The sequence below is a fragment of the Nitratireductor lacus genome, assembly GCF_056431025.1.
Genome location: NZ_JBWKMB010000009.1, coordinates 1 through 111,038 on the forward strand (window position 1 = coordinate 1; position 111,038 = coordinate 111,038).

112 protein-coding genes and 3 riboswitches (1 of these 115 running past the window's edge) are annotated in these 111,038 nt (G+C 63.0%); of the genes, 65 read left to right on the forward strand and 47 right to left on the reverse strand.

The annotated features are described in order from the left end of the window. The first annotated feature begins 318 nt into the window (after positions 1–318). From AC07E3_RS09085 to AC07E3_RS09110, 6 genes are all read left to right on the forward strand, one after another. Positions 319–1,302 (forward strand): helix-turn-helix transcriptional regulator, encoded by a 984-nt coding sequence (locus tag AC07E3_RS09085; RefSeq protein WP_478361338.1) that lies wholly within the window; start codon positions 319–321, stop codon positions 1,300–1,302. A gap of 194 nt (positions 1,303–1,496) precedes the next feature. Beyond that, positions 1,497–2,960 carry a xylulokinase gene (locus AC07E3_RS09090; RefSeq protein ID WP_478361340.1) on the forward strand — a complete coding sequence of 488 codons (1,464 nt, stop codon included), beginning with the start codon at positions 1,497–1,499 and terminating at the stop codon, positions 2,958–2,960. A 40-nt stretch (positions 2,961–3,000) separates the two neighbouring features. Continuing rightward, entirely contained in the window at positions 3,001–3,915 is a 915-nt protein-coding gene (locus tag AC07E3_RS09095) for a sugar ABC transporter substrate-binding protein (RefSeq protein WP_478361342.1), read from the forward strand. Positions 3,916–3,926: 11 nt separating this feature from the next. Further along, entirely contained in the window at positions 3,927–5,444 is a 1,518-nt protein-coding gene (locus AC07E3_RS09100) for a sugar ABC transporter ATP-binding protein (RefSeq protein WP_478361344.1), read from the forward strand. Further along, complete coding sequence (locus AC07E3_RS09105) at positions 5,441–6,370, forward strand: ABC transporter permease (RefSeq protein ID WP_336071397.1); 930 nt, start codon at positions 5,441–5,443, stop codon at positions 6,368–6,370. The genes AC07E3_RS09100 and AC07E3_RS09105 overlap by 4 nt, the downstream gene beginning before the upstream one ends. 4 nt (positions 6,371–6,374) lie before the next feature. Further along, positions 6,375–7,070, forward strand: a complete 696-nt coding sequence (locus AC07E3_RS09110) for a GntR family transcriptional regulator (RefSeq protein WP_478361346.1) — start codon at positions 6,375–6,377, stop codon at positions 7,068–7,070. A 9-nt stretch (positions 7,071–7,079) separates the two neighbouring features. Here the strand turns inward: AC07E3_RS09110 and AC07E3_RS09115 are convergent, their stop codons facing one another. Together AC07E3_RS09115 and AC07E3_RS09120 are read right to left on the reverse strand one after the other, a co-directional pair. After that, entirely contained in the window at positions 7,080–7,466 is a 387-nt protein-coding gene (locus AC07E3_RS09115; RefSeq protein ID WP_336071395.1) for a hypothetical protein, read from the reverse strand. 145 nt (positions 7,467–7,611) lie between these two features. Next, entirely contained in the window at positions 7,612–8,730 is a 1,119-nt protein-coding gene (locus tag AC07E3_RS09120) for a Gfo/Idh/MocA family protein (protein WP_478361348.1), read from the reverse strand. 89 nt (positions 8,731–8,819) lie between these two features. On the opposite strand from AC07E3_RS09120, the gene AC07E3_RS09125 reads away from it, so the two are divergent. The 7 genes from AC07E3_RS09125 to AC07E3_RS09155 all read left to right on the forward strand — a co-directional run bounded on the left by AC07E3_RS09125 (position 8,820) and on the right by AC07E3_RS09155 (position 16,209). Continuing rightward, a complete protein-coding gene (locus AC07E3_RS09125; RefSeq protein WP_478361350.1) occupies positions 8,820–9,632 on the forward strand; it encodes a MurR/RpiR family transcriptional regulator in 813 nt (270 codons plus the stop codon). Positions 9,633–9,777: 145 nt separating this feature from the next. Further along, a complete protein-coding gene (locus AC07E3_RS09130; protein ID WP_478361352.1) occupies positions 9,778–11,700 on the forward strand; it encodes a bifunctional 5-dehydro-2-deoxygluconokinase/5-dehydro-2-deoxyphosphogluconate aldolase in 1,923 nt (640 codons plus the stop codon). Next, a complete protein-coding gene (gene iolD / locus AC07E3_RS09135) occupies positions 11,697–13,520 on the forward strand; it encodes a 3D-(3,5/4)-trihydroxycyclohexane-1,2-dione acylhydrolase (decyclizing) (protein ID WP_478361354.1) in 1,824 nt (607 codons plus the stop codon). Before AC07E3_RS09130 ends, iolD begins: the two co-directional genes overlap by 4 nt. After that, on the forward strand, positions 13,521–14,429 hold the full coding sequence (gene iolE / locus AC07E3_RS09140) for a myo-inosose-2 dehydratase (protein WP_478361356.1): 909 nt from the start codon (positions 13,521–13,523) through the stop codon (positions 14,427–14,429). After that, positions 14,426–14,626 carry a DUF3329 domain-containing protein gene (locus AC07E3_RS09145; RefSeq protein WP_336071390.1) on the forward strand — a complete coding sequence of 67 codons (201 nt, stop codon included), beginning with the start codon at positions 14,426–14,428 and terminating at the stop codon, positions 14,624–14,626. Before iolE ends, AC07E3_RS09145 begins: the two co-directional genes overlap by 4 nt. Before the next feature lie 10 nt (positions 14,627–14,636). Then, a complete protein-coding gene (gene iolB / locus AC07E3_RS09150) occupies positions 14,637–15,452 on the forward strand; it encodes a 5-deoxy-glucuronate isomerase (RefSeq protein ID WP_478361358.1) in 816 nt (271 codons plus the stop codon). A gap of 121 nt (positions 15,453–15,573) precedes the next feature. Beyond that, positions 15,574–16,209: a MarC family protein gene (locus AC07E3_RS09155; RefSeq protein WP_065818016.1), complete on the forward strand. Its 636-nt coding sequence runs from the start codon at positions 15,574–15,576 to the stop codon at positions 16,207–16,209. Positions 16,210–16,219: 10 nt separating this feature from the next. Here the strand turns inward: AC07E3_RS09155 and AC07E3_RS09160 are convergent, their stop codons facing one another. Genes AC07E3_RS09160 through AC07E3_RS09175 form a run of 4 tightly spaced genes read right to left on the reverse strand, consistent with a single transcriptional unit; the run spans position 16,220 to position 18,826 of the window. After that, on the reverse strand, positions 16,220–16,858 hold the full coding sequence (locus AC07E3_RS09160; RefSeq protein ID WP_478361360.1) for a CDP-alcohol phosphatidyltransferase family protein: 639 nt from the start codon (positions 16,856–16,858) through the stop codon (positions 16,220–16,222). After that, positions 16,855–17,241 (reverse strand): hypothetical protein, encoded by a 387-nt coding sequence (locus AC07E3_RS09165; RefSeq protein ID WP_336071387.1) that lies wholly within the window; start codon positions 17,239–17,241, stop codon positions 16,855–16,857. The genes AC07E3_RS09160 and AC07E3_RS09165 overlap by 4 nt, the downstream gene beginning before the upstream one ends. Further along, positions 17,238–18,188 (reverse strand): phosphatidate cytidylyltransferase, encoded by a 951-nt coding sequence (locus AC07E3_RS09170; protein WP_336071386.1) that lies wholly within the window; start codon positions 18,186–18,188, stop codon positions 17,238–17,240. Before AC07E3_RS09170 ends, AC07E3_RS09165 begins: the two co-directional genes overlap by 4 nt. Continuing rightward, positions 18,188–18,826 (reverse strand): lysophospholipid acyltransferase family protein, encoded by a 639-nt coding sequence (locus AC07E3_RS09175; protein WP_478361362.1) that lies wholly within the window; start codon positions 18,824–18,826, stop codon positions 18,188–18,190. Before AC07E3_RS09175 ends, AC07E3_RS09170 begins: the two co-directional genes overlap by 1 nt. Positions 18,827–19,040: 214 nt before the next feature. Between AC07E3_RS09175 and ugpB the strand changes: the two genes are divergently transcribed. Genes ugpB through AC07E3_RS09195 form a run of 4 tightly spaced genes read left to right on the forward strand, consistent with a single transcriptional unit; the run spans position 19,041 to position 23,244 of the window. Next, the gene (ugpB, locus tag AC07E3_RS09180; RefSeq protein ID WP_478361364.1) at positions 19,041–20,363 is read left to right on the forward strand and encodes a sn-glycerol-3-phosphate ABC transporter substrate-binding protein UgpB; all 1,323 of its coding nucleotides are present in this window, start codon (positions 19,041–19,043) and stop codon (positions 20,361–20,363) included. 60 nt (positions 20,364–20,423) lie between these two features. Further along, positions 20,424–21,305 (forward strand): sn-glycerol-3-phosphate ABC transporter permease UgpA, encoded by an 882-nt coding sequence (ugpA, locus tag AC07E3_RS09185; RefSeq protein WP_336071383.1) that lies wholly within the window; start codon positions 20,424–20,426, stop codon positions 21,303–21,305. A 12-nt stretch (positions 21,306–21,317) separates the two neighbouring features. Beyond that, complete coding sequence (gene ugpE / locus AC07E3_RS09190; protein WP_478361366.1) at positions 21,318–22,154, forward strand: sn-glycerol-3-phosphate ABC transporter permease UgpE; 837 nt, start codon at positions 21,318–21,320, stop codon at positions 22,152–22,154. Between the two features lie 16 nt (positions 22,155–22,170). Continuing rightward, positions 22,171–23,244, forward strand: coding sequence for a sn-glycerol-3-phosphate import ATP-binding protein UgpC (locus tag AC07E3_RS09195; protein ID WP_478361368.1), 1,074 nt, complete (start codon positions 22,171–22,173; stop codon positions 23,242–23,244). Between the two features lie 3 nt (positions 23,245–23,247). On the opposite strand, the gene AC07E3_RS09200 is transcribed toward AC07E3_RS09195, so the two are convergent. The 5 genes from AC07E3_RS09200 to AC07E3_RS09220 are packed head-to-tail and all read right to left on the reverse strand — an operon-like array spanning position 23,248 to position 27,574. Further along, positions 23,248–23,733, reverse strand: a complete 486-nt coding sequence (locus AC07E3_RS09200; RefSeq protein ID WP_478361370.1) for a hypothetical protein — start codon at positions 23,731–23,733, stop codon at positions 23,248–23,250. 26 nt (positions 23,734–23,759) lie between these two features. Then, on the reverse strand, positions 23,760–24,818 hold the full coding sequence (locus AC07E3_RS09205) for a D-TA family PLP-dependent enzyme (RefSeq protein WP_478361372.1): 1,059 nt from the start codon (positions 24,816–24,818) through the stop codon (positions 23,760–23,762). 4 nt (positions 24,819–24,822) lie between these two features. Then, the gene (locus AC07E3_RS09210) at positions 24,823–25,734 is read right to left on the reverse strand and encodes a MurR/RpiR family transcriptional regulator (protein WP_336071378.1); all 912 of its coding nucleotides are present in this window, start codon (positions 25,732–25,734) and stop codon (positions 24,823–24,825) included. Between the two features lie 2 nt (positions 25,735–25,736). Continuing rightward, positions 25,737–26,804 (reverse strand): ABC transporter ATP-binding protein, encoded by a 1,068-nt coding sequence (locus AC07E3_RS09215; RefSeq protein ID WP_478361374.1) that lies wholly within the window; start codon positions 26,802–26,804, stop codon positions 25,737–25,739. Positions 26,805–26,815: 11 nt separating this feature from the next. Then, a complete protein-coding gene (locus AC07E3_RS09220) occupies positions 26,816–27,574 on the reverse strand; it encodes an SDR family NAD(P)-dependent oxidoreductase (protein WP_478361376.1) in 759 nt (252 codons plus the stop codon). Between the two features lie 287 nt (positions 27,575–27,861). Here AC07E3_RS09220 and AC07E3_RS09225 point away from each other — a divergent pair, with 287 nt between their 5' ends. The 6 genes from AC07E3_RS09225 to AC07E3_RS09250 all read left to right on the forward strand — a co-directional run bounded on the left by AC07E3_RS09225 (position 27,862) and on the right by AC07E3_RS09250 (position 33,370). Beyond that, positions 27,862–29,094, forward strand: coding sequence for an ABC transporter substrate-binding protein (locus AC07E3_RS09225; RefSeq protein WP_065818002.1), 1,233 nt, complete (start codon positions 27,862–27,864; stop codon positions 29,092–29,094). Positions 29,095–29,190: 96 nt separating this feature from the next. After that, positions 29,191–30,066 (forward strand): carbohydrate ABC transporter permease, encoded by an 876-nt coding sequence (locus AC07E3_RS09230; RefSeq protein ID WP_065818001.1) that lies wholly within the window; start codon positions 29,191–29,193, stop codon positions 30,064–30,066. Then, positions 30,063–30,887: a carbohydrate ABC transporter permease gene (locus tag AC07E3_RS09235; RefSeq protein ID WP_007007193.1), complete on the forward strand. Its 825-nt coding sequence runs from the start codon at positions 30,063–30,065 to the stop codon at positions 30,885–30,887. The genes AC07E3_RS09230 and AC07E3_RS09235 overlap by 4 nt, the downstream gene beginning before the upstream one ends. Before the next feature lie 26 nt (positions 30,888–30,913). Continuing rightward, the gene (locus AC07E3_RS09240; RefSeq protein ID WP_478361378.1) at positions 30,914–31,279 is read left to right on the forward strand and encodes a RidA family protein; all 366 of its coding nucleotides are present in this window, start codon (positions 30,914–30,916) and stop codon (positions 31,277–31,279) included. A gap of 24 nt (positions 31,280–31,303) precedes the next feature. Further along, positions 31,304–32,791 carry a M81 family metallopeptidase gene (locus AC07E3_RS09245; protein WP_478361380.1) on the forward strand — a complete coding sequence of 496 codons (1,488 nt, stop codon included), beginning with the start codon at positions 31,304–31,306 and terminating at the stop codon, positions 32,789–32,791. Between the two features lie 117 nt (positions 32,792–32,908). Continuing rightward, the gene (locus AC07E3_RS09250) at positions 32,909–33,370 is read left to right on the forward strand and encodes a pseudoazurin (protein ID WP_478361382.1); all 462 of its coding nucleotides are present in this window, start codon (positions 32,909–32,911) and stop codon (positions 33,368–33,370) included. 60 nt (positions 33,371–33,430) lie between these two features. Here AC07E3_RS09250 and AC07E3_RS09255 read toward each other — a convergent pair whose 3' ends face one another. Genes AC07E3_RS09255 through AC07E3_RS09265 form a run of 3 tightly spaced genes read right to left on the reverse strand, consistent with a single transcriptional unit; the run spans position 33,431 to position 34,830 of the window. Beyond that, positions 33,431–33,889, reverse strand: a complete 459-nt coding sequence (locus AC07E3_RS09255; RefSeq protein ID WP_478361384.1) for an Rrf2 family transcriptional regulator — start codon at positions 33,887–33,889, stop codon at positions 33,431–33,433. A 10-nt stretch (positions 33,890–33,899) separates the two neighbouring features. After that, complete coding sequence (locus tag AC07E3_RS09260) at positions 33,900–34,370, reverse strand: hypothetical protein (protein WP_478361386.1); 471 nt, start codon at positions 34,368–34,370, stop codon at positions 33,900–33,902. Then, positions 34,363–34,830 carry a group III truncated hemoglobin gene (locus AC07E3_RS09265; RefSeq protein WP_459439021.1) on the reverse strand — a complete coding sequence of 156 codons (468 nt, stop codon included), beginning with the start codon at positions 34,828–34,830 and terminating at the stop codon, positions 34,363–34,365. The genes AC07E3_RS09260 and AC07E3_RS09265 overlap by 8 nt, the downstream gene beginning before the upstream one ends. 201 nt (positions 34,831–35,031) lie before the next feature. Here AC07E3_RS09265 and AC07E3_RS09270 point away from each other — a divergent pair, with 201 nt between their 5' ends. Beyond that, the gene (locus AC07E3_RS09270; RefSeq protein ID WP_478361388.1) at positions 35,032–35,490 is read left to right on the forward strand and encodes a GyrI-like domain-containing protein; all 459 of its coding nucleotides are present in this window, start codon (positions 35,032–35,034) and stop codon (positions 35,488–35,490) included. A 172-nt stretch (positions 35,491–35,662) separates the two neighbouring features. Here the strand turns inward: AC07E3_RS09270 and AC07E3_RS09275 are convergent, their stop codons facing one another. Both AC07E3_RS09275 and AC07E3_RS09280 read right to left on the reverse strand, forming a co-directional pair. After that, on the reverse strand, positions 35,663–35,926 hold the full coding sequence (locus AC07E3_RS09275; protein ID WP_478361390.1) for a hypothetical protein: 264 nt from the start codon (positions 35,924–35,926) through the stop codon (positions 35,663–35,665). Positions 35,927–36,261: 335 nt separating this feature from the next. Continuing rightward, the gene (locus AC07E3_RS09280) at positions 36,262–37,110 is read right to left on the reverse strand and encodes a GntR family transcriptional regulator (protein WP_478361392.1); all 849 of its coding nucleotides are present in this window, start codon (positions 37,108–37,110) and stop codon (positions 36,262–36,264) included. Positions 37,111–37,261: 151 nt separating this feature from the next. On the opposite strand from AC07E3_RS09280, the gene fahA reads away from it, so the two are divergent. Genes fahA through AC07E3_RS09300 form a run of 4 tightly spaced genes read left to right on the forward strand, consistent with a single transcriptional unit; the run spans position 37,262 to position 41,279 of the window. Next, on the forward strand, positions 37,262–38,587 hold the full coding sequence (gene fahA / locus AC07E3_RS09285; RefSeq protein WP_478361394.1) for a fumarylacetoacetase: 1,326 nt from the start codon (positions 37,262–37,264) through the stop codon (positions 38,585–38,587). A gap of 19 nt (positions 38,588–38,606) precedes the next feature. After that, positions 38,607–39,635: an ABC transporter substrate-binding protein gene (locus AC07E3_RS09290; protein WP_478361396.1), complete on the forward strand. Its 1,029-nt coding sequence runs from the start codon at positions 38,607–38,609 to the stop codon at positions 39,633–39,635. Further along, complete coding sequence (locus tag AC07E3_RS09295) at positions 39,635–40,453, forward strand: ABC transporter ATP-binding protein (protein ID WP_336071364.1); 819 nt, start codon at positions 39,635–39,637, stop codon at positions 40,451–40,453. The genes AC07E3_RS09290 and AC07E3_RS09295 overlap by 1 nt, the downstream gene beginning before the upstream one ends. Then, the gene (locus AC07E3_RS09300) at positions 40,446–41,279 is read left to right on the forward strand and encodes an ABC transporter permease (RefSeq protein WP_336071363.1); all 834 of its coding nucleotides are present in this window, start codon (positions 40,446–40,448) and stop codon (positions 41,277–41,279) included. The genes AC07E3_RS09295 and AC07E3_RS09300 overlap by 8 nt, the downstream gene beginning before the upstream one ends. Positions 41,280–41,404: 125 nt before the next feature. Here the strand turns inward: AC07E3_RS09300 and uxuA are convergent, their stop codons facing one another. The 11 genes from uxuA to AC07E3_RS09355 form a co-directional block, all read right to left on the reverse strand. After that, the gene (gene uxuA / locus AC07E3_RS09305) at positions 41,405–42,565 is read right to left on the reverse strand and encodes a mannonate dehydratase (RefSeq protein ID WP_478361399.1); all 1,161 of its coding nucleotides are present in this window, start codon (positions 42,563–42,565) and stop codon (positions 41,405–41,407) included. After that, on the reverse strand, positions 42,562–44,025 hold the full coding sequence (locus AC07E3_RS09310) for a mannitol dehydrogenase family protein (protein WP_478361401.1): 1,464 nt from the start codon (positions 44,023–44,025) through the stop codon (positions 42,562–42,564). Before AC07E3_RS09310 ends, uxuA begins: the two co-directional genes overlap by 4 nt. Before the next feature lie 3 nt (positions 44,026–44,028). Next, complete coding sequence (locus tag AC07E3_RS09315) at positions 44,029–45,090, reverse strand: ABC transporter ATP-binding protein (RefSeq protein WP_478361403.1); 1,062 nt, start codon at positions 45,088–45,090, stop codon at positions 44,029–44,031. Between the two features lie 2 nt (positions 45,091–45,092). Beyond that, positions 45,093–46,334, reverse strand: coding sequence for an AGE family epimerase/isomerase (locus tag AC07E3_RS09320; RefSeq protein WP_478361405.1), 1,242 nt, complete (start codon positions 46,332–46,334; stop codon positions 45,093–45,095). Beyond that, positions 46,331–47,161 carry a carbohydrate ABC transporter permease gene (locus AC07E3_RS09325; protein ID WP_378597181.1) on the reverse strand — a complete coding sequence of 277 codons (831 nt, stop codon included), beginning with the start codon at positions 47,159–47,161 and terminating at the stop codon, positions 46,331–46,333. The genes AC07E3_RS09320 and AC07E3_RS09325 overlap by 4 nt, the downstream gene beginning before the upstream one ends. A gap of 47 nt (positions 47,162–47,208) precedes the next feature. Beyond that, positions 47,209–48,096 (reverse strand): carbohydrate ABC transporter permease, encoded by an 888-nt coding sequence (locus tag AC07E3_RS09330; RefSeq protein ID WP_007007211.1) that lies wholly within the window; start codon positions 48,094–48,096, stop codon positions 47,209–47,211. A 78-nt stretch (positions 48,097–48,174) separates the two neighbouring features. Further along, positions 48,175–49,497, reverse strand: a complete 1,323-nt coding sequence (locus tag AC07E3_RS09335) for an extracellular solute-binding protein (protein WP_478361407.1) — start codon at positions 49,495–49,497, stop codon at positions 48,175–48,177. Positions 49,498–49,641: 144 nt separating this feature from the next. Next, a complete protein-coding gene (locus AC07E3_RS09340; protein WP_478361410.1) occupies positions 49,642–50,904 on the reverse strand; it encodes a neutral/alkaline non-lysosomal ceramidase N-terminal domain-containing protein in 1,263 nt (420 codons plus the stop codon). Beyond that, on the reverse strand, positions 50,901–52,052 hold the full coding sequence (locus tag AC07E3_RS09345) for an N-acetylglucosamine-6-phosphate deacetylase (RefSeq protein ID WP_478361412.1): 1,152 nt from the start codon (positions 52,050–52,052) through the stop codon (positions 50,901–50,903). Before AC07E3_RS09345 ends, AC07E3_RS09340 begins: the two co-directional genes overlap by 4 nt. After that, positions 52,049–52,819 carry a sugar isomerase domain-containing protein gene (locus tag AC07E3_RS09350; RefSeq protein ID WP_478361414.1) on the reverse strand — a complete coding sequence of 257 codons (771 nt, stop codon included), beginning with the start codon at positions 52,817–52,819 and terminating at the stop codon, positions 52,049–52,051. Before AC07E3_RS09350 ends, AC07E3_RS09345 begins: the two co-directional genes overlap by 4 nt. Then, on the reverse strand, positions 52,812–53,510 hold the full coding sequence (locus AC07E3_RS09355; RefSeq protein ID WP_478361578.1) for a 6-phosphogluconolactonase: 699 nt from the start codon (positions 53,508–53,510) through the stop codon (positions 52,812–52,814). The genes AC07E3_RS09350 and AC07E3_RS09355 overlap by 8 nt, the downstream gene beginning before the upstream one ends. Before the next feature lie 257 nt (positions 53,511–53,767). Here AC07E3_RS09355 and AC07E3_RS09360 point away from each other — a divergent pair, with 257 nt between their 5' ends. After that, a complete protein-coding gene (locus AC07E3_RS09360; RefSeq protein ID WP_478361416.1) occupies positions 53,768–54,784 on the forward strand; it encodes a LacI family DNA-binding transcriptional regulator in 1,017 nt (338 codons plus the stop codon). A 124-nt stretch (positions 54,785–54,908) separates the two neighbouring features. Here AC07E3_RS09360 and AC07E3_RS09365 read toward each other — a convergent pair whose 3' ends face one another. After that, positions 54,909–55,817: a LysR substrate-binding domain-containing protein gene (locus AC07E3_RS09365; protein WP_065817982.1), complete on the reverse strand. Its 909-nt coding sequence runs from the start codon at positions 55,815–55,817 to the stop codon at positions 54,909–54,911. Positions 55,818–55,954: 137 nt separating this feature from the next. On the opposite strand from AC07E3_RS09365, the gene AC07E3_RS09370 reads away from it, so the two are divergent. The 16 genes from AC07E3_RS09370 (at position 55,955) to AC07E3_RS09445 (ending at position 71,140) form a co-directional block, all read left to right on the forward strand. Further along, the gene (locus tag AC07E3_RS09370) at positions 55,955–56,929 is read left to right on the forward strand and encodes a Bug family tripartite tricarboxylate transporter substrate binding protein (protein WP_478361418.1); all 975 of its coding nucleotides are present in this window, start codon (positions 55,955–55,957) and stop codon (positions 56,927–56,929) included. A 26-nt stretch (positions 56,930–56,955) separates the two neighbouring features. Then, a complete protein-coding gene (locus AC07E3_RS09375) occupies positions 56,956–57,468 on the forward strand; it encodes a tripartite tricarboxylate transporter TctB family protein (RefSeq protein ID WP_478361420.1) in 513 nt (170 codons plus the stop codon). A gap of 27 nt (positions 57,469–57,495) precedes the next feature. Then, positions 57,496–58,989 (forward strand): tripartite tricarboxylate transporter permease, encoded by a 1,494-nt coding sequence (locus tag AC07E3_RS09380; protein WP_478361422.1) that lies wholly within the window; start codon positions 57,496–57,498, stop codon positions 58,987–58,989. Continuing rightward, positions 58,982–60,172, forward strand: a complete 1,191-nt coding sequence (argE, locus tag AC07E3_RS09385; protein WP_478361424.1) for an acetylornithine deacetylase — start codon at positions 58,982–58,984, stop codon at positions 60,170–60,172. The genes AC07E3_RS09380 and argE overlap by 8 nt, the downstream gene beginning before the upstream one ends. Positions 60,173–60,265: 93 nt before the next feature. Further along, entirely contained in the window at positions 60,266–61,183 is a 918-nt protein-coding gene (locus AC07E3_RS09390; protein ID WP_478361426.1) for a LysR family transcriptional regulator, read from the forward strand. 98 nt (positions 61,184–61,281) lie between these two features. Next, a complete protein-coding gene (locus AC07E3_RS09395; RefSeq protein ID WP_478361428.1) occupies positions 61,282–62,286 on the forward strand; it encodes a TRAP transporter substrate-binding protein in 1,005 nt (334 codons plus the stop codon). Between the two features lie 35 nt (positions 62,287–62,321). After that, a complete protein-coding gene (locus AC07E3_RS09400) occupies positions 62,322–62,825 on the forward strand; it encodes a TRAP transporter small permease (RefSeq protein WP_223006574.1) in 504 nt (167 codons plus the stop codon). A 15-nt stretch (positions 62,826–62,840) separates the two neighbouring features. Beyond that, positions 62,841–64,124 carry a TRAP transporter large permease gene (locus AC07E3_RS09405; RefSeq protein ID WP_478361431.1) on the forward strand — a complete coding sequence of 428 codons (1,284 nt, stop codon included), beginning with the start codon at positions 62,841–62,843 and terminating at the stop codon, positions 64,122–64,124. A gap of 37 nt (positions 64,125–64,161) precedes the next feature. Then, complete coding sequence (locus tag AC07E3_RS09410) at positions 64,162–64,968, forward strand: carbon-nitrogen hydrolase family protein (protein ID WP_478361433.1); 807 nt, start codon at positions 64,162–64,164, stop codon at positions 64,966–64,968. Positions 64,969–64,979: 11 nt separating this feature from the next. Next, on the forward strand, positions 64,980–65,639 hold the full coding sequence (locus AC07E3_RS09415; protein ID WP_007007227.1) for an RraA family protein: 660 nt from the start codon (positions 64,980–64,982) through the stop codon (positions 65,637–65,639). Positions 65,640–65,829: 190 nt separating this feature from the next. After that, a riboswitch (TPP riboswitch) is annotated at positions 65,830–65,955 on the forward strand. Between the two features lie 112 nt (positions 65,956–66,067). After that, entirely contained in the window at positions 66,068–67,882 is a 1,815-nt protein-coding gene (gene thiC / locus AC07E3_RS09420; RefSeq protein ID WP_478361435.1) for a phosphomethylpyrimidine synthase ThiC, read from the forward strand. A 3-nt stretch (positions 67,883–67,885) separates the two neighbouring features. Continuing rightward, positions 67,886–68,860: a glycine oxidase ThiO gene (thiO, locus tag AC07E3_RS09425; RefSeq protein ID WP_478361437.1), complete on the forward strand. Its 975-nt coding sequence runs from the start codon at positions 67,886–67,888 to the stop codon at positions 68,858–68,860. Next, on the forward strand, positions 68,844–69,041 hold the full coding sequence (gene thiS, locus AC07E3_RS09430; RefSeq protein WP_478361439.1) for a sulfur carrier protein ThiS: 198 nt from the start codon (positions 68,844–68,846) through the stop codon (positions 69,039–69,041). The genes thiO and thiS overlap by 17 nt, the downstream gene beginning before the upstream one ends. Before the next feature lies 1 nt (position 69,042). Next, positions 69,043–69,816, forward strand: a complete 774-nt coding sequence (locus AC07E3_RS09435) for a thiazole synthase (RefSeq protein ID WP_478361442.1) — start codon at positions 69,043–69,045, stop codon at positions 69,814–69,816. Beyond that, a complete protein-coding gene (locus AC07E3_RS09440) occupies positions 69,813–70,418 on the forward strand; it encodes a thiamine phosphate synthase (RefSeq protein WP_478361444.1) in 606 nt (201 codons plus the stop codon). Before AC07E3_RS09435 ends, AC07E3_RS09440 begins: the two co-directional genes overlap by 4 nt. Then, on the forward strand, positions 70,388–71,140 hold the full coding sequence (locus AC07E3_RS09445; protein ID WP_478361446.1) for a hydroxymethylpyrimidine/phosphomethylpyrimidine kinase: 753 nt from the start codon (positions 70,388–70,390) through the stop codon (positions 71,138–71,140). The genes AC07E3_RS09440 and AC07E3_RS09445 overlap by 31 nt, the downstream gene beginning before the upstream one ends. A gap of 7 nt (positions 71,141–71,147) precedes the next feature. Here AC07E3_RS09445 and iolG read toward each other — a convergent pair whose 3' ends face one another. From iolG to AC07E3_RS09470, 5 genes are all read right to left on the reverse strand, one after another. Then, on the reverse strand, positions 71,148–72,149 hold the full coding sequence (gene iolG / locus AC07E3_RS09450) for an inositol 2-dehydrogenase (protein ID WP_478361448.1): 1,002 nt from the start codon (positions 72,147–72,149) through the stop codon (positions 71,148–71,150). A 37-nt stretch (positions 72,150–72,186) separates the two neighbouring features. Further along, the gene (locus tag AC07E3_RS09455; RefSeq protein ID WP_336071334.1) at positions 72,187–72,987 is read right to left on the reverse strand and encodes an ATP-binding cassette domain-containing protein; all 801 of its coding nucleotides are present in this window, start codon (positions 72,985–72,987) and stop codon (positions 72,187–72,189) included. A 16-nt stretch (positions 72,988–73,003) separates the two neighbouring features. Beyond that, positions 73,004–73,990: an ABC transporter permease gene (locus AC07E3_RS09460; RefSeq protein WP_171900119.1), complete on the reverse strand. Its 987-nt coding sequence runs from the start codon at positions 73,988–73,990 to the stop codon at positions 73,004–73,006. A gap of 122 nt (positions 73,991–74,112) precedes the next feature. Further along, positions 74,113–75,057 (reverse strand): sugar ABC transporter substrate-binding protein, encoded by a 945-nt coding sequence (locus AC07E3_RS09465; RefSeq protein ID WP_065817966.1) that lies wholly within the window; start codon positions 75,055–75,057, stop codon positions 74,113–74,115. 225 nt (positions 75,058–75,282) lie between these two features. Next, complete coding sequence (locus AC07E3_RS09470; RefSeq protein WP_478361451.1) at positions 75,283–76,116, reverse strand: TIM barrel protein; 834 nt, start codon at positions 76,114–76,116, stop codon at positions 75,283–75,285. 253 nt (positions 76,117–76,369) lie between these two features. Here AC07E3_RS09470 and purU point away from each other — a divergent pair, with 253 nt between their 5' ends. Beyond that, positions 76,370–77,224 (forward strand): formyltetrahydrofolate deformylase, encoded by an 855-nt coding sequence (purU, locus tag AC07E3_RS09475; protein WP_478361453.1) that lies wholly within the window; start codon positions 76,370–76,372, stop codon positions 77,222–77,224. A gap of 149 nt (positions 77,225–77,373) precedes the next feature. Here the strand turns inward: purU and AC07E3_RS09480 are convergent, their stop codons facing one another. From AC07E3_RS09480 to AC07E3_RS09495, 4 genes are read right to left on the reverse strand one after another with little or no spacing between them, the layout of a single operon-like run. Beyond that, positions 77,374–78,882, reverse strand: a complete 1,509-nt coding sequence (locus tag AC07E3_RS09480; RefSeq protein ID WP_478361455.1) for a tripartite tricarboxylate transporter permease — start codon at positions 78,880–78,882, stop codon at positions 77,374–77,376. Positions 78,883–78,886: 4 nt separating this feature from the next. Further along, positions 78,887–79,318 carry a tripartite tricarboxylate transporter TctB family protein gene (locus tag AC07E3_RS09485; protein WP_478361457.1) on the reverse strand — a complete coding sequence of 144 codons (432 nt, stop codon included), beginning with the start codon at positions 79,316–79,318 and terminating at the stop codon, positions 78,887–78,889. After that, positions 79,315–80,283 carry a Bug family tripartite tricarboxylate transporter substrate binding protein gene (locus AC07E3_RS09490; protein ID WP_007007242.1) on the reverse strand — a complete coding sequence of 323 codons (969 nt, stop codon included), beginning with the start codon at positions 80,281–80,283 and terminating at the stop codon, positions 79,315–79,317. The genes AC07E3_RS09485 and AC07E3_RS09490 overlap by 4 nt, the downstream gene beginning before the upstream one ends. Positions 80,284–80,342: 59 nt before the next feature. Next, complete coding sequence (locus tag AC07E3_RS09495; RefSeq protein WP_478361459.1) at positions 80,343–81,035, reverse strand: GntR family transcriptional regulator; 693 nt, start codon at positions 81,033–81,035, stop codon at positions 80,343–80,345. Positions 81,036–81,183: 148 nt separating this feature from the next. On the opposite strand from AC07E3_RS09495, the gene AC07E3_RS09500 reads away from it, so the two are divergent. From AC07E3_RS09500 to nhaC, 4 genes are all read left to right on the forward strand, one after another. Continuing rightward, positions 81,184–82,149 carry a hydroxymethylglutaryl-CoA lyase gene (locus tag AC07E3_RS09500; RefSeq protein WP_478361461.1) on the forward strand — a complete coding sequence of 322 codons (966 nt, stop codon included), beginning with the start codon at positions 81,184–81,186 and terminating at the stop codon, positions 82,147–82,149. A 4-nt stretch (positions 82,150–82,153) separates the two neighbouring features. Beyond that, positions 82,154–83,386: a CaiB/BaiF CoA transferase family protein gene (locus tag AC07E3_RS09505; protein WP_478361463.1), complete on the forward strand. Its 1,233-nt coding sequence runs from the start codon at positions 82,154–82,156 to the stop codon at positions 83,384–83,386. A 485-nt stretch (positions 83,387–83,871) separates the two neighbouring features. Further along, positions 83,872–84,858 (forward strand): LLM class flavin-dependent oxidoreductase, encoded by a 987-nt coding sequence (locus AC07E3_RS09510; RefSeq protein WP_478361465.1) that lies wholly within the window; start codon positions 83,872–83,874, stop codon positions 84,856–84,858. Positions 84,859–85,047: 189 nt separating this feature from the next. After that, the gene (nhaC, locus tag AC07E3_RS09515; protein WP_478361467.1) at positions 85,048–86,559 is read left to right on the forward strand and encodes a Na+/H+ antiporter NhaC; all 1,512 of its coding nucleotides are present in this window, start codon (positions 85,048–85,050) and stop codon (positions 86,557–86,559) included. Positions 86,560–86,623: 64 nt separating this feature from the next. Here the strand turns inward: nhaC and AC07E3_RS09520 are convergent, their stop codons facing one another. Together AC07E3_RS09520 and cobD are read right to left on the reverse strand one after the other, a co-directional pair. Beyond that, entirely contained in the window at positions 86,624–87,130 is a 507-nt protein-coding gene (locus tag AC07E3_RS09520; protein ID WP_478361469.1) for a tyrosine phosphatase family protein, read from the reverse strand. Further along, positions 87,130–88,176, reverse strand: coding sequence for a threonine-phosphate decarboxylase CobD (cobD, locus tag AC07E3_RS09525; protein WP_478361471.1), 1,047 nt, complete (start codon positions 88,174–88,176; stop codon positions 87,130–87,132). Before cobD ends, AC07E3_RS09520 begins: the two co-directional genes overlap by 1 nt. Here cobD and cbiB point away from each other — a divergent pair. Further along, complete coding sequence (gene cbiB / locus AC07E3_RS09530; RefSeq protein ID WP_478361473.1) at positions 88,169–89,134, forward strand: adenosylcobinamide-phosphate synthase CbiB; 966 nt, start codon at positions 88,169–88,171, stop codon at positions 89,132–89,134. The genes cobD and cbiB overlap by 8 nt on opposite strands. Positions 89,135–89,308: 174 nt before the next feature. Here cbiB and cobO read toward each other — a convergent pair whose 3' ends face one another. From cobO to AC07E3_RS09545, 3 genes are read right to left on the reverse strand one after another with little or no spacing between them, the layout of a single operon-like run. Next, positions 89,309–89,923: a cob(I)yrinic acid a,c-diamide adenosyltransferase gene (gene cobO, locus AC07E3_RS09535; RefSeq protein WP_478361475.1), complete on the reverse strand. Its 615-nt coding sequence runs from the start codon at positions 89,921–89,923 to the stop codon at positions 89,309–89,311. Between the two features lies 1 nt (position 89,924). Next, positions 89,925–90,443, reverse strand: a complete 519-nt coding sequence (cobU, locus tag AC07E3_RS09540; RefSeq protein ID WP_478361477.1) for a bifunctional adenosylcobinamide kinase/adenosylcobinamide-phosphate guanylyltransferase — start codon at positions 90,441–90,443, stop codon at positions 89,925–89,927. Between the two features lie 15 nt (positions 90,444–90,458). Beyond that, complete coding sequence (locus AC07E3_RS09545; RefSeq protein ID WP_478361479.1) at positions 90,459–91,079, reverse strand: HupE/UreJ family protein; 621 nt, start codon at positions 91,077–91,079, stop codon at positions 90,459–90,461. A gap of 35 nt (positions 91,080–91,114) precedes the next feature. Further along, positions 91,115–91,314: riboswitch (cobalamin riboswitch) on the reverse strand. A gap of 60 nt (positions 91,315–91,374) precedes the next feature. Further along, a riboswitch (cobalamin riboswitch) is annotated at positions 91,375–91,576 on the forward strand. Between the two features lie 173 nt (positions 91,577–91,749). Here AC07E3_RS09545 and cobW point away from each other — a divergent pair. Genes cobW through AC07E3_RS09575 form a run of 6 tightly spaced genes read left to right on the forward strand, consistent with a single transcriptional unit; the run spans position 91,750 to position 99,439 of the window. Further along, a complete protein-coding gene (gene cobW / locus AC07E3_RS09550) occupies positions 91,750–92,787 on the forward strand; it encodes a cobalamin biosynthesis protein CobW (protein WP_478361481.1) in 1,038 nt (345 codons plus the stop codon). 4 nt (positions 92,788–92,791) lie between these two features. After that, positions 92,792–96,124, forward strand: a complete 3,333-nt coding sequence (gene cobN / locus AC07E3_RS09555; RefSeq protein WP_478361483.1) for a cobaltochelatase subunit CobN — start codon at positions 92,792–92,794, stop codon at positions 96,122–96,124. Beyond that, positions 96,121–97,308 (forward strand): precorrin-3B synthase, encoded by a 1,188-nt coding sequence (gene cobG / locus AC07E3_RS09560; protein WP_478361485.1) that lies wholly within the window; start codon positions 96,121–96,123, stop codon positions 97,306–97,308. Before cobN ends, cobG begins: the two co-directional genes overlap by 4 nt. After that, on the forward strand, positions 97,309–97,941 hold the full coding sequence (locus AC07E3_RS09565) for a precorrin-8X methylmutase (RefSeq protein ID WP_478361487.1): 633 nt from the start codon (positions 97,309–97,311) through the stop codon (positions 97,939–97,941). Then, the gene (locus tag AC07E3_RS09570) at positions 97,938–98,678 is read left to right on the forward strand and encodes a precorrin-2 C(20)-methyltransferase (protein WP_478361490.1); all 741 of its coding nucleotides are present in this window, start codon (positions 97,938–97,940) and stop codon (positions 98,676–98,678) included. The genes AC07E3_RS09565 and AC07E3_RS09570 overlap by 4 nt, the downstream gene beginning before the upstream one ends. Further along, on the forward strand, positions 98,675–99,439 hold the full coding sequence (locus AC07E3_RS09575; RefSeq protein ID WP_478361492.1) for a precorrin-3B C(17)-methyltransferase: 765 nt from the start codon (positions 98,675–98,677) through the stop codon (positions 99,437–99,439). Before AC07E3_RS09570 ends, AC07E3_RS09575 begins: the two co-directional genes overlap by 4 nt. Here the strand turns inward: AC07E3_RS09575 and AC07E3_RS09580 are convergent. Then, positions 99,403–100,176, reverse strand: a complete 774-nt coding sequence (locus AC07E3_RS09580; RefSeq protein WP_478361494.1) for a cobalt-precorrin-6A reductase — start codon at positions 100,174–100,176, stop codon at positions 99,403–99,405. The genes AC07E3_RS09575 and AC07E3_RS09580 overlap by 37 nt on opposite strands. Between AC07E3_RS09580 and cbiE the strand changes: the two genes are divergently transcribed. From cbiE to cobF, 8 genes are read left to right on the forward strand one after another with little or no spacing between them, the layout of a single operon-like run. Continuing rightward, positions 100,175–101,422: a precorrin-6y C5,15-methyltransferase (decarboxylating) subunit CbiE gene (gene cbiE, locus AC07E3_RS09585; RefSeq protein ID WP_478361496.1), complete on the forward strand. Its 1,248-nt coding sequence runs from the start codon at positions 100,175–100,177 to the stop codon at positions 101,420–101,422. The genes AC07E3_RS09580 and cbiE overlap by 2 nt on opposite strands. After that, a complete protein-coding gene (locus AC07E3_RS09590; protein ID WP_478361498.1) occupies positions 101,401–101,805 on the forward strand; it encodes a cobalamin biosynthesis protein in 405 nt (134 codons plus the stop codon). The genes cbiE and AC07E3_RS09590 overlap by 22 nt, the downstream gene beginning before the upstream one ends. Then, positions 101,802–102,566 carry a precorrin-4 C(11)-methyltransferase gene (gene cobM, locus AC07E3_RS09595; RefSeq protein WP_478361500.1) on the forward strand — a complete coding sequence of 255 codons (765 nt, stop codon included), beginning with the start codon at positions 101,802–101,804 and terminating at the stop codon, positions 102,564–102,566. The genes AC07E3_RS09590 and cobM overlap by 4 nt, the downstream gene beginning before the upstream one ends. Continuing rightward, entirely contained in the window at positions 102,563–103,339 is a 777-nt protein-coding gene (gene cobA / locus AC07E3_RS09600; protein WP_478361502.1) for a uroporphyrinogen-III C-methyltransferase, read from the forward strand. Before cobM ends, cobA begins: the two co-directional genes overlap by 4 nt. After that, positions 103,336–104,649: a cobyrinate a,c-diamide synthase gene (locus AC07E3_RS09605; RefSeq protein WP_478361504.1), complete on the forward strand. Its 1,314-nt coding sequence runs from the start codon at positions 103,336–103,338 to the stop codon at positions 104,647–104,649. Before cobA ends, AC07E3_RS09605 begins: the two co-directional genes overlap by 4 nt. A 4-nt stretch (positions 104,650–104,653) precedes the next feature. Continuing rightward, positions 104,654–105,406, forward strand: a complete 753-nt coding sequence (gene cobS / locus AC07E3_RS09610) for an adenosylcobinamide-GDP ribazoletransferase (protein ID WP_478361580.1) — start codon at positions 104,654–104,656, stop codon at positions 105,404–105,406. Between the two features lie 10 nt (positions 105,407–105,416). Further along, positions 105,417–106,430, forward strand: a complete 1,014-nt coding sequence (cobT, locus tag AC07E3_RS09615) for a nicotinate-nucleotide--dimethylbenzimidazole phosphoribosyltransferase (protein ID WP_478361506.1) — start codon at positions 105,417–105,419, stop codon at positions 106,428–106,430. Between the two features lie 2 nt (positions 106,431–106,432). Then, positions 106,433–107,194 (forward strand): precorrin-6A synthase (deacetylating), encoded by a 762-nt coding sequence (cobF, locus tag AC07E3_RS09620; protein ID WP_478361508.1) that lies wholly within the window; start codon positions 106,433–106,435, stop codon positions 107,192–107,194. A gap of 174 nt (positions 107,195–107,368) precedes the next feature. Here cobF and AC07E3_RS09625 read toward each other — a convergent pair whose 3' ends face one another. The 4 genes from AC07E3_RS09625 to AC07E3_RS09640 form a co-directional block, all read right to left on the reverse strand. Further along, complete coding sequence (locus tag AC07E3_RS09625; protein ID WP_478361510.1) at positions 107,369–108,586, reverse strand: GTP-binding protein; 1,218 nt, start codon at positions 108,584–108,586, stop codon at positions 107,369–107,371. 315 nt (positions 108,587–108,901) lie between these two features. Beyond that, positions 108,902–109,732, reverse strand: a complete 831-nt coding sequence (locus AC07E3_RS09630; protein ID WP_478361512.1) for an amidohydrolase family protein — start codon at positions 109,730–109,732, stop codon at positions 108,902–108,904. 2 nt (positions 109,733–109,734) lie between these two features. Then, entirely contained in the window at positions 109,735–110,175 is a 441-nt protein-coding gene (locus tag AC07E3_RS09635) for an RbsD/FucU family protein (RefSeq protein WP_229450791.1), read from the reverse strand. Next, positions 110,175–111,038, reverse strand: the 3' portion of a protein-coding gene (locus AC07E3_RS09640) for an aldo/keto reductase (protein ID WP_336071300.1). Its footprint extends 177 nt past the window's final position; only the last 864 of its 1,041 coding nucleotides appear in the window; its start codon lies beyond the right edge, outside the window; its stop codon occupies positions 110,175–110,177. The genes AC07E3_RS09635 and AC07E3_RS09640 overlap by 1 nt, the downstream gene beginning before the upstream one ends.

The following is a 111,038-nucleotide window of genomic DNA, read 5'->3' on the forward strand; positions in this document are numbered from 1 at the left end:
CGAGGATCAGCGGCATCAGCGTTTCGGCAACGAACCGGCCACCGAAGATGCCGAACATGCCGTCATCGTCAGGGCCAATCCGGAAGGAATTGGGTTCCATGGGTGCAGTCATACGCGCAACGTCCCTTTTTCGCTTTTCCCGATTGAGGCATGGCCAGGCGGGACAAGTCAAACACCTGTCTCGAAAGTGATAATGAGTTAGCGGATTGAAAATAAATCAGAAAACCGAAGAGCCCCGCGCGACATGAAAGGCGACTTGTCCCTTTCGCGGCCCAGCTTTTTCTAGACAGGTTCCATCGTCCTGTTATCCTCGCAGCCATGGTGGTGACTGATCTCATCGACGCGTCGCAAAGGCTTGGCCGGGTGCCCGGCCTGCATTCGCTCGACATTGCCGAGGCCGAGGCCGCCATCGGCGCGCGCTACAGGCCACATCGCCTGTTGATGCCGTCCGGAGAAGCCGCGCTCGATTTTCGGCACCATGCCGTCGCGGGCGAGGGGGCGTCCCTCAACCTCCTGCGCTATGGCCCCGACATCGAGATCGAGGCCGGCATCTTCGACACGTTCTACATGCTGGAGTTCCCGCTCTCCGGCGGGGTGGACATTCTCTACGGGCGTGACCGTGTCGCTTCGCGCCCCGGACGTGGGTTGATCCTCTCGCCGGGCCCGTTCGTGCGCTCCAACTGGCGGCCCGGCACCACGCAGGTGATGCTGCGGCTGGAGCGCGATTTCGTGGAGCGCGCCTGGCAGCGTTACACGGGCGATCCGGTGCGCCGCACGCCTTTCTTCAAGCCGGAAATCGACCTCGACACGCCGGTCGGGCGGCGGCTGGCGCGTCTCTTCGGGCTCATGGTGGCCGAAGAGATCGAGGCCGCAGACAGCACGGCGCTATCGCCCATGCCGCTCGTCAATGCGGTGCTGGAAACGCTCTTTGCCCATGTGCCCTGCCGCGAGGCAGAGCCCTCGGCGCTCGCCGCCGCCGGTCCGCTGCCGCATTATGTGCTGAGCTTCAAGGCGCTGCTCGATGACCCTGCCGCGCTGCCGCTCACCGTATCGACGCTGTGCGAGAGGCTTGATGTCTCCCAGCGCACGCTCACCACGGGAATGCGGCGGTTCACCGGGCTCTCCCCGCATGATTATCTCACCATGCGCCGCATGGAACATGCCCGGCTTCTGCTCGAGCATGGCGATCTGCCGGTCGCCACCATCGCCGCCCGCGTCGGATACGCCCATGCGGGACGGTTCGCCGCCACCTTCCGGCGTTACTGCGGGCACAGCCCCGCACGCTCCAGAACCCTTTCCTGACGCATTTTCGGAAGCATCTGTCCCATTCGGGAAGCGAAATGCAGCCACGCGCTGCCCCGGCGTTGACACGGGACGCGTCCAGACCTGCACTCACGGATCACCGCGCAGGAAAAAACGGCAACTGACCTTGCAAAAAGGCGCTTGCGCGGCGACACGGTGGGCAACATTGTTTTGTCCGCTCCGTGATAGGGAGGGTGGTTTTGAGCCGGGCTGTTCTGGCAATCGATATCGGGTCTTCGGCCCTGAAAGCCGTTCTGTTTTCGCAGGACGGCGCAATGCTTGCCACACGTTCGGCGGCGATCTCCACCGCCTCCGGTGCGGACCGTTCGCAGACCCAGAACCCGGCAGACTGGTGGGCCGCGCTGGTCAGCGCTCTTATCGACATGCCACACAGGCAGGATGTCGCGGCGCTGGTCTTCACCGGTTCCATGCAGAACCTGATTGTTCTCTCGCCCGAAGGCGAAGCGCTGGCGCCCGCCGCGCTCTATTCCGACCGCCGCCTCGATGAAGACGAGATTGCCGCGCTCGAAGCCCGCCTGCCGGGCGATTATGCAAAGCGCGTCGGCAACCGTCCGGACCCTGCGCACACGATCTTCAAGCTCATGCGGCTTGACCGTTTCGCGCCGGATCTTCCGGGCGAACACCGCTTCTTCTTCGGCGCGAAGGATGCCGTCACATTCAGGCTCACAGGCCGCGCCGCGATCGATCCAACCGTTGCCTCCACCACCGGCCTGATGAACATCGAGGAGCGGTGCTGGGATGCCGAACTGCTCGCCACCGCCGGTGTCGAGGCGTCGCGCCTGCCCGAAATACTCCCGGCCGATGAGATCGTCGGTCTACTGCGCGCGGAAGCTGCGGCAGAACTCGGCCTTGTTGCGGGCACGCCTGTGTTCAATGGCGCGGGCGATGCCGCAGCCGCCACCTGGGGCGCCGCCGCTGACGAGCCGGGCCGGGCCTACGCCTATCTCGGCACCACCGGCTGGGTTGCGGCCACGCTCACCATGCAGGATGCCGCGCCCCCGCGTGACATCTACACGCTTGCCGATCCGGTCCATCCCGACCGCGCCATCATCATCTCGCCATTTCTGACGGCGGGCGCGGCCATGGACTGGCTGGCCGAAATCACGGGCGAGCGTGTCGAAGCCCTGCTGGAAGCGGCTGCGACGGCAGACGATGCGCGCGCCGCGCCGCTCTTCCTGCCCTATCTCTCGGGCGAGCGCGCTCCATTCGAGGATCAGCGCGTGCGCGGCGCATTCCTTGGCCTCGACCGCACCCATGGCAAGGGCGCGATGGCGCGCGCCGTGCTTGAGGGCGTGGCGTTCGCCATCCGGCACAATCTGGAAACCGCCGGCCTGCCGCCGTCGCCGCTCACCGTCATTGGCGGTGCGGCCCGCACGCCGCTGCAGCGGCGCACGCTTGCCTGTGTTCTGAACCGCGAGGTCGCCTTTCCCGATGCAAGTCAGGAGATGACGGCGCTGGGCGCGCTGCGCATGATCGCCACAAAGGCCGGTCTCTCGCTTGCCGCCATGGATGCGCCGCCCGTTCTCGCACCGGATACAACCCATGACGCCCCTCGTGCCCAACGCTGCGACAGCCGCTATCAGGCTTATCTCGCGGCGTCCCGTTTCGCGCGGGAACAGGCCCGCCTGCTGACGTAAACGAAAGAAACGAAAACCGTTCAACGGATCGGAGGAAATGATGAAACGCCTGCTTCTCACCACAGCCGCACTGGCCGCTCTCGCTCACGCAACCGCAGCCAATGCCGAAGACATCGCGGTGCTGACGCCCTATCTCAGCTCCGTCGCCACCAATGAAATGGTCGAGACCTTCGCGAAGGAATCGCAGGCGAAGGGCTGGACGGTCAATGTGGTCGACACGCGCGGCGACTTTCAGCAGCTCGCAAGCCGTGTCGAGGACGTCACCAATGCGGGCGCGGACGCCATCGTTCTGGTCAGCGTCGATCCCAACCAGATCGGCGATCAGGTTGCCGCCGCAGCCGGCAAGAACATTCCCGTTTTCGTGCTGGACGGCGCACTTGCCGATGGCGTGACCGCCAACATCACCACCGACAATTTCGCGCTTGGCACCATCCTCTCGGACTATCTGTTCGAGGCGCTGGGCGGCGAAGGCAAGATCGTCAAATTCTTCCACTCGGCGCATCCCGGCGTTCGCCAGCGTGAACTGGCGCTGGATGAAGCGTTGAAGAAGGATCCGGATTTCGAGGTCATCGCCGCGCATTACGTGCAGGTGCCGGGGCCCATCGACAATGCACGGCAGGCCATGGAGACCTTCATTCGCCAGTATGGCGAGGAGATCGACGGCGTCTGGGCCGCCTGGGATGAACCCGCCGTCGGCGCACTGCTCGCCATCCAGAGCGACATGCCCGATGCAGACATCGTGATCGCCGGCATTGACGGCAACCCGCAGGCGATTGACCTCATTGAACAGTGCACCAATCTGGCCGCCACGGTGCGGCAGGATTTTCCGGGCATCGCGAGCGCCGCAGTCGGTGAGATCGAAACCGTTCTGGGCGGCGGCGAACCGTCCTCCCGCGAAATCTTCGTGGAGGCCAAGGTGATCGACCGCGAAACGCTCGGCGCAAACTGCGAGTAAAACCCGCACCGATGCTTGAGATCGAAGGGCTCACCAAACGGTTCGGCGGCGTCACGGCGCTCGATGGCGTGCGTCTCGACGTCGCCGCCGGCCGCGTGCATGCTCTTCTGGGGGAGAACGGGGCGGGAAAATCCACCCTGCTCAAATGCCTTTCGGGCGTGCACCGTGCCGATGCAGGAACGATGAGGCTTTCAGGCAAGGCTTATGAACCCGCCAGCCCCCGAACTGCCGAAACCGCCGGTCTGCGCACCGTGCATCAGGAGCTCAATCTCGTCCCGGGCTTCACGGCCTATGAAAACGCCTATGTGGGCCGCGCCTATCCACGCCGTTTTGGCCGCGTTGACTGGAAGGCGATGCGCACACGCTTCGCGGCCCTGCGTGACCGCCACAGGCTCGATCTCGACATCGACGTGCCGGTTGGTCGCCTCTCGGTCGCCAAGTGCCAGATTGTCGAAATCCTGCGCGCGCTGATGGACGATGCGCGGGTGTTGATCCTCGACGAACCCACCGCCTCGCTCAGCGAGGAGGAGGCGACCGTCCTGCGCCGCATCGTGCGCGATCTGGCCGATCAGGGCCGCGCCATCATCTTCGTGTCGCACCGGCTCGACGAGGTATTCGCGCTGGCCGATGATTACACGGTGCTGCGCAATGGCCAGTCCGTGGGCAGCGGGAAGATCGCAGAGACGTCGCGCGACGAGATCGTCGCGCTCATGGCGGGCGAGGCGTTTCGCCATGAGCGCCATGGCGATGCGCGCGCGCCGGGCGACCCCGTTCTGGAGCTTTCCGGATTCCGCGTCAGCCCGGTCCGCGCCCCTATCGACCTTTCGGTGCGCGCCGGTGAAATCGTGGGTCTTTATGGCGTGGTCGGCAGTGGCCGCTCCAGTCTCCTGAAAGCCGTCTGGGGTGCAAGCGGTGTGGCTGAGGGCGACATCGCGCTTGAAGGTGCGCCGCTCCCGGCCTCGGGCATTGAGAGCCGCAAACGCGCCGGCGTTGCCTATGTTTGCGAAGACCGGCGCAACACCGGCCTCGTCATGCATCACTCCATTCTCGACAATGCCGTCCTGCCGCATCTGGAGCGCCACCGCGCCGTCTCGTCACTGCCCATTGTCTCGTGGAGGCGGGCGCGGGCGGGCGTTCGCTCCGCACTCGAAGGGCTCAGCGTCAAATATGACGGCCTCGGTGACCGCATATCCACCCTGTCGGGCGGCAATCAGCAGAAGATCATGATCGGCCGCTGGTTCGATCCGTCGCTGAAACTCTTCCTGCTCGATGAGCCGACGCGCGGCGTGGATGTGCGATCCAAGGCGGAAATCCACGCGCTGTGCAATCGCCTTGCAGGCGAGGGTGCGGCCGTTCTCTTCGCCACCAGCGATCTTGAAGAACTCCTGATGCTCGCAAGCCGCGTCGTCGTCATGGCGCAGGGGGCTGTCACGCTCGATGCGCCCAACAGCGCCGTCACGCGCCAGTCCGTCATCGACGCCACCTTCCATGCGCCGCCGCAGCCATCAAAGCCGGAGACACGAGTTTGAGCTTTTCCGCCCGCTACGGAACCCTGATCGGCCTTCTGGCCATCGTCGCCCTCTTTGCGGCGCTCTCGCCGGAGGCCTTCGCCAAGGGTTCGAATCTCATCAACATCACCCAGCAGATGTCGCTGCTCGCCATTGTCGCGCTCGGCGCTACCTTCGTCATGTCGCTGTCGGAGTTCGATCTTTCGGTCGGCGCGGTGGTTTCCATGGCGGGCATCGTTTCCGTCACGCTGTTCGGCGCCGGCTGGGGCATCGTGCCCGTCATGCTGGTCACGCTCATTGCAGGCTTTGCCGTCGGCGCGGTCAGCGGGCTTGCGATTGCCACCTATCGCATGCCGAGCTTCATCGTCACGCTTGCCATGGGCACCATTGTGGGCGGCATCACCTACTGGATCAGCGATGGCGCGACGCTCTTCGGAAACATTCCGGTGGGCTTCCGCGATCTGGGGCGCGGCTATCTCGCCGGCATTCCCGTTCTGACCCTCTGGGCGCTCGCGGCGACGCTGTTTGCAGCCTTTATCCTCGACCACACGGAGCTTGGTCGCCGCATCCTCGCCATTGGCGGCAACCGTGAGGCGGCACGGCTCACCGGTGTGCGCATCGTGCCCAACAGTGTGTGGGCCTTCGGCCTCTGCACGCTACTTGCAGCCCTTGCCGGCCTGCTTCTCACGGCGCGCCTCGGCAGCGCCCACCCGACCGGCGGCAACGGTTTCCTGCTTCAGGCCTATGCGGCTGTCTTCCTCGGCATGACCGCCTTCCGCGACGGGCAGGCCAATGCGCTCGGCACGCTCCTGGGGGCGGCGATCATCGCCGTGGTCGCCAACGGTCTCACCATTCTCGGTGTGCCGAACTACCTGCAGGACATCTTCACCGGCTTGATCATCATCGGCGCTGTGCTGGTGCGCAACATCGGCGGCAGGACGGCCTGAGTGCATGGGAGCGGACCGCGCCTATCAGCGTCTCGCCAACCGGCTCATCCGCGAGCTGACTGGCGGCCTGTGGCGCAATGGCGATCCGCTTCCCTCCGAACATGCACTGGCGTCGGCCTATGCCGTCTCGCGGCGCACGGTGCGGCAGGCGCTGGAGCTTCTGCAGCACGAGGGTTTTGTCTCCAAAGGGCAGGGGCGCAGCACCGTCTACCGCGAACGCGCCATCGGGCGCAGCGGCGAAAAGCTGATGGATTTTCCCACCGCTGCCCGCGAAGCGGGCTTTCGCCCGTCAACGCGCCTCATCTCGACGGGGCATGTCGAGGCGGGTCTCTCCATCGCCCACGCTCTTTCTGTCCCGCTCGGAAGCGAGGTGTTCGAAATTCGCCGTGTGCGTCTTCTGGAAGGTCGTCCAGTCGTTCATCAGACCTCGCTCCTGCCGGCTGCGCTGGCTGAGAAGCTGGACGTTTCAAACCTCGCGGAAACCTCGCTTTACACCATGCTGCGCGCGGCGCTGGGGGGCGAAATCTTCCTCGCCCGAGAACATGTCTCGCTTCTGTCGGCGTCGGAAGAAGAGGCAGAGGCACTGTCGATCCCGAAGGCATCCCCCCTGCTCAGGGTCCAGCGCGTGGTGGTGGATGGCAAAGGCCGGGCCGTCGAATACTCCAACTCGGCCCTGCAGGATTCCTTCTTCCGGTTCTAGCGACCGATCCTAAAGCCGCTCTACGAGTTTTACCTGAAACGTGTGCATCTGCCCCTGCCGGGAGATCGAGATATACTCGCCCTGCCGAAATCGTTCTTCACCGAGGCGGAAGCCGATTTCATCGTCGCGTTCTCCCTCCTCATAGTCGAAATACCATTGCCCGCCGGGTTTGCGGCGCAGGCGGCCAATCTTGTCTTCCGCGTTGGGTTCGAAGCGCCGCACGCGGCATTGCGCCTGATGCTTTTTCCATTCCGCAGCGTCGAGATGTCCTTCAACATCAAGCGGGACCAGGAGATCGTAGCCTTCGTCATGGTCACCCATGGGGTGTCCCTTCTCCCGGGCGAGCTCAAGCCGCACATGCCGGAATTTGGGAGAGAGGTCAGAAGCTGAGGTCATGCTGGATCCTTTCGTTCTCCACCACCCTATGGATGTGATTCTGGTCCTGCTTTGACAAAGATCAAGCAGAGAAATCGCCATTTCTGTTGACGCGGTCAAATCCGGCCACCGGTTGGGGCGGCATTGAGAGGACCCGTGCCTGCCTCTACACTGTCACACGCTGCCCCTCGCGCGCAGAAGCAGCGATGGCGTGAATGACCTTCTCGAATTCCAGCGCGTCCGCGAAATCGGGACCGACCTTCTCACCGCCGGCGATTTCTCGCAGGAATGCACCTGCCTCCAGAACCTTGAGTTCGTTGAAACCGAGCTGATGACCGGGCGCAGGGCAGAATGCCGCGTAGGCCCCGTGCGCCGGCCCGGTGAGGATCGTCCGAAAGCCCTGTTCAGCGGCCGGGCCCTCGTTTTGGTAAAGCTGCAGTTCGTTCATGCGCTCCTGCTCGAAAGCGATCATGCCTTTGGTTCCGTGCACCTCGAAGCCGAGCCTGTTTTTCCGGCCCCAGGCGGAGCGTGAGGTGGAAAGCACACCCTGCGCACCGTTCGCAAAGCGCACCAGTGCCGAAGCGACGTCTTCATTTTCCACCGTTCCACGTCCGCTTCCATCGGGCATAGGGCGTGTTTCGTGGATCGTCTGCATGTCGGCGATCAGGCTTTCCACCGGCCCCATCAGCCCGTAAGCCATGGACACAAGGTGGCAGCCAAGGTCACCCAGGGCACCGAGCCCCGCCTCATCGATGCGTGCCCGCCATGTCCATGCGAGTTCCGGATCGGCCTGATAATCCTCGTCCACAAACCCGCGAAAATGCACCGGCGTTCCGATGGCACCCCTGGCAATCAGTTCGCGGGCGTGCTCGAAAGCCGGATTCTTGATGTAGTTGTAGCCGACCATGGTTTTCACGCCGGCCCTGCCGGCCGCTTCAGCCATCGAGCGGGCCTCGTCCAGGGTCAGGCCCATTGGCTTCTCGCAGTAAACATGTTTGCCGGCTTCAATAGCTGCCAGCGCCATCTCGCAATGCATGCGATTGGGCGTGGTGATGGAAACGATCTCCACGCCCGGGTCGTTCACCAGCGCGCGCCAGTCATCCGTGGCGCGTGCGAAACCGAATTGCGCCGCCATCTGTTCGGCGCGCTCCGCGGGCGTGTCACACAGAATTTCCAGTCGTGCGGTCGGCACGTCTCCCAGCACCGCCCTTGCGGCTCGAAAGGCGAGTGCGTGAGCCTTGCCCATGAAACCCGTCCCGATCAGGCCGACGCCGATATCGCGCATGGAAATTATCCTCTACCACTGGAATTTTTATTCCAATTGCGTAAGATCGTTGAAGTCACGCTGTCAAGCGAAAGAAAGAGAGAATTGGCATGTCAGAGCTTTCCGCACCGCAGACCATCGAGGAATTGCTCGACCGAATGCTGGAGGTTTCAGACGGCCTGCCCAAGCGTTTGAAACAGTGCGCCGACTATGTGGCGGCAAATCCCGACCGCATCGCGGTGTCGACGGTGGCGGAAATGGCGGAGGGCGCCGGGGTCAAGCCATCGGCTTTCATGCGGTTCTGCCAGGTGCTCGGTTTCTCCGGCTTCTCGCAGATGCAGCGTCTTTTCCGCGATTCCTATGCACAGAACTGGCCTGATTATCCAACGCGACTCGAAAAGCTGAGAGAGAGCGGGGCCGGCAGTGCCTCGGCGCTCCTTGCCGAGTTCATCGAAGCGGGGCGCCTTTCGCTCGAAAGCCTGGCCAAAACCATCGATCCGGATACGCTCGATGCGTCCATCCGGGCGCTTTCGCAGGCAAACATGGTGCACATCGTCGGTTTACGCCGCGCCTTTTCCGTCGCGGCCTATTTCGCCTATGCCTTCGAGAAGATGAACGTGCCGACGATGATCCACGATCATGTCGGCCGGCTCGACAATCGTCATGCCATCCGCAAGGGCGACGCAGTCATCGCCATCACGTTTGCACCCTACACGCCCGAGACCGTCGAACTGGCCGAGGCTGCACGGGCCGCAGGCGCTGAGGTAATCGCCATTACAGATGCCATTGCCAGCCCGCTTCGGCCCATCACGCCTCTCATGCTGACGGTTACCGAGGCCGATTTCGGTGATTTCCGGTCGCTTTCCGCAACGCTCTCCCTTGCCGTTGCTCTCGTGGTCGCTGTTGGAGCCTCCGCACCGTAAAATGGAATTCTGATGTTGATTTTGCGATAAAAATAGAACATATCTTCCATTATCGAGATCGATGGAATGCCGTTCCCGGCAAACCATCGCCCCCCTGTTGCCGGGTGGGAGCACAGCGCAGCAGGAACGCATGGAGGAGACAGCGATGAAGTCCCTCGACCTCATCACCATCGGCCGGTCCTCGGTCGATCTTTATGGCGCGCAAGTCGGTGGCCGGCTGGAGGACATGGGCTCCTTTAACAAATATATTGGTGGTTCGCCCACCAATATTGCTGCCGGTACGGCGCGGCTCGGGCTGAAGTCGGCCCTGATCACGCGCGTCGGCGACGAGCATATGGGACGCTTCATCCGCGAGGAACTGCAGCGCGAGGGCGTGGACACGCGCGGCGTCGTCACCGACCCCGAGCGCCTGACCGCGCTTGTGCTTCTCGGCATCCGCGATCAGGAGCAGTTTCCGCTGATTTTCTATCGTGAGAACTGTGCCGACATGGCGCTTGGCGAGGAAGACATCGACCCGGATTTCATTGCCGAGGCACGCTGTGTGTGCGCGACCGGCACACATCTCTCTCATCCGCGCACCGAGGCTGCCGTTCTGAAGGCGCTGCGGCTTGCCCGCGAACATGGCGCGCTGACAGCGCTCGACATTGACTATCGCCCCAACCTCTGGGGACTTGCCGGTCACGGTGCAGGCGAAAGCCGCTTCATTGAGTCCGAACACGTCACCGCCAAGCTGCAATCCACTCTGCCCTTGTTCGATCTCATCGTCGGCACGGAAGAGGAATTCCACATTGCCGGCGGTTCGACCGACACGATGGAGGCACTAAGGACCGTGCGCGCGCTGACCGACGCCGTTCTTGTCTGCAAGCGGGGACCGATGGGCGCGTCCGCCTTTACAGGCGCAATTCCCGGCACGCTTGACGAGGGTGAAGCGGGCGAAGGATTCCCGATCGAGGTGTTCAACGTGCTTGGCGCGGGCGACGGTTTCATGTCCGGCCTTCTCAAGGGCTGGCTCTCGGGTGAGAACTGGCAGACCACGCTGAAATACGCCAACGCCTGCGGCGCCTTCGCGGTCTCCCGTCACGGCTGCACGCCGGCGTATCCCTCCTTCGAGGAGCTGAAGCATTTCTTCCGCACTGGCATCCGCGAGACGGCGCTGCGCAAAGACACCGCGCTCGAGCAGGTGCACTGGGCGACGACGCGGCATGGCGACTGGTCGCAGATGCGCGTCTTCGCCTTCGATCACCGCATGCAACTGGAGGCCATGGCCGACGAGGCGGGCGTCCCTCACGAGCGCATTGGAGACTTCAAGAAACTGTGCCTTGCGGCGGCGAAGGCGGTGGCCGACGGTCGTCATGGATACGGAATTCTGTGCGATGGCAGGCTTGGCCGGGATGCGCTCTACGCCGCCTCCGGTTCAGGGCTGTGGATCGGCCGTCCGGTCGAATGGCCTGGCTCGCGCCCGCTCACGCTGGAGCCTGCCATAGGGCCGGATTACGGCGGCCTTGGCGAGTGGCCTCTGGAAAACGTCGTCAAGGTTCTGTGCTTCTACCACCCGGATGATGAGCCGGAGATGCGGGAAGAGCAGGAGGCCACTGTCAGGCGCCTTTTCGCCGCAAGCCGCCGCAACCGGCTGGAGATGCTGCTCGAGATCATACCGTCCAAGGTCGCGGCCTGCGACGATGACACGGCGGCCAGGGTCATTGAACGCTTTTACGAGATCGGCGTTTTCCCCGACTGGTGGAAGCTGGAACCGATGACATCGCGCGCGGCTTGGCAGAACGCCTGCGATGCAATCAGACGCAACGACCCATACACACGCGGTATTGTCGTGCTTGGACTTGATGCGCCGGCAAAGGAACTTGAAGACAGTTTTGCGGTTGCCGCTTCCTTCGATCTGGTCAAGGGTTTTGCCGTCGGGCGCACGATCTTTGCGGATGCGGCGCGGCGCTGGCTCTCCGGCGCGATCGATGACCGGACGGCCATCGCGGAAATGACGGAGAATTATGCAAACCTCTGCGCTGTCTGGGATCGGGCGCGCGCGCGGGCAAGAAAGGGAGAGGCGGCATGAAGACAGTCAGGCTGACGGCCGCACAGGCGGCGATCCGCTATATCGCCGCCCAGAAGAACGAGGATGGCGAGACCTTCATAGCCGGCATGTGGGCCATTTTCGGCCACGGCAATGTGGCCGGCATAGGCGAGGCGCTCCATGCGGCGCGCGACACGCTCACCACCTATCGCGGGCACAATGAGCAGTCCATGGCCCATGCGGCCATTGCCTATGCGAAGCAGCTTGGCCGGCGGCGTGCCATGGCCGTCACCTCGTCCATCGGTCCTGGTGCGACGAACATGGTGACGGCGGCGGCGCTCGCCCATGTGAACCGTCTGCCCGTGCTTCTGATGCCGGGCGATGTCTTCGCCAATCGGGGTCCCGATCCGGTGTTGCAGCAGGTGGAAGATTTTGGCGATGGCACGGTGAGCGCCAATGACTGTTTCAGGCCTGTTTCGCGCTATTTCGACCGTATCACCCGGCCTGAGCAGCTTCTGACCGCGTTGCCGCGCGCCTTCCGCGTCATGACCGATCCGGCCGATTGCGGCCCGGTCACGCTGGCCTTCTGCCAGGACGTGCAGGCCGAGGCCTATGACTGGCCAGAGAGCTTTTTCGACGAACGCATCTGGCGTCGCCGCAGGCCGCAGCCCGACGAGAATGAACTGGCTGATGCCATCGAAGCCATTCGCGCGGCAAGCCGACCGGTTATCGTTGCGGGCGGTGGCGTTCACTATGCCGATGCGTGTGCTACGCTGAAAGCCTTCGCGGAAAAACACGCCATCCCGGTCGTGGAAACGCAGGCGGGCAAATCAGCGCTTCCGTGGGACCATCCACTCAATCTCGGCCCGGTCGGGGTCACGGGTTCGGCCAGCGCCAATGCAATCTGCGAAGAGGCGGATCTTGTTTTCGGTGTCGGCACGCGGTTTCAGGATTTCACCACCGGCTCCTGGGCGCTGTTCAGGAAAAAACGCCGCATCCTCGCACTCAACGTCCAGCCCCATGACGGAACCAAGCACGATGCGCAGGCGCTGATCGCCGATGCAGATGTGGGTCTGAAGCTCCTGTCTGCAGGCCTTGGCAGCTGGAAAGCGGAGGCACCGTCGCCGGTACTGAAGGAAGACTGGTTCAGGGCCGCCGATGCGGTGACGGAAGCACCTGCGGTGGACGAAAACGCGCTGTCCACCGACATGCAGGTGATCGGCGCGGTGCAGCGCGCGGCGCGAGAGAACACGGTGGTCATGTGCGCGGCCGGCACCATGCCCGGTGAGCTGCACAAGCTGTGGAAGGCCGGGCGACCCGGCTCCTATCACATGGAATATGGCTATTCCTGCATGGGCTATGAGATCGCCGGCGGGCTGGGCATCAAGATGGCAGATCCTGAGCGCGATGTGATCGTTATGCTGGGCGATGGCTCCTACATGATGATGAATTCGGAACTCGCCACTGCCGTTTCGATGGGCGTCAAGATCACCGTTGTCATCACCGACAATCGCGGCTTCGGCTGCATCAACCGGCTGCAGATGGGCACCGGCGGAGCCGAGTTCAACAATCTGCTCGACCATACACACCATGTGAATCCGTCGCATATCGACTTCGTCGCTCATGCCGCTTCCATGGGGGCTGATGCGCGCAAGGCCGGGTCCATAGCGGAGCTCGAGACGGCCCTTGCCGAGGCGCGTGCCGCGAAAGGGCCCTTTGTCGTCGTGATCGATACGGACCCCTATCCCACCACTGAAGCCGGCGGCTACTGGTGGGATGTCGCCGTGCCCGAGGTCTCGGACCGGAACGAGGTCAATGCTGCCCGCAAAGCCTATGAAAATGCGTTGAAAGAAAGAACCTGAATGATCCGCTTCGGCACCAATCCCATCGCCTGGTCAAACGATGACGACCAGACCCTCGGCGCGCATATTTCCCTCGAACAGTGTCTGGCCGAGGCGGGGTCCATCGGCTTCGACGGCATCGAAAAGGGGCACAAAATGCCCTCGGATGGCGAGACGCTGAAAGCGGTTCTGGCCGGGCACGGCCTCGTCTTCGTTTCCGGCTGGCATTCGCTCAATCTGCTGGTCAACGACATCGAGACCGAGAAGAAGGCGATCCAGCCGCATCTCGACATGCTGAAAGCGAATGGCTGCAAAGTGTGCATCGTCTGCGAGACGTCGAACGCCGTTCATGGCGATGACGCCGTGGCGCTCGCAGACCGTCCCCGCCTTGAGGATGAGCGCTGGCCGGCCTTCTGTGCCGGTGTGGAGGCGATTGCCGAATATTGTGCGGGGCAGGGCATTGCACTGGTCTATCATCACCATATGGGAACCGTGGTCGAAAACCGCGAGGAGATCGGTCGCCTGATGGATGGCACAGGTCCGGCAACGCGTCTCCTGCTCGATACCGGCCATGCCTGGTTTGGCGGGTCCGACCCGGTGGAACTTGCCGAGACCTATGGCGACCGGGTGTCCCATTTCCATGCCAAGAATGTCCGCCCGGCAGTTCGCAGCGAAGTGGAGAAGGAGAAACTCTCCTTCCTTGCCGGTGTGCGGCGCGGTGTCTTCACTGTTCCAGGCGATCCGGAGGGCGGCATAGCGTTCGAGCCTGTCCTGAGCGTGCTTGCCCGGAAGGGTTATGATGGCTGGCTTGTCATCGAAGCAGAACAGGACCCGCTCAAGGCCGATCCGGTGACATATCAGTCCATGGGGCTGAAGGCGCTCAGGCAGGCAGCGCATGCAGCCGGTCTTGTCCGGGATGATGCCGCATGAATTTTCTCGACCCCCGCCACCCCTTCTTCCGGCCTCTCTGGCGGCGGGTGGCCGTGGTGGCGGTCTGTCTTGGCTGGGGGCTGTTCGAGTTTGTCTCCGGCGCGCCGTTCTGGGGCATTCTGTTCACCGCCGCGGGTGTCTATGCGGCCTGGTCGCTGCTCTACACTTTCACACCCGGCGACACCGAAAACGAATGAGGTAAGCACCGTGTCCGATCTTCTGGTCAAACCCGCAGGCACCACCGGCAAGGTGCATGACATCACACCGGAATCGGCGGGCTGGGGCTATGTCGGCTTCGGTCTCTACCGTCTGAAGGCAGGTGAAACGGCCTCCGAGGCGACCGGGGACCGCGAGTCAATTCTCGTTCTGGTCGAGGGCAAGGCGGAGATTTCCGGCGCAGGCAGGGATTTCGGCGAACTGGGCGAGCGCATGAATGTCTTCGAGCGTCTGCCGCCCCACGCGGTCTACATCCCCAATGGCGCTGAATGGCAGGTCAAAGCCACGACGGACTGCACGCTCGCTGTCTGCACCGCGCCCGGCAGGGGCGGTCATGAGGCGCAGGTGATCGGCCCCGCCGGCATCAATCTTGAAGAGCGCGGCAGGGGCGCCAACACGCGCTTCATTCACAACATCGCCATGGAAGGCCGCGACGTGGCCGACAGCCTGCTCGTCACCGAAGTCTATACCCCGCAGGGCAACTGGTCGTCCTATCCGCCGCACCGTCATGACGAGGACGATTTCCCGAACATGACCTATCTGGAAGAAACCTATTACCACCGGCTCAACCCGGCTCAGGGCTTCGGCTTCCAGCGGGTATTCACCGAGGATGGCGAACTGGACGAGACCATGGCCGTCAGCGACCACGATGTGGTTCTGGTGCCGAAGGGGCACCATCCCTGTGGCGCGCCCTATGGCTATGAGATGTATTATCTCAACGTGATGGCCGGTCCCTTGCGCAAATGGCGCTTCGCGAACCACCCGGATCATGACTGGATATTCCAGCGGGATGCAAAAGCCGGCTGATTACAAATCAGGTGCTCCGGGCGTCGCTCCCGCGAAAGGTTGATGCCATACTGCCCCGCAGTGTGCTGAGTCGCACCCGCCATTCGCGGCAATGGCGTGCGAACGAGGTCTGGGGAGGGGCATGGACTATACGGAACTGACCAAGGCGTTCGGCGCATTTTTCGCCATCATGAACCCATTCGTGAACCTGCCGATCTTTCTGGCCCTGACGGCGGGCTTCACGGTGCAGCAGCAGCGGGTTCTGGCGTTCAGGATTGCCATTTTCTCCGCCATCATGTGCGCGGTTATCCTGTTCGCGGGGCAGGCGATCATCAGCTTCTTCGGCATAACGGTGGACGAGTTTCGTGTGGCCGGCGGTGTCGTTCTCGCCCACATTGCCTGGTCGATGCTGAACGGGAGCGGCTTTTCTTCCCACCATGGCACCGACCGGGAAAAGGATCACATGGGTGATCTGTCGGGGCTCGCATTCTATCCGATCACCTTTCCGATGATCGTCGGCCCCGGCACCATCGCAACGCTGATCATCTACACGGGACACGCCGGCGGGTTTGAGGCGACCCTGGCCATTGGCGCCGTGGTTGCCGTCATCCTTGCGATCCTGTTCGTCGTCCTCTTCTTCGCATCCGGGATCGGACGCGTGTTGAGCGAGACCATGCGCGTCATCACCACGCGGCTCATGGGCATGATCCTGCTCGCCATCGCGGTCGAGATGATCGTCGCTGGCGTGAAAGCCGTGTTGCCGGGACTGGCCTCATAAACGCCCAGCTCTAGCTCCTGAGCGCCTTGACCAGCCGCACCGACCGTCGCAGGGCGGTCAGTGCCGCGCCAAGGGCAACGATCCAGAGCGCCACTGTCAGCACCACGCCGTGCCCGCTCCACAACGGTTCGAACAGCGAAAGTGCCGCAGCGGCCGTGATTGCAGCCATGCGATGCGGCTTGGCCATGGGGCCGGAAAAGTCTGCCTCTCGGCCACAGGAGCGTCCAAGCTCACGCACATAGGCGGTGAGAACGGCGAAGCCGGCGGCGGCCCAGCCGAGCGCCGGTAGGCCCACGCCATAACCCACGCCGACGAGGATCGCGATATCGGCCACACGGTCGGGGAATTCGTTCCAGAAGGCTCCGTCCGGCGAACCCTTGCCCGCCTCCACGGCCACCATTCCATCGAAAAGGTTGCACAGGAGGCGGCATTGCACAAAAAGGCCGCCCAGAAAAAGGAGTACAAGCCGCGCCGCACCATCGGTCTCGCCCGTCTGCCAGAAGGCGAGGCCGGCGAGCGCTGCAAAACCCATACTCGCCATGGAGATCTGGTTGGGCGTGATGGAGGTTGCGGCCAGCCAGCGTGTCACGGTGTGGGCCCAGCCGGTGTCGCGGCTGGCCAATGGGCGGCGGTTTTCGGTCTCGCTCACGGTCGGGCACTCCATAGGGTGTAGGTATAGAGGGCCGCATAGGATGTTGCGACCGTCAACGGTACGGTGATCGTTGCCAGAATTTCGGGCGTCCCGGCAAGGCTGTGAATGGCGTAGAGAAGGGTCAGCGAGGTGAGGCCTGCGTAGAGCGGAGGCAGAACGAGGCCGGAAAGCCCCTCATGGCGCGCCACCAGCGTTTCGATGAACCGCTTGAGGAAAAGGGTTATGCAGGCGGAGAGGCTTCCCTGAACGACGCCCGCCAGCAATGGGCCAGGCGTTGCATGGCCCCGGTTGGCGAACACCGCCCACGCGCCCATGGCGAGAAACGCAAAACCCATGTGCACGGCGCTGCTTTTCGCCAGCCGGGCCAGCGCCGATTTCATGTCAGAGACCACCAGTAGCGCACGAGGTGGAAGAAGATGGGGGCCGAGAAGATCACCGAATCCAGCCGGTCGATGAAGCCGCCATGGCCGGCGATCAGGTGTCCCCAGTCCTTCACGCCACGGTCACGCTTGATGGCCGACATGACGAGCCCGCCGAAAAAGCCCATGAGCACGATGACAAAGGACAGCAGTCCCGCCTGAACCGGCGTGAACGGCGTCATCCAGAAGAGGGCCGCACCGACGAGTGTGGCGCTCAGCGCACCGCCGACAAACCCCTCTACCGTCTTCGATGGAGAGAGCTTCGGCGCGATTTTGGTGCGTCCGATGAGCTTGCCCCAGACATATTGCAGCACGTCGCTCGACTGCACGACGACCACCAGGAAGGCGATCAGGAGCAGGTTGCGCCCTTCATAGCCGGGGATCTGCAGCGTGAGCAGTGCCGGCACATGGGAAACGCAGAAGACGCAGATCATCAGCGCCCATTGCACTTCCGCGACCCGCACAAGGAAATGATCCGTGTCGCCACGCAGTGCCGAGACGATGGGCATCAGGAGAAATGCGTAGACCGGCACGAGGATCGAATAGAGCCCATACCAGTCGATATAGACGAGATAGTATTGAAGCGGCAGCACGAGGAAGAAGGCGGAAGCGAGCGCCCAGTGATCGCCGCGCCGCGTGTCGGTCAGCGTCACGAATTCGCGCAAGGCAGCGAAGGAGGCGAAGCCGAAGAGAAGGATCGCACCCATCCGGCCGAAAAGCAGCGCACCGCCCATCAGGATGATCATCACCCACCAGGCGTTCACCCGGTCGTTGAGGTTTTCGACGACGGCATTGGACCCGTCGGGTGAAAGCCTGCGCTGGAGGAGATGTCCCACAAGCGAGGCGGCAATGAGAACGGCGGCAAGTCCGCCGAGCAGTTTCAGAAGATCGATCTGGTGCTCGGTCATCACGCGTTCCCTTGTTTGACGCCGGACAGGGATAAGAGCGCGTTGCGCGCGCGGGTGAGGAAAGCGTCCTTGGCTTCGTCTTTGCCGACACGCAACGGCGCACCGAAGGTAACCGTGCAGATAAGCGGCACGGGAACGAACTCTCCCTTGGGCATGACGCGGTTCAGATTGTCGATCCACACCGGCACGAAATCCACATCGGGCCGCGCTTTTGCGAGATGAAAGATTCCGCTCTTGAAAGGAAGAAGAGCGGCATCGGTCTCATTGCGTGTGCCTTCGGGAAAGATGATGAGGGAAGCGCCTCCATCGAGCGCATCGGCCATCTGCCCTATGGGATCGCTTGCGCGCGTGTCGCGGTTCCTGTCGATCAGCACTGCATTGAATACGTCTCGGCCGATGAAACGGCGCGTGGGGGATTTCAGCCAGTAGTCTGCGCCGGCCACCGGGCGGGTTTGCCGGCGCATGCGGACGGGCAGAACTGTCCAAAGCAGGATAAAGTCGCCGTGGCTGACATGGTTGGCAAAATACACCCGCTGCCGCGGGACGGGCTCGATGCCTTCCCAGTCGGCCCGCACCGCGGTGATGAAGCGTGCGAACAGCGTAATCGCACCCGCTGCCAGACGCGCTATGATTGCCATTGTCCCTCAAGCCCTGAACCGATTCGATCCCTGCTCTTGTATAGGACCGCCGTGAACAAGGCCAACCGCGTCAAAACATGACCCCGGCATGAAATTTCCATAACGGAAAAGGTATGGACAATGCATTCTGCAGATGCTGTCATCCAACCGTAACAATAGCCGACCAATAGAGACCGGTCCTAAACCGGCGTTCGACGCTACAGGGAGATGAAACATGAAACTTCGCGCAATGCTTTCCGCAGCCACAGCGTTGACTGTGGCGCTTCCGGCAATGATCGGCGTCGCACAGGCGCAGACCCAGGTCCAGTTCTGGCATGCCTTTACCGGTCGTCTTGGTGAACTTCTGGAAAAGCAGGTCTCCGATTTCAACGCCAGTCAGGATGATTATGAAGTCGTTGCCACGCTCAAAGGCAATTATTCGGAAGCCTTGAATGCCGGCATCGCCGCCTTCCGCGCCGGCGAGCAGCCGCACATTCTGCAGGTGTTCGAGGTCGGCACGGCCACGATGATGGCAGCCAAAGGCGCGATCAAGCCGGTCTATGAAGTGATGGCCGAGGCTGAGGCCGCGTTCGATCCAAGCGCCTACCTTGCTCCGGTTGCCGGCTACTACACCAACACCGACGGCGAAATGCTCTCGCTGCCCTACAACTCTTCGACGCCTGTTCTCTACATCAACAAGAACGCGCTCCAGGAAGCCGGTCTCGATCCCGAGGCGAAGCCTGCCACCTGGCCGGAGGTTGAGGAAATCCTCGTCAAGCTCAAGGAAGCCGGCTCGGAATGCCCGCTGACGACGGCCTGGCAGTCATGGGTTCATCTCGAGAATCTGAGCGCCTACCACAATGTGCCCTTCGCCACCGAAGCCAACGGGTTTGCCGGCACCAACACCGAGCTTGCCTTCAATGGCGACCTGCAGGTCAAGCACATCGACAAGATGGGTGCGTGGGCGAAGGATGGCCTCTTCAGCTATTCGGGCCGCCGCAATGAGGGCGGTGCGCGTTTCCGCTCGGGCGAATGCGCCATGTTCACCGAATCGTCGGCCGGTTACGCCGGCGTGAAGGCCGAGGCCGACTTCCCCTTCACCGTGACCAACCTGCCTTACTGGCCGGATGCGGAAGGCGCGCCCTACAACACCATCATCGGTGGCGCTTCGCTGTGGGTCATGTCGGGCCATGAGGCCGAGGAATATGCCGGCGTTGCTGCATTTCTGAATTACCTGTCCAGCGCTGAAGTGCAGGCTCAGTGGCACCAGGACACCGGCTATCTGCCGATCACCACGGCTGCCTATGAGCTGACCAAGGAGCAGGGCTTCTACAACGAGAACCCTGGCACCGACGTCGCTATCCTGCAGATGACCGGCAAGGCTCCGACGGAAAACTCCAAGGGTATCCGCCTTGGCAATTTCGACCAGATCCGCGCCATCATCGACGAGGAACTGGAAGCCGTCTGGCAGGGCCAGAAGGACGCCAAGACAGCGCTCGACGAAGCCGTGAACCGCGGCAACGAGCTGCTGCGCCGCTTCGAGCAGTCGACGCGATAAGTCTGTGAAACCTGCGGGGCCGGCAGAAATCTTGCCGGCCCCGGCATTCTTGGTTCGCCCATGGAAAAGCGCGTCACCTTCGATAACCGTTTGCTGCCCTATCTGCTGCTCGCGCCGCAGCTTGCAGTGACGATCGTTTTTTTCTTCTGGCCGGCCGGTCAGGCCCTTTACCAGTCGCTGCTTCTGCCTGATCCGTTCGGGCTTGGCGCGCGCTTCGTCTGGTTCTCGAATTTCGAATATCTTTTCAACGACCGGTATTATCTCCAGTCCTTCGTCACCACGGCCGTTTTCACCTTCTTCGTGACGCTGGTTTCCATGTCGGTCGCGCTTCTTTTTGCCGTGATGGCCGACCAGGTGATCAAGGGGGCAGGGGCTTACAAGACGCTGCTCATATGGCCCTATGCCGTGGCGCCCGCCGTGGCCGGTGTGATGTGGCTCTTCATGTTCCAGCCCTCCATCGGCGTGATCGCCTTTTACATGAAGGCGATTGGCATTGACTGGAACCCCGTTCTCAATGGGGGGCAGGCGATGACGTTGGTCATTCTCGCCGCCGCATGGAAGCAGATCAGCTACAATTTCCTGTTCTTCCTGGCCGGTCTGCAGGCGATCCCCAAAAGCCTGATCGAGGCGGCGGCGATTGATGGCGCGGGCAAATGGCATCGTTTCCGCACCATCATCTTCCCGCTTCTGTCGCCCACCACTTTCTTCCTGCTGGTGGTCAACATCGTCTACGCCTTCTTCGAGACCTTCGGCATCATCCACACGATGACGTCCGGCGGGCCTGGCCAGTCCACCACCATCCTCGTCTACAAGGTCTATTCCGACGGTTTCGTCGGGCAGGATCTCGGTTCCTCCGCCGCCCAGTCGGTTATCCTGATGGTTGTCGTGGGCATTCTGACCGTCATCCAGTTCCGCTTCATCGAGCGGCGCGTGCACTATTGAGGAGGGCGGAGCATGGTTGAAAAACAGGGGTTAGGCACAATCCTGATGCATGCGGTGCTGATCATCGGCATCGCCATCGTCTGCTTCCCGATCTACCTCACCTTCGTCGGCTCGACACTGACGCATTTCGAGATCATCCGCCCGCCCATGCCACTGGTGCCGGGGCCGCACTTCATCGAAAATTACAGTGAAGCGCTTACTTCCGGCATCACCGCGCCGGTGGGGCGCATGCTGTTCAATTCCCTTGTCATGGCCATGGGCATCGCCATCGGCAAGATCGCCATTTCGATCCTGTCGGCCTATGCGATCGTCTATTTCCGCTTTCCGTTTCGCATGCTTGCCTTCTGGGCGATCTTCATGACGCTGATGCTGCCGGTGGAAGTGCGCATCGTACCGACCTATGAGGTCGTGGCTTCGCTTGGCATGCTCAATTCCTACACCGGCCTGATACTGCCGCTCATCGCCTCGGCCACCGCCACATTCCTCTTCCGCCAGTTCTTCATGACCGTACCGGATGAGCTTGTGGAGGCTGCGCGGGTTGACGGTGCGGGGCCGCTGCGCTTCTTCAAGGACATTCTCCTGCCGCTCTCGGTGACCAACATCGCGGCCCTTTTCGTGATCCTGTTCATTTACGGGTGGAACCAGTTCCTCTGGCCGCTTCTCATCACCACCAGGCCGGAAATGAACACCATCGTGATGGGTCTGAAACAGATGATGCCGACCGCCGATGATTACGGCAACTGGCCCGTGACCATGGCGGCAGCGACGCTGGCCGTTCTGCCGCCGGTGGCGGTCGTGATCTTCATGCAGCGCCTTTTCGTCAAAGGCCTTGTCGAGACAGAGAAATAGAAGGACCGAAATCGGCATGGCGACGATTTCCATACGCGACGTTCGCAAATCCTACGGCAAGACCGAGGTCATCCATGGCGTCAGTCTGGATGTGGCCGATGGCGAATTCATTGTCATTGTCGGCCCGTCCGGCTGCGGCAAGTCCACGCTTCTGCGCATGGTGGCCGGGCTTGAGCGCATCACCGCCGGCACGATGGAAATCGGCGGGCGGGTGGTCAACGATCTGGAGCCGCGCGAGCGCGACATCGCGATGGTGTTCCAGAACTATGCGCTCTATCCGCATATGTCCGTCTTCGACAACATGGCCTACGGGCTGAAAATCGCCGGCAAGACGAAGGACGAAATCCGCCAGCGGGTCGATCAGGCAGCCACCATGCTGCAGCTCGAACCCTATCTCGACCGCAAGCCGCGCGCGCTTTCTGGTGGCCAGCGCCAGCGTGTCGCCATGGGCCGCGCGCTCGTGCGCAATCCTGCCGTCTTCCTGTTCGACGAGCCACTGTCCAATCTCGATGCGAAGCTGCGCGTTCAGATGCGGCTTGAGATCAAGCAGATGCAGCGCTCGGTCGGCACCACCGCGCTTTACGTGACCCATGATCAGGTGGAGGCGATGACGCTCGCCGATCGTCTCGTGGTGATGAATGCCGGCGTGGCCGAGCAGATCGACACGCCGATGGCTGTCTATGAACGCCCGGCGACACGGTTTGTTGCGGGCTTCATCGGCTCTCCGGCGATGAACATTCTGAAGGGAAGCGTTTCGGGCTCGGATTTCGTGCTGGAAAGAGGTGGCAGGTTGGCGCTCGACACCCAGCCGGCAGAGACGGGCCGCCCGCTTCTCTTCGGCGTGCGTCCCGAGCATCTGCAGGTTGCCACGCCTGACAAGGCAACGCTCAGCCTCTCCGTCACGGCAGTGGAAACGCTGGGGGCCGACACGCTGGCCCATGGCACACTGTCAGGCGCCAATGGTGCCGGCGGGGAGCTGATCGCCCGGCTTCCCGGCAGCGCCAGGGTCGCGCCCGGCGACACACTGCCGCTCACCGTTCAGGAGAACATGACCCACCTCTTCGATGCGGAGACGGGCAAACGCGTTTGAGCCTCAGCCGCCCAGCGGATGGGGCATGTAGCCGACGAAGCCGGTGATCTTCCAGCGCCCGTCGATCCTGGCGCAGAAATAGAGCGTCTGCCAGTTCAGCCGGTCGACGCTGCCATCGGCCTTCGCGACACTGCCATTGAATTTCTTGTGCAGAACGGCGCGGTCGCCATCGATGTCGATGTCGCGCATGTTCGTCACGCGGAAAAGCGCCTCCCGCAGCGGCTCGGCAAACTCGGTGGCCGCCGTTTCCTTGCCCTGTCGCAGCCATTCGTCGCGATAGGTTTTCACATCGGGAAACTGCAGCCGCCAGGAATCCGCATCGCTTAGAAAATGCGCATGCATACCGAAAAAACGGTCGTCGGCAAAATCCCCTTCCACCATCGACCAATCCTGCGCCAGAAACGCGTCGATGTCGCGCCGCACCAGCATCTCCCAGAGATAGTGACGGTCGGCGTCGCCTTCAGGGAAGGGGTTCTTGTCATAGGTCATATGTGTCTTCCTCGCAGTAACTCGTCTCAGGTCAGGCGGCCGCGCGCGGCAACGGCAAGTGTTTCGGTGACCCTGTCGCCCTCGACGAGGTTCACCGCGTCGTAAAGGTTCGACACCGGGCAGACATGATTGGGAATGATGCGCAGTTTCTCGCCGATCTCAGGCTTCGTCGCACAGTTCGACAGGTCGACAATGCCGTGCTCCTCGCTGAGCGAAGCGATCACCGCATCGGGATACTCCACGATGTGCCCATGGCCTGGAACAGGCGCCGTATCGGCCGCGAGCGCCTTGGAGCCGGCATCGATGATCGCGCGGTTTTCCGTCGGGCGGCTTACCACGGTGACAAGCACCGTCAGCGCGCAGTCTGCCAGCGTGCCATGACCGAAAGCCACCTGCATGCGATCGGAATAGATATAGGTGCCGGGCCGGTGCTCGGTCGCGCTGGTCACCTGCTCGGCCCGATAGAAGTCGGGCGATCCGCCATTGGAAACCGTGTTGACCGCCAGCCCGCTCTCCCCGAGCGCGGCGATGGCATCCGCCAGCCAGCGTTCCACCGCTTCAGGCTCGCCACGCGGCGGGTAGGTCATCAGCCCTTCGAAGCGCAACCCCGGTGCTGCATCGATCTGTTTCGCCAGCGTAACGACCTCTTCTGTCGTCTGCACACCGCAACGGCCCATGCCCGTATCGCATTCCACGAGCACGGGGAGGGGATGGCGGGGATCGGTGAAATGCCCGGCATAGCCGGCAATCGTCACTGCGCTGTCCGCCGTCACGGATAGCTTCACACGTTTGTGCAGGGCCAGAAGCCGGTCGAGCCTGGCAGCACCCAGAATGTTGTAGGGAATGAAGATATCGGTAAGCCCCGCATCGGCCATCACTTCGGCTTCGCCCACCTTCTGACAGGTGATGCCGGTCGCCCCAATTTCGCACTGCATTTTCGCGAACAGGGGCAGTTTGTGGGTCTTGATGTGCGGGCGCAGCTTCAGCCCGTGGGCGTCTGCATGGGCCTGCGCGCGGGCGAGGTTGGCCCGGACCTTCGCAAGGTCGATCGCCACGGCGGGCGTTTCAAGGTCGAGAATGCGCAAGGCATCAGTCTCCGATGGGCAGATTGGGGTTCTTGATGTTCTGGCTGGCCAGGCTGTGGCGCACCCGCCTGAGCGGCTCCAGCACCTTCTTGCCGAGCGTGAGCGCGGTCGCCATGGCGATCATGTCCACCGCAGAGAGCAGCGCATAGCGCATGGAGGAGGGTTTGTAGAGATTGCCGTCTTCCTTGAAGGTGAGCGGCAGAATGTCGTCGCCCGCCGCCGCCAGCGGCGAGTTGGGCGTGGTCACCACAAAGGCGCGCGCGCCATATTGGCGGGCAATCGTCACCGCATCCATCACCGAGGCGGCCTGTCCGGAAACCGAAAAGCCGATCACCACCGCTTTTGGCTCCAGCACCGAGGCGCTCATGCGCTGAAGTTGCGGGTCGGTGTGTGCGGTCACGTGCAGCCCAAGGCGGAAGAGCCGGTTCTGCAATTCCACCGCAGCGAAGGAAGAGCTGCCGCCCGTGCCATAGACAAGGATCTGGCTCGCGCGGCTGATCTCTTTCGCCATGGGCTCAAGATCAATGTCCGCAAGGGCCATCGACATGAGTTCGAGGGCGGCATGCGCGCCCGAGGCAACCTTGGCCACCACCTGGCCCGACAGCGGCAGCTCCTCCACCGGTGCGCTCGGCTCGCGCAGGTAGGCGCCGCCGATGGCCAGCGCCTGCGCCAGATGAAAGCGCATCTCCCGTGTGCCGGGAAACCCGAGCGCTCGCGCCAGCCGCGTGATGGTCGGCTCGCTCACGCCTGCCCGTTCGGCGATCTGCGCAATCGGCGCATGGGCGGCAAATTGCGGATCGGCCAGAATGCTCTCCACCAGGCGGATTTCCGCGCCGCGCCCGCGCTCAAGGCGATCCTGCAACCGGGCGATGATATCGACCGTGCGTTCGCTGTCGTCGGGCACGCGCTTATCCATGATCACTGCGCCTCTAATCGCTGTCCGCCATTGCGGTCAAACAGATGCACATGCTCTGTCGGCACGGAAAGCGCCAGCGTTTCTCCCGGTTTCGGCAATTCCCTGTCACGCAGCACCACGCGCACGTCCTCTCCGGCAATGGTGCCGAACACATGGATCTCCGGACCGGTCGGCTCCACGACTTCGACATGGAGTTTCAGCGGTCCTTCCGGGTCCCTTTGATAGGATTCGGGGCGGATGCCAACTGTCACGGTCTCATGGCCGAACCCCTGCGCGATGGGGAGGCTGGTGCCATCCTGCAGCACCGCCACGGGTGTGCCGCCCACCACACCTGTTTCGGCTTGCAGAAAGCTCATCGCCGGAGAGCCGATGAAGCCGGCAACGAAAGTGTTGGCGGGCCGGTCGTAGAGTTCCAGCGGTGTGCCCACCTGCTCGATGTTGCCGCCATTCATGACCACGATCCGGTCGGCCATGGTCATGGCCTCGATCTGGTCATGTGTCACATAGACGATGGTGGTGCCGAGCTTCTGGTGCAGCGCCTTGATTTCGGTGCGCATCTGGATGCGCAGTTTCGCGTCGAGGTTCGACAGCGGCTCGTCGAAGAGAAACACTTTCGGATCGCGCACGATGGCCCGGCCCATGGCGACACGCTGGCGCTGGCCGCCGGAAAGCTGGCCCGGCTTGCGGTCGAGATAGGCACCGAGATTGAGGATTTCGGCCGCCTTCTCGATGCGCCGTTCCGTCTCGTCTTTCGGCTCGCCGCGCACGCGCGGCCCAAAGCTGATGTTTTCCCGAACGCTCATATGCGGAAAGAGCGCGTAGGACTGGAACACCATGGAGGTGTCGCGTTTCTGGGGCGGAATGTCGTTGGCCCGGGCGCCGCCAATGACGAGGTCGCCGCCGGTGATGGGCTCCAGTCCCGCAATCATCCGCAACAGTGTGGACTTGCCACAGCCGGACGGCCCGACCAGAACCACGAACTCGCCATCGTCAATCGCCAGCGAGAGTTTCTCGATCACGGTCAGCGAACCGTAGCGCTTGGAAATGTCCTTCAGTTTCAGCTCTGCCATGAAGGATCTCCTCAGCCGGCTATCTGTTCAAGAAAGGGCAGGTTCCCGGCGGAAATCCCCGCATCCACGGGAAGCACCGTGCCAGTGATGCCGCTTGCAAGCGGCGAGGCGAGAAAGGCCGCTGCGCGCGCCACTTCGGCAGGCTCGACCATGCGCCCCAGCGGATAAAGCTGCCGCACCTTTGCCAATATGCCCGGGTCGCGTTCGATGCGGTGATCCCAGGCCATGGTGCGCACCGAGCCCGGCGTGATCGCATTGGCACGGATGCCGTGCCGGCCTTCCTCCGTGGCGATCGCGCGCATCCAGGCGATCAGCCCGGCCTTGGCCGCCGCATAGGCAGGGTTGCCATAGTGCGAAAGCGCATTGATGGAGGAAATGAACACAAAAGCCGCACCATTCTCCCGGTCGCGCATGGCAGGCAGAAACGCCTGCGAAAGCCTTGCAGCGCTGCGCAGGTTGAGATCCAGCTCGTGCGAGAGCGCCTTGGGCGTCACATCGTCCAGCGTTTCGGCACGCGTCCAGCCTGCGTTGGAGATCACGGCATCCGGAACGCCCCCGTCGCAGATACGCTTCACCGCCGCTTCGACCGCACCATCGTCCAGCAGATCGAAGCGCTGGGCCTCTCCAACACCGTCAAAAGACAGGTCGGCTTCTTCCAGATCGCATGCGACCACAAAGGCGCCAAACCCCGAAAGGACGTCCACCATGGCCCGGCCGATGCCACCGGCCGCACCCGTCACGACAATCCTGTGACCATTGAGATCGATCATTGCGCTCCCGTTCTTCCCCTGGGTTTGCCCGCTTTCGTGGGGTCTCTTCGTTCTTTCCGGGCAATCTGACGCTGCCTGAAACACAGGCCGGCAGCCAAAGATTTGCCGATAAATCGTAATTTAGCAACATGAATGTGTGATTTCACTTGCTTATTTCCAATTTCTGTAAAAAAATTACACAAAAGATCGCTGCTCGCGCCGTGTGGCAATCCGCAAGAACAGTTAAGGCGCAGGTGCCCTTCACCGGGCGCGCATCAGGAACCCGAGAGAGGAACAGGGAGACAGGAATGAACAGGACCGCATTGAAAGCCACCGTCGCCGGTGCCGCGCTTCTATCCATGGCTGGGTGGGCGCAGGCAGAGACCGTGCGCGTGACCGTGGCTGAATACAGCTCCAAGACCGGCCCCTATTTCGAGGAAGCCGCCAAGGCATTCGAAGAGGCCAATCCCGGCTCCGATATCCAGATCGAGGTGGTGCCGTGGGATGTGCTTCTGCAGAAACTGACCACCGACATTTCCGGCGGCGCCAATGCCGATCTGTCGATCATCGGCACACGCTGGCTGATCGACTTTGTCGATCAGGGCATCGCCGCGCCGCTGGACGATTACATGACGCAGGACTTCAGGGACCGGTTCTTCCCGGTCTTCCTTGAGCCTTCCGTGATGCAGGGAAAGACCTATGGTCTGCCCATCGCCGCATCGGCCCGCGCCATGTACTACAACAAGGCGCTGTTCGAGCAGGCTGGCATCACCGAGGTTCCCGACACCTGGGACGAGCTTGCCGAAGCCGCCAAGAAGATCGGTGCGCTGGGTGACGACATTGCCGGCTTCGGCCTTCAGGGCAAGGAGATCGAGACCGACGTCTATTTCTACTATGCCTTCTGGGCCTATGGCGGGCAGCTCGTCGAAGAGGACGGCACATCCGGCCTCGATACCGATGCCGGCTACAAGGCAGCAGAGATGTACAAATCGCTGATCGATTCCGGCGCGACGCAGCCCGGTGTCACCTCCTATAACCGCGAGGATGTGCAGAACCTGTTCAAGCAGGGCAAGGTCGGCATGATGATCACCGCGCCGTTCCTCTCGAACCAGATCAAGGAAGAAGCGCCAGACCTCGATTACGGCGTGGCCGCCATTCCGGCCGGTCCCGAAGGTGATCGCGGCACCTATGGCGTGACCGATTCCATCATCATGTTCGAGAATTCGCAGAACAAGGATCTGGCCTGGAAGTTCCTCGACCAGCTCTTCACCACCGAGTGGCGCGCAAAATTCACCTCAGGTGAAGGCTTCCTGCCGGTCAATCCGGAGGTCGCGGCCCAGCCGGCCTTTGCTGACAATGCCGACCTGAAGGCATTCACAGCGCTTCTGCCGGACGCCCGCTTTGCCCCGGTCATTGCCGGCTGGGAGGAGATCGCCGCCACCACGTCGGATGCGGTGCAGACGATCTATCTCGGCAATGGCGAGCCCAAGGCAACGCTCGATGCCGCCGCTGGAGAGATCAACGGCATTCTTGGTCAGTAGGCCGAAGATCCCGTGAAACAGGCATGCGCGGTCGCAGACCGCGCATGCTTCTCCTGACGTCCACCCGGCAAGGCGCCGGACAACCGTGACGGGACCATGATCCGCTCGCCCCTGACAAATCCCTATCTGCTGATCCTGCCGGGGTTTCTTCTCGCCGCGTTCATCATCCTGTGGCCGCTTTACCAGCTCGGTACGATTTCACTCAACGACGTCAACCGCTTCGGCCAGTTGCGCGGGCTCAACGGCGTCGAAAACTATGTCGCCGTCTTCACCGACCCGGATTTTCTGGGCGCGCTCTGGCGCACCTTCATCTGGACCGGCGGCATCGTGTTCGGCACGCTGATCGTTTCCGTGCCCGTGGCCATGATCCTCAACGAGGATTTTTATGGCCGCTCGCTTGCACGCGTCATCGTCATGCTGCCCTGGGCCGTGTCGCTCACCATGACAGCCATCGTCTGGCGCTGGGCGCTGAATGGCGAGAGCGGCATGCTCAATTCGGGCCTGCAGAACATCGGTCTGATCGATCAGAACATCCAGTGGCTCGCCCGCGCTTCGACCGCCTTCCCGGTGCAGATCATGATCGGCATTCTGGTCACGATCCCGTTCACGACGACCATCTTTCTCGGCGGTCTCTCATCCATCCCCGACGATCTTTATGAGGCGGCCAAGCTTGAAGGCGCCTCGCGCTGGCAGACCTTTCGCGAGATCACCCTGCCGCTGATGAAGCCGTTTTTGAACATCTCGATCGTGCTCAACATGATCTATGTGTTCAATTCGTTCCCGATCATCTGGGCCACCACGCAGGGCGGGCCGGCCAACTCCACCGACATTCTTGTCACCTATCTCTACAAGCTCGGTTTCCGCTTCGGCAAACTGGGAGAGGCGTCCGCCCTGTCGGTGATGATGTTCGCGCTGCTTCTGGCCTTCACCATCCTCTATGTTGCGCTGGCCATGCGCAGGGAGCGGACATGAACCCCAAGCTGAAGAAATCGCTTCTCTACTGGGCACTGCTTTCACCGCTCATCGTGCTGATCCTGTTTCCGTTTGCCGTGATGTTCATCACCGCCATCAAGCCGGCCAACGAGGTGCTGTCGCCAACCTGGTGGCCGCGTGAGGCGGCATGGCGCAATTTCATCGACATGTGGGCCGTCACCAATTTCGGCACCGCGCTCTGGAATTCGATCTATGTCTCGGTGCTGTCGACCGTTCTGGCGCTCGCGGTCTCCATTCCCGCAGCTTACGCCATGAGCCGTTTCCGGTTCAGGGGGCAGGGCTTTTTCCGCCAGTTCCTGCTCGTCACGCAGATGCTCTCGCCCATCGTGCTTGTCATCGGCCTGTTCCGGCTGGTGGTGTGGCTCGGCCTGCTCGACAATGTGAACTCCATCGTCTTCGTCTATGGCGCGTTCAATGTCGCTTTCACCGTGTGGATGCTGCAGAGCTATTTTTCCACCATCCCGAAAGATCTGGAAGAAGCCGCGTGGATAGAGGGCGCGAGCCCGGCAAAGGCGCTGGTGATGGTGTTCCTGCCGCTTGCCCTTCCTGCGATGACGGTGACCGCCATCTTCTCCTTCATCAATGCGTGGAACGAGTTCGTCATCGCGCTCACCATGCTGCGGCGTCAGGAAAGCTACACGCTGCCGATCCAGATTTTCTCGCTCGTCGCCGGTCGCTACACGGTCGAGTGGCATCACGTCATGGCGGCCACCTTTGTCGCCACGATCCCCGTCGCCGTCATCTTTGCCTGGCTACAGCGCTATCTGGTGCGCGGCCTGGCCATCGGTGCGGTGAAATAAAGCAATTCCAGGAACGGAGTATATTCATGACCAAGCAGTGCTTCGGCACCTCCCATGTGCCGCTTTCCCCCGCCGTGCGCGCCGGCGATTTCGTCTACATCTCCGGCCAGGTTCCGGTGGGCGCGGATGGCGTCGTCGTCAAGGGTGGCATCACCGAGCAGACCGGGCAGGTGATGGAAAACGTCAAGGCTGCTCTGGCGCTCGCCGGCTGCACGCTCGACGATGTGGTCAAGACAACCGTCTGGCTGGAGGATGCGCGCGATTTCGGACCGTTCAATGCGGTGTACGGCAAGTACTTTGCCAAGAACCCGCCGGCGCGCACCACGGTTGAATCGCGGCTGATGATCGACATCAAGATCGAAGTCGAGGCCGTCGCCTACAAGCCGCTCTGATCCAAAAATCCGGAACCTCATCGCATGCGTGTCTTTACCGCCTCGCTCGCCACCGAAACCAACACTTTCTCGCCGATCCCGACCGATCGCGGGGATTTCGAGATGGCGTTTTATGCCGGGCCGGGGGAACACCCCGAGACTCCGACGCTCTGTTCGGCGCCCATCCCGGTTTTGCGGCGGCGGGCGCGGGAAGAGGGTTTCACCCTGATCGAGGGGACCGCCACCTGGGCGGAACCGGGCGGCTATGTCCGGCTCGATGTCTATGAGGCGCTGCGCGATGAGATTCTGGATCAGCTGCGGGCCGCCATGCCGGTGGACTGTGTGGTGCTCGGCCTGCACGGCGCAATGGTCGCGCGCGGGCTCGACGATTGCGAAGGCGATCTTCTCGCCCGTGTGCGCGAGATCGTCGGCCCGGATGTGATCGTCGCCGCCGAGCTCGACCCGCACAGTCATCTGACGGCGAAGCGCGTGGCGGCGGCGAACATTCTCGCCGCTTTTCTAGAATTCCCCCACACGGATTTTCTCGAACGTGCCGAGCACGTGGTGGATCTCGCCCTGCGTGCCACGCGCGGTGAAATCCGCCCGGTGATCTCCACCTTCGACTGCCGCATGATCGACGTCTTCCCGACAAGCCGCGAGCCCATGCGCTCCTTCGTGGACCGTATGAAGGCACTGCAGGGCAGGGAGGGCATCCTCTCCGTCTCGCTCATCCACGGCTTCATGGCGGGTGATGTGCCCGAGCTCGGGACCCAGGTCATGGTCGTCACCGACAATGCACCGGAGAAAGGCGCAGCGCTCGCCGAAAAGCTCGGTCAGGATGTGCGCGGCATGCGCGGCATGACCGCCATGAAGAGCCTCTCCGCCGCAGATGCCATCGCCAGGGCGAAGGCCGGCGGGGCAGACGGCAAGCCGGTCGTCATCGCCGACATGTGGGACAATCCCGGCGGCGGCACGGCGGGCGACAACACCGTTCTCCTGCATGCGCTCGTTCAAAGCGGCATCACCTGCGCAGGCGTTGCCACCATCTGGGACCCGCAGGCGGTCGGCTTTGCGCATGGCGCGGGCGAGGGCACCATTCTCGACATGCGCTTGGGCGGAAAGGCAAACGCCGCCAGCGGCACACCGTTCGACGGGTCGTTCGAGATCCGAAAGCTGGCTGAGGAAGGCTGGCAGACATTCGGCACCAGCCGCGTCACACTCGGCCCTGCCGCGGTGGTGCGGCTTGTCGGCACCGAGATCGACATCGTGCTCAACACCAACCGCACCCAGACCTTCGAGCCCGACATCTTCTCCAATCTCGGCGTCGATCCGCTCGAAAAGCAGGTGCTTCTCGTCAAGTCGACCAATCATTTCCATGCGGGCTTCGCCCCCATCGCAGAAGAGATCGTCTATGCGGCGGTGGAAGGCTGCTACCCGAACAACCCGAAGACGGCCGGCTACAGGAAGCTCGCGCGCCCGATCTGGCCCATCGCCGAAGACATCTTCGATCGGGAAAACGCAACGCCTCTTTGACCCATCGCAAAGCGTGTCTCCATAACGGCGGCTAGAAGGAGCCGTCGAACCAAAAAGCAACTCCAGGAAGCGTGGAAACTGTCTCCCGCCTGGAATTGTCAGAAACGGAGACCGTTCATGACTGCGATCAAAACCGCCGCCTTTCTGGCGGCAGGCCTTGTTCTTGGCATCACTGTAGCGCCTGGCCTTGCAGCCGAGTTTGAGATCAGGATGCTCAACAAGGGCGAGAAGGGGGTGATGGTCTTCGAGCCGGATTTTGTCCGCGCCCAGCCCGGCGACACCATCAAATTCGTGTCTGTCGATCCCGGGCACAATGCCGAGACCATCAAGGGTATGCTCCCCGAGGGGGCAGCCGCGTTTCGCAGCAAGGTGAGCAAGGACTTCTCCGTGACACTCACGGAAGAAGGCGTCTACGGCGTCAAATGCACCCCGCACTATGGCATGGGCATGATCGCGCTGATCGCCGTGGGCGAACCCGCGAACGGAGAGGCCGCCGCAGGGGTGAAGCACCCCGGCAAGGCCAAAAAACATTTCGCCACGCTCTTCGAGGCGCTTCCGGAAAAACTTGCCGCGAAATAATTCCAGGAAACCTGGAATCTCGCCTGGAACTACGGGCCCAGGGGCGGGCAGGGGCGGGCTTCATCCGGGTGTGATTGCCATCGGGGCTTCTGCCCCGAGCCCGAGAAGGCCGGCGAGGGTCTGCCGATTGGCTACAAGATCGGCCAGGGAATAGCGGTCGAACACGGCAAGATAGGCGTCGGGAGCTTCATTCACGACGCCTTTCAGCCGGCAGGCCGGGGTCAGGACGCAGGCGCTTTCTCCAGCCCCCATGCATTCCACCAGGGCGAGGCTATCTTCCATCCCCCGAATGATCGTACCCAGCCCGATTTCCTCGGGCGCGCGCGCCAGCGCGATCCCGCCCGCGCGGCCACGGAGCGTTGTCACAGCGCCCAGTTGCCCCAGCCGGCGCGCCACTTTCAAAAGGTGATTGCGCGAGAGGCCATAGGTCTCGGCGACATCGCTCACGGTGCATGGAGCACCCTGCTTTGTCGCCAGATAAATCAGCATCCGAAGTGCATAGTCCGTGTGGAGCGTCATGCGCATCGCGTTACCTTTCGGGTCGCGCGAGCGTGGCAAGCGCAAAAAGGCCTGCTCCGGCAAGCAGAAGTGCCTTCACCGCCTCACCTCCCGCATAGAGGAAATGATGCATCGAGGCCGGCAGTGGATCGCCGGCAATCACGGCAGCGACCCGCGCATCCAGCACGGGCAGAAGCCAGAATGTCTGCGCCAGGACGATTGCCACCGCAATGCCCGTCACAGCCACAAGAATGCGCCGCCTGTAGGCGAAGACCGTCACCATCATCAGCAGGACCGCAAATCCCCACTCGACCCTGGAGAACGCCGCGAAGGTGACATTGCCCACTTCCAGCGCCACGGGCAGCGACAGGGCCTGTGCCTGAAACTTCACCGGGGTCGCAAGAAAAGAGACTCCGCAGACCATGCCCAGCCAGAGAAGCGCTATCAGTCCATAAACTGCAAGCGCATAGGGGTTGGCCTTCTCCCCTTCGGTGTTACGCATCGTCTCTGGTCCGGGCTCGTGCGGCATCGGGGCCAAGCGCGGCGGGCAGGCGGAAGAACATTGCGAGTTTCAGGCTCTTTGCAATGCGCTCCGCCCGTTCGATGAACACGGCAGCAACCGCCGGCGTGCAAAGATCTCCGACGGTCTGCCGGAAAAGACCGAGCCAGATATCGAAATCCGCTTCCACCACCGTCTTGAGCCTCAGATGCGCGGGCACCGGCCGACCATGATAGCTGCCATCCTTGAGGATCACGGCACACCAGAAATCGGTCATCTTCTCAAGATGCGGTTCCCAGTTGTCTTTTATCTCGCCGGCAAAGATCGGCCCAAGCCGCGCATCGCTGCGCACCCGTCGATAGAACTCCCGCACCAGCCGGCCGATGAAGTCCCTGTTCACGGCGGGGTCTTTCAAAGCCTCCTCCGGTCGAGGCTTTGGCCGGGCGATATAGGTGTCGCTCATGGAACCCTCCTAAACTGGCATTTTATATACCTCTTTTATCATTCCAATGACCCGCCTCAACTGACGTGATGTCGCACATTCATAAATGGGAATGAAATTCTCATTCTTCTTTCCATGGAGCGGTAAATTGGAAATCCATCCTGCAAATTGTCTTGTGGCGAAACTCATCCCGGCCTAACCCTCGCGTACAAGGAGAACGCGATGGACATCAAGGAAACGCCCGACATGTGGGTTTTGAGCCTGCAGCAGCGGCTAAAGATTCCAGATATCAGGAATGCAGCCGCCCATTGTGCCGCCGAGATCGAGACTTCGATCGAGAAGGAAGGGCTCACGGCTTCGGGCCCCTGGACATTCATTTCCTGGAACCTTCCGCGAGACAGCAAGACCCTGTTCGACTGGCGCATATGCAGGCCGGTGGTGAAGCCCGACCTTTACCGGGGCAAAATCGCCCTGCTTCACCTGGAGCCGATCATGGTTGCGGCACGCACCCACCTGGGCTCGTTGCGAACTCTGTTCACCCAGGGCTATGCACCGCTGGTGCACGAGATACAGATGTCACGGCATGAGTTTTCCGGCGAAAGCCGCGAGGTCTATCATGATTGGCGCGGTCCCGGCGCGGGCTATCAGCGCATCGAGATTCAATTCGGTCTGTCGCGTTGAATACAGTGCAACAACGGTCTATCGGGCAGGCAGCAATGGCGTCTGTTCTTTCGCGCGCGGTGCCGCAGACTAGATCGCCGCGCGTCCATCCGGACGCACAAAGGACGATCTAAACTGTTGATGGAGCATCGGAATAACCCGAAAACCGGATCCCACTTTTCGGTCCGATACTCTAGTCCGTATGCGGTTTCCACATGGGCATTCCAAGCGCGATCGCCGAGCACGCAAAACCGATATGCGCCGGAGCGCCTTCCTGGCGGTATTTGGCGATTGTCGTTCTGGATATCTGCAATATTCTGGCCGCATGCCGTTCGCTGAAGTCGACATGCTTCAGCCACGCGCTGAATTCTTCCGCCGACATGGTAGGAAGCCGGGGTCTTCTGACGGTCTTTTCGATATGCCGGCGTTTCGGATCGTCAAAAGCGAGAATGTCCACCCGTTCCCCACCACGAAGAAGCTTGCAATATCTATGCTACGTTAAAGTTGAAATGCACTACGCTGGATTGCATAATACAACCTGAGGCTATTGGCTACCCGCATCCTCAACATTTTTGTGGAATGCGATGAAGGGGCAATGTTTCCGGTCGTCAGGTCCAGCTTCCGGACCCACCGCTGCCCGCATGGCAATGCATCACACAACATGGTGGCTCATCACACAACCCCTTTGGCGAATACATTCCACACAAGGGGCGTGTCAAATTGTCTGGCGAAGGCTACAGGCCTCGGGCTTTGCGATCCCTGACGCATGCCTTTCCTGTCCGGATCGGCCGCCTAAAGAAGCTTGTAGAATTTCTCGAATGCGAGATAGGTCGACTTGACGTGCTGGCGGGCAACCAGCTCGGCTTCCGCCGGATCTCGAGCGGCAATCGCATCGGCGATCAGCTCGTGCTGCTGCTGAAAAAGTGCAGCCTCTTCTCGGGACACGAACTGTGCAAAACGGTGCGCGAAATAGTATTGCATGTTTTTTCTGATCGAGCTCACCAGGCGTTCATTGCCGGAAGCAGCGAAGATCAGCCCGTGCAGTTCCCGATTCGATGTCAGGCGATCCGAGATATTGTTGAAATCGAGCTCCGAGCGGGCCTTTGTGGCAGCCGCGATTGACGCGATCTCTTCTGCACTTGCGCGAATGGCCGCCTGCGCCGTGGCGAAACCTTCCAGCGCCATGCGCACTTCATAGGATTCGCGTATCTGGACGAGATCCAGTTTTCGAACTTCCCATCCACGCTTGCGACGGGAAAGAAGACCATCGGCCGAAAGCCGCTGCATCGCCTCGCGCACAGGCGTGCGGCTGACAGCAAGCGCATCCCCGATCTCGGCTTCGATCAGCGGCGTACCTGTGGCCAGGGCACCGGTACGAATTGCGATCCGGAGCATTTCATAGACGATCTCGACAAAGGGAACGGCCTGCGCACCGGTTTTCACAGGGTCAGTCTGTTGCGCCTTGTCATGGCGCAGCTCCCCGGCGATCCGCCAGAAATCATCGCCGGCAATGACGCGCTCCTCCAGCTCACGCAACCAGGAAGGCGATGTCTGGCCTGCAGGCGCCATGCGGTCGCGCGGCAGAGGCCCATCGATGATCCAGGCTCCGTTCATGTGATGCTGCTCCCGAGACTTGCTCATACGGCTCAAACTGCTCCTCAACCAGCCGGTGCGGAATGAATATTCCACAAACCGCTAAACCTTCAAACCAATATTTGCATCCCTTGACGTATTCGAATTTGGATGCTTTTTTGTATGCAAACTTTGTAACTATTCACCGGCGCAACAATCAATGACAATCTGGATGCTCGACGAAACGCATGATCCCAACGCGGAAAGCTGGATTTCCAGCGCCAATCCGGAGAGCTCTGCGTTCGGCCTGCAGAACCTGCCCTATGGCGTCGCCACGGCAGGGAATGACGCGGAACCGGTGATCGTCGTCGCGATTGGCGACCAGGCGCTCAATCTGTCGGCCTGTGCCGCAGCGGGGCTTCTCGATGAAATCTTAGGTGCAGATGCGCGCGGCATTCTGTGCCGGGACGATCTGAATGCGCTGATGGCGCGTTCGCCGTCAGAGTGGCGCGCGCTGCGCCTGTGGCTGCACCGCGCCCTGCGCGCCGGCTCCGACATGCAGTCGCGCATCGAGGGTTTCCTCCTGCCGATCAAAAGCCTTGAGATGCGCGTGCCGGCGCGGATCGGCGACTACACTGATTTCTACTGTTCGGTCGAGCACGCCACCAATGTTGGCAAGCTGTTCCGGCCGGACAATCCGCTGCTTCCGAACTTCAAGAGCCTGCCCGTCGGCTATCACGGGCGCGCGTCCTCCATCGATGTGTCGGGTGCGGAGGTGCGTCGTCCCAATGGCCAGATCCGCGTGGATGGCGACATCGTGTTCGCGCCGAGCCGCATGCTCGATTACGAGCTGGAGCTGGGCGCGTTCATCGGCGGCGGCAAAAATGACAGCGGCGTCCACCGTCTGCCGGAAGCGCGCGAACGGCTGTTTGGCGTGTGCCTCGTCAATGACTGGAGTGCGCGTGACATTCAGGCCTGGGAATACCAGCCGCTCGGTCCGTTTCTCTCCAAAAGCTTTGCGACGACCATCTCGCCCTGGGTGGTGACGATGGATGCGCTGGCTCCTTTCCGGGCGGCGGCGCGCAAGAGGCTGGCGGACGATCCGGCGCTGCTCAACTACCTCGCCGATCAGGACGAGGCCGCGGGCGGTGCCCTTAACATCGAACTCACGGTGCGTCTTGAAAGCGTGGCAATGCGCGAGCGTGGCGATGCGCCACTCACCGTGACGCGCGCCAATGCGGCGGGGCTCTACTGGACCTTTGCGCAGATGATCACGCACCACATGTCCAACGGCTGCCCGATGATGCCGGGCGATTTGATCGCCAGTGGCACGATCTCCGGCGAAACGCCGGGCTCGCAGGGTTGTCTGCTTGAGCTGACGCGTCGCGGTGCGGAGCCGCTGGATCTGGGCAATGGAGAGAGCCGCAGTTTTCTGCAGGACGGGGATGAAATCGTACTCGAAGGCCGATGCGAACGGGAGGGTTTCCGGGCAATTGGCTTTGGCGAGTGCCGTGGAGCCGTGCTCCCGGCATCTGACTGGTCGTAGGCAAAACAGGGAGGACCGAATGTTTAACGACTGCAAGACAATGGCACAGAAGGCATCGCGCTGGATGCGCCACATGGGCGTGGCGGCTGCCGCGCTGGCAATCACCGGCGGGGTCGCGATGGCCCAGGAGCTGAAGAAGGTCACGGTGGTTCTGCCGGGCTCTTCCGCGATGGCCTGGTATCCGATGATCGTCGCGCAGCAGCGCGGGTTCTTCAAGGAAGAAGGCCTCGACGTCACGATCAAGAGCCTGGATGGGTCGGGCGCCGTTCTTCAGGCCATGGAAGCCGGCCGCGCCGAATTTGGCGCGCCTGGACCCGGCCCGGTGCTCAATGCCGTTGCGCGCGGCGCTGACGTAAAATTCTTCTACAATCTGTTCTCGCGCGGCCTGTTCGTGCTTGCCGGTGACCGCAATGACGGCATCGAGAGTGCAGAAGGCCTGCGTGGCAAGCAGATCGGCGTGTCCACGGCCGACGGCGCCGAGGTTTCGTTCGCCCGCAGCGCGCTTGCATCCGTGGGTGTCGGGCCGGACGAGTACAAGTTCGTGACCATCGGCCAGGAAGGCATGGCCGTGACGGCGTTCGATCGCGACACGATCCACGCTTTTGCGGCATCCTTCACCGGTATCGCGGTGCTGAAGGACCGTGGCGTCGACGTGGTCGACCTCACGCCCGAGGGGCTTGACCTGTTCGGCAACGGTCTGGCTGTTCGTGGGGAGATCTACCGTGATAACCCGGAGATGGTGGCCGGTTTCGCCAAGGCGATCCACAAGGCAACCAAATGGGGCATGGAGAACCCGGAAGGCGTTCTGGAAGACGGCGAAACCTACAACCCTCAGGAAGTGGAACGTCGTGAATATGCACGCGCGCTCCTCGACACGGTGAACCAGCAATACGCGCCCATCGGCAATAACACGCTCGGCTACCTGCCGGAGAGCGGCTGGAATGCATGGCACAAGAGCCTGCTCGACACGGGAGAGCTCGATAAGGCGATCGAGGATCTGTCGGTCGTCTACACCAACGAGTTCGTCGAAAACCTGGAGGCCAAGTGATGCATGATGTGCGGTCGGACGGGGACGCGATCCTTCGTCTTGATAATGTAAACAAGCATTACCGCCGCGCACGATCAGGCCAGGCTGACATCATCCATGCCGCCAAGGATGTGTCGTTTGAGCTGGAGAGGGGCCAAATGGCCTCTCTCGTCGGCGCGAGTGGGTGTGGCAAGTCGACTGTTCTGAAGATGATTGCCGGCCTGATCCCGCCGACGGGCGGAGAAATCACGCTCAGAGGCGAGGCTTTGACCGGACCGAACGAGCATATCGGCATCATGTTCCAGCAGCCCACGCTTCTGCCCTGGCGCAGCGTGATGGAAAACGTGCTGCTTCCCATCGAAATCCGCGAGGGTCGAAAAGCGGCAAATGCTGCGCGCGAACGCGCGACGCAGCTTCTCGAGATGGCGGGGCTTGCCGAGTTCGCCAATGCGGTGCCATCGGAGCTTTCCGGCGGCATGGCGCAGCGCGCGGCCATTTGCCGAATGCTGGTGACCCAGCCGGAAATCCTGCTCCTGGACGAACCGTTCGGCGCTCTCGATGAATTCACCCGCGAGCAGATGAATGTCGAGTTCGAGCGGATCTGTCGTTCGCGCGAGGCCACGGCCATAATCGTCACCCACTCCATCCAGGAAGCGATCTTCCTGGCGGATTCCGTGTTCGTGATGTCGCCGCGACCGGGCCGGATCGTCAGGCGCATCGACATCGATCTGCCGCGTCCGCGTACGCCCGACATGATCACCGGCAACCGCTTCAACGAATATGTCCGCGAAATTCACGACCTGCTGTTCGGAAGCGGAGAGGGGGCCAGCCATGACTGACAAGGAAACCGTCGATCCAGAGGTGCTGATCGCGCTTGCCGAGAATGAACGCAAGACGCTGATCGAGCGCACGCCGCAATGGCTGCTCGTCTTGCTGTTCGGCGCGGCCGTTGTCACGGTGTGGCATCTGGCCGTCACCTATAGCGGCATCTCGCAGCTTGTTCTGCCGGGGCCCTATCAGGTTCTGCAGGATCTCATCTTCACGCTCAACAACCTGTTCACCGGCGGTTATGTGGCCCATGCCACATGGATCACGCTGGTCGAGGTTGTCTTCGGCTTTCTGCTGGCTTCGGCGATCGGTCTTACGCTCGGGATGATCATCGGCGCGACCACGTTCGGCCGCAAGGCGATCATGCCTTATGTGGTGGCGATCAACACCATGCCGAAGGTCGCCTTCGCGCCGCTGTTCGTGGCGTGGTTCGGCTTCGGCATTGAATCGAAGATCATGATGGCCGCCTTCATCTCGTTCTTCCCGGTGACGATCAACACGGCGGCGGGACTGGCGGCGACCGACAGCAACATGTCCATGCTGTTCAAGTCTCTCGAGGCAAACCGCTGGCAGACGCTCATCAAGCTGCAGATGCCCTATGCAACGCCCTATATCTTCGCCGGCCTCAAACTGGCGGCGGTGTGGAGCGTGATCGGTGTTGTCGTCGGCGAGTATATGGGTGGTGGCGAAGGGCTGGGCGAGCTGGTCCGTGTCGCGGCAAGTCAGCTGCGCGTCGGCCGTGTTTTCGCACAGATCCTTCTGCTCAGCCTGATGGGGCTCTCGGTGTTCGGCTTCGTGACACTGCTCGAGCGCTATTTTGTGCGCTGGAGGCGCTAGGACCTCTTCGTCAGGTCTCGGTTCCTGAGACCGCCCGCATCCGTTTCAACGCGGATGCGGGCGTTTCTGTCAGTGAAAACCTTTAGCAGGCCCCGGCGCCGGAAACCGCCAAAAGCCATCCGGTGTCACGTTCGCAAATATTCGAGTGTCCGCATCACGCCGCGCAGTTCGGCCAGCCCTTTCAGCCTGCCGATACCCGAATAGCCGGGGTTCACCCGTTTGCCGAGATCGTCCAGTATCGCATGCCCATGGTCGGGGCGCATGGGGATCTGCCCGCCACGTCGCCTCTCTTCATCCATCAGGGCGGCCACCACGGCAATCATGTCCGTGTCGCCTTCCAGATGCTCTGCTTCATGGAAAGAGCCGCACGGCTCCCGTTTCACGTTGCGCAGATGCGCGAAGTGAATGTGCGGTCCGAGAGCCTTCGCCATGGCCGGAAGGTCGTTTGCCGGGTTCGCCCCCAGCGAGCCGGTGCAGAAGGTCAGGCCGTTTGCCTCTGAGGGGACAGCCTCGAGCAGCGCCTTCAGGTCGCCATGCGTGGAAACGATGCGCGGCAGGCCAAACAGCGGGAACGGAGGGTCGTCGGGATGGATCGCCATCACCACACCTTCCTCCTCCGCCACCGGCATGATTTCCCGGTGGAACTCTGCCAGATTTTCGCGCAGACCATCGGCAGAGATGTCGCGATAAGTATCCAGCATGCGCCGGAAGCTCTCGCGGTCATAGACGAATTCGCGGGCCGGCACCCATTCGATGAGATTTCGCTCCAGCCGCGCCAGATCGCTTTCGCTCATCGTCCTCAGGCGCTCGCGCGCAGCCTCCACCCGCTCGGCCGGGTGGTCCGCCTCGGCGCCCGGACGCGCGAGGATGAAGACATCGTAGACACAGAATTCGACTGCATCGAAGCGCAGCGCCGTCCCGCCATGGGGCATCGGATAGTCGAGATCCGTCCGCGTCCAGTCGGTGATGGCCATGAAATTGTAGCAGATGGTGCGCACCCCGGCGCGGGCGACATTGCGGATCGAGGTCTTGTAATTGTCGATCAGCGCGCGAAAGTCGCCGCTGCGCGTTTTCACATGCTCATGCACTATGACGCTTTCAACGACCGACCATTCAAGGCCGGCCTGTTCGATTTCGTGCCTGCGCTTGTCGATCTCGTCCTGCGGCCAGGCGCGACCGTCATTGAGATGATGCAGGGCGGTGACGATGCCCGTCGCACCTGCCTGCCGCACATGGGCGAGCGTCACCGGATCGTCCGGACCGAACCAGCGCCAGGTCTCTTTCATTGGGTGATGTCTCCTCGAGCGTAATGGGCAAGGGTCGCCGAAACGCCATGATCCGCGATGCGCTGACAGGCTTCGAGGACGGCAGGCAGGTATCGGTCGACCCTGTCGAAACGGGCAGCCTGAAGAACAGCAGCGACGGTGTCAGCGGGACTGGTCGTCTTTGCGATGGCCGCTTTCAGCGCCTCATCCAGCGGATCGGTGAAGGCCGGCGGCTCGCTCCTGTCTGCGAGCGCTGTAATCCAGAGTGCAACACCGGCTGCGAGATGCGGTGCGTCTTCGCTTGCGTGCAGCCGTTCCAGCAGCGGATTGATGAAGCGCTGCGGCAGTTTCTGCGAACCGTCATTGGCAATCTGCGCCGTGCGATGGCGCAGCGCCGGGTTGGCGAAACGGTCTGCAAGCCGGGCCATGTATTCGTCCGGCTTCAGGCCGGCCTCTCCCGAGAGAGTCTGAGCGGATTCCCGCCATAGCCCTTTTACGAAATCATGGATAACCGGATCGGCAAACGCGTCCGCCACGGTTTCGCGCCCGAGTAGCTGTCCTGCATAGGCGATGGCCGAATGCGCACCGTTCAAAAGCCGAAGCTTCATCTCTTCGAAAGGGGCGACATCGGCCACCATCTCGACGCCATGGCGTTCCCAGGCGGGCCTGCCCATCGGGAAATTGTCTTCCACCACCCATTGCATGAATGGCTCTGTCACCACGGGCCATGCATCTTCAACGCCGAGTGCCTGCGCAACCCTTTGGCGGTCGTCACCGGTGGTTGCCGGAACGATGCGGTCCACCATGCTCGAAGGGAAGGCGACATTTTGCTCGATGTAGCGGCCCAACTCGGGATCGCGCATGGTCGCAAACTCGATCACGAGGCGGCGCAGCGTTTCCCCGTTCGCTGGCAGGTTATCGCATGAAAGGACAGTGAAGGGCGGGATGTCGTCAGCCCTTCTTCGGGCGAGGGCTTCTGTCAGAAAACCCAGTATGCCGGTCGGCCGGTCGGGATTGGCGAGGTCCGCCGCAACTGTCCGGTCCTGCGTGTCGAGGCCGCCATCCGGCTTTTGCGGATAGGCTTTCTCGGTCACGGTCAGCGTCACGATGCGCGTTTGCGGATCGCTCATCGCGGTAAGGACAGCCTGTGGGTCTTCCGGTGCAACCAGCACCTTCATCACGGACCCGATCACTTTCAGCGTTTCGCCGGAACCGTCTTTCTCGGCGAGTGTGTAGAGCCAGTCCTGCGGGGCCAGCGCATCGCGCATGGTCGGACTGCGGAGGGAGACGCCGATGATGCCCCAATTCGTGTCTCCCTCCGCAAGACAGGCATCCACATAAGCGGCCTGATGGGCGCGATGAAACGCGCCGACGCCGATATGCACGATGCCCGCGCTCAAACCCGCCGGATCATATCCCGGGCGCCCGACGGTTTCGGGCAGTTGTGAAAGGCGGGTGCGATTGAGACGGTGCGCCGTCACGGTCTAGCCGAGCCTCTGGCTTGTCTCTGCATCGAAGAGGTGCGCCTTGGCCGCCTGAACGCCAAGGCGCACTGTGTCGCCCGCGCGGATGTTGACGCGATCACGAAGCTGCGCCGAGACGATCTGCTCTCCCACGCGAACCTGAACCAGCGTTTCAGAGCCCGTCGGCTCGACATTGGTTGCAACGGCCTCAAAACCTTCGCCATCGTCCGCCAGGTGGAGATGCTCCGGCCGGATGCCATAGACCATCTTGCCTATTGCCGGCGGTGCGCCTTCGAACGGCAGTTCCGCTCCGGCTTCGACGCGAACGCTCTTGCCGCCATCGGCAATGACACCCGGCAGAAGGTTCATCGAAGGCGAGCCGATGAAGCTTGCCACAAAGGTGTTGTTCGGGCGGTCGTAAAGGTCCAGCGGCGCGCCGACCTGCTCCACGATGCCGTCGCGCATGACGACGATCCGGTCGGCCATGGTCATGGCCTCGATCTGGTCATGCGTGACATAGACGGTGGTGGTCTTCAGCCGCGCGTGAATCTCCTTCAGCTCGGCGCGCATTTGCACGCGCAGCTTGGCGTCGAGATTGGAAAGCGGCTCGTCGAACAGGAAGACCTGCGGATTGCGCACGATGGCGCGGCCCATGGCGACGCGCTGGCGCTGACCGCCGGAGAGCTGGCGCGGATAACGGTCGAGATAATCGGCGAGGCCGAGAATGCCGGCGGCTTCACGCACGTGCTGGTCGATCTCGTCTTTCGGGCGTTTGGCGAGCCTGAGCGAAAAGCCCATGTTCTCGGCAATCGTCATGTGCGGATAGAGTGCGTAGTTCTGGAACACCATCGCGATGTCGCGGTGCTTGGGCTCCACATCATTGATGACGCGCCCGCCGATGCTGATCGTGCCGCCGGAAATATCCTCAAGCCCGGCAATCATCCGCAGCAGGGTGGACTTGCCGCAGCCGGAAGGTCCGACCAGAACCACGAACGCGCCATCCGGCACGTCGACGGTTACGCCCTTGATGGTTTCGAGCTGTCCGTAGAATTTGCGGACATCCTGGATGTCGACTGAAGCCATGGTTACCTCGAGGCGTAAGCGGGGTGTGACGTTGAAAGAGCCTCCGCAACGCGGATTGCGGCAAGAAGGCTCAGACCGGTGTGATATCCGGGGTCCAGATCTGGCGTGGCGGGCACATAGTCGGTGGGGCCATCCGCCGTGCGGGTCTGGTAGGCAATGGCCGGCGCACCGCGCCAGTAATATTCAAAGAATGCGCTGTCCGCCTGCTGCCAGATGGCGAGACTGTCGGCGCTGCCGGTCAGCTGATGGCAGAGCGCGGCGGTGCGGATGGTTTCCGGCAGCGACCACCATGGCCGGTAGGGGCTGAGCTTTTCGCCGGACGAAACCGAGACGGTGAGATGCAGCCCGCATTCGGCAAAGCTTGCCCGAAAGGAAGCGATCAGGATGTGCTCCAGCGTGGCGACCAGCGCAGGGTTCGTGCGAACGGGTGCGTGGTCCAGCGCAAAGCCTGCAAACTCGATGCCGTGTCCGACATTGCAGTCATCGCCGCCGGGCACATTGCGCAGCAATCCGGTTTTCTCGTCCAGATGGTTCTCGATGACATGATCGATGAAACGCTGCGCATAGGCGGCGTGATCTGAAAGGCCACAGCGTTCCAGCATGCCGGCAGCGCCGAGCAAGATCATGCGCGGCCCGAAATCGTCCGGTTCGCTGGCGAGCGCTTCGCCCCCCAGAGGCTTCTCCTCGCTCATCTGGAAGCGGCCATCCTCGATTGCGGCAATCACATCGGCGAGATAGCGCAGATACCCGGGCAGTTCTTCAGGCGCATAGCGGGCTGCCGCAGCCACCAGTCCCTTGGCGGCGAATGCGTCGGAATAGGTGAACACGTCTCCTGCCGGTTCCTGAGCGGTCACCGCGCCATCGCCATCCGCACGAACAGGGCGAAGCCCGGCATCATAGCGAAAATAGACATGGCCATCGCGCGCCTGAAGCTCCTTGATGCGCGCGAAGAGCGAGCGCCCGGCCTCATCGAGCCGCCGAGACAGCGCCGCATCGCGCGTCTCGAAGAAAGCCGCATGGCTGACCAGCGCTTCGAGACCACGCCCCTGAATCCACCCATAGGTGTAGTCGGGCCCGCGCAGACCGTCGGCGTCGCCATAATCGGCAAGCGTCAGGCTGTTGACCTTGGTGTTCAGGAAGCCCGCCCCAAGCCGGGGGCGATCCAGCATCCATCGGAGCGTACCGGCATTTGCCGATGCATAGCGGTCGGCTGCCTCAGGAAAGAAGGCGTTCTCAGCGATCATTCCTTCATCCCCGTGCTGGCGACGCCCTGCACGAAGTTGCGACGCAGGATCACGAACAGGGTGATGGAGGGCACGAGCACGGCCGCAGATGCTGCACTCAGCCGGCCAAGATCGACGGTGAAGCCGGTCTGGAAGAGGGCGAGGCCAACCTCGATCGTGTAGCTGTCGCGCGTCGTCGTCACGATCATCGGCCAGGCGAAGGAGGTCCATGCCTGGAAGAAGGCGAGAACGGCGAGCGCTCCGAGCGCGCCGCGCAAGAGCGGCAGGACGATCTTCCAGAAGATCCAGAACTCTCCCGCCCCGTCGATGCGCGCGGCCTCGAGCAGTTCGTCTGGAATGGAATGCATCACGTTCTGGCGGATCAGGAAGATGCCGAAACTCATGACCAGATAGCCAAGCAGCAGGCCCCAGAGGGAATTGAGCACACCCAGCGCCTGGGCCTGGAAATAGAGCGGGATCATATAGACCTCGAACGGCACGATGGCCGTGGCGAGGATCAGGATGAAGATGATGTTGAGCGAGCGAAACGGAAACTTGGCCAGGACATAGCCGGCGATTGCCGAGGTCATGACAATCGCCACCATGGAAAGGGTGGAGAAGGCGACGCTGTTGAAGATCCACATCGGCAAGGGCGTGTCCGCCAGCACCGAGCGGAAGTTCTCCAGCGTCGGATCGGTGGGGATGATGCGTGGCGGCCAGGCGACGATCTCCTCAGGCGTCTTGAAGGCGTTCGACACCAGAAACACCAGCGGCAGGATCATCAGAATCGAGAAGCAGAACAGGAACACATCGATGGCGAAGTCGATGAGCTTGCCCCGGGTCTTCATGCGCCCGCCGGCTTTCGGGCGTGGTGTGGAAGCGGCAATTGTCTGTGTCATTTCCGCCCCTTTTCCCGAAGAAGACCAAACTGGATGAGTGTCAGCACGAGGACGATGGCCAGAAGCACCACGGCTTCGGACGCGGCATAGCCGACGCGATAATTGCGAAAACTGTTTTCAAGCATGTCGAGCACCAGAACCCGAACCTGTCTGCCGGGTGCGCCCTGCGAATCCGATGCAAGCACGAAGGCCTGCGCATAGACATTGAAGCCCGAGATCAGCGTGACAACTGAAACATAGAGCGTAATCGGCTTCAGCATCGGCACCGAGACATGCCAGAAACGCTGCACGCCGGACGCGCCATCAAGCTTGGCAGCCTCGAAGAGAGAGACCGGAAGGTTCTTGAAGCCGACAAGATAGATCAGAACGGCATAACCGAGCGCCTGCCAGGAACACAGAACGATAATGCAGATCACCGAAAGAACGGGGTCGAAAAGCCATGCCTGCGCCGGAATGCCGAAGAATTCCAGCAAAGCGTTAAGCGGGCCGAGCTTGGCGTCGAAAATCCATTTCCAGGCCATCGCCGCCGGCACCAGCGAGACGACATGCGGGATGAAGACCGATGTCTCGTAGAACCCGGAGAAGCGCGAATGCGTGCGGTGGTGGATAAGCCCGGCGATCACCATGGCGGTGGGCACCGTAAGAATGACCACGCCGAAAGCGATGATCGACGTGTTTGTCAGGGCGTTCAGGAAGAGCTGGTCCTGAAACAGCTCGCGGAAATTCGCCAGGCCGATGAACGGTTTGTTCTTCGACAGGATGTTCCACTGATGCAGGCTCAGCCGCAGTGTCTCGACGATCGGGTACATGCGCACCCAGGCAAAGATCGCCAGCGTCGGTAGGATCGCCAGAATGGCAAAGCGCCATCGCTTTTGTTGCAGCATTTTGTTCCCGTCCGCCTGAAGTCACAGACCGGAAACGGCGCGGACGCCGTTTCCGGGATGATGGTATCGTTGAAGCGCCTAGTCGGCGAGAAGGCCTTCGCGCTTCAGGATGTTGTTGGTCTCTTCGGCAGCCTTTGCGAGCATCGCATCGATCGCGGCGTCATCTTCGGCAAGCGAGGCATCGCCATAGGCGTTGGTAAGCTGGGCGGCGAGACGCGTCAGCACCTCCTCGATCGGACCGATGGCCGGCAGGGTGAAGAACTTGTAGCCGTCCGGATAGTCGACGAATGCGCCATAGGCGGGAACCTTTTCCGTGACGACACTATAGTCGACGCCAGAACGGTTGGGCAGCCAGCCGACATTGTCCAGAAGCCAGACCAGGTTCTCCGGTTCGTTGGCGGCCTGCACATAGGCCCATGCGGCCTCTGCGTCCTCACCCTCGACGGAGTTCACATAGAGGTTGGCCGGCAGGGCGATGGAGCCGACCGGCAGCGGCGCGGTCGCATAGTTCAGGTCCGGAGCCTTGGCCGCGATGTCGGCGATCACCCAGGATTCGCGGATGAACATCGCCGTCTGGCCGCGCTCGAAAGCCTCGGCGTCTGCCGGCATTTCAGGCGTCACAGTCTTCAGCACATGCACGTTCTCGAGATACTGCTTGAGTGCCTTGCGGCCGGCCTCGTTGGCGTAGTTCGCCTTCCACTTGCCGTCGCTCACTTCCTCGATGACCGAGCCGCCATACTGGAACAGGTTGATCCAGAACTTCTCGGCAATGCCCTGGCCGCCGCCCGAAAGGCGCAGGCTCCAGCCTGAAACGGTCGCCTTGCCGTCAGCGTCGCGCTGGGTCAGTTTCTCGGCGTAATCCGTATAGGCCTCCATGGTCTGCGGCGGCTCTTTGAGGCCGGCTTCCTCGAACATGTCGACATTGTAGAAAAGCGCGCCCTGTCCGCGGAAAAGCGGAACGCCATAAACGGTGCCGTTCTTGGAGGCGGCATCGACGAAGAAGTCGCCGAAATTATCGCTGTTGGTGACGAAGTTCGCCACGGCTTCCGGTGCCGCCGGCAGCAGGTCGTTTTCGATGTAGCGGCTGGCCGTGGAGCCCGCGAGCTCGATCACGGTCACGCCGGCAGAGCCGGAGGTGAGGCCGAGCGCAATGCGCTTCTCATGTTCGCGCAGGGCAATCGCTTCAACGTTGACTGTGAGGTCAGGATATTTTTCCTTCAGCCCTTCCGCCACGTGCTCGTAGAACGGCGCCATTTCAGGGTAGCCGCTCCAGACATTGATGGTCTGGGCAAATGCGGAACCGGAGATCGCGGCAATCGCCACCCCCAGTGACAGCGCCGCCACCCGAGCCGTGAAGCTCGAGCTGCCGGATTTTGTGTTGCTGGACCTGTACGCTCTCATCTTTTGTTCTCCCTTTCGACGTGAGCAGACTGCAATTTCGTTCCCAATGAAAAACTGCCATGCAACCGGTTGCGCGTCAAGCCGACTTCCTTTTGCATCAGCATGGCCGCCCCGCATTTCGCGAAGGCCCGGCCCTGTCTCCCTCTAATTCCTGCCAGACTTCGTTTTCTCGAGAAGCGCAACGCCAGCCGCGGCGAGTGCTTCTGCGCAACCGGGTGCGAAACTTGCCGGCTGGCCGTAATAGCGGTGCGCCTCGTCCACCTCATATCCGCCGAAAGCAAATTCCTCTGACGGCGGGATATAGCCGGGATTGTCTTCCGCGAACCCGGCGATGAAGGCCGGGCGCTCGCCGCATGCAGACCGCAGGCTAAGCGCGGTCGCCGCAAAGATCTCTCCGGGCAGGCCAAAGATTGGCAATCCGCCCCAATCGAGCAGGGAGACACGGCCCGACAGAGCGTTGGCCGGCTCAAGCGCAATGGTCTCGGCCCAGTGAATCCAGGCGTCGAGCAGCGCTGCCTGCGCGGGTTCCGCTACTGCACGCTCAGCGCGCCACCGCGCTGCCAGTTCCGCCGGCGTCTCCGTCTCACGGCGCTTGAATGGCAGGGCAACCTCAGCTTCCAGCGCCGTCACATCCCCGCCGAGCGCCTGTTCTGGTGCTTCCAGCGCTGCCTTTGCAATCGCCTCGCCAATCCGCTCGGCGGCGGCAAAGCTGCGGTCCGGGTTTGCGGCAAGGCTGATCGAGGCATGGGCGCTGTGCCCCGTGTTCGCGTCGCCCACACATCCGGTAACGAACAGGGCGGTGGCTCCGGGATGCGCGGTTTCCAGCGCGCGGCGCACATAGTGCGGATAGTCGGCGGTCCACAGCCGGTTGTCTGCGCCCAGCACGACGGGATGGCAGGCATAGCCCGTCATCAAGGCGATCATGTCGCCATTCTCGTCGCGCACACGCAGAAGCGGCAGAGCGCGATCCACCGGGCCGTCCGGGTGGCGGCGATTGCGGGCAATGTCCGGGTCGGATCCGAGCCCGACCGAGAGCGTTGCAGGCCTTTGCGCGGCGACCGCCTGATCGATGGCTTCGACACAGGCATCCTCCAGCCTCTGCAGATAGGCCTCGTCGGTCTCAATCGTCAGGCGTCCGGCCATGGAAACGGGGCCGCCATGATTGTGAAGGGCGCTGATGATGACATTGGTCTCGGGGAGGGCGCAGCGGCGGCGGATGCGTGCGCTCATGTCTCCGTGCAGGCCGATCACATCGGCAACCACCATCGCCGTATCGTTGACAGCCAGCGCACGCACTGTCAGCGTATCGTGCGCACCCGTTGCCGGCAGGGTGCGGGCGGCAAAGCCGGAAAGCGGCAAGCCTGCCGGCGGGGTGATGTCTACCGTGGCGACGCCTGCGCGGATCATGCGGAGAACACCTCTTCGCCGTGAACAAGCGTGGTCTTCAGCTCAAAGGAGCCGGTTTTCCCGTCAATTGAAAACCGGATGAGATCGGCCGGCGCATCCAGCTTCATCACGCCCCGCCCATCGACAAACGCACCCGGATTGGCCGTGGCGAGCCTGAGCGACTGCGCCAACGAAAGCCCGGCCATGCGCATCGCGATGGGAATGTTTGCAATCAATGGCAGGCCGGCTCCGGCCAGATAGGGTGTTCCGGCAATGCCCACGCGTCCATCGGCGCGCACCTCGACATCGCCGCCAATCGGCTGCCGGTAGATGCCGGGCACCATGCCGGCCAGCGCCACGCTGTCGGAAACGAGCAAGGCGCGTTCCAGCCCCTTGGCGCGCAGCATGGTCTTGAACGTGTCGTCCGGCAGGTGATGGCCATCGGCGATGAGCGTGGCCGTCAGCCGATCATCGGCGAGCTGCGCCCAGATAAGGTTGGGATGGCGGGGCATGAGCGCGGCTGCACCATTGCCCAGATGCGTCGAGAGCCGCGCGCCGGCCTCGGCGGCGGCATGCACCTGCTCGGGCGTGGCAGAGGAATGCCCAATGGCGACATGAACGCCCTGCGCCGTGATGGCGCGAATATAGGCTGGGGCCTCTTCATATTCGGGCGCAAGGGTCACGAGGCGGACAAGGCCGCCGCTCGCCTTTTGCCACGCATTGAATTCATCAAGCGATGGTGGCCGCACATGCTCCGCCGGATGCGCGCCGCGCGGCCCGTCCTCGGGCGCGATGCTCGGGCCTTCCATGTGAACGCCGGGGATCATGCGCGCGCAGAGAGGATCTTCGCGCCGCGCCGTAGCGATGGCATCAAGCCCATCGAGCAGCCGCTCGCGCGAGCCTGTCACGAGCGTTGGAAGATACGTGGTCACGCCGAGCCCGGCCATGATGCGGGTGAGTTCGCAAACGCGCTTCGGCGTCAGTGCGCCGTCATTCAGGTCGAGGCCTGCATAGCCGTTGACCTGCAGGTCGACCAGACCGGGCGTGAGATAGGCTTCATCCTGCGCGCCCGTCTCGGCAATGGCTGCGATCCGCCCGTCGCGGATCGTGATGGCGATGCCGCCTCCGGTAACGGGATCGCGCCCGGCTATGGTCTCTTCCGTGCTCACAGCGCGCGAACCCGGTCGCGGAAGCGCGCCAGGAAGCGGGCGTTTGCCTCATCGCCACCCGGTGCATTTCCGCTGCGCCAGACCGGCGGTTCGACGCCCCGGTCGAGCAGTTTGGCAACGGTGCGGATCACCAGGCAGTTGAGCGCGAACGCATTGGCAAATGTGGAGATGGCGGAGATGTTTTCCGTCATGCCCGGCAGGCTGACCACCGCATCGCCGATCGGCACTTTCGTGTCGATGGCGATGTCGACCACATCGTGCAGGTTCTTCTTTTCCGGGTGGCGCGCCGGGTGGTCCGGGCTCGTGCTTTCTGCGTGTTCGCGCGAGCTGACGCCGATGAGAAACGCCCCGCGAGACTTCGCCTCCAGCGCAGCATCGATCAGGGCTGCGTTGATGCCGTAGGCGTTTGCGAGGATCAGCACGTCGCCTTGGCCAAGGCGGGCATCGGCAATGACAACGCGGCCATAGCCCGGCGTGCGTTCGATCGCCATGGAGCGCAATGCGCCATTGGAAAGCAGCGTGCCTTCATCAAGAATCGCGCTCATATGCATCAGGCCGCCGGCCCGGAAAAACACCTCCTGGCTGGCGAGATTGGAGTGCCCGCCGGGGCCGAAAATGTGCACAAGCCGGTCCGCCTCGATCTGGGAGGCGAGGCGTTCGGCGGCCTTGTCCAGCGTGTTACGCTCTTCATCGAGAATGCGCTGCATGAGCGCGTGGCTCGTTGCGAGATAGTCTGCGCAGATCGCGTCGGCGTTGATCTCAGGCATCGGGGTCGGCCTCTTTGTCCAGGTAGAGTGTGCAGTTCTCATGTTCGCGCAGAATGCTTGCCGGGCAAGCGGTTGTCCGCTCTCCGTGCAGCGTTCCGTGCACGGCGTCGCGCTTGTGAGCGCCGGGCACGATGCAGAACATGCGGTCGGCGCGCAACAGCCTTGGAATGGTGAGCGTCAGCGCGGTGCGCGGCACTGCATCAAGGCTCTCAAAGCCGCCATCATCATATTGCTGCTGGCGGCAGACCGCGTCGAGCTCCACGAGTTTGACGTCCAGCGGATCGTCAAAATCGGCGATGGGCGGATCGTTGAACGCGATATGGCCGTTGACGCCGATGCCGAGGCACACAAAGTCGATGGGCGCTTCGTTAAGCAGCGCGGTGTAGCGTTGCGCTTCTCTCTCCGGGTCTGCGCCGGGGTCGATCCGGTGTGCGGCAGCCAGCGGCAGCGCATCGAAAATATGCCGGTTCAGCCAGTGCGCGAAGCGCTGGGGCGCATCCGGCGCAAGGCCGATGAACTCATCCATGTGAAAGGCGGTCACGCGCGACCAGTCGATGTCGGGCATGGCGCGAAGCTGCTCGATCATCGAGGACTGGCTCGGCGCGGATGCGAAAATGACCCGCACATTCTTCTGGCTGGCCAGTCTTTCGCGCAGCGCTTTGGCGATGTCGGCGGCAGCGGCTGCACCCATCGCGTCGCGGTCTGCAAAGGTTTTTACGGTGAGCCTGTCGATCTTCCGGTCAACAAGCGGGGTGGGCTGGAGCGCGGCTTGGCTGTGCTGCAAATCATGTCTCCCAAGAGTGCGCCAGCGAATGGCAGGACCTTGCGGCAGAGTAGAACGTGAATGCGCGCACTATGCTGTGCAACCGGTTGCATGTCAACCGGTTGCCTGAGGCCTCGCGGCGGTGCATCTTGTCGCCAGGAAAGCACAAGGTTCGAGGGCAGGCGGTGGCAGCGGAACGCAAAGGCGGCGTGACGATCAGTCAGGTGGCGAAGGAGGCCGGGGTGGCTCGCTCAAGCGTGTCCCGCGCCTACACGCGGCCCGACATGCTGAGCCCGGAGACGGTCGAGCGGATCAAGGCGGCCGCCGGCAAACTCGGTTACGTGCCAAATCACACGGCCCGTGCGCTCAGCACCGGGCGCTATGGCAATGTGGCGCTGATCGTGCCGGATGTCGCAAACCCGTTTTTCCCGCCCATGATCCGCGCCGCCCAGGTCGAGGCGGATCGCTCCGATTTCTGCGTGTTTCTCGGAAATTCCGATGAAGACCCGGAAAAGGAGGACCAGCTTCTCGGTCGTTTTGCCGGGCAGGTCGAGGGCATCATCCTGGCATCGCCCCGACTTTCGGACGAGCGCATCGCGGCCCATGCGCTGCTGCGCCCTCTGGTTCTGATCAACCGCGATGTGAAGGGCATCCCGAAAGTGCTGATCGACAGCGGTACGGGCATTGCCGAGGCGACCCAGCATCTGGCGGATTTCGGGCACCGCAACATCGTCTATGTCAGCGGCCCGTCCACCTCCTGGTCCAACAAGCAGCGTCGCGCCGCCGTGCGCCGGGCCTCAAAGAAGCTTGGCCTTGAGCTGAGCTTCGTCTCCGCCAGCGTTCCAAGTTTCGAGGCCGGTTTGCAGGCGGTCGATGCCATCCTCGCAAAGGGCGCGACGGCGGCGATTGCCTTTGACGACGTGACGGCGCAGGGCATTCTGGCCGGCCTTGGCGAGCGGGGCGTCAGCGTGCCCGGCGAATTCTCGGTGGTCGGCTGCGACGATGCGCTGGGACCGTTGACGGTGCCAAGCCTCACAACCGTTTCCAGCCGCTCCATAGAAGCTGGAAAGCTGGCTGTGTCTCTGCTGATGGAGGTGCTCGGGTCGCAGGCGGTGCGCGATGCTTCCTATGTTCTGGAGACGCATTTGATCGTTCGCTCGACGACAGGCCATGCCCCCCGGCGCGGTCGCGCGCGTGGCTGATTGGCCGGTGCTGTCCGGCCGGCCCGCGCACTGCACCGGTCAACCAACCGGTCGAATGGTCGTATCACTGAAAAGGCGGCCACAGTATAAGATCGCGTAATATGCATTATGGAACTCATGCTCTTCACGAAAGAACGCCCTCTTCTCGCAATTCGCCGATCTCAGCCCTGATCGTTTCGATGAATGCGTTCTCGATCCGGCTTAGCGGCCGGTCTTCATGATGGAAAATGGCCATTTCCCAGGGAATGGAAGGCTCCAGCGGCCGTTCAATCACATCATCGCCTGAAGGCAGGAGAATGCTGAACGGATCGACGATTGCGATGCCCACGCCGCGCCGCACGAGACCGTGCACCGCGCGCAGCGTGCGCGCTTCGGCTGCGATCCGGCGCTGGGCGCCCGCCGTCTGCATCATATAGTCGACGCGCGTGCGCAGCGGGCTGCCAATGGCAAGCTCTACGAAAACCTCCCGCTTCAGGTCCTCCAGGCGCACAACGTCGCGGCCCGCCAGCCGATGCCCGCGCGGGATCAGGCAGCGCGCTTCACAGGCGCCGAGCGGGATCAGGCGTGCGCCATAGGGGCTCGCATCGAGCGTGATGCCGACGCCGAGATCGCAGCTCCCCTCGTTGAACATGCGCAGCAGCTCTTCCAGACCCGTATCGACAATCTTCACCGCCACGTCGGGGTGCGTCTCCTTGAAGCGCGCCACCACGTCGAGGAGAAACGTATCCACATAGATCGGCTGGGCCGCCACCACAATGCGGCCCACCTGACGGTTGGCGATGGCGCGCGCCTCGCGTTCGAGCTCCTGAAATGTGGTCAGCGAGCGTGAGACATTGGCGTGAAAAAGGATCGCCTCATGCGTTGGCATCAGCTGGTTGCGTTTGCGGACAAACAGCGGAAAGCCGATCGTTTCTTCCAGTTGCCCGAGCAGGCGGCTCACCATCGGCTGGCTGATCTTGAGCGCGGCCGCCGCCCGTGTCGCCGAGCCATGGCTCATGAACGCATCGAAAGCTTCAAGCTGCTTCAGGTTCATCTGCGTATCCTCAATAGTCAGTATTCATAATTGTAATACTAACAGGCATTATTTGCAGAAGAAAGCATACTGTGCAAAAACCTCACGGCGCTCGAGCACTTCGAGCGAATGGATTCACTCTCCCTGGGAGGATTTGCATGAAATCTCTGATGAAAACCGTTCTGGCGGCAGCGGTTGTCGCCCTTGCTGCCGGCACTGCCCATGCCGATTATCCGGAAAAGGCCGTGACCATCGTTGCCCCTTATGGCGCTGGTGGTGCTTCCGATCTGGCAGCCCGCGCGCTGGCCGAAACGTCCCGCGAGCATCTCGGAGACCAGCCGGTCGTTGTCGTCAACAAGCCGGGCAATGGCGGCATGAATGGCGCGCGCTTCGTTTCCGAAAGCACGCCCGATGGCTACACGCTGCTGCTCGCCCGTGTCGGCATGGCGTTGTATCCCGCCGTGCAGGAAAGCTCGCCGGTCGGCTGGGACGATTACACCTTCCTCGGCTCGCTGGAAGCCACGCCGATGATCCTCGCGGTGGCGGAAAACTCTCCCTATAAGACCGCTGAAGAGCTGGTCGAGGGACTGAAAGCCAACCCCGGCGCTCTCACCTATGGCGCCTCCGGCGCCACCGCAATTGACGGCTTTACCGTCCAGGCGCTTCTCGCAGACAATGAACTCGACCCGCTGACGGCTGCAACCCTCGTCCCCTACAAGGGCGGCGGCGCGCTGGCGACTGCGCTTCTCGGTGGCCATGTGGATTTCCTCGCCATCGCGGCCGGTTCGCTGATGCCGCACATCGAGTCCGGCAAGATGCGCGCCCTCATGGTCTATGCACCGTCGCGCATGGAAACGCTGCCCGACGTGCCAACCGCTGCCGAGCTTGGCTTTGAAAAGGCTGGTCAGATCACCGGCTGGAGCGCGCTCTACGGCCCGAAGGATCTGCCGGAAGACATCGTGACCCGCTGGCAGGAAACGCTGGCAAAGGTTGCCGAGGACGAGAAATGGCTGGAGCTTGCCGAGCGTCGTGGCTCCATCTCCACCGCCGGCAAGGAAGATATGGCAGCCTATGCCAAGTCGCAGTACGAGCTCTTCAACGGGCTCGCCCGAGAGTTCGGCTATATTAAGTAAGTCGGCATAACAATGGAGGACGCGGCATGTTGAACAAGGCCATGCTCCGGGGGCTGTTGATTGCCCTGTTCTTCGGCACTGTGCTTTTCGCACTCATCCCGATCCATGTGCCGCGTCCGTCCTTCATTCCAGGCTTTGCGCCGCCGCCGGACATGTGGCCGCGCACCGTCTCCATTCTTGGGCTCGCGCTTGGCCTGTTGGCGATGGTGATCGCCACGCTCGGCGGCGGAAACGAGCCGAGCGACGAACCGGATAGAGAGCCGGCTTCGACGGTTGAATGGCGCAATCGATTGATACGGCTTGCGCTGGCACTCGCCGCATTCGCTCTCTTTGTCACTCTGGTGCCATTGCTGGGTTTTCTCGCCTCTTCCATGCTTCTGGCGCTTGCCTGTTTCCTGCTTGCCGGCGCATCCGGGCGGTGGGTTGCCGTTCTGGCTCTTGCCGTTCTTCTGCCGTTCGGCCTGCAGCTCTTCTTCGGCAATGTGACGCACACGCCCTTTCCGCCGGGAAGCTGGGGCCTCGTCCCCACCCTCAACTGACCGACCGCCACCGGGACCGCTCAACACATGTGGAACGATCTTCTTTTCGCATTCGAATCCGTCGCCACGCTCGCCAATGTGCTCGCCATGGGCGCGGGCATTCTGGCCGGCGTGATCATCGGCGCCATTCCGGGCATGACCGGCACGATGGCGGTCACACTTGCCCTGCCCTTCACCTTCTATCTGCCGCCCGTCACCAGCATTCTGCTGCTTGTCGCGCTCTACAAGGGCAGCACCTACGGCGCGTCGATCTCGGCAATCCTGATCAAGACGCCGGGCACTGCATCCGCCGCCTGCACGGTGCTCGATGGCTGGCCGCTCGCCCAGAAGGGCAAGGCCGGCAAGGCGCTCAACATGGCGCTCATCTCGTCCTGCATCGGCGACTTCCTGTCCAACATCTCGCTCATCTTTCTGGCAGCCCCTCTGGCGCTTCTGGCGCTGCGTGTCGGCCCGCCTGAATATTTCATGCTGATGGCCTTTGCCCTCACCATGGTTGCCTCCATTTCCGGCGGTTCGCTTTTGCTCGGCGTCGTGTCGGCCTGTTTCGGCCTGTTGCTCGCCACGGTTGGCGAGGACATGTACGGATCGTTCCGCTTCGCCATGACCGAGGACATGAAGAGCGGCCTTTCGGTTGCACCGGTGCTGATCGGCCTGTTCGCCCTGCCCGAGCTTTTGCGTCTCATCATGTTCCGCGACGAAAACCATGGCGAGGCCATGAAACTCGGCGATAACCGCCTGACACTGGCGGAGTTCCGCGGCTCGCTGAAATCCATCATTCGCGGCAGCTTCATCGGCGTGGTTCTGGGCGCCATTCCCGGCATTGGCCCGTCAGCGGCCGCCTTCTTCTCCTATGGCGAGGCGCGTCGCTCCTCGCCCAACGGCGAGAATTTCGGAAAGGGCGAGCTGGAAGGCATCGCCGCGTCCGAATCCGCCAACAATGGTTGCTGCGGCGCGACCATGATTCCCCTGCTGGCGCTCGGCGTTCCCGGCGACGTCATCACCGGCGTCATGCTCGGCGCTTTCATGATCCAGGGGCTCACCCCCGGCCCGCTTTTGTTCCAGAACAATCTGAACGAGGTCTACATGCTGTTCATCGGCATGATGTTCTCTTCGGTTCTCCTGTTCGGCGCGGGCAAGCTCACGGTGCGCTTCTTCTCGCACATCTCCTCCATTCCGCAGGTGCTTTTGACGCCGGTCGTTCTGATGCTGTGCATCTACGGCATCTACTCGATCTCCAGCAGCATGTTCGATGTCACCGTCCTGCTCGTCATGGGCGTTGTCGGCTTCATCATGCTGCTCCTGAACATCCCCCCGGCGCCGTTCCTGATCGCCTTCATTCTGGGGCCGATGTTCGAGGACAATCTGCGCCGCGCGCTGGCCATTTCGCGCGGCGATCCGTCCGTCTTTTTCCAGTCCGCCATTTCCTGGATTTTCGCAGGTCTCATCGTGTTCTTCGTCGGCCTGACGATCCGCCGGGAGTGGCAAAAATTCCGAGAGAATCGTGCAGCAAAGAATGCCTGAGGCCGAAAAGTCCACCATGTCACTGCTTGAGAATGCCAAGAGCCACCTGAAGGATCTGGTCGCCTTCGATACGACGAGCCGCTACACGAACCGGCCGCTCATCGACCACATGGCGGCGTTCCTGCGGGAATACGGCATCGAGCCGGTCATTTTGCTGGACGAGACAGGCGAGAAGGCAAACCTGATCGCCCGTATCGGCCCGGCCGACGTGCCGGGTGTCGTGCTTTCCGGGCACACGGATGTGGTGCCCGCTCTGGAAAAGGGCTGGACCTCTCCGCCCTTTGATCTGACCGAGCGCGACGGAAAGCTCTATGGCCGCGGAAGCTGCGACATGAAGGGCTTTGCCGCCTGCGTCATGGCGATGGTGCCGCAGCTTGTCGCCGCGAAGCTGGAGCGCCCCGTCTGGCTGTGCTTCTCGCATGATGAGGAAGTGGGCTGCCTTGGCGCGCCGGCCATCGCCGAATGGCTGGCGAAACGCGAGGTTCCGCCCATGCTTGCGATCATCGGCGAGCCGACCGACATGACGCTGGTGACCGGCCAGAAAGGCAAGATCGCCATGCGCTGCCATGTGCATGGAACGTCAGGTCATTCCTCCTTCGCGCCCGATCACGTCAACGCCATCGACAATGCCGCGCGCATCATTGCGATGATCGCCGAGCGTGCCGAAGAGATCGCCGAAAACGGCCCCTTCGACCATGATTTCACCGTGCCGCACTCCACCATGCTGGCAACCATGATTTCCGGCGGCGTCGCCACCAATGTGACGCCGGATCTTTGCAGTTTCACCTTTGAAATCCGTAGCTTACCCACTCACGACGCACGGGCCGAGCTGGAATTTCTGAAAACGCGCGCAAATTCGGAAATTCTGCCCAAAATGCAGGAAAAATGCGCCGAAACCGGTATCGAATGGGAAGAAATCTTCGCCTATCCCGCGATGGGCGACAACACGGCGAGCGAGGGCTTCGCCTTCTTCCGCGACATCATGCCCGAGTGGTCGGGAAAGGTCTCTTACGGTTCAGAGGGAGGCGTGTTTGAGACCATTGGCGGCATCCCTTCCGTGATCGTCGGTCCAGGCTCCATCCGGCAGGCGCACAAGCCGGATGAATTCGTCGAGGTCGAACAGCTTTCTCTCTGTCTTGCGTTTCTGGAAAAGCTGGCAGCGAAGATTTCCGAACCGGCGTGAACTTCGGCGCTATGGCGCGGGAGCAAAGCATCAACTAGCATGCGGCCTGTTGCCCGGAAGGGTGGCGGGCCGTTGTTTTTTGAGGTGCCTTCCGTGCAGTTGAGATTTCTGGAAACCTTCATTCACCTGGCGAAAGTGCGTAATTTTCGCAAGGTTGCCGATCTTCTGCACACCACCCAGCCAGTCATTTCCTCACGCATCAACGCACTCGAAAATGAGCTGGGCACCAGGCTTTTCGAACGCTCGAAGCGTGGGGTGCAGTTGACGAGCGAAGGCCGGGTCCTTCTTTCGCATGCGGAGATGGTGGTCGAACTCACCAATGAAATGAAATGGCTGGTCAACAAGAGCAGAAAGATGACCGGCTCGCTGCGCGTTGGTGTGACCGACACGATCCTGCGCTCCTGGTTCGTGCAGTTGATGGAGTGTTTTCGGGAGAAATATCCCGGCGTGAACATTGAGATGCTCTCCTCGACCTCGGCCGAAGTCATCCAGTCCCTGCGCGATCACGCGGTGGATGTGGGACTGGCAATGCGGGATGGGAACGATCCCAAACTCGACTTCGTGCCACTCGGCTCGTTTCCGGTCGCCTGGGTCGCAAGCCCAACCGCCTTCCCCATTCGCAGGGCGGCGGTGGGTACGCTGCTCGACATGCCGATTCTCAGCTTTCCCAAGAACTCGATCCCCTACAAGACACTGGAGCGCTATCTGAAAATGCACTCCAAGGTGCGGGTCAATGTGCACTCGTCCAATTCCATTGCAACCATTGTGCAGATGGCCGAGGAAGGGCTTGGCATCGCGCCGATGCCGCGCGCGGTGGTGATGAAGGAACTGGCAAGCGGCACGCTGCACGAAATCGCGGTGGATGTGGAATTTCCACCGCTTGAGTTTTTCGCGATCACCGAAGCCTCGCCCCGCAAGACCCTGAGGGACGAATTCGTGGAAATGGCCCGGCAGCAGGCGATTGCCTATTCGAGCCGCTTTCCTGATGACTATCTGATCAACCCTGATTGAAAAAAATTATCACCGGAAGCCATATTTTTCATTTGGACTTTTTAAGACGGCTCTCCGATCCTGTTCCCATAACCAGACAAAAACGATGGGGAAGGATAATGAACCGTATTCTACGCAATGTTCTGGCCGCAGGCGTGATGACAGCGATCGGCGCCGCCGCCACGGTTTCGGCCCATGCCGAGACCTGGCGCATGGCGCACAAGATGCCGCCGGACAGCATCGAGGGCGAACTGTTCCAATTCTTTGCCGACAAAGTGGTCGAGAAGACCGGCGGTGAAGTTGAGATCAAGGTGTTTCCGAACGAGCAGCTCGGCTCCGACGACACGGTCCTCGAACAGCTTCAGATCGGCACCGTGAATGTCTATCCGGAAGGCACGAGCTATCTCCAGAAATGGGTGCCGGATATCAAGTTCACCTCGGCCCCCTTCCTTTTTGACGACCGCGAGCACTGGGTCCGCTTCATGCAGACCGATCTGGTCAAGGGCTGGTTCAAGCAGATCGAAGACGAAGCCGGCATCGCGCTGATCGGTTCTCCGACCGCCTTCCTGCGTGGCCCCTATCGCGTGATGGTGACCGACAAGCCGTGGACGAACCTGGAAGAAATGCAGGGCACGCGGCTGCGCATGCATCCCGACGAGCTGGCCGCTGCCGCCTGGCGCCATCTGGGCGCAGAGGTTCGCACGCTTGCCTGGACGGAAGTCTATGAATCCATCAGCCGCGGCATCGTCGATGCGGTGAACAGCCCGATCGCGCTGGTCGAGCCGATGAAGTTCTACGAGGTTGCGCCACACGTGATCCGTCATGACGAATACCCGCAGGGCATGGCCTTCATGACGAACGCGAAGCGCTGGAACGCCCTATCCGATGAACTGCGTGCACAGGTTCTCGATGCCTTTGCCGAAATGGCCGAAGAGTCGGAAAAGCGCATGATTGCTGCGGCGAACAGCGATCTTGAAGCCATGAAGGCCAAGGATGTCGCCTATACGGAACCGGACACTTCGGATTTCGTTGAGCGCATGCAGAGCTTCTATCAGGAGATGGAGGAAAAGGGCGAACTCCCCGACGGGTTCCTTGACGCGGTTCGTTCGTCGCGCGCCGAATAGGCATCCTTTGAACTCACATTGATGGGGGAGGTTTCATGCCCGTCCTGGATCGAATCCTGGCCGTTATCGACCGGCTGTTTCTTGTGGGAGCGAATGCGGCATTGTTCGCCATGCTCCTCGTGACCGCACTCAATGTCGCGTCACGCGCATTTCTCGGTCAGGGGGTGGTCTGGGCCTTCCCCATCAGCATCGTCTGCTTCGTGTGGATGAGTTTTCTGGGCTTTTTCGTCGTCTACAGGCAAAATAAGGACATCACCGTCGATTTTCTGCTGAACGCCACTCCGCCCCCGGTGCGCCGCGCCGGGCGGATGCTGGTGGACATCGCCGTTATCGCGCTCTTGCTCATCATCTTGCGCGAAGCACCGGAGCTGATCCAGCGGCAGGTGGGCAATATCGAGATGGTTGGCATTCAGCGCTATTGGCTGAGTGTCCCCTTCTTCGTGTCCTGCGGGTTGATTGCCCTGCACTTCTTCAGCGACTTCGTGCATGCCCTCAGAGGGCATGCGGAGCCTGAGCATCACCCTGCGGGCGACATCTAGGATCCGGGTAGAACCATGACCTTGCTACTTTTCGCGGGCTTCGTCGCCCTCATCCTTCTGCGTGTGCCGATCACCATGGCCATCGGCCTGGCGGTGCTCTCCGCCCTCATCTATGCGGGCTTCTCCGACACGCTCTACATCATTCCGCTTCAGGTTCTCGACGGCGTCGACAACCCGTCCCTGCTTGCCATCCCCTTCTTCATCATGGCGGGCAATCTGATGAATGGCGTCGGCATGACCGACCGCATCTTCAACTTCGCCTCCGCGCTTGTCGGCCATATGCGGGCCGGCCTCGCACAGGTGAACGTCGTCTCGTCGCTGCTCTTCGCCGGTGTCTCCGGTGCGGCCGTGGCCGATTGCGCCGGCCTCGGCACGATCGAGATCAAGGCGATGCGCGAGCGCGGTTATCCCGCTCCCTTCGCGGCGGCCCTCACGGCGGCAAGTGCGGTGGTCGGGCCAATCATCCCACCATCCATCAGCCTTGTCGTCTATGCGTTTCTGTCCAACACCTCGGTGGCGCGGCTTTTCCTTGCAGGCATCATTCCCGGCCTCATCGTCGGTCTGTCGCTGATGGCATTCAACTACCTCGTCGCACTGAAGCAGGACTTTCCGCGCGAGGAACGCAAGAGCCTGCCGCAGATCGGCCGTTCCGCCATCGACGGTATCGCCGCGCTGGTTGCACCGGGCATCATCCTTGTCGCCATCCTCACCGGTTTCACGACCGCGACGGAAGCCGGCGTTCTGGCCTGCGTCTACACCATCGCGCTGGGTTTCGTTTACCGCACCTTCTCCTTCCGCATGCTCTGGCAGGCGCTGACGGAGACGATGACCATCACCAGCGTCATCATGATCATCATCGGTTTCTCGCATGTGATGGGCTGGCTTCTGGCCATCGAGCAGATCCCGCAGCAACTGGCTGATCAGATTCTTCTGTTCACCGAATCGCGTACGGTCTTCCTGTTTCTCCTGCTCGGTTTCCTGCTTCTGGTGGGCTGTTTCGTGGAAGGTGTGCCGGCAAAGCTGATCCTCGTGCCAATGCTTCTGCCGATCATCGACCAGTTCGGCATCGACCGCATTCATTTCGGCCTGATCATCACCCTGGCGCTTCTGATCGGCATTGCCACACCGCCCATGGGCATCGCGCTCTACATCGTCGCTGAGGTGGGCAAGGTGCCGTTCGAGAAAGTGGCTGTGGCGATCCTGCCCTTTCTCATCCCACTGATCGTTGCCCTGCTCGTGATCACCTTCGTGCCCGAGCTGGTGCTCTTCCTTCCCAATCTCGTTCTGGGGCCGGCCTGACGGCCGCCCCAATCAAACTCCAAAGCAAGGGAAATTCATGAAAATCTCCGTCATTCAAATGAACTCGCAGGACGACAAGGCAAAGAACATTGCCGATGCGGAAGCCTTGATCCGCAAGGCCGTTGCCGAGGACAAGTCCGATCTCGTCGTGCTTCCCGAAACCTTCACCTATATGGGCGGGACCGTGGAAAGCCGCCGCGCCCATGCGGAAACCTTTCCCGATGGCGAAGCCTACCGCGCCATGTCGGCCCTGGCCGCCGAGCTGAAGGTGAACATTCACGCCGGCTCCATGGCCGAGGCTGCGGGCGAGAAGTGCTACAACACGACCATCGTGTTCGACCGGCAGGGCAAGGAGATTGCCCGCTACCGCAAGATCCATCTCTTCGATGTGAAGGTTCCCGGCGGCCAGAGCTATCTGGAATCCGACACGATGAAGCGCGGCGAGGACGTGGTCGTCTACGAGCTGGAAGGCGTGAAAATCGGTTGCGCCATCTGCTACGATCTGCGCTTCCCGGAGCTGTTCCGCAAGCTGCGTGACAAGGGCGCCGAGGTGATCGTGCTGCCCGCCGCTTTCACGCTGCAGACCGGCAAGGACCATTGGGAACAGCTTCTGTGCGCCCGCGCCATCGAGACCCAGTCCTATGTGGCCGCATCGGCCCAGATCTTCGGGCATGACGAAGGCAAAAAGCTGTGTTTCGGCCACTCGCTGATCATCGATCCATGGGGCGTGACCATCGCCAACTGCTCGGACCGCGTCGGCCATGCAAGCGCGACCATCGACACCGGCTATGCCGAGCAGATCCGCCGCTCCATGCCTGTCGCAGACCATCACGTCGTCGCATAAGGAATACGCATATGTACCAGGTCAACTCGATGCCGGAGCAGCTGGCACAGGCCAAGATCGACAAGCTGATGCAGGTGGAGACCGCCACGGTCGGCCACTTTCTGCACGCAAACTTCCTCGACACGGGCATCCGCTCCATGCTGCCCAGGGTGCGGGCCGCCGGAACGGCGGTGACCCTGCGCCTGCCCCATGCCGACAGCACGCTCCTGCATTACGCGATGGACCATATCCGGCCCGGCGATTTCGTGATCATCGATCGTGCCGGCGACACACGCCACGCCTGTTGGGGCGGCGTCATCACCCACACGGCGGCCCGCAAGAAGGCCGCCGGTGCGGTGGTGGACGGGCCGGCGACAGACGTTGCCGATTTCGAGCGTCACGGTTTCCCCATGTGGTGCCGGGGCCCCTCGCCCATCACCACCAAGCTGCTGGGCGTTTCGGGTGAAATGAACATCCCCGTCAGCGTTGGCGGCGTGGTGGTCAATCCGGGCGATGCGGTGCTGGCCGATGAAAACGGCGTGCTGATCCTGTCTCCCGACGAGGTGGACATGGTGGCAGACCGCGCCATCCAGATGCAGGCGCGTGAAGTCGAACTTCTGAAGCGCATCGACGCCGGCGAAAGCCTGCCGACCATTTCCGGCGCCAAGGCGCGCGTTGAGGCAAGCGCCTAGGATCTGGCAGCGGCTCATCCACAAATCATACCCGTCATCCCGGATAGCCCAGCGGTCGGCCGGGATGACGGGTATGGCCTCTCGATAGAGGAAGAGGGCTTCGAGACATGGCTCGAAGCCCCCTTCCCAAACTTGTTGCCCGGCATCTGACATGGGTGCTTGACAAGAGCGCCTCACTTCTCCCACCTTACGGCCTCACCTGGGGGGTCCCGCCAAGGGGCTGAGATTCTGCTGGGCATGGTTTTCCATGCAGCGCAGTGACCCGATGAACCTGATCCAGTTCATACTGGCGTAGGGATGGTGCATGCCTGGCGGGTCGCTGGCTCCTTCGAGCCGAAATCCATTTCCATAGCGGAACGTCAGCGCTCTTCCTCCTCTCGGCACGAACTGGGTCTCCATTGCTGACTGAGCAGAGGAGGCTCTGACCCATGGATGCTATCGCTCCGAAAGTGACCACCGGCCCATTGCCGGCGTCGCGCAAGATCTACAAACCCGGCAAGCTTCACCCCGACATTCGCGTGCCCATGCGCGAGATCGCCGTGCACCCGAGCGCCGGCGAGCCGCCGGTGACCGTTTATGATTCCTCCGGTCCCTATTCCGATCCGGACGCGCTGATCGAGATTGAAAAGGGTCTGCCGCGCATCCGCGAGGCCTGGGTGAAGGCGCGCGGCGATGTGGAGGCCTATGAGGGCCGCCATGTGAAGCCGGAGGACAATGGTTTCGTTTCCGGCGACCGGCTGACGCCGGAGTTTCCAACGCGCCACCAGCCGCTGCGGGCAAAGGACGGCAAGGCCGTCACGCAGCTTGCCTATGCGCGGGCCGGCATCATCACGCCGGAGATGGAATATATCGCTATCCGCGAGAACCTTGGCCGCGAACAGGCGAAGGCCACGCTCGTGCGCGATGGCGAGAGCTTTGGCGCGGCCATTCCCGATTTCGTGACGCCGGAATTCGTGCGCGACGAGGTGGCGAAGGGCCGGGCGATCATTCCCGCCAACATCAACCACCCGGAAGCCGAGCCGATGATCATCGGCCGCAATTTCCTCGTGAAGATCAACGCCAATATCGGCAATTCCGCCGTCACCTCCTCCATGGCCGAGGAGGTGGACAAGATGGTGTGGGCAACGCGCTGGGGCGGCGACACGGTGATGGACCTTTCCACCGGTCGCAACATCCACAACATCCGCGAATGGATCATCCGCAATTCGCCTGTGCCGATTGGCACGGTGCCGATCTATCAGGCGCTGGAGAAGGTGAACGGCATTGCCGAGGATCTGAACTGGGAGGTCTTTCGCGACACGCTGATCGAGCAGGCCGAACAGGGCGTCGACTATTTCACCATCCATGCGGGAGTGCGACTGCATTACATTCCGCTGACGGTCGATCGGGTGACGGGCATCGTCTCGCGCGGTGGCTCGATCATGGCCAAGTGGTGCCTGCATCACCACAGGGAGAGCTTCCTCTACGAGCATTTTGAGGAAATCTGCGACATCTGCCGCGCCTATGACGTCTCCTTCTCGCTGGGCGATGGCCTGCGTCCCGGCTCCATCGCCGATGCCAATGACGCCGCGCAGTTTGCCGAGCTGGAGACGCTGGGCGAGCTGACGCAGATCGCCTGGAAGAAGGACTGCCAGGTGATGATCGAGGGCCCGGGCCACGTGCCCATGCACAAGATCAAGGAGAACATGGACAAGCAGCTCGATGTCTGCGGCGAGGCGCCCTTCTACACGCTTGGGCCGCTCACGACCGACATTGCGCCGGGCTATGACCACATCACGAGCGGCATTGGCGCGGCGATGATCGGCTGGTTCGGCACGGCCATGCTCTGCTATGTCACGCCGAAGGAGCATCTGGGCCTGCCCGACCGCGACGATGTGAAGACGGGCGTCATCACCTACAAGATCGCGGCCCATGCGGCAGACCTCGCCAAGGGGCATCCGGCAGCGAAGATCCGCGACGATGCGCTTTCGCGCGCGCGTTTCGAGTTTCGCTGGGAGGACCAGTTCAACCTCTCGCTCGACCCCGAGACTGCGCGCAACTTCCACGACGAGACGCTCCCCAAGGAGGCGCACAAGGTGGCGCATTTCTGCTCCATGTGCGGGCCGAAATTCTGCTCCATGCGCATCTCCCACGACATCCGCGCCGAGGCCCAGAAGGAGGGCATGGCGAAGATGGCGGAGAAGTTCCGCGAAGGCGGCGAACTCTACATGCCGCTGGAGAAGGCGGTCGAGCCCGGGGAGTGATCCATGCATGTCCTTGTTCGTGGGGCCGGCGTCGCCGGCCTCACGCTGGCGCATGAGCTGGTGCGGGCGGGTGTACGGGTGACGGTGTGCGATGTCCGCTCAGGCCCGGCGGGCAGCGCGTCGTGGCTGGCGGGCGGCATGCTCGCACCGTGGTGCGAACGCGAGAGCGCGGAAGAGCCGGTGCTCACGCTCGGAAAGACCGCGGCGGACTGGTGGGAGGCCGCCCTTCCCGGCCATGTCGTGCGCAATGGAACGCTGGTGGTTGCGCCGGCGCGGGACCGGGCGGAGCTCGACCGCTTTGCCGTGCGCACGACCGGCCATGAATGGCTGGAGGGCGAGGCCGTTGCTGAACTGGAGCCCGATCTTGAAGGCCGGTTCCGCCGTGGGCTTTTCTTTCCCGGCGAGGCTCATCTCGATCCGCGCCGGGCGCTGACGGTGCTGATTACCAGGCTGAAAACGGCAGGCGTACGCTTCGCTTACGGTAACGATACGCCTGTCGAAGCAGACCGAATTGCCGACTGCACCGGCATGGCGGCGGCGGATCCGGAGCTGCGCGGCGTGCGGGGCGAGATGCTTCTGCTGCGGACGAAAGAGGTCAGGCTTTCGCGCCCGGTGCGCCTGCTTCACCCGCGCATACCGGTCTATATCGTGCCGCGGGCGGATCACCATTTCATGGTGGGCGCGACGATGATCGAAAGCGATGACGATGGGCCGATCAGCGCCCGCTCGACGATGGAATTGCTCAACGCGGCCTACAGCCTGCATCCGGCCTTTGCCGAGGCGAAGATCGTGGAGACGGGTGCCGGCGTGCGGCCCGCCTATCCCGGCAACCTGCCGCGCGTGAAGCGCACGCGGGAGGGCATCAGCGTGAACGGGTTCTACCGCCACGGTTTTCTGCTCTCGCCGGCCATGGCGCGCGAGGCGGCGGCTCTCATCCTGAACGAACGCGTGGAGGTGTTCGATGAAGCTCACGGTTAATGGCGAAGCGCGGCACGTGACAGCAGCAACGCTGGCCGCCCTGCTCGATGAACTGGACTACGCGCCCGACTTTCTCGCCACCGCGCGCAATGGAGAGCTTGTTCCGGCAGCGGAACGAAGCCGGTGTGCGCTCAAAGACGGGGACCGGATCGAGATCCTTTCGCCCATGCAGGGAGGCTGACATGCTGGAAGTCTATGGCGAAACCCTGTCCTCGCGGCTGCTTCTGGGAACCGCGCAATACCCCTCCCCCGCCATCATGGCGGATGCGGTGCGAAAAAGCGGCTGCGAGATCGTGACCGTGTCGCTGCGCCGCGAGATGGCGGGCAACCGCAATGGCGGCCGGTTCTGGGAGCTGATCCGCGAGCTCGGTGTGCGTGTTCTGCCCAACACGGCGGGCTGCCATTCGGTGAAGGAGGCTGTCACCACGGCGCAGATGGCGCGGGAGCTTTTCGGCACGGACTGGATCAAGCTGGAGGTGATCGGCCATCACGACACGCTCCAGCCGGATGTGTTCGGCCTTGTCGAGGCCGCACGCACTCTGAGCGATGAGGGCTTCAAGGTTTTTCCCTACACGACCGACGATCTGGTGGTGGCCGAAAGGCTGCTCGACGCGGGATGCGCGGTGCTGATGCCCTGGTGCGCGCCCATCGGCTCGGCGCGGGGACCGGTCAATGCGGATGGGCTCAGGGCCATGCGGGCAGAATTTCCCGATGTGCCGCTTATCGTGGATGCGGGGCTTGGACGACCATCGCATGGAGCCATGGTGATGGAGCTGGGTTTCGATGCCGTTCTTTTGAACACGGCCGTTGCAAAGGCCGGGGACCCGATCGCCATGGCGGCAGCCTTTGCCGGTGCTGTCGATGCGGGGCGGCAAGCCTTTCTGGCCGGTCCGCTGGAGCCGCGCGACATGGCCGTTCCTTCAACGCCGGTGATCGGCAAGGCGGTGTTTGAATGAAACTCGATCCCTTTTATCTGATTGTCGACAGTGCCCACTGGATCGCCCGGCTCGTTCCTCTCGGCGTGAAGCTCGTGCAGTTGCGTATCAAGGAGATGGATGAAGCAGCACTTCGTGGAGAAATCATCGAAGCAAGGCGCATCTGTGCCGAAAACGATTGCCAGCTCATCGTCAACGACCACTGGCGGCTGGCCATCGAAACGGGCTGCGATTTCATCCATCTGGGCCAGGAAGATTTGGCCGGGGCCGATCTCGAGGCGATCCGCGCGGCGGGGCTGAAGCTCGGCATCAGCACCCATGATGGGGCGGAACTGCGCACAGCCCTGGCGGAAAAGCCTGACTATGTGGCGCTCGGGCCGGTCTATCCGACGATCCTCAAAAAGATGAAATGGAACCCGCAGGGGCTCGACCGGCTGGCCGACTGGCGCAAGCGTGTCGGCGATGTGCCGCTGGTGGCGATTGGCGGGCTGAATCCCGAACGGCTTCCCGGCGTGTTTGCCGCCGGGGCGGATAGTGCTGCCGTGGTGACCGACATCACGCTGAATCCAGATCCGGAAGCGCGCACGCGCGAATGGCTGGCAGCCACCGCGCAATGGCGGTGAGCATGGCGCATGTGCTGGTGATTGCCGGTTCGGACTCGTCTGGCGGGGCCGGCATCGCGCGCGATGTGGAGACACTTGCTGCCTTTGGCGTGAAAACCTGCCTCGCGCTCACAGCGGTAACGGTGCAGACCCACACGGCGGTGGAGCGCGTCCAGCTCTGCGACCCCGATCTGGTGGAAGCACAGATGCGGGCTGCCCTCTCGGCAAACGCGGTCGCGGCGATCAAGATAGGCATACTTGGAAGCCGCGAGACCGTGGGGCGCGTTGCGGCGGTTCTGCGCGAACACGCCGCGATACCGGTGGTGCTCGATCCGGTGATCGCATCGTCTTCCGGGCGGGCGCTGCTTGCCGACGATGCCATCGCATTCATGCGCGAAAACCTGATGACGCTTTGCAGCCTCGTCACGCCCAACCTACCCGAACTGGCGCTTCTTTCAGGCGATAGCGAGGTCGAAACTGAGGCGGGCCGATTGCTCCGCGGTGGGGTGAAAGCGCTGCTCGTGAAAGGTGGGCATGCTGATGGCCCTCTCGCCGTGGATACGCTGTATGAGGCGGGAGAGCCGCCACTGCGGTTCGAGGGGCCACGTCTGCCCGGCACGATGCGGGGCACCGGCTGCATGCTGGCAAGCGCCATCGCTGCGGGTCTTGCCCGGGGCGATGGGCTGGAGGCCAGCGTGCGCGCGGCAAAAACCTATTTGTCCGAACGCTGGCTGGCCGGTTGAAATCAGATCAGAGGATTTCGGAGAGCTTTATCGCACGGCCTTCCTTCACCGAGAGGAGCGCTGCATCGGCCAGTGCCAGCGCGCGCAATCCGTCTTCGCCGGAAGGCGATGCCGGCTTGCCCTCGACAATGGCGGCGATGAAGCTGGCAATCTCGGCGGCATAGGCCTCCGTGTAGCGGGTCATGAAGAAATCGTGCAGCGGCGGGCGGGTAAAACCCTGCGCATTGGCGATCTCGATGGAAACGGGCCGCTGGTTTTCCGCAGCGATTGCGCCCTTAGCACCCAGCACCTCGATCCGCTGGTCATAGCCATAGGTGGCGCGGCGCGAATTGGAGATGCTGCACTGGCGCCCCGACGCGGCGGTGAGGATGACGGACACGCTGTCGAAATCGCCCGCCTCGCCAATGGCCGGATCGACCAGAACAGAGGCGGTGGCGAACACCGTTTCAGGCTCCTCGCCAAGCAGGAAGCGCGCCATGTCGAAATCGTGGATCGTCATGTCACGCAGAATGCCGCCCGATGACTTGATGTAGCTGATGGGCGGCGGACCGGGATCGCGCGAGGTGATCTGCACCATCTCGACAGGGCCGATCCGGCCTTCGTCGATGGCAGCGCGCACGGCGGCGAAATGCGGGTCGAAGCGGCGGTTGAAACCCACCATCAGCACGGCGCCGGTTTCCTTCACCACACCAAGGCACTGCTTCACGCGGGCAAGGTTCAGGTCGATGGGCTTTTCGCAGAAAACGGCTTTGCCGGCGCGGGCAAAGCGCTCGATCAAATCCGCATGCGTGTCGGTCGGCGTGCAGATGACAACGGCATCGATGCGCCTGTCGGCCTCAATGTCTTCAATGCTGCGAACCGCGCACCCATAGGCATCGGCGATAGCCTGTGCGGCCTCTGCAAAGGCATCAGCGACGGCGACAAGCCGGGCGTCCGCATTGCCGGCAATCGCTTTTGCATGCACCTTGCCGATGCGCCCGGCACCAAGAAGCGCGAAGTTCACGGTCATAGAGGGTCTTTCTGTCTGGGTTCCTGAAGGCTTTGTCTCAGATGTAACTGGCGTTCTCGTGGACGCCGGACTGCACGCCGGTGATAAGCGAGACCACTTCGTTTCCGTCCGTCTTGTCGGCCTCCAGCATGCCGGCGATGCGGCCGCGCCGGAACACCCAGATCTTGTCGACCAGGTTGAAGACCTGCCTGAGATTGTGGCTGACGAGGATCAGCGGAATGCCGCGTTTCTTCAGGCCGCGGATGATGTTTTCCACCTGGGTCGTTTCCTGCACGCCCAGGGCTGCCGTGGGCTCGTCCATGAGGATCAGCTTCGAGGCGAAGCTCGCCGCCCGGCTGATGGCGACACACTGGCGCTGACCGCCGGACATGTTGGCGATCGAATTGTGCAGATTGGGAATTTTCACCCCTGTTTTTTCCAGCGCTTCCTGGCTGCGCTGGAACATCTTCTTCTCGTTCAGAAAGCTGAATGGACCGAGATTGAAGTAGGTTTCCTCCCGGCCAAGAAAGATGTTGGAAGGCACGTCCAGATCGTCGGCAAGCGCCAGATTCTGGAACACCGCTTCAATGCCTGCCTCGCGCGCGTCGACGGGATTCTGAAAATCCATCTCTCGCCCTTCAAACAGTATCTTGCCGGCGGTGGGGCGCTCGACGCCGGTGATCTGCCGCACGAAGGTCGACTTGCCGGCACCGTTGTCACCGACAATCGCCACGTGCTCGCCGTCGAGCAGTTCGAAGTCCGCGTCCTGGAGCGCGTGCACACCGCCATAATGCTTGGTCAGGCCCTCGGTTCTGAGGATCACCTTGCGTTCTTCGCCTGCCCGATTTTCGCCTGTCATGGGTTCCTCCCGGGGTTCAGCGCGACCGTGGCCGCATGCGCTGGCGGTACACATCGGCCACCACGGCGGCGACGATGATCACGCCCTTGATCATTTCCTGATAGTAGGCATCGAGCCGCAGGAAGGTGAAGCCGGAGATGATGACGCCGAAGATGACGGCACCGATCAGCGTTCCGACGATGGAGCCGCGCCCGCCGGAAAGCGAGACGCCGCCGATAACGGCCATGGCGATGGCGTCGAGCTCGTACATGACGCCCATACCGGCCTGCGCGGTCAGCCCACGGGCGGCGATCACCATGCCGGCAAGACCGGCGAGAAGACCCGCTATCGTATAGACCAGCACCAGATGCCGCTCGACATTGATGCCCGACATGCGCGCTGCCTGCTCGTTGGAGCCGATGGCATAGGTGTGCTTGCCATAGACAGTGTATTTGAGCGCGACGTGGAAAAGAGCCGCGATCGCCAGGAAGATGAAGACCGGGGTCATGCCCTGTCCGAGGGCCGCAAAACTGTCGGTCGGGAAGGAGACCGGCTGGCCCTTCGTGTACCATTTGGCGATGCCGCGCGCCGTCACCATCATGCCGAGCGTGGCAATGAAGGGCGGTATTTTCGTGAAGGCGATCAACAGGCCGTTGATCATGCCGGCGACGATGCCGCAGGCAAGGCCGATCAGAATGGGGATGATGACGGGAAGGTCGGTCAGTTCCGGATAGACTGCGCGGGGATAGGTGCTCACCTGCGCGAAGCTCATGGCGATCATCGCCGTGGCGCCAACCACGGAGCCCGACGAAAGATCGATGCCGCCGGTGATGATGACCTGCGTCACGCCGATGGCGATGATGCCAACCACCGAAACCTGCAGGATCATGATGGAAAGGCGCTGGGTGTTGAACAGAAAGCTCTGCCCCTGAAAGATCCAGCCGAGTATTTCGAAAATGAGCGCGATGCCGACAAGGCCGAGCAACGCGTTCAATTCGTGAGAGCGCGGCCGCTTCTGGGGCATGTCCGCGGCGCTGCCGGAAACTGCTTGTGCCTGGTTTGCCATCGTTTTTTCCGCCATGGAGAGCCGGCATGCGCCGGCGGGATGGCGGCGGCTCTGCGGCCGCCGCCGTCAGGTCCGCAAAATCAGTTCTTGGTCGTGAACTGATCCATATTGTCCGGCGTCACGAGCTGGAAGGGAATATACACCTTCTGATCCACGTCTTCACCCTTGGCGAGTCTGAGGGCCGCATCGAGCGCGCCCTTGCCCTGGCCGGCCGCATCCTGGAACACGGTCACGTCCAGATCGCCAGCGGCCATGGCGGCCAGCGCGTCCTGGGTGGCGTCGACACCGCCCACCAGCATGTCTTCCATCGAGATGTTGGCGGCTTTCATGGCCTGGATGGCGCCGATGGCCATTTCGTCATTGTTGGAGACCAGCGCGTCGAACTCCAGGCCGGCGGAGAGCCAGTTGGTCATCAGGTCGGTTGCCTCGGTGCGCTGCCAGTTGGCCGTCTGCTCCTCGACGATCTCCATGAAGGAGCAATCGTCGGTAGCGATCACGTCGTGAACGTCCTGTGTGCGCATGCGCGCTGCCTGGTTGGACAGCTCACCCATCATGACGACGATCTTGGCGCCGTCACCCTTGCCCTTTTCCTTGAGCAGACGGCAGATTTCCTGTGTCTCCAGCGTGCCGGACTCGCGCTCGTCGGAGGCGACGAAAGCCTGATTGTCCGGCAGATCGTCGACATTGACCGGCTCGCGGTTCACGAAGACGAGCGGCACGCCCGCATCGGCGGCCGCCTTGGTCATTGCGACGGTGGCGTCGGTGTCGACCGGGTTGACAATGACCGCGTCGACGCCCGAGGCGATGAAGTTCTGGATCTGGTTGAGCTGTTTGCCGACGTCGTTCTGCGCGTCCTCGACCTGCAGTTCCACACCGTCCAGCGTGTCGGCATAGTCGACCATGCCATTGCGCAGAACGGTCAGGAAATTGTCGTCGAACAGAGCCATGGAGACACCGACCGTCTCAGCCATGGCCGAGGTGGACATCAGTGCCGAAACGGCAACGCCCATCATAAGCTTTTTCATCTGAATGCTCCTCCACACACGATGGGTGTCCGGCAGCACCCGCTTTGGCCGGAATCCTGCAATGCGAACTTATGAACTCCATCGGGGTGGACGGCTGAAGTCCTCAATTTTCAACCGCCCGGCACTCCATAAAATAGAATTCCGGAACCGTTAGGAGATCAATATGTAATATTTATTCTATTTTCTGCGGTCGCGTCAAGGCGAAATTCCATTTTGCGTTTCGCCTCAGGCGCGCGGCTGGAAAGCATTCTCGCGGATATGCGTCATGCTTTCCTCAAGGTCTCTCTTCAGGTCGGCAGTCCGGTGCACACTTTCGGCAAATGGCTCGAACGACAATGGCCCCTGGAAGCCCCCGGAAAGAAGGGCTGATATCTGCCTGACATTGTCCAGCCGGTCGCGTTCGTCGACCAGCACACGGTGCCCGTCCCGCATGTCCCGAACCGCAAGCGCCTCATCGACGACGCCGGAAATGTGAACAAGTCCGGTCTCTGCGACAAACAGCTCATCCTCGCCGGCAAGCGTGTGGTGGAACGTGTCGTGCACGAGCCGGAAGGTGCCGGCGGCATCGAGCGATGCGATGGCTTCGACGGCTTCCGATTTCAGCCGCAATGAGCAGATCTCGAACCCCAGCGGCTCCACCAGGCCGACAATTCCGGCGTCTTCCAGAAGTGGGCGCAATGCCTTTAGCGCAATCCGCAGATTGGCCTGCCTTTCGCCATCGACCCGCCCCGTTCCGTCATTGACCGGCACGAGCACCAGCGCCTCGGCACCACAATCGCGCGCATAGGCAATCAGCGATTGTGCTTCCTCCTCGCGGATGTCGTTCCATTCGTTGAAGCGCTGCAGCGCGTTGATGGAGAGAATGCGCAGGTCGCGCGCCTCCGCTTCCCGGCGCAAAGCTGCGGCAGGCGTGCCATCCAGAATGGCATTGTCCTGCAGGTCGTTGCGAATTTCCACGCCCTTCATGCCGAGCGAAGCCGCGAGATCGAAGAAGTCGGAAATCGTGTGGCTGGGTGCGCTCATGTGATTGAGCGCGAAGAACGGTGCTGTCGCGGTCATTGATGTCTCCTCGGGGATGGCGGCTCTGCGGCCGGTTGGCGGAAACATGTCCGTGCGACGCAACAGCGTCAACGCGGTCCCGTCGGAAAAGCCGCATACAGGCTTTCGGGTCTGTGAAAATCCAGTTTGCGGGAAATGCTGACCGGCTCGCCACGCCGTGACATTAACGCGGTTTCAATCCGGGCCCGATGGCGTATAAACCCCGGCACCCTTCGGGGTGTTCACTCAGCAATCCATCAGTTCAGGCCGCGCCATGACCGAGAAGACATTTCACATCAATCTCACCTGCGAAGACCGCCCCGGCATCGTTGCCGCGGTGACGACGGAGTTGGCCGGTCTTGGTGCGAACATTGCCGAATCCAACCAGTTCTGGGACCGGCAGACCAACCGCTTCTTCATGCGCATCGCCGTGACGGCGCCAAAGGGCGTGGAGCGCGACGGGCTGTTGCGCGCGCTGGAGCCGGCCATTGCGCGCTTCGACATGAAGACGGCCATCGCCGACACGGCACGGCGGCCGAAGATCATCATCATGGTGTCGAAGTTCGATCACGCGCTTCTGCACCTGCTCTACCAGATCCGCGTCGGCTGGCTCGATGCCGAAGTGGTGGCCATCGTCTCGAACCACGAGGATTCGCGCGCGACAGCGGAGATGGAGGGCATCCCCTATCACTGCTGGAAGGTGACGAAGGACAACAAGCAGGAGCAGGAGGCAAAGCTGCTCGACCTGTTCAAGGAGACGGGGGCTGATCTCGTCATCCTTGCGCGCTACATGCAGGTGCTTTCCAACGAGCTTTCGAACCGGCTCTACGGCAAGGTGATCAACATCCACCATTCGTTCCTGCCGAGCTTCAAGGGTGCAAAGCCCTATCATCAGGCGCATGAGCGCGGCGTGAAGCTGATCGGCGCGACGGCGCATTATGTGACGCCGGACCTCGATGAGGGGCCGATCATCGAGCAGGAAACCGAACGCGTGACGCATGCCATGACGGCAGAGGATTTCGTTGCCACGGGCCGCGACATCGAGAGCCGGGTTCTCGCCCGCGCCGTCAAGCTGCACCTGGAAAACCGGGTGATGATGAACGGACACAAGACGGTCGTCTTCGGGTGACACCTGTCAACGGTGTGTGATCCCTCCCACTTTCGTCATGCCCGGCCCTGAGCCGGGCATCCATGCCGTTGTTGGTGCAGGTAAGTGCGGTTCCGGCATGGATCCTCGGGGCAGGCCCGAGGATGACGAAGTGTTGAGGTGGTGGGGTTTCAGCCTGTCGCAGCGCGGTTTCGTCTGCGTGAGCGGAAGGCGAGCAGGAAGGCGAGGCCGAGCATGGTGGCGGTGATGGCGTAGAGTGTCAGCGCGATGGGGCTGGAAAACAGGATCTGGAAATCGCCGTTCGAGATGGAGAGAGCGCGGCGCAGGTTGTTTTCCATGTCCGCACCCAGAAGCAGGCCCAGAATGACCGGCACCAGCGAAATGCCCAGCATGCGCAGGATGTAGCCCATCACGCCGAAACCGACCATGACGAAGAGGTCGAAGGTGGAGTGGCTGATCGAGTAGACACCGAGAAAGCTGACCATGACGACGAAGGGCATCAGCACCCATTGCGGCATGGATAGCATGCGCGTGAACAGGCCGATCATCGGAATGTTCATGATGAGCAGCGCGATGTTGGCGATGTAGAGCGCGGCGATCAGGCCCCAGACCAGGTCCGGCTGCCGGTCGAAGAGCAGTGGGCCGGGCTGGATGTTGAGCGAGATGAGCAGCGCCAGCATGACGGCCGTGGTGCCGCTGCCCGGCACGCCGAGCGTGAGCATGGGGATCAGCGCGCCGCCCGACGCGGCGTTGTTGCCGGCTTCAGGGGCCGCGATGCCGCGCGGGTCGCCTTCGCCGAATTTGCCGTCCTTTGCGCTCCAGCGTTGCTCCGCAATGTAGGACATGAACGCGCCGAGCGAGGCGCCGGCGCCCGGCAGGATGCCGCAGATGAAACCGATGACCGAGCCGCGCAGATTGGCCCAGCCGCCGGCCATCATGTCCCTGAAGCGCGGCAGGGCGCGGCCGAGCGGCACCATCTTGGTCTCGCCCTGATGCACCCGCTCCAGATAGACCAGCACTTCGGAAATGGCGAAGAGGCCGACAATGGCGACGATGGGGTCGAACCCGTCATAAAGATGGAACGAACCGGCCGTGTAGCGCGCCGTGCCGGTGGCGGGGTCGAGGCCGACCGTGGCGATCATCAACCCGATGAAGGCGGCAAGCAGCGTCTTGAACGGATTGACCGAGGTGATTCCGCCGATGGTGGCGAAGGCCATGACATAGAGCGCGAAATAGTCGGCGGGGCCGAAATAGATGGCGGCCTTGGCCAGAAGCGGCGCAAAAAGCGTGAGCCCGATCGTGGCGAAGGTTGCCCCGACAAAGGAGGCGACGGCGGAGATGGCCAACGCCTCCGACGCTTTGCCGGCGCGCGCCATGGGATAGCCGTCGAGCGTGGTCATGATGGCCGGCTCGTCGCCGGGAATGTTGAGCATGATCGAGGAGATGCGCCCGCCATACATGCAGCCATAATAGATGCATGACAGCATGATGAGCGCCGAGGTGGGCTCCAGCCCGAGCGAAAAGGCAAGCGGAATGAGGATGGCGACGCCGTTTACGGGGCCAAGCCCCGGCAGCGCGCCGATCAGCGTTCCCGCAAAGCAGCCGAACAGCGCCAGAGCCAGATTGGTCGGCGTGATCGCGACTGCAAAACCCTGCGCAAGGGCGGACAGCATATCCATGAAATCAGCTCACGAATTCTGGGAGAAGCGGCAGCGGAAGACCGAGCAGCTTGTCGAAGGCAAGAAACAGGAACGCGCTCATGATCGCCGCCGAGACAATGGATTTCGGCCATGAGCTGCGCAGGATGCGCCCCAAAAGCGCGACAGCGATGAAGGTGGCGAGCGGAAAGCCGAGCACCTCCAAAAAGCCGGCATAGGCAAGCAGCAGCGAGACCGCCCCCACCTGCAACAGAAGCGGCTTGCCCGTAACCCAGGCCGGCTCCTCATCCGGACGGATGATCATCGTCAGGCTGAGGATGGCCGCAGGCACGGACAGCATGATGGGAAAGGCCGCGGGGCCAAGAGGGTCGCCGAAGCTCGCCTCATAGTCTCCCGCGGTCACGCCGTACCAGATCGAAATGGCCAGAAGAAAAAGGCCGACGATCCTGTCTGTCACTTGATGACTCCGATCTCCTGGGAAATCTTGCGCATCTGTTCGGACTGGTCCTTCACATAGGCCTCGAACTCCGCGCCGCCGCGCCACACCGGCACGAGGCCGTTGCCCTTGGCGGTCTCTTTCCAGTCGTCGGTGTCATAGAGCTTCTGCAGGCGCTCGACCCAGGCATTGTAGCCTTCGTCAGAGACCTCGCCGCCTGTGTAGAAACCGCGCCAGTTGTAGCCGGTCACATCGAGGCCCTGCTCTTTTGCGGTGGGCGAATCCGGGAAGGCGGGAACGCGGTCGTCGGAAAGGGCTGCCAGAATGCGGATGTCGCCCGATTCCACGAAACCGGCGATCTCGCCCAGATCGGTGGAAACCGCCTGAACCTGCCCGCCGATCATCTGCGTGACGGCGGGGCTACCGCCATCGAACTGCACCCAGCGGATCTGCTTGTACTCATCGCCCGAAAGGCCGGCGGCCTGCGCCAGCATGAGCAGGCGGATATGGTCCCAGCCGCCCGCACCGGAGGAGCCGGCAACCGCAAGCGCGCTCGGGTCTTCCTTGAGCGCGGCCACCAGATCGTCGAGCGTCTTGAAGTCCGAATCCTTCGGCACCACGATCACGCCGACATCGGTGCCCAGCATGGCCACCCAGCGCATCACCGACGTGTCTGCCGGATACTTGCCCTGCGCGATCTGCGTGACGCCCACGGTGGAGGTTGCCACCATCAGCTCCGCATCGTCGGCGCGCGACGACATGACCTTGGCATAGGCAACCGCGCCCACACCGCCCGGCATGTTGGTGACCTGCACCGGTGCATCCACCAGCTTCTGGTCGAAGAGCATCTTGCCGATGGTGCGGCAGGTGAAATCCCAGCCGCCGCCGGGATCGGCAGGTGCGATGCACTCGGCAGCCGTGGCGCCAGCCACGGACAGCGACGTCCACAGGACAGCCGCTCCAAAGAGCTTTGAAAGTTTCTTCATCAAGTCCTCCCTCATTGAAGTCGAAATTCCAGTGTCCGAGACCGGATTTGCGTCCGCTCTCAGCCTCCTTCCACAAACCCGCGCGCGCCGAAAAGGCGGCGCGAATCCTCCAGCGCCTGCAGGATCTGCCCGCGCACGTCGCGCGCATGCCTGCGAATGGCGTCGGCGGCCTCCTCGGTTTTCCGCTGCCGGACAAGCGCTATGATTTCATTGTGTTCGCGGTGGGCGATGGCGCGCGCCTCCGGCGAGCTCGCCACCAGCCAGCGGGCGCGGATCGTGCGGTTGACCGCGTCCTGCACCGCATCGCGCAGGAAGCGATTGCCGGAAAGGGCCGCAAGCTGCACATGCACGTCGAGCCCCGCCTCGAACCAGTCGTCGGGCGTGAAGTCGCTCAAGCCCTCATCCACCGTGCGCAGGATCGCATCCAGCTCCTCCGGCTTTGCCCGTTCGCAGGCAAGACGGATTGCCGCGTCCTCGACGATCTCGCGGTATTCGAAGATTTCCTCAAGCTGCTGCAGGTCGAAGGGCGCGATGGCATAGCCCCGCTCGGCCTTCACGACGAGCCCTTCACGGATCAGCTCCGCCAGCGCCTGCCGGATGGGGGTGCGCGAGGCGCCATAGGCGGTTTCCAGAGATCGTTCGGACACGACCTCGCCCGGCGCAAGCTTGAGCGAGAGCACATCGCCGCGAATGCGCGAAAGCACGCGCTCGCCGAGCGGCTGTTCAGCCATGTCTTTTGCAGCCTCACCCATGATGGACGGGCACTCCTCCCTGCATGTGCGGCGGTCCGGAAAGCCTCCCTGCCCTCCGGTCTGCCATTTTTGGAACGGGCATTGACCGTTCTTCGCAAGACGGTATACCAATCCGGTCTACCGATGCAATCAGGTGGGAGGAAAAATCGTGACAGCACCAGCCGGCCACCTTGTGAAAGGGTTTCCCGAGCGCGTCAGCGTTGTCGAAGTGGGACCGCGCGACGGATTGCAATCGGAGCCGCAATTCGTGCCGACGGACAGGAAAATCGCGCTCGTCAACGGGCTGATCGATGCCGGCCTCCGCCATCTGGAGGTCACGTCCTTCGTTTCGCCACGCGCTGTGCCGCAGATGCGGGATGCAGCAGACGTTCTGGCCGGCATCGACCGTTCGAAAGGCGCGGTGCTGACCGCGCTGGTGCCCAATGCGCGAGGCGCCGATCGCGCGGCCGAGGCCGGTGTCGATGCCATGGTCGTTTTCATGTCAGCCTCGGAGAGCCACAATCTGAAGAATGTGAACCGCACCCGCGCCCAGTCTCTGGAGGGGTTCGCCGACATCGTGCGCATTGCAGGCGATGCGAAGATTCCGGTCTATGGGGCGATTGCCACATCCTTTGGCTGTCCTTTCGAGGGCGAAGTGCCGGTCTCCTCGGTCGTGGAGATCGCCCGCGCCTATCGCGACATGGGCATCACCACGCTGTCGCTGGGCGACACGACCGGCATGGCCACGCCGCCCGTGGTGCAGGAGCGCTGCCGCGCGCTGAGAGAGGCGGTTCCGGAGGCCGACATCGCGCTGCATTTCCACAACACGCGCGGCGTGGGGCTTGCCTGTGTCTATGCCGGGCTGCTGGAGGGTGTGACCCGCTATGAGGCGAGCATTGGCGGCCTTGGCGGCTGCCCCTTCGTGCCGCGTGCGACGGGCAATATCTGCACCGAGGATCTCGTCTACATGCTGAGCGAATGCGGGGTGGAAACCGGTGTCGATCTCGAAAAACTGATCGGTGTCGCGCAGGAAGCCGAAGCGATCATCGGGCGCACGCTTCCCGGCCAGGTGATGAAGGCGGGACCGCGTCTCAAGACCGCCAGCATGGACAGCGTTGCAACCGCCAATGGCTGAAAATATGACCGAGAAAAAAGCGCCGCTCGAAGGCATTCGTGTCATCGACCTCACGCGGGTTCTCTCTGGTCCGTTCTGCACCATGATGCTGGGCGACATGGGGGCGGAGGTGATCAAGGTGGAACCCGCCAAGGGCGACCCGATCCGCGAACAGGGCACGCTGCGCGACGGGTTCTCCGCCTATTATGCAAGCTTCAACCGCAACAAGAAGTCGGTCGTCATCGATCTCTATAGCGAGCGCGGCCGCGCGGTGCTGGAGCGGCTGATTGCGGATGCCGACGTCCTCATCGACAATTTCCGCCCCGGCGTGATGGCGAAGATGGGTTTTGGCGAGGCGCGGCTGAAGGCGCTCAATCCGAGGCTGGTGACGGCCAATGTAAACGGCTATGGCTCGACCGGCCCCTATGTGGACCGCCCCGCCTTCGATTTCATCGCTCAGGCCATGAGCGGGCTGATGGGCGTGAACGGTGCGGAAGGCACCGAGCCGATGCGCGTCGCGCAGCCGATCACCGATCTGGTGGCCGGCCTCTACTGTGCATTCGGCGTTGTGAGCGCGCTGCGCGCGCGTGACCTCAATGGAACGGGCCAGCATGTGGAAAGCGCCATGATGAATGGCGCGATCAGCATGATGGCCTATCTGGCGTCGGAATATTTCACCACCGGAGAGCTGCCTGCGCGCACCGGCAATGACCATCCGCTGGTGGCCCCTTATGGCCTCTTCAGGGCGCGGGACGGCGAGATTGCCGTCGCACCCTCCAATGACGTGATCCTGAAGCGGTTTCTCGATGTGCTGGAGCTCGGTCACATGATGAAGGATCCGCGCTACGACACGAATGACAAGCGCTTTGCCCGCCGTCCCGAACTCAACGAGATGATCAATCAGGCAGTCGGTCGGGACACGCAGGAGGCATGGATTGCACGGCTCAATGCCGCCGGTGTGCCCTGCGGCAAGGTGCAGAACCTGGCCGAGGCGCTGAACGACCCGCAGACGCGGGCGCAGGAAATGGTGATCGAGGTGGACCAGCCCAACCACGGGCCGATCCGCATGCTGGGCTTTCCGGTGAAGCTGAGCGACACGCCCTGCCGCCTGCGCCATCCCGCGCCCGAGCTGGGTGCGGACACGAGGGCGGTTCTGGAAGCGAGCGGCTTCGAGGCTGACGAGATTGAAGCGCTGGCAAAGGAAGGCGCCATCGGGGGTAATTGGACCGCCGTGCGTGGTTCGACAAGCTCACCATGAGGGACGGGATTGGCGAATGAACGCGTTGCACTGTCTCCGCCCAGGGCTCATTGCCGGGCAAAGCTTTCCTCATGGTGAGCTTGTCGAACCACGCACGGCGATAATGCAATGGGGCATCGAAACAATCTGAAGACTGGATGAAAGCGCTCTGCCCATGACGTCAGGGGCCATTGAAAGCGCCACCCTTGGATCAGCGCAAATTGCCCCCATATGCCGGAGAGTGTCCTTCCCCACCATAAGGGACTGGGTTGGCGCATGGATGCGTTGCACCGTCTCTGTCCAAGGCTCATTGCCAGGCACAGCTTTCCTCATGGTGAGCTTGTCGAACCACGCACGGCGACAATGCAATGGGGCATCGCAACAATCTGAAGACTGGATGCCAGCGCTCTGCCCATGACTTCAGGGGCCATTGAAAACGCCACCCTTGGATCGGCGCAAATTGCCCCCATATGCCGGAGAGTGATTTTCCTCCCCGGAGTTCTCCCATGATCCCCTTTTCCGTTCTCGACCTGGCGCCCGTCCCCGACGGTTCGAGCGTTGCCGATGCACTCCACAACACGCTCGATCTTGCCCGCCATGCCGAGAGCTGGGGCTATCGCCGTTTCTGGCTTGCCGAACATCACAACATGGCGGGCATCGCCAGCGCGGCAACCTCGGTCCTGATCGGGCAGGTCGCTGCCGCCACGAAGACGATCCGGGTCGGCGCGGGCGGTGTGATGTTGCCCAACCACGCGCCGCTGATCATCGCCGAGCAGTTCGGCACGCTGGCCACGCTTTATCCCGACCGCATCGACCTAGGTCTTGGCCGCGCGCCGGGCACCGACATGGCCACGGCCCGCGCCCTGCGGCGGGGGCTCGACGATGGTGAGGGCTTCCCACGCGATGTCATGGAGTTGATCGCCTATCTGGGAGACGATGAACCGGGCCGGCAAGTGCGCGCCATCCCCGGACGGGGCACGCTTGTGCCGGTCTGGATTCTTGGCTCCAGCCTTTATGGCGCGCAGCTGGCCGCACATCTTGGCCTGCCCTATGCCTTCGCCTCGCACTTCGCGCCCGCCGCGCTGGAACAGGCGATCGAGGTCTACCGCCAGACCTTTCGGCCCTCCGAACATTTGGAAAAGCCGCATTTCATGATGGCGCTCAACGTGTTTGCCGCCGATACGGACGCCGAAGGCGTTTATCTGAAGTCTTCCATGCAGCAGGCCTTTGCCAATCTGCGCACCGGGCGACCGGGACCCCTGCCCCGTCCCGTGGAGAATGTTGAAGAAATCCTCGAGCCGGCCATTGCCGCCGGTGTGGCGCAGGCACTTGCCTGCACGGCGGCCGGCAGCCCGGAGACCGTGCGAGGGGCTTTAGGCATGTTTCTGGCGCGCTATGAACCGGACGAAATTATCATCACCGGGCAGATCCACGATCATGAAGCAAGGCTGAAATCCTTCCGCATTGCCGCAGACATTCTCGCCGAGGCGTGAACTTACAAATGATAAAATCTCTTCCGGAAATCTGTTTTAGCCGTGACCTGATCTATCAGAAATGGAATATTTGGTCGATTAGACCTTGATAGCGGCAAATTAAGACCAAACGGGTTTTCACTCCTGTTATCGTCAAATGAACAAGAGCGCGGTCAACGCGCCCTCGACGAACAATAATGGGAGAGAGACATGTCGTCCCCGCAAAAGGCTCTGCCGAGCTTACCGCTCGCGCTGACGCCGGTGCTGCTCACGCTCATCGTGCTTGGCGTCCAGCTTTTCTATTTCGATGATTTCACACCCCATGTGCCCCTTGCCATAGGTCTCGCCCTTACCGGGCTGGTCGGCATCAAGCTCGGTTTCGACTGGGAGGATATCGAAAAGGGCGTGTTTCACGTGATCCACGTATCGCTGCCGTCCGTATCGGTGCTTATCACCGTCGGAATGATCATCGGCGTCTGGATTGCAAGCGGCACCGTGCCAACACTGATCTATTACGGACTGACCATTCTCTCGCCGGAGATTTTCCTTGCGGCGGCCATGCTTCTGTGCGCCGTCGTGTCGCTCTCGCTCGGCACGTCGTGGGGCACGGTCGGAACGGTTGGCCTGGCGCTGATGGGCATCGGTGCCGGCTTTGGCATTCCGGTCTACTGGACCGCGGGCGCGGTCGTTTCGGGTGCGTTCTTCGGCGACAAGGTCTCGCCGCTCTCCGACACCACCAATCTGGCACCGGCCGTGACGGGCGTCGACGTGTTCTCGCACATCAAGAACATGATGCCGACGACCATTCCTTCGATGCTGATTGCGCTCGGCATTTATCTTTTTGCCGGCTATGGTCTGATCGAGTCCGGCGGTGCTTCGTTCGAGAAGATCACGACGATCACCGCGTCGCTGCGGGAAAACTTCGTGATTTCACCCTGGCTGCTTCTGCCGGCCATTCTGGTGATCGCGCTGGCCGTGAAGCGCATGCCGCCGATCCCGTCTCTCTTTGCCGGCGTTCTGGCCGGCGGGCTGACGGCGATGATCGCGCAGGGCGTGGGGCTGCATGATGTCTTCACCTATGCCAATAGCGGCTACAGGATCGACACGGGGGTGAGCGAGATCGACTCGCTGCTCAATCGCGGCGGCATCCAGTCGATGATGTGGACGATCTCGCTGGTGCTGATCGCGCTCGGCTTCGGTGGTGCGCTGGAAAAGACCGGCTGTCTTGAAACCATCATCAAGGCGATCATGATGAAGGTGAAGAGCTTTGCCGGCATCCAGACGGCTGCCGTGGGCACGTCCATGGCGACCAATCTGGTGGCAGGCGATCCCTATCTTTCCATCGCGCTGCCCGGGCGCATGTATGCGCCGGTCTATCGCGGCATGGGCTATTCCACGCTCAATCTGTCGCGCGCGGTGGAAGAAGGCGGCACGCTGATTTCGCCGCTGGTTCCGTGGAACGCAGGCGGCGCCTTCGTGATCAGCGCGCTGGCGCTCGGCGTCTCCGATGGGCATCTGGAGAACCTGCTCTACATTCCGCTTGCCTTCGCCTGCTGGCTGTCGCCGGTGATCGGCCTCGCCTATGCCTATACGGGTCTTTTTTCGCCCCGTGCGAGCGAGGCGGAGATGAAGGGCTGGCATGATAGCGGCGAAACCATTGCCGATCTGAGCGACCATGGCTGGGAGACCCCTGCGCTGCCAAGCACGACACCGGCGGAGTAAAGCTCGGTTACACGGACAGGCGCCTTGGATGGACGCAAGGCGATCCAGGGGGCCTGTTTCGCATTCAGCGGGCGGGGTAGTGAAACGGTTCGCCCGCAAAGGCTTCTGCACCACGGCCGATCTCATGGATCGCGCGGATCATCCGTCCTTCGCGCTCAAGCAGCCGGTCGCCCAGCGCGACGATACGGCGGTTGGGCGTGGCGCTCGGCGCGCGTTCGCGCAGCATCTGCGCCAGGGCGAATTCGTCCATCTCGCGTGCGAAGGCATTGGCGATGACATAGGCGGCAGCTGTGGAGCGGCTGATGCCCGCATGGCAATGCACGACCATCGGCGAGCGCCAGTCCCAGTCGCGGGCGAAATCGAGCAATTGCTCGACCTGATCCAGGGCCGGGGCGATCAGCCCCGGGCGCTGGTCCGTGATGTCGTGCATGGCCAGGTGAAGACGTTTCGGCACCGTATCGATCTGGTCAAGAGCGGGTGGTTCACCGCTCGATGTCAAAGAGATCATGTGCTGCGCGCCGGTCGCTTTCAGCATGCGTTCCAGATGCGAAGCGGGGCAGACATAGAGCATTACGCGCCGCTCCTTTGCCAGCTTCCCAGAGCGGTGCGCACGCGCTCGAAAGCCTGATCGTCTCCCGGCAGGCCGATGCGCAGGCAATCGGGACGCCCCGCGAAACGCCGCACGAGAATGCCGCTGCGGCCCAGATGATCGAAGAGCTCTGCCGCGCGGGGATGGCGCAGGAAGCGGAAGAGATCGGTGCCGGTCTCGATCTTCAGTCCTGCGTCGTCGAAAAGGGCATCGAGCCTGATGCGCGCCTTGACGAGATCGCGCCGCATGACACTTTGCCAGTCGCGGTCGGCGAGCGCCTCAAGCCCGGCATGAAGCGCCGGCCCTGCAACCGCCCATGGGCCGAGCCATGCGGAAAGTTTCTGCGCTAGCTCTTCCGATGCCAGCGCGAAGCCGAGCCGCAGGCCGGCGAGACCGAAGAACTTTCCGAACGAGCGCAGCACCACGATATTGCCGGCTTCCACATCGCCGGCGAGGCTCTCGGCCTGCGGGCCGACATCCATGAAGGCCTCATCGACCACCAGAACGCCGTCATTGCGTTGCAGGTTTTCCGCAAGATCGAGAAGGTCTCTTCGGCCAAGCAGCCGTCCGTCGGGATTGTTTGGATTGACCACCACGGCAAGCCGCGCGCCATGAAGCGCATCGAAACGCTCCACCTCCTCCACCGTATGCCCGGCGAGTGCGGCGGCGCGCGCGTGTTCGGCATAGGTGGGACCGAGAATGCGGGCCGGGCCGGGCGCCAGAAGCGAGGCGACCAGCGGCAGAAGAAGCTGCGTTCCCGGCGCGGCGATGACATGGGCGGCTGACGGTGCGCCGTAATAATCGGCTGCGTGGCTTGCGAGCGCGGCAATGTCGGCTTCTTCGGGCAGGCGCTCGACGGCGCTGGCAGGTAGCGGCGAAAAAGGATAGGGGTTCGGGTTGATGCCGGTGGACAGGTCGAGAAAGGGCGTCGGCGCGTCTGGAAAGAGCGCTGAAGCCCGAACGAGACTGCCGCCGTGATCGGTCACCCTGTCCGCCGCCCGGTCAGCCAGTCGAGGCCTGATGTCCATTCTGATCGCCCTTTCATCTATGCTGGTCGAGCTCGCCATCGGTTACCCCGAGCGGCTCTTTCGCCTGATCGGTCATCCCGTCACCTGGATAGGCCGTCTTATCGCGCTGGCGGACGCGCGATGCAATGTCGAAACCCTTTCGCCCGGTGCGCGCCGACTGAATGGCGCGCTCGCGCTGGCCGTCATTCTGATGCTCGCAGGTCTGGCCGGCTGGTCGATCCAGACGGCCCTTTCCGGCTGGACCGGGCTGCTGGTCGCCGCGCTTGCCGGCAGTTCGCTGATCGCCCAGCGGAGCCTCGCAAGCCATGTGAAAGCGGTGGCGGAGGGGCTCGACGTCGGCGGGCTTCCGGAAGGCCGAAGAGCGGTTTCGCAGATCGTTGGCCGCGATCCCGAAAGCCTCGATGAGGCCGGCGTTTCGCGCGCGGCCATTGAAAGCCTTGCTGAAAACTGCTCCGACGGCGTGGTGGCGCCGGTGTTCTGGCTGGCGGTTGGCGGGCTGGCGGGCGGCGCGCTCTACAAGGCCGCGAACACGGCCGATTCCATGATCGGCCACAAGACCGTGCGGCATCTTCATTTCGGCTGGGCGGCGGCGCGTTTCGACGATCTGATCAACCTGCCCGCGTCGCGCCTGACGGCGTTTCTCTTTATTGCCGCCGCGTTCTTCATGCGCGACGCCTCGGCTGGAGCGGCATGGCAGGCGGTACGCCGCGATGCGCGCCATCATCGTTCTCCCAATGCGGGCTGGCCGGAAGCGGCCATGGCGGGCGCTCTGGACCTCGCCCTTGCCGGCCCGCGCCGCTATGGCGGCGAGGTGGTGGACGACGCGGTGATGGGCGATGGCGGCCGCCGCGCGGCCAATGCCGGCGATATCCGCCGCGCGCTCACGCTCTACCGGATTGCAGACGCGCTCTTGATCGGGCTTGTGGCGGTGGCGGCTGGACTTTGGCAACTGTTTTGATCTCGTGGCAATGGCGTCGTGCGTGGTTCGACAAGCTCACCATGAGGGAGGTGGTAGCGCTGCAACTCTGTTCTCCATGTTTATGTACAGGATTGCAGGTCTCTACCCATCCTCATGGTGAGCTTCCTGAGCCTGTCGAAGGGCGAACCACGCACCGCCTCAAAGCAGGGCGCCCTAAAACTCCACACCCTTCTGCGCTTTCACGCCGGCGGCGAAATGATGCTTCACCTGCCCCATTTCGGTGACGAGGTCGGCGGCCTCGGTCAATAGCGGCTTGGCGTTGCGGCCGGTCACGACCACATGAAGGTCGTCGCGCCGGTCGGTCAGCGCGGTCACGACACGCTCAAGATCGAGATAGTCGTAGCGCAGTGCGATGTTCAGCTCGTCGAGAACGACCAGACCGATGGTCGGGTCGGCCATCAGTTCCTCGGCCTTTTCCCATGCCCGCTCGGCGGCGGCGATATCGCGCTCGAGATCCTGCGTTTCCCATGTGAAGCCCTCACCCATCGTGTGCCAGGAGACCTGATCGCCAAAGGCGGCAAAGGCATCCTTCTCACCGCAGTGCCAGGCACCCTTGATGAACTGCACGACACCCACCCGGCGACCATGGCCGAGCATGCGCAGCGCAAGACCGAAGGCGGCGGTGGATTTGCCCTTGCCCGGCCCCGTATTGACGATCAGAAGCCCCTTCTCGACCGTCTTGTCGCGCACCTCGGCATCCTGAACCGCCTTGCGTTTGGCCATCTTTGCCTTGTGGCGCTCGGCTTCGTTTGCGTCGATCTCTCGCATGTCACTTCACTTTCATGGGAAGGCCGGCAACCACCAGCGTGACGCTGTCGGCAGTGGCGGCGACTTTCTGGTTCAGGAACCCCGCCTCATCGCGGAAACGGCGTCCGAGCGGGGTTTCGGGCACGATGCCGAAGCCGACCTCATTGGAAACGAGAACCGTGGTTCCTTCTCTTGCGGCAAAAGCTGCAACCAGTCTCTCGGCGGCAGGCTGCAGCTCATGGTCGTTCAGCATGAGATTGCTGAGCCACAGGGTCAGGCAATCGACCAGAACCGTTTCGCGGGCCGGCAATTTCTCAAGTACGCCCGGCAGGTCGAGCGGGGCGTCGTGCGTCTGCCACGCCCCCGCCCCCGCCTCCTTGCGCCGCGCGCGGTGCATGGCGATGCGTTCGCGCATCTCGTCATCGAAGGCCTGCGCCGTGGCGATGTAGTGCCAGGGCGCGGGTGCGGCCTCGATCAGCGTCTCGGCATGGCGGCTCTTGCCGGAGCGCGCGCCGCCCAGAACGAAATGAAGGGATCGCATCGCTATTTTGCCGGCTCAGCCGACAAGATGCCCGGCAAGGAAGGTCACGCCGACGCCAAGGATGGCGGCACCGGCAAGCCGGGGCTGCATGGCCTCGACGGCCCAGCCGCGCGAACGGACCAGAAAATAGACGCCAAGCGCGATGACGCTCTGGATTGCGGCAAGGCCGGCGAGATAGGCGATGAGCGGCGTCTCTTCGCTGCCGACGATGGCTTCGCCGAAGGCATAGCCATGGAACAAGCCGACCACCAGGAACAGGGCGAAGACGAGGATTTGGTTCTCCACCGCCCGGCCGCGCGCCAGAAGCCAGCCGCCGGCAAGAACGCTTGCCGCGATGATGATTTCCGCCGCCGGCAGATCAAGTAGCATCAGGTGCAGACCGACGCCGATCAGCGAACCGGCGACGAACAGAAGCGGCGCAAAAAGGCTCATGCCGGCAACGGCAGCCAACAGGCCGGCGGCGACGATGAAGGCCAGATGATCGAGCCCGATCACGGGATGCGCCAGACCCGAGACCAGTCCCTCATAGAGGGTCGTGGGCGTCTGCCCGTCCATGGCGTGATGGGCCTCGGCGCTGGTTGCGAAGAGCGATGCAAAAGCGAATACGGAAAAAATGCGTGCGATACGCGTGGTCATGTCCGGTCCTTTCCCCTCCACCCGAGGGATACGGTGTTTCTTTCATGCTGTCGGCAGGTTTCCTGGCTTGCGGGTCGAAGCGTTTTCCAGCCTTCCCAAGGCGTCATGCCTCAGTGGCGATCAGGAAAACGCTCACCGCTTACAGTTGCGGGGGCAGCCATGGCCTTGGCGCATTTTGCGCCGCACCATGTTCCCTCTGGTCCGCTTCAGCGGAACCGACAGCGGCCCGACCATACAGGAACAGCCTCTTCCGGCAAACGCTTTCTTCACGCATTGACAGACGTGCCGGGCGAGCCATAAATGCGAGGCAGACGGTCCTCTTCCCTCAAGGGAGGAGGCTAAGAGGGAATGCGGTGCGGGCCTTGCCCAATGCCGCAGCTGTCCCCGCAACTGTAAGCGGAGAGCGCACCTGACACGCCACTGGGGCAACGCCCTGGGAAGGCTGGAGAGCGCGGCGACCCGTGAGCCAGGAAACCTGCCGTCTGAAAGTGAAATCCTGTCCGCCTGGCGGGTGTCCCGGGCAAGGAGTGTGCATTGTGATTGCCGATTGCGCCACCGCGCGCCTTCTCTCTGCCATTCATGGCAACCTTGCCCAAACGCGGCCTGAAAGGGCTTGCGTCTCCCTCGCCCGCATCCCCGCATTCACCACACTCCGTCTGAAGGATATCCCATGACCACGAGCTTCAATCGTGTGCCCTGCACCGTCGTGACCGGCTTTCTCGGTGCCGGCAAGACAACGCTCATCCGCAATGTGCTGGAAAACACCAAGGGCAAGCGGCTTGCCATCATCGTCAATGAATTCGGCGATGCGGGCGTCGATGGCGAGGTGCTGAAAGGTTGCGGGCTCGACACCTGTCCGGAGGAAAACGTTCTGGAACTGGCCAATGGCTGCATCTGCTGCACCGTGGCCGACGATTTCGTTCCGGCACTCGACCAGATCCTCGCGCGCGAACCGAAGGTGGATCACATCCTGATCGAGACCTCGGGTCTGGCCCTGCCCAAGCCGCTGGTGCAGGCATTTCAGTGGCCGGCCATCAAGAATCGCGTCACCGTTGATGGCGTCATCGCCGTGGTGGACGGGCCGGCGCTGGCCGACGGTCAGGTGGCGAACGACATGGATGCGCTCGCCGCGCAGCGCGCCGCGGACGATTCGCTCGACCATGACGATCCGGTCGAAGAGGTGTTCGACGATCAGGTGGCCTGCGCTGATCTGATCGTATTGTCCAAGAGCGACCTTCTGGACGCGGAAGGCAACGAGCGCGCCCGCGCGCGGATCGAAGACCATCTGGCGCGCAATGTGCAGATCGTGCCGAGCGCGCACGGCAAGGTGGACCCGGCGCTGCTGCTGGGCCTCGGCCTCGCGGTCGAGGACGATATCGAGAACCGCAAGACGCATCACGACGATGCGCATGACCACGAGCACGATGATTTCGATACATTCGTTGTCGATCTGCCATCGGTCCTGCGGCCTGAAGATCTGGAAGCGCGCGTCAACGCGGCGGTGGGAACCGGCGAGGTTCTGCGCCTCAAGGGGTTCGCCCATGTGAAGGGCAAGCCCATGCGCCTGCAGGTGCAGGCAGTTGGCCCGCGCGTTTCGCATCATTACGACCGCCCATGGAAGGCCGGCGAAGCCGCGGAAACGCGGCTCGTCGTGATCGGCCTCAAGGGCATCGACCGCGCGCGCATCGAAAGCCTTCTCTCGGCGTGATCCGATGCACATCCTCGCCACCACCACCGCTTCTCTCGACGATCTGATCGAGCCTGTCGATCTGCAACAATCGCCGGCGGATATGGTGGCGCTGTCGTTCACCGACAGCGATCTGGCGGGGATCGCCTCTGCATGGCAGGCCGGGCGCGAGGCCCTGCCCTCGCTGCGCCTTGCCGCGCTGCGCGATCTCAGACACCCCATGTCGGTCGATCTGTGGATCGACAACACGGCAGCGCATGCCCGCACCATTCTGGTGCGGGTTCTGGGCGGCTATGAGTGGTGGCGCTATGGCTGCGACCGGCTTTCCGCGCTGGCCCGGCAAAAGGGCATTGCGCTGGCATTGCTGCCCGGCGAATGCCATCAGGACGACCCGCGCCTTGCCGAGCGTTCCACCGTTTCGCCGGAAGCGCGCGCGGCGCTGCTCGCCTGCTTCCGCGAAGGCGGGCCGGACAATATGCGCGCGCTGACCATGCAGATGGCGCGCCTTGCGGGGCGGGATACCGAAGCGCCGGAGGCCGAACCGGTGGCCAAGGCCGGCTTCTATGCGCCGGGCCATGGCATTGTGGAGGCCGATTTTTTCGCCACGCTGCCCGGCAGGGCAATCGTTCCGATCCTCTTTTATCGCTCCATGCTGCTTGCCAGCGATGTCGCGCCCATCGATGCGCTGGTGGAGGCGCTTGAGGAACAGGGTCTTTGCGCCGTCCCGATCTTTGTTTCCAGCCTGCGCGACCCGGTTGCCGCCGGTTTCGTGCGCGACGCCGTGGAGACGTTGAAGCCGCAGGCGCTCATCACCGCAACGGCCTTTTCCAGCGGTGCGGAACCCGGCGAAAAAACACTGTTCGACCGGTTTGGCGTGCCGGTTTTTCAGGTGGTCACCGCCACCACGCGGCGCGAAGCGTGGCAGGAAGGCCAGCGCGGTCTGGCACCCGCCGACCTCGCCATGCATGTGGTGCTGCCGGAACTCGATGGCCGTCTGATGGCCGGCACGATTTCCTTCAAGGATGAGGCGGCGCTGGATGAAGGGCTTTCCTTCGGCGTTCAGCGCAACCGGCCCGAACCTGCGCGCATAAGGCAGGTGGCGGCAAGGATTGCCGCGCATCTGAAACTTGCCCGCACACCAAAGGTCGAGCGCCGCATCGTCATCCTGATCCCGGATTATCCAAGCGCGCCAGGGCGCACCGGCTATGCGGTGGGTCTCGACGTGCCGTCGAGCGTGCTTGCCATGCTGCACGACCTTGGCGAAGCGGGTTATGCGGTTGACGGTGTTCCGGAGACGCCAAGGGCGCTGATGCAGCGGCTTGAACAGGTTTCGGAAGCGCTTTCGCTGGAAGACTATCGTGCCGCTTTCGATGCACTGCCCGAAGAGGCGCGCGAGAAGCTGATCGCCACATGGGGACCGGCCGAAGACGATGCGGAGGATGGCGTCTTTCCGTTTCGCGCGGCACGGTTCGGCAATGTCACCGTGGCGCTTGCGCCGGACCGGGGGCGCTCGGCGGACCGACGCGTGGACTATCACGACCCGACCCTTGCGCCGCGCCATGCGCTCGTCGCCTTCGGCCACTGGATGCGGGAGGGGCTCGATGCCCATGCGCTGATCCATGTGGGCGCGCATGGCACGCTGGAATGGCTGCCGGGCAAGACCGTGGCGCTGACGGAAACCTGTTTTCCGGAGATCGTGGCTGGCGCGCTGCCGGTGGTCTATCCCTTCATCGTCAGCAATCCGGGCGAAGCCGCGCAGGCCAAGCGCCGCATTGGCGCGGTGACGCTGGGGCATCTGACGCCGCCGCTGGCGGGCGCAGGGCTTTCGCAGGACCAGCAGGAGCTGGAACGGCTGGTGGATGAATATGCGCAGGCTGACGGTCTGGACCGCCGCCGCCGCGACCGGCTGGCGCGGCTGATCGTGGAAACCGCCGAGCGCACCGGCCTGACCTGTGATGCCGGCGTTGAGGACACGGGCGACACGGATGCGGCTCTGATGCAGATCGACGCCTGGCTCTGCGATCTGAAAGATTTCGCCATCAAGGACGGGCTGCACATTTATGGCCGGGGCAGCGGCATGGATGAAGCGCCCGAACGCCGCGCCTGCGCGGAAAGCGAAAAGCGTGCGCTTCTGGCCGCACTCGATGGCAGACACATCGCGCCCGGCCCCTCCGGCGCGCCGGCGCGGGGGCGCACCGATGTTTTGCCGACCGGCCGCAACATCTTCACCGCCGACCCGCGCACGCTTCCCACGCCAACCGCAACCGCGCTTGGCAAAATGGCGGCGGACGAGGCCGTGCGCGGCTATCTGCAGGAGCATGGCGACTGGCCGCGCTCGCTGGTGATCGATCTCTGGGGCAGCGCCAGCCTGCGCACCGGCGGCGAGGAGATCGCACAGGGGCTGGCGCTGATGGGCTGCCGCCCGCAATGGGATCAGGCGACGGGCTGTGTAACGGGCATCGAAGTGCTGCCGCCGGCCAGCCTTGGCCGTCCGCGCATCGACGTGACCTGGCGTATCTCGGGTCTGTTTCGCGACATGTTTCCCACCCAGATCGCGCTGCTCGACACGGGCATCGCCGCCGTGGCCGCGCGTGACGAGGACGACAGCGAAAACCCGCTTGCCGCTGCCGCCCGGAAGGTCGGCAAGGCTCCGGCGCGTATTTTCGGCTCCGCTCCCGGCACCTATGGCGCGGGGCCGGAAGAAAAGCTGGCGCGCGGAAACTGGCAGGAGCGCGCCGAACTGGGACAAGCCTATCTCGCCGCCGGGGCCTATGCCTTCGGCGGTGCGGAGGGCGAAGGCCGGCTCGAAGACGGCGCGTTTGCACGGCAGGTGGCGGACGCCGACATGCTTCTCCACACCGGCGACGATGCCGGGCGCGACATTCTCGAAGGTTCGGCGGATGTGGCCTTTATCGGCGGGTTTGCGGCGGCGGTGGAAGCGCTGGGCGGCAAGGCCGATCTGGTGGTGCTCGACACGACCGATCCGGAGCGCCCGCGTGCCCGCTCTCTGGCGCAGGCCATTGCCCGCACCGTGCGTGCCCGCGCCGTCAATCCGCGCTTCATCGAAGGGCAGTTGCGCCATGGCCCGCGTGGCGCGGCGGAACTGACGGAAACGGTGGACCGGCTGATCGGCTTCGCCGAGACCACGGATGCGGTTTCAGGCAGCCTGATCGATGCCGTGTTCGATGCCTATCTCGGCGATGAGCGTGTGCGCGATTTCCTGCTTGAAGAGAACCCGGCGGCGGCCCGCGCCATGGCGGAACGGTTTCACGCTGCGCGAAGGCGCGGCCTCTGGCACCCGCGCCGCAACTCTGTCGATGCCGATCTGGCCGCACTTCTTGCGGAGGCGACGGCATGACGATGCGGCGCGGCGCATGCCCCACACTCTCCGCCCCCATGAAGACCGGCGACGGGCTGCTTGCGCGGATTGCGCCGGCCCATGGCGCGCTGACGCCTGAAAAACTTGCAGGCATCGCGCGGGCCGCGCGCCGTCATGGCAACGGTATTCTGGAAGTGACCGCGCGCGGCAAATTGCAGATACGCGGACTGACTACTGAGAGCGCCCCCCTGTTTGCCACGGAAATCAACGCGCTGGAGCTTGGTCCTGTGGATGGCTTTGCGGTGGAGACCGCACCGCTCGCCCCTCCTCCTCCGCTTGCGGAGCGCATCAATGCACATGTGGCAGAGCGTGGTTATGCTGCGCTGCTCGCCCCAAAGGTGTCGGTTACCGTGGATGAAGGCGGAGCGTTGCATCTCGATGCGATCAGCGCCGACATCAAACTCGTGGCGCTGGGCGATGGTTCCTGGCTAATCGGCCTTGGCGGCAATGGCGCGACGGCGCACTGGCTAGGCTCAGGCGATGAGCAGGCGGTGGGTGCTGTAGCGCTCACTGTGCTCGATCTTCTGGCGCAGACCGGCGGGCGGGCGCGCGATTTCACGCAGGCGCAGAAGGATGCGCTCCGGACGGGACTTGATCCATCTGCGGAATATCCAGCACGGGCTGATAGCGCGCCGGTTGGTCGGTTCGCGCTAGAAGGCGGGGAAAGTGCGCTGGGCATCGCCCTGCCCTTCGGTCAGATCGCGGCGGAGGCCCTTATTGCGCTCTGCGAGGTTGCCAGCGATGCACGGGACATTCGCCTCGCGCCACGCAGCGGCCTGTTGCTGCTCGGTCTCAACGACGCCCGACACAAGGAGGTGCTTCAGGCAGCTCACGCCTTTGGCTTTGTCACGGACGCGCATGATCCCCGCCTCTTCATAGCCGCCTGCGCCGGCGCGCCCGCCTGCGCTTCAGCGCGGTTCGATGCCAAGGCGCTTGCCGCCGAGGCGGCTGCGGCGGGTCTGCCCGATGGCCCGTTCCGCCTTCACCTTTCGGCCTGCGAAAAAGGATGCGCCCAGCCCGCCGGGGCTGCGGTGAACCTGATCGCGATTGAAGGTGGCTGCACCCTTTCCTGCGTCGGCGCAAAGCCTTCCGAACGCCTTCGCACCTTCCTCATCGAGCGTGGCGAAACGCTGCGCGCCGCCCTTCTTCGAAAGTCAGGCTGAATGCAAGAAACCGAGTACATACGCGACGGCAACGCAATCTATGAAAAGTCGTTCGCGATCATCCGCGCCGAGGCCGATCTCGCGCGCTTCAGCGCGGAAGAGGCCGATGTGGCCATCCGCATGATCCATGCCTGCGGGCTTGTGGAGGCCGCAAGACATTTCGTCTTTTCCGAAGGGTTCGTGGCGGCTGGCCGCGCGGCGCTGAAAGCCGGTGCGCCGATCCTGTGCGATGCGGAGATGGTGGCGCGCGGTGTGACGCGCACGCGGCTGCCCGCCGAAAACGATGTGATCTGCACCCTGCGCGATGCGCGCACGCCGGAGCTTGCGCGGGAGCTCGGAAACACGCGTTCCGCTGCCGCGCTGGAACTGTGGCGCGGGCACATGGAGGGCGCGGTGGTGGCCATCGGCAACGCGCCGACCGCGCTCTTCTACCTGCTCGACATGCTGCGCGCCGGTGCGCCGAAGCCTGCCGCCATCATCGGCATGCCGGTCGGTTTCGTCGGAGCGATGGAATCCAAGGAAGCGCTGGCCGAGAGCGGGCTTGGCATTCCCTTCGCCATCGTGCGTGGTCGCATGGGCGGCAGCGCCATGACCGCGGCGGCCATCAACGCACTTGCGAGGGCCGGACTGTGAGCGGAACCCTGATTGGTGTCGGCACCGGACCCGGCGATCCCGAACTCATCACCGTCAAGGCGCTGAAAGCGCTGGAGCGGGCGGATGTGGTGGCCTACTTCGCCAAGCGTGGGCGCAGGGGCAATGCCCGCCGCACGGTCGAGGGGCTTTTACCGGAAGGCATCGAGGAGCTGCCGCTCGAATATCCCGTCACGACCGAGATCGACAAGACCGACCCGCGCTACATCGCGGCCATCACCGGCTTTTACGAAGCTTCGGCGCGCGCGGTGGAAACGCATCTGAATGCGGGGCGCACGGTTGCCGTTCTGAGCGAGGGCGATCCGCTGTTCTACGGCTCCTACATGCATCTGCATGTGCGGCTTGCCGCGCACTATCCGGCGGAGGTGATCCCCGGCATCACGGCCATGTCCGGCTGCTGGTCGCAGGCAGGCATCGCCATCGTTCAGGGCGACGACATCATGACGGTTCTTCCCGGCACGCTTGCCGAAGACGAGCTGGCGCGCCGCGTGAGCGATACGGAAGCCTTCGTCATCATGAAGGTGGGGCGCAATCTGCCGAAAATCCGCCGGGCGCTGGCCCGCGCCGGCAGGCTTGGCGGCACCGTCTATGTGGAACGCGGCACGATGGACAACACAAGCATGACGCCGCTCGCCGACAAGGCCGACGACACCGCGCCCTATTTCTCGCTCGTGCTCGGACCGGGCTGGCAGGCCAGGCCGCAGGAGGGCGTGGCATGAGCGGGCGTCTCGTCGTCATAGGCACCGGCCCCGGAAAACCGGCACAGACGACGCCGGAGGCGCGCGTGGCCATTGCGGCCGCAAGCGATTTCTTTGGCTACGGTCCCTATCTCGACCGGCTCGAACTGAACGATGGCCAGACCCGTCACGCCTCCGACAACCGGGAAGAGCTGGCCCGCGCGAAGGCGGCGCTCACGATGGCCGCCGAAGGCAGGCACGTGGCCGTGGTTTCGGGCGGGGATGCAGGTGTTTTCGCCATGGCGGCGGCCGTGTGCGAGGCCATCGAGCACGGGCCGCAGGAATGGCGCGCGCTCGATCTGGAGATCGTGCCGGGGCTGACGGCCATGCTTGCGGTGGCGGCCCGCGTGGGCGCGCCGCTCGGCCATGATTTCTGCGCCATATCGCTTTCGGACAATCTGAAGCCCTGGGACCTGATCGAAACCCGGCTGGCTGCGGCTGCCGGTGCGGGCTTCGTGATCGCGCTCTACAATCCGATCAGCCGCGCCCGGCCCTGGCAGCTTGGCCGCGCCTTTGAACTGTTGAATGGCATTCTGCCGGCCTCCACGCCGGTCGTGTTCGGCCGCGCCGCAGGCCGGCCCGACGAGCGCATGGCGATTGTTCCGCTCAATGAGGCGCGTGGCGAGATGGCCGATATGGCCACCTGCGTCATCATCGGTTCGCCAGAAACACGCCTGATCGAGCGCTCCGGCAAACCGCCGCTGGTCTATGCGCCGCGCTCGGCGACGGGAGCCGCCAGATGAGCATCGATCGCGCCCATCGCATCTTCGATGTCGGCCACGACGGCTGCGCCAGTCGGTTTTGGCCGGTCGATCATGATCACCGGCAGGCCGAGCCTGCGCGCGGCTGCGATCTTGCCATAGGTCGCGGCGCCGCCGCTGTTCTTGGCGACCACGATGTCGATACGATGATCGGCGAGCAGCGCGATTTCATCGTTTTCGGAGAATGGACCGCGCGCCAGAATGCATGCGGCATTCGCCGGCAGGTGGGACGGTTCGACCGGCTCCACGCTGCGCACCAGATAATGATGCTGCGCCGCCGCGCGAAACATTTGAACTTCCTGCCGGCCAATGGCCAGAAAGACGCGACGGGGCTCAGGGCCGAGCAGCGTTGCCGCTTCGGCCATGCCGGACGCGATCTGCCAGTTGTCGTCGGCGACCGGCTGCCAGGCGGGACGCATGAGCGTGATGAGCGGCACGCCGGTCAGGTGGGCCGCTTCCGCCGCATTGCGCGCCATGCGCGCGGCGAAGGGATGCGTGGCGTCCACCATCAGGTCGATGCCTTCGTCCTCGAGGTAACGCGCAAGCCCATCGGCCCCGCCGAAACCGCCAACACGCACCTCGCCCTGCAAGGCTTCCGGTGTGCTTGTGCGCCCGGCAAGCGAGGTGATGACACGCAGCGCGCTGCGCGCGCAGAGCCGCTCCGCGAGCCGCCGCGCTTCGCCTGTTCCACCGAGAATGAGAAGGGTCTGCTTTGCCATGACGTCTTCTAGAGCATTTTTGAGTCAAGCGGAAACCTCAAGGCGCTGGCTTACCATCGTGGGGATCGGCGAGGACGGATTGGCCGGACTTGGCGGGGAAGCACGCCGCGCGATTGCCGATGCGGAGATCGTGTTCGGGGGTGCGCGGCATCTTGAACTTGCGGCAGAGGAGATTGTGGGCGAGAGGCGTCCATGGCCCTCCCCCTTCGGCAAGGCGCTCGATGAGATCGAAGCGTTGAGAGGCAAGAAGGTCTGCGTGCTCGCTTCAGGCGATCCGTTTCACTTCGGTGTGGGTGCGACGCTGACGCGGCGCATTCCGGCGGATGAGATGCGCGTCTTTTCTGCGCCTTCTTCCTTCGCGCTTGCTGCTGCCCGGCTTGGCTGGCCGCTGCAATCGGTCGAGACGGTTTCGCTGCATGGCAGGCCCGTTGCGCTGATCCGCCCGCTGCTTCATCCCGGCGCGCGCATTCTCGCGCTCACATCCGATGGCGCGGCTCCGGCTGCGATTGCGGAGCTGATCACGGGAGAGGGTTTTGGCCCCTCTCGCTTTCACGTTCTGGAAGCGCTGGGGGGCGCGCGCGAAAAGCAGGTCAGCTTCATGGCTTCCGCGCTTTCCGCAGACGGTTTTGACGATCTGAACCTGGTCGCCATCGAGGTGGCGGCGGATGAGGATGCGCGCATCCTGCCGCTTGGAACCGGGCTTGAAGACGGGCTTTTCGAGCATGACGGGCAGATCACCAAAGCGGAGGTGCGGGCTATCACGCTTTCCGCGCTTGCCCCGAAACGCGGTGAACGGCTCTGGGACATCGGAGCGGGTTCAGGCTCCATTTCCATCGAATGGCTGCGGCAGCACGCATCGCTCAGCGCCATCGCCATTGAGGCGGACGGGGAGCGGGCGGCGCGCATTGCCCGCAATGCGGAGCGCATGGGCGTGCCGCAGCTCACTGTGGTTGAGGGAAAGGCTCCCGCCGCGCTCGCGGGCCTTGCCGCGCCCGATGTGGTTTTCATCGGTGGCGGGGCGACCGTGCCGGGGCTGATGGAAGCGGCGATTGCTGCTCTTGGGAGCGGAGGTCGCCTTGTCGCAAACGGGGTGACGCTCGAAACGCAGGCGCTTCTGATCGACTGCCATGGGCGGCACGGCGGGGAACTGATCGAGATCGCCATCGCGCGCGCGGCCCCCGTTGGCGGCATGACGGCGCTGCGCCCGGCCATGCCGGTGCTTCAATGGCGCTGGAGGAAACCATGATCTGCGCCGGGTTTGGAGCCAGAAAGGGCGTCACGCGTGACGCGGTTCTTGCCGCGCTCGACGCCGCTCTGGCAACGCATGACATCGCACGGGACAGGCTCGACGCGCTGGCGACCGTGCCCCGGAAACGGGACGAGCCCGGCCTGACGGATGCTGCAAAGGCGCTCGGCCTGCCGCTTGTCATTGCTGACGAAGCTGCACTGCAGGCGGCGGCGACGCACTGCCTGACCCGCTCGGAACAGGCGCTCTCCGCCACTCGCCTGCCATCGGCCTCGGAGGCGGCGGCGCTGGCCGTCTGCGGCCCAGCCGCCCGGCTTCTCGGGCCGAGGCTCACACTTGACGGCGTGACCTGCGCCATCGCGACCACCGGAAGACAATCATGACCGTTCATTTCATTGGCGCCGGACCGGGCGCTGCCGACCTCATCACCGTTCGCGGCCGCGACCTGATCGCGCGTTGCCCGGTCTGCCTTTATGCCGGTTCGCTGGTGCCGGAGGAGTTGCTCGCCCATTGCCCGCCGGGAGCGCGCATCGTCAACACCGCGCCCATGTCGCTGGAAGAGATCGAGGCGGAATATATCCGCGCCCATGAAGCGGGCGAGGACATTGCCCGGCTGCATTCGGGCGATCTTTCCGTCTGGAGCGCGGTTGCCGAACAGCTCCGCCGTCTTGCCGCACTCGGCATCGATTACACGCTGACGCCGGGCGTGCCTTCCTTCTCGGCGGCTGCGGCGGCGCTGGGACGCGAGCTGACCATTCCGGAAGTGACGCAGAGCCTTGTTCTGACCCGCATTTCCGGCCGCGCCTCGAAAATGCCAGCAGGGGAAACACTGGCCAATTTCGCGGCCACGGGTACGACGCTCGCGATCCATCTCGCCATTCACGCGCTGGACCGTGTGGTGGCGGAGCTGACCCCGCATTACGGCCCCGACTGCCCGGTCGCAATCGTCGCTCGCGCTAGCTGGGCGGATGAGCGCATTCTGCGCGGCACGCTTTCCACCATCGAAGCGGAGATGGCGAAAGATCCCATCGAGCGCACGGCGCTCATTCTCGTCGGGCCGGGGCTGGGCGCGGAGGATTTTCGCGAAAGCGCGCTCTACAGCGCCGATTACCAGCGCCGGTTTCGCGGGCGGGCGGGATTATGAGTTTGCTCGAGGCGCTCAACCGCCTGCCCTTTGAACCAACGCCCTTCGAGCCGGGCCATGTGTGGCTTGCGGGTGCTGGCCCCGGTGGCTTTGCCTGCCTGACACTCGGTGTTCTGGCCGCGCTCGATGCGGCGGATGTGGTGATTTATGACGCGTTGGTGGATCCAGAGGTCCTGAAAGCCGCGCCCCAGGCCCGACATATCTTTGTCGGCAAACGCGCCGGCCAGCCTTCCACGGCGCAGGATGAAATCAACCGGCTGATGGTGGCCGAGGCCGAGGCGGGGCACAGGGTTCTGCGGCTGAAAGGCGGCGACCCGAACATGTTTGGCCGTGGCGGCGAAGAAGCGCTGGTGCTGGCGCTTGCCGGCATTCCCTTCCGCTTTCTGCCGGGCATCACCTCGGCGGTGGGCGCACTTGCCGATGCGGGCATTCCCGCCACCATGCGCGGGGTGAACAAGGCGGTGATTTTCGCCACCGGCCACGCCGCCGGCACGCCGGACGATCTGGACTGGGCGGCGCTGGCAAAAACGGGGCAGCCCATCGTCATCTATATGGGGATGCACAAGCTTGCCCTGATCGTGGACGCACTCACCTCCGGCGGCATGGCGGGCGACACGCCCGCCGCCCTCATCATGAATGCGACCAAGCCGGATGAGCGCATCCTCACCACCACGCTCTCGTCCCTTGTTTCGCAAGCGGAAGAGCAGGGCTTCGGCTCCCCTTCCATCATCGTGATCGGCGGCATCGTCGCGCTGCGCGAGGCGCTGTCATGACAGCGCGGGCGATCATCATCGGCGCGGCGCGTTCGGGCTCGGGCAAGACCAGCGTCACCATCGGCCTGATGCGCGCGCTCAAAAGGCGCGGTCTTGCCGTGCGGGGCGCGAAATCCGGCCCCGACTATATCGATCCCGGCTTTCATCAGGCGGCGACGGGGCATCCCGGCGTCAATCTGGATAGCTGGGCCATGCACCCGGATCTGCTCGCCCATCTTGGAAGCCGGCAAAGCGAGCATGCCGATATGCTGCTCATCGAAAGCGCGATGGGCCTGTTCGACGGCATCGTTTCGGAACCGGGACGATCCGGTGCGGCAGCCGACATCGCGCGGCTTTATGATGTGCCCTGCCTTGTCATTCTCGATGTGTCCGGCCAGTCGCAGACGGCTGCTGCGCTGGCAAAGGGGTTCGCCGCCTACGACCCGAAGGTGCGGATTGCCGGCGTGGTGCTCAATCAGGTGGCGAGCCCACGCCATGAAGCGATGGCGCGCGATGCCATCGAGGCCATCGGCATTCCGGTTCTGGGCGCGGTCTACCGCAACCCGGACATGGCGTTGCCGGAGCGGCATCTGGGCCTTGTGCAGGCGAGCGAACATGCCGCGCTGGAAGCTTTCATCGAGCGGCTTGCCGATGTGATGGAAGAGGCCATCGACCTCGACGCCGTGATGAAAGCCGCCGTGCCGCTTTCCATGCAGGCGGGCGATGCGGCGCGGCTTCTGCCACCGCCGGGGCAACGCATCGCCATCGCGCAGGATGCCGCTTTCAGCTTCCTCTATCCGCATCTCGCCCGGCACTGGCGCGAGGCGGGGGCCGAGCTTCTGCCCTTTTCGCCGCTTGCCGATGAGGGACCGGCGGAAAGCGCTGACGCCTGCTGGCTGCCGGGTGGGTATCCCGAACTTCATGCGGGGCGGATTGCTGCTGCGGAGAATTTTCGCGCGTCGATGAAGGCTTTCGCGGAGAACCGACCCATACACGGCGAGTGCGGCGGGTTCATGGTTCTGGGTGAGGCGCTGGAGGATGCCGAGGGCGTTCGCCACACCATGCTGGGTCTGCTCGGTCATGTGACGAGCTATGCGAAGCGCAAGATGAACCTCGGCTACCGGCAGGCAACGCTCATGAGCGACTGCGCCATCGGCAGCAAGGGCGAGACGATCCGTGGTCATGAGTTCCACTATTCGCGGCTGGTGGAGCCGGGCAGCGATGCGCCGCTCGCCATGCTGGCGGATGGGCAGGGCCGCGACCTCGGTCCCTCCGGCGCGCGGCGCGGGCATGTGTCGGGCACCTATTTCCACGCCATAGCGCGGAGTTGACATGATGGTGGGACCCCGCGACGCCCTCCGCGACATCGCAGCCTGTATTGGCTTCTACACGCGGCTTCCGCTGCCGGCGTTCGAGATGCCCGCGCGCGGTTTCGCCGCCGCCCAATGGGCAGCACCGCTCGCCGGTCTCGCGGTCGGTGCGCTCTGCGGCGCGGTGGTTGCGGGCGCGATGGCGCTCGGCCTGCCGGCCACCATCGCTGCCGCCCTCGCGCTCGCGGCGGGCACGCTCGTGACCGGCGGTCTGCATGAGGACGGGCTGGCCGATGTGGCCGATGGTTTCGGCGGCGGTTCGACGCGCGAGAAGAAGCTCGCCATCATGAAGGACAGCCGCATTGGCTCTTATGGTGTCGCCGCGCTGATCCTCTCGTTTCTTATGCGCTGGACGGCGCTTTCTTCGCTGGGTCTTGCCGCCATACCGGCATTGGTGATCGCCCACACGGCCTCGCGCGCCCTCATGCCGGCGCTGATGCGCCTTTCGCCACCGGCGCGCGAAAACGGGCTTTCGGCGGGCGCCGGGCAACCGTCGAAAGGCACCGTTCTTGTCGCGCTGGCGATTGGTGGCGTTCTGCTTCTTGTTCCCGGCCCCGGCTTCGCGCTCATCGCCGCGCCGCTTCTCTTGCTGGCGCTCTTTTTCATCAAATGGCTCGCCGAAAAACAGATCGGCGGACAGACGGGCGATGTGCTCGGCACGCTGCAGCAGCTTGCCGAAACCATCGTGCTCATCGCCGCCGTCGCCCATTTCACCTGAAAGGACCCTCATGACCCGCCTTGCTACGCTTGATGATCTGCGTGCCACCTGCAACGTCCGGCCCGCGGGCGACGATGACGCCGCACAGGCTGCAACGGCCCGCCAGGCCGTGCTCACCAAGCCGCCCGGCAGCCTTGGGCGGCTGGAGGAAACATCCATCCTGATGGCCCGCTGGCAGGGGCGTGAGAAACCTGCGCTCGACCGGGTTCATGTGCTGATTTTCGCCGGCTCCCATGGTGTGACCGCACGCGGTGTTTCGGCTTTTCCGGCCGAGGTGACGGCGCAGATGGTGGCGAATTTCTCCGCCGGAGGCGCGGCCATCAACCAGCTCGCGAAACAGGCGGGAGCGAGCCTCACCGTCACCCCGCTGGAGATCGAGCGGCCCACGGCAGATTTCACGCAGGCGCCGGCCATGGATGAAGCGGATTTCCTGAAGGCCGTTCAGACCGGTTTCGATGCGGTGCCGGAGGGAGCCGATCTGATCTCACTCGGGGAAATGGGCATCGGCAACACCACCGCCGCAGCGGCACTTGCCGCAGCCCTGTTCGGTGGCCGGGGAGCCGACTGGGTGGGACGCGGCACAGGCGTTGACGATGCGGGCCTGTCGCGCAAGGCCGAGGCCGTGGATGCAGCCCTTGCCTGCCATGGCGAGGCGCTTTCCGATCCGCTTGAGGCGCTGCGCCGTGTCGGCGGGCGCGAGCTTGCCGCCATGTTCGGCGCTGCCCTTGCCGCGCGGCAAAAGCGCATTCCCCTCCTGCTCGACGGTTTCGTGTGCGGCGCGGCGGTCGCGCCGCTTGCGCGCCTTGGCGAAGACGGCCTGGCACATGCCATTGCCGGCCATGTTTCCGCCGAACCCGGACACCGCAGGCTGCTTGGCGAACTCAGCCTCAAGCCGCTGCTCGATCTCGACATGCGGCTTGGCGAAGGGTCCGGCGCATGCCTTGCGATCAACATTCTGCGCGGCGCGCTTGCCTGCCACAACGGCATGGCGACCTTTGCCGAAGCCGGCGTTTCGGACGGCTGATCATGCGCACGCTTTCGCTCATCGGCATTGGCACCGGCAATCCCGAACATATGACGGTGCAGGGCATCAATGCGCTGAACCGGGCTGACGTGATCCTCATCCCCCGCAAGGGGGAAGCGAAGGAGGATCTGGCCGATCTGCGCCGGGTGATCTGCGAGCGGTTTCTGGAAAACCGGCAGACGCGGATCGTGGAGTTCGACCTGCCGGTGCGTGACGCCGCCAATCCAAGCTATCGCCGGGGCGTGGACGACTGGCACATGGCCATCGCCCGCGCCTATGGCGAACTGCTTGCGGCGCATACGGGCGAGACGGGCCGCGCGGCGTTTCTCGTCTGGGGCGACCCTTCGCTCTATGACAGCACGCTGCGCATCATCGAGCACATGCGCCGGGAAACCGCGCTTGCCGTGGCGCTGGAAGTGGTGCCGGGGATCACCAGCATTCAGGCGCTCGCGGCCAGTCATCGCATGCCGATCAATACGATCGGCGGTTCGGTGCTGATCACCACCGGAAGGCGGCTGAAGGCGGAGGGCTTTCCGCCGAACGCCGACACGCTTCTCGTCATGCTCGACGGCGACGGCGCTTTTCAGACGCTCGACGCAGATGCCTACGAGATTTTCTGGGGGGCCTATCTCGGCACGGAGGACGAGCTGCTCATCGCCGGCCCGCTTGGGGAAGTCGCCGGACGGATCGTCGAGACGCGCGCCAAGGCGCGGGAAGACAAGGGCTGGATCATGGATACCTATCTCTTGCGGGTGAGGCGGTAGGTTTGCGTCATCCCGCCCCCGTCCTTCGCCCTTCGACAGGCTCAGGAAGCTCAGGATGAGGGCTATGTAGCGCCTCGCCCTTGCACCTCGACGCTGGCGCTAAGTTGCCTCTCTCCCTCATCCTGAGCTTGTCGAAGGGCGAGGGAGAGAACACGCGCTGCCGGCACCCTCGCCTCAGGCCGCCCGCGCCCGCTGCCAGCGCGGGAAAGGGTCCGCCAGCGCACGGAATTCTTCGGGATCAAACCGCGTCGCGCTTCCCACCAGAGCAGCGTCCAGCGCGGCGGTAATGCGTTCGCGGTCCATGCCGGTGCCGATGAAGACCAGCTCCTGCCGCCGGTCCCCATAGGGTTCGCTCCAGTAGCGGTCCATGAAGGCTTTCGCTTCCGGGTGGTTCGGCCAGCGCTCGCGCGGCACAGCCGCCCACCAGGTGCCAAGCGGCTTCACGCTGGATAGCGCGCCCGCCAGGCTGAACTCCGCCACCCAGTCGGGCCGCGTCGCCACCCAGAAATGCCCTTTCGCGCGGATGACCCCCGGCAACGGCGCATTCAGCACCGCATGCACTTTCTGCGGATGGAAGGGCCGCCGCGCACGGTAGACGAAGGAGGAAACGCCATATTCCTCCGTCTCCGGCACATGATCGGCGAAGCCGTAAAGCTCCTTGGCCCAGAGCGGGTGCTGGTGCGCCGCCTCGAAATCGAAAAGCCCCGTGTCGAAGATGCGCTCTGGCGCAACACGCGAATGATCGGTTTCGACGATCTGCGCATCGGGATTGAGTGCGGTGACGATCTTGCGTGCCGTATCGAGGCGCTCCGGGCCGGCGTCGCTCACCTTGTTCAGGATCACGACGTCGGCGAACTCGATCTGATCGACCAGAAGATCCACAAGCGTGCGCTCGTCCCCCTCGCCCGCGACCTCGCCCCGGTCGCGCAGAAAATCATGGCTGGCATAGTCTTCGAGCAGGTTCAGCGTGTCGACCACCGTGACCATGGTGTCGAGCCGTGCGACATCGGAAAGGCTCACGCCTTTCTCATCGCGGAATTCGAATGTGGCCGCCACCGGCAGCGGTTCCGAAACGCCGGTGGATTCGATCAGCAGGTAGTCGAACCGCCCTTCCGCTGCCAGGCGCCGCACCTCTTTCAGGAGATCGTCGCGCAGCGTGCAGCAGATGCAGCCATTGGTCATCTCCACCAGCTTCTCGTCGGTCTGCGAAAGGTTCGCGCCGCCCTCGCGCACCAGATCGGCATCGATGTTCACTTCCGACATGTCGTTGACGATTACCGCCACCCTGCGGCCTGCCCTGTTGTTGAGCACATTGTTCAGAAGCGTCGTCTTGCCCGCCCCCAGAAAGCCGGAAAGGACGGTGACGGGCAGGCGGTTGTCCGGATTGGGCATGGATGGCTCCTCTGGCTGATGAATGGAATGTAATATCATAACATTCCAGATGCGCAAGTGGGGCGAGCTGGAACGAAAGCGCAGCAGGAGGAAAATCATGTGAATTGACCGCATCGGCAAGGTTGCCCGGCTCAGGGCGGGCGGGGCGAATGGCGTGGGAAGGCTCAAGGCTGCGATGCCGAGGACAGCCCTGAACGATTGCAGCATTTTGCAGTCAGGTGGAATCACATGACGCCTGCACAAATGCGGAAAAACAGACACATAGAGAGGAGTTGCATTTCCGCGAAACGGTGAATCGCTCCAGGAGAGCTGCGGTCAGCTCAGCGCGTAGATGCGCCCGGCATTGCCACCGAGGATTGCCTCCCAGTCCGCCGCATCAAACCGCTGGAGCAGTGCGGCGGTCGCTTCGCACCAGTCGGAATAGCTTGCGGCAAGCGTCAAGACCGGCCAGTCGCTGCCCCAGATCACACGGCCCGGTCCGAAGACCGTCAACACATGATCGGCATAGGGCTGAAGCTTTTCCTGGTCCCAGCCTTCCCCCGCTTCCGTCACCAGGCCGGATAATTTGCACGAGACCCGCTCGCGCGTGGCAAGAGACGCCATGTCTTCGGCCCATGCCTCGAATGCACCCGATGCAATGTCCGGCTTGGCGCAATGGTCGATCACCACGGCCATTTCGGGATAGCGGTCCACCAGAACGGCGAGATTTTTCAGGTGGCGTGGTAGCACCAGCGCATCGAAGACGAGCCCGTGGTCGATCAGCGCGCGAAACGCCGCGTCGCGTTGCGGATGCAGCATCCAGTCCGGGTCGGGGATGTCCTGAATCATGGGGCGCAGGCCCTTGAATAGAGGATGGGCGGCCAGTTCCGCGATGCGCGCCGAGGCGTCCGGGCTTTCGAAATCGACCCAGCCGACAACGCCCCTGATGAAGGCGTTCTCGTCGGCCAGCGAGAGCATGAAATCCGTTTCCGCGTCGCTGGGCGCCGCCTGCACCAGAACCGTGCCGTCAATGCCTTCGGCCTCCATGAGGGGCTTGAGATCGTCGGGCAGGAAATCGCGGTAGATCGTGGAGAGCTCCGGCGTCAGCCAGCCATAGTCGCCGCGCGAAGGCTTCCAGAAATGCTGGTGGGCATCGATCCGGCGCATGGTCAGGCGCCCTCTTGCGGCAGAACGCCTTTCTTCAGGATCACATTGCCGTAAAAGCGCCGCTCGCCGGTCTGGATGACGGCAAAGGCATCGCGCGCGCGGTCATAGAAGGCAAAGCGCTCCAGCGGCCTGATCTGCGCCGGGTTGTCGGCCACCCGGTCTATCACTGTCTGAAACTCGGCCACCACAGGCGGCACACCATCTGGGTCGTCCACCATCTGCATGCTGATCGCCGGATCGTCGACGAAGGAATCGAGCGGCATCACGCTCAGAACCGCTTCCAGCACACGCGGCGCGGAAATGCCGTCGAGCCGCACGAAATCGCGCGCGCTCGCCTCGCCGGGAAAGTTCGCATCGGCAATGACGATCTCGTCGCCATGGCCCATGGCGCGCAGGATGCGCAGGAGATCGGGCGAGAGAATGGGGTCGATACCACGCAGCATCAGTTTTCCTCCGGGGTCGGTGCGTCGGGCCGGATCAGGTTCTGGCCCTTGAGGTCAGACCACAGTCCGGCAGGCACGTTACGCGAAAAGAGCGCGATGTTCGCCTGCACTTCTTCCGGTGTCATCGCACCGGGGATAACCGTGCGCACCGCCGGGTGCCCCATCACGAATTGCAGAGCCGCTTCGATCAACCGCACGCCATGCGCCGCGCACACGGCCTCGATCCGCCGCACCCTTTCAAGAATGTCTGCTGGCGCGGGCTCGTAATTGTAGCGCGCGCCCTCAATGGCCCCGGTCGCCAGAATGCCGGAATTGTAGGGTCCGCCTAGAATAATGCCGACATCGCGCTTCACGCAAAGCGTCAGGAAACTGTCGAGCGCTTCCTGTTCCAGAAGCGTGTAGCGCCCGGCCAAGAGAAAAGCGTCGAAATCCCCCAGCCCGAGCAGGCGTTCGCACACCTGCCATTCATTGACGCCCGCGCCGATGGCCCGCACCTGCCCCGCCTCTTTCAGCTCGCAGAGCGCGCGATAGCCACCACCGTCGAAAAGCTCGCGCACCTTCGCGTCGCTTGCCTCCTGACTGCCGTGGGTGAAAACGTCCACATCGTGCACGAGAAGGATGTCGACACGCTCCACACCGAGCCGCGCAAGGCTCGCCTCATGGCTGCGCATCACGCCATCATAGGTGTAGTCGTAGACGATTTTCTTCTGTGGCGTGTCGACAAAGGCGGTGGGTGTCACCGCGTCGGGCCCGCAGTCTTCCAGAAGCCGCCCGACCTTGGTCGAGAGCGTGATTGCCTCGCGCCCGAAGCGCCTGATGGCCTGACCGAAGCGCTGTTCGGAAAGCCCGAGGCCATATTGCGG

What these genes read in the sequence shown, in the direction of transcription:
- AC07E3_RS09085 (WP_478361338.1), top strand. Translation starts at nt 319, where the DNA reads ATGGTGGTGACTGATCTCATCGACGCGTCGCAAAGGCTTGGCCGGGTG.
- AC07E3_RS09370 (WP_478361418.1), top strand. Translation starts at nt 55,955, where the DNA reads ATGAAATCTCTGATGAAAACCGTTCTGGCGGCAGCGGTTGTCGCCCTT.
- fahA (WP_478361394.1), top strand. Translation starts at nt 37,262, where the DNA reads ATGACAATCTGGATGCTCGACGAAACGCATGATCCCAACGCGGAAAGC.
- AC07E3_RS09440 (WP_478361444.1), top strand. Translation starts at nt 69,813, where the DNA reads ATGAAACTCGATCCCTTTTATCTGATTGTCGACAGTGCCCACTGGATC.
- ugpE (WP_478361366.1), top strand. Translation starts at nt 21,318, where the DNA reads ATGGTTGAAAAACAGGGGTTAGGCACAATCCTGATGCATGCGGTGCTG.
- AC07E3_RS09445 (WP_478361446.1), top strand. Translation starts at nt 70,388, where the DNA reads ATGGCTGGCAGCCACCGCGCAATGGCGGTGAGCATGGCGCATGTGCTG.
- AC07E3_RS09165 (WP_336071387.1), bottom strand. Translation starts at nt 17,241, where the DNA reads ATGAAATCGGCGCTGGCCCGGCTGGCGAAAAGCAGCGCCGTGCACATG.
- ugpA (WP_336071383.1), top strand. Translation starts at nt 20,424, where the DNA reads ATGGAAAAGCGCGTCACCTTCGATAACCGTTTGCTGCCCTATCTGCTG.
- AC07E3_RS09580 (WP_478361494.1), bottom strand. Translation starts at nt 100,176, where the DNA reads ATGGCAAAGCAGACCCTTCTCATTCTCGGTGGAACAGGCGAAGCGCGG.
- AC07E3_RS09230 (WP_065818001.1), top strand. Translation starts at nt 29,191, where the DNA reads ATGATCCGCTCGCCCCTGACAAATCCCTATCTGCTGATCCTGCCGGGG.
- iolE (WP_478361356.1), top strand. Translation starts at nt 13,521, where the DNA reads ATGATCCGCTTCGGCACCAATCCCATCGCCTGGTCAAACGATGACGAC.
- argE (WP_478361424.1), top strand. Translation starts at nt 58,982, where the DNA reads ATGCCTGAGGCCGAAAAGTCCACCATGTCACTGCTTGAGAATGCCAAG.
- AC07E3_RS09470 (WP_478361451.1), bottom strand. Translation starts at nt 76,116, where the DNA reads ATGACCGCGACAGCACCGTTCTTCGCGCTCAATCACATGAGCGCACCC.
- AC07E3_RS09480 (WP_478361455.1), bottom strand. Translation starts at nt 78,882, where the DNA reads ATGGATATGCTGTCCGCCCTTGCGCAGGGTTTTGCAGTCGCGATCACG.
- cobN (WP_478361483.1), top strand. Translation starts at nt 92,792, where the DNA reads ATGCACATCCTCGCCACCACCACCGCTTCTCTCGACGATCTGATCGAG.
- AC07E3_RS09195 (WP_478361368.1), top strand. Translation starts at nt 22,171, where the DNA reads ATGGCGACGATTTCCATACGCGACGTTCGCAAATCCTACGGCAAGACC.
- AC07E3_RS09255 (WP_478361384.1), bottom strand. Translation starts at nt 33,889, where the DNA reads ATGACGCTCCACACGGACTATGCACTTCGGATGCTGATTTATCTGGCG.
- AC07E3_RS09340 (WP_478361410.1), bottom strand. Translation starts at nt 50,904, where the DNA reads ATGATCCGCGCAGGCGTCGCCACGGTAGACATCACCCCGCCGGCAGGC.
- AC07E3_RS09270 (WP_478361388.1), top strand. Translation starts at nt 35,032, where the DNA reads ATGGACATCAAGGAAACGCCCGACATGTGGGTTTTGAGCCTGCAGCAG.
- AC07E3_RS09250 (WP_478361382.1), top strand. Translation starts at nt 32,909, where the DNA reads ATGACTGCGATCAAAACCGCCGCCTTTCTGGCGGCAGGCCTTGTTCTT.
- cobU (WP_478361477.1), bottom strand. Translation starts at nt 90,443, where the DNA reads ATGCGATCCCTTCATTTCGTTCTGGGCGGCGCGCGCTCCGGCAAGAGC.
- AC07E3_RS09210 (WP_336071378.1), bottom strand. Translation starts at nt 25,734, where the DNA reads ATGGATAAGCGCGTGCCCGACGACAGCGAACGCACGGTCGATATCATC.
- AC07E3_RS09225 (WP_065818002.1), top strand. Translation starts at nt 27,862, where the DNA reads ATGAACAGGACCGCATTGAAAGCCACCGTCGCCGGTGCCGCGCTTCTA.
- purU (WP_478361453.1), top strand. Translation starts at nt 76,370, where the DNA reads ATGACCGAGAAGACATTTCACATCAATCTCACCTGCGAAGACCGCCCC.
- AC07E3_RS09435 (WP_478361442.1), top strand. Translation starts at nt 69,043, where the DNA reads ATGCTGGAAGTCTATGGCGAAACCCTGTCCTCGCGGCTGCTTCTGGGA.
- AC07E3_RS09505 (WP_478361463.1), top strand. Translation starts at nt 82,154, where the DNA reads ATGACCGAGAAAAAAGCGCCGCTCGAAGGCATTCGTGTCATCGACCTC.
- AC07E3_RS09220 (WP_478361376.1), bottom strand. Translation starts at nt 27,574, where the DNA reads ATGATCGATCTCAATGGTCACAGGATTGTCGTGACGGGTGCGGCCGGT.
- AC07E3_RS09635 (WP_229450791.1), bottom strand. Translation starts at nt 110,175, where the DNA reads ATGCTGCGTGGTATCGACCCCATTCTCTCGCCCGATCTCCTGCGCATC.
- AC07E3_RS09395 (WP_478361428.1), top strand. Translation starts at nt 61,282, where the DNA reads ATGAACCGTATTCTACGCAATGTTCTGGCCGCAGGCGTGATGACAGCG.
- cbiE (WP_478361496.1), top strand. Translation starts at nt 100,175, where the DNA reads ATGACGTCTTCTAGAGCATTTTTGAGTCAAGCGGAAACCTCAAGGCGC.
- AC07E3_RS09365 (WP_065817982.1), bottom strand. Translation starts at nt 55,817, where the DNA reads ATGAACCTGAAGCAGCTTGAAGCTTTCGATGCGTTCATGAGCCATGGC.
- cobF (WP_478361508.1), top strand. Translation starts at nt 106,433, where the DNA reads ATGCGCACGCTTTCGCTCATCGGCATTGGCACCGGCAATCCCGAACAT.
- iolD (WP_478361354.1), top strand. Translation starts at nt 11,697, where the DNA reads ATGAAGACAGTCAGGCTGACGGCCGCACAGGCGGCGATCCGCTATATC.
- AC07E3_RS09125 (WP_478361350.1), top strand. Translation starts at nt 8,820, where the DNA reads ATGTCAGAGCTTTCCGCACCGCAGACCATCGAGGAATTGCTCGACCGA.
- AC07E3_RS09115 (WP_336071395.1), bottom strand. Translation starts at nt 7,466, where the DNA reads ATGACCTCAGCTTCTGACCTCTCTCCCAAATTCCGGCATGTGCGGCTT.
- cobT (WP_478361506.1), top strand. Translation starts at nt 105,417, where the DNA reads ATGACCCGCCTTGCTACGCTTGATGATCTGCGTGCCACCTGCAACGTC.
- ugpB (WP_478361364.1), top strand. Translation starts at nt 19,041, where the DNA reads ATGAAACTTCGCGCAATGCTTTCCGCAGCCACAGCGTTGACTGTGGCG.
- AC07E3_RS09320 (WP_478361405.1), bottom strand. Translation starts at nt 46,334, where the DNA reads ATGATCGCTGAGAACGCCTTCTTTCCTGAGGCAGCCGACCGCTATGCA.
- AC07E3_RS09410 (WP_478361433.1), top strand. Translation starts at nt 64,162, where the DNA reads ATGAAAATCTCCGTCATTCAAATGAACTCGCAGGACGACAAGGCAAAG.
- AC07E3_RS09415 (WP_007007227.1), top strand. Translation starts at nt 64,980, where the DNA reads ATGTACCAGGTCAACTCGATGCCGGAGCAGCTGGCACAGGCCAAGATC.
- AC07E3_RS09200 (WP_478361370.1), bottom strand. Translation starts at nt 23,733, where the DNA reads ATGACCTATGACAAGAACCCCTTCCCTGAAGGCGACGCCGACCGTCAC.
- AC07E3_RS09510 (WP_478361465.1), top strand. Translation starts at nt 83,872, where the DNA reads ATGATCCCCTTTTCCGTTCTCGACCTGGCGCCCGTCCCCGACGGTTCG.
- AC07E3_RS09465 (WP_065817966.1), bottom strand. Translation starts at nt 75,057, where the DNA reads ATGAAAAAGCTTATGATGGGCGTTGCCGTTTCGGCACTGATGTCCACC.
- AC07E3_RS09235 (WP_007007193.1), top strand. Translation starts at nt 30,063, where the DNA reads ATGAACCCCAAGCTGAAGAAATCGCTTCTCTACTGGGCACTGCTTTCA.
- cobO (WP_478361475.1), bottom strand. Translation starts at nt 89,923, where the DNA reads ATGCGAGAGATCGACGCAAACGAAGCCGAGCGCCACAAGGCAAAGATG.
- AC07E3_RS09350 (WP_478361414.1), bottom strand. Translation starts at nt 52,819, where the DNA reads ATGCCTGAGATCAACGCCGACGCGATCTGCGCAGACTATCTCGCAACG.
- AC07E3_RS09260 (WP_478361386.1), bottom strand. Translation starts at nt 34,370, where the DNA reads ATGCGTAACACCGAAGGGGAGAAGGCCAACCCCTATGCGCTTGCAGTT.
- AC07E3_RS09290 (WP_478361396.1), top strand. Translation starts at nt 38,607, where the DNA reads ATGTTTAACGACTGCAAGACAATGGCACAGAAGGCATCGCGCTGGATG.
- AC07E3_RS09625 (WP_478361510.1), bottom strand. Translation starts at nt 108,586, where the DNA reads ATGCCCAATCCGGACAACCGCCTGCCCGTCACCGTCCTTTCCGGCTTT.
- AC07E3_RS09155 (WP_065818016.1), top strand. Translation starts at nt 15,574, where the DNA reads ATGGACTATACGGAACTGACCAAGGCGTTCGGCGCATTTTTCGCCATC.
- AC07E3_RS09330 (WP_007007211.1), bottom strand. Translation starts at nt 48,096, where the DNA reads ATGCTGCAACAAAAGCGATGGCGCTTTGCCATTCTGGCGATCCTACCG.
- AC07E3_RS09565 (WP_478361487.1), top strand. Translation starts at nt 97,309, where the DNA reads ATGCAAGAAACCGAGTACATACGCGACGGCAACGCAATCTATGAAAAG.
- AC07E3_RS09400 (WP_223006574.1), top strand. Translation starts at nt 62,322, where the DNA reads ATGCCCGTCCTGGATCGAATCCTGGCCGTTATCGACCGGCTGTTTCTT.
- AC07E3_RS09295 (WP_336071364.1), top strand. Translation starts at nt 39,635, where the DNA reads ATGCATGATGTGCGGTCGGACGGGGACGCGATCCTTCGTCTTGATAAT.
- AC07E3_RS09460 (WP_171900119.1), bottom strand. Translation starts at nt 73,990, where the DNA reads ATGCCCCAGAAGCGGCCGCGCTCTCACGAATTGAACGCGTTGCTCGGC.
- AC07E3_RS09590 (WP_478361498.1), top strand. Translation starts at nt 101,401, where the DNA reads ATGGCGCTGGAGGAAACCATGATCTGCGCCGGGTTTGGAGCCAGAAAG.
- cbiB (WP_478361473.1), top strand. Translation starts at nt 88,169, where the DNA reads ATGTCCATTCTGATCGCCCTTTCATCTATGCTGGTCGAGCTCGCCATC.
- AC07E3_RS09520 (WP_478361469.1), bottom strand. Translation starts at nt 87,130, where the DNA reads ATGCTCTATGTCTGCCCCGCTTCGCATCTGGAACGCATGCTGAAAGCG.
- cobW (WP_478361481.1), top strand. Translation starts at nt 91,750, where the DNA reads ATGACCACGAGCTTCAATCGTGTGCCCTGCACCGTCGTGACCGGCTTT.
- AC07E3_RS09240 (WP_478361378.1), top strand. Translation starts at nt 30,914, where the DNA reads ATGACCAAGCAGTGCTTCGGCACCTCCCATGTGCCGCTTTCCCCCGCC.
- AC07E3_RS09145 (WP_336071390.1), top strand. Translation starts at nt 14,426, where the DNA reads ATGAATTTTCTCGACCCCCGCCACCCCTTCTTCCGGCCTCTCTGGCGG.
- AC07E3_RS09335 (WP_478361407.1), bottom strand. Translation starts at nt 49,497, where the DNA reads ATGAGAGCGTACAGGTCCAGCAACACAAAATCCGGCAGCTCGAGCTTC.
- AC07E3_RS09170 (WP_336071386.1), bottom strand. Translation starts at nt 18,188, where the DNA reads ATGACCGAGCACCAGATCGATCTTCTGAAACTGCTCGGCGGACTTGCC.
- AC07E3_RS09405 (WP_478361431.1), top strand. Translation starts at nt 62,841, where the DNA reads ATGACCTTGCTACTTTTCGCGGGCTTCGTCGCCCTCATCCTTCTGCGT.
- cobM (WP_478361500.1), top strand. Translation starts at nt 101,802, where the DNA reads ATGACCGTTCATTTCATTGGCGCCGGACCGGGCGCTGCCGACCTCATC.
- AC07E3_RS09100 (WP_478361344.1), top strand. Translation starts at nt 3,927, where the DNA reads ATGCTTGAGATCGAAGGGCTCACCAAACGGTTCGGCGGCGTCACGGCG.
- AC07E3_RS09380 (WP_478361422.1), top strand. Translation starts at nt 57,496, where the DNA reads ATGTGGAACGATCTTCTTTTCGCATTCGAATCCGTCGCCACGCTCGCC.
- AC07E3_RS09495 (WP_478361459.1), bottom strand. Translation starts at nt 81,035, where the DNA reads ATGGGTGAGGCTGCAAAAGACATGGCTGAACAGCCGCTCGGCGAGCGC.
- AC07E3_RS09130 (WP_478361352.1), top strand. Translation starts at nt 9,778, where the DNA reads ATGAAGTCCCTCGACCTCATCACCATCGGCCGGTCCTCGGTCGATCTT.
- AC07E3_RS09545 (WP_478361479.1), bottom strand. Translation starts at nt 91,079, where the DNA reads ATGACCACGCGTATCGCACGCATTTTTTCCGTATTCGCTTTTGCATCG.
- AC07E3_RS09110 (WP_478361346.1), top strand. Translation starts at nt 6,375, where the DNA reads ATGGGAGCGGACCGCGCCTATCAGCGTCTCGCCAACCGGCTCATCCGC.
- AC07E3_RS09300 (WP_336071363.1), top strand. Translation starts at nt 40,446, where the DNA reads ATGACTGACAAGGAAACCGTCGATCCAGAGGTGCTGATCGCGCTTGCC.
- AC07E3_RS09630 (WP_478361512.1), bottom strand. Translation starts at nt 109,732, where the DNA reads ATGCGCCGGATCGATGCCCACCAGCATTTCTGGAAGCCTTCGCGCGGC.
- cobD (WP_478361471.1), bottom strand. Translation starts at nt 88,176, where the DNA reads ATGGACATCAGGCCTCGACTGGCTGACCGGGCGGCGGACAGGGTGACC.
- nhaC (WP_478361467.1), top strand. Translation starts at nt 85,048, where the DNA reads ATGTCGTCCCCGCAAAAGGCTCTGCCGAGCTTACCGCTCGCGCTGACG.
- cobG (WP_478361485.1), top strand. Translation starts at nt 96,121, where the DNA reads ATGACGATGCGGCGCGGCGCATGCCCCACACTCTCCGCCCCCATGAAG.
- thiO (WP_478361437.1), top strand. Translation starts at nt 67,886, where the DNA reads ATGCATGTCCTTGTTCGTGGGGCCGGCGTCGCCGGCCTCACGCTGGCG.
- AC07E3_RS09490 (WP_007007242.1), bottom strand. Translation starts at nt 80,283, where the DNA reads ATGAAGAAACTTTCAAAGCTCTTTGGAGCGGCTGTCCTGTGGACGTCG.
- AC07E3_RS09355 (WP_478361578.1), bottom strand. Translation starts at nt 53,510, where the DNA reads ATGGGTGCAGCCGCTGCCGCCGACATCGCCAAAGCGCTGCGCGAAAGA.
- AC07E3_RS09605 (WP_478361504.1), top strand. Translation starts at nt 103,336, where the DNA reads ATGACAGCGCGGGCGATCATCATCGGCGCGGCGCGTTCGGGCTCGGGC.
- AC07E3_RS09315 (WP_478361403.1), bottom strand. Translation starts at nt 45,090, where the DNA reads ATGGCTTCAGTCGACATCCAGGATGTCCGCAAATTCTACGGACAGCTC.
- thiC (WP_478361435.1), top strand. Translation starts at nt 66,068, where the DNA reads ATGGATGCTATCGCTCCGAAAGTGACCACCGGCCCATTGCCGGCGTCG.
- iolG (WP_478361448.1), bottom strand. Translation starts at nt 72,149, where the DNA reads ATGACCGTGAACTTCGCGCTTCTTGGTGCCGGGCGCATCGGCAAGGTG.
- AC07E3_RS09575 (WP_478361492.1), top strand. Translation starts at nt 98,675, where the DNA reads ATGAGCGGGCGTCTCGTCGTCATAGGCACCGGCCCCGGAAAACCGGCA.
- AC07E3_RS09325 (WP_378597181.1), bottom strand. Translation starts at nt 47,161, where the DNA reads ATGAAGACCCGGGGCAAGCTCATCGACTTCGCCATCGATGTGTTCCTG.
- AC07E3_RS09215 (WP_478361374.1), bottom strand. Translation starts at nt 26,804, where the DNA reads ATGGCAGAGCTGAAACTGAAGGACATTTCCAAGCGCTACGGTTCGCTG.
- AC07E3_RS09175 (WP_478361362.1), bottom strand. Translation starts at nt 18,826, where the DNA reads ATGGCAATCATAGCGCGTCTGGCAGCGGGTGCGATTACGCTGTTCGCA.
- AC07E3_RS09375 (WP_478361420.1), top strand. Translation starts at nt 56,956, where the DNA reads ATGTTGAACAAGGCCATGCTCCGGGGGCTGTTGATTGCCCTGTTCTTC.
- cobA (WP_478361502.1), top strand. Translation starts at nt 102,563, where the DNA reads ATGAGTTTGCTCGAGGCGCTCAACCGCCTGCCCTTTGAACCAACGCCC.
- AC07E3_RS09245 (WP_478361380.1), top strand. Translation starts at nt 31,304, where the DNA reads ATGCGTGTCTTTACCGCCTCGCTCGCCACCGAAACCAACACTTTCTCG.
- AC07E3_RS09280 (WP_478361392.1), bottom strand. Translation starts at nt 37,110, where the DNA reads ATGAGCAAGTCTCGGGAGCAGCATCACATGAACGGAGCCTGGATCATC.
- AC07E3_RS09265 (WP_459439021.1), bottom strand. Translation starts at nt 34,830, where the DNA reads ATGAGCGACACCTATATCGCCCGGCCAAAGCCTCGACCGGAGGAGGCT.
- thiS (WP_478361439.1), top strand. Translation starts at nt 68,844, where the DNA reads ATGAAGCTCACGGTTAATGGCGAAGCGCGGCACGTGACAGCAGCAACG.
- AC07E3_RS09455 (WP_336071334.1), bottom strand. Translation starts at nt 72,987, where the DNA reads ATGACAGGCGAAAATCGGGCAGGCGAAGAACGCAAGGTGATCCTCAGA.
- AC07E3_RS09095 (WP_478361342.1), top strand. Translation starts at nt 3,001, where the DNA reads ATGAAACGCCTGCTTCTCACCACAGCCGCACTGGCCGCTCTCGCTCAC.
- cobS (WP_478361580.1), top strand. Translation starts at nt 104,654, where the DNA reads ATGGTGGGACCCCGCGACGCCCTCCGCGACATCGCAGCCTGTATTGGC.
- AC07E3_RS09120 (WP_478361348.1), bottom strand. Translation starts at nt 8,730, where the DNA reads ATGCGCGATATCGGCGTCGGCCTGATCGGGACGGGTTTCATGGGCAAG.
- uxuA (WP_478361399.1), bottom strand. Translation starts at nt 42,565, where the DNA reads ATGAAAGAGACCTGGCGCTGGTTCGGTCCGGACGATCCGGTGACGCTC.